The organism is Aeromonas sp. 30P, assembly GCF_051919805.1.
Taxonomy (GTDB): domain Bacteria; phylum Pseudomonadota; class Gammaproteobacteria; order Enterobacterales; family Aeromonadaceae; genus Aeromonas; species Aeromonas veronii.
This window is the reverse complement of the sequence record NZ_JBQBEA010000001.1, coordinates 515,001-627,242: the sequence shown is the minus strand read 5'-3', so window position 1 is coordinate 627,242 and position 112,242 is coordinate 515,001. Positions and strand designations below refer to the sequence as shown.

Genomic DNA, 112,242 nt, shown 5'->3' with positions numbered 1-112,242 from the left:
GATCTGGTCAGGGCTCAGTTGGCGGGCACGACTAATCAGTTCGGCAGAGTGATCCAGCAGCTCGGGTTGGGTGAAACGGGGTGTCACCAGCGGTGACTCGTAATCCAGCGTCTTGGCCGGGGAAACCACAATCAGCATAACGTTCCTTTATGGCGAGGGGCCGAACGGCAGAGCGGCCCCATGATTCATTCATCCAGCGTCACATTGTCCAGCGTACCGGTGCCGAGCCGCTCGCGACCGGAGAGCTTGATCAGCAGTCGCAGGTCGTTGGCCGAGTCGGCGTGGGCGAGTGCCTCACTGTAGCCAATCTGGCCGGCGCAGAACAGGCTGAAAAGCGCCTGATCGAAGGTCTGCATACCCAACTCGGTGGATTTGGTCATCACCTCCTTGAGGCGATGCATCTCTCCCTTGCGGATAATGTCGGTGATGAGCGGGGTATTGAGCAGGATCTCGAACGCGGCGCAGCGCCGCTTGCCATCCATGCTTGGCACCAGCTGCTGGGCGACGATGGCCTTGAGGTTGAAAGAGAGATCGAACAGGAACTGGCGGTGTTTGTCTTGCGGCACCAGATGGAGGATGCGATCCAGCGCCTGGTTGGCATTGTTGGCATGCAAAGTGGCGAGACAAAGGTGTCCCGTCTCGGCGAACTGCAGGGCAAACTCCATGGTCTCCTGACTTCGGATCTCGCCGATCAGGATCACGTCCGGTGCCTGACGCAGCGAGCTTTTCAGCGCCACATCGAACGACTCGGTATCGATCCCCACCTCTCGCTGGGTCACCAGACTACGACCATGCTGATGGACGAACTCCACCGGATCTTCCACCGTCAGAATGTGACCATCGGCATGCTGGTTGCGATAGCCGATCATCGCTGCCTGGGTAGTCGATTTGCCCGCCCCGGTGGCGCCGACAAACAGCACCAGCCCCCGCTTGGCCATCGCCACCTCTTGCAGGATCTTGGGTAGCTGCAGATCTTCAAAGGTGGGAATGCGGGTCTCGATACGCCGCACCACCATGCCGGGCAGCTCCTGCTGCCAAAAGGCACTGACCCGAAAACGGCCAAGCGCCTCGCGATAGATCGCGTAGTTGGCCTCCTTGGTGCGGATATAACGCTCGAAGTGATCGCTGCTGAGGGTATCCCTGACCAGCGTCAGCGCCCCCTTCTTGTCGAGCGCTTCCCCCCCCAGCGACACCAGATGGCCATTCACCTTGAGGGTGGGCGGCGAGCCCACCGTCACAAACAGATCCGATCCCTTTCGCTCGACCAGCTGGCTCAGCAGATCATCCAGATTCATCATCTATCCCTCCCTGGGTGCGAGTCGCTTAAATGCTGTTGGGATCGACGGCCTTGGCCTTGGCATCGAGGGATGCCACCACACCGCGGCTCACCAGCTGCTTGAGGCTCTGATCCATGGTCTGCATACCGTGGGTCATCCCGGTCTGGATCACCGAGTAAAGCTGGGCAATCTTGTCCTCCCGGATGAGGTTACGCACCGCCGGAATGCCCATCATGATCTCGTGGGCCGCCACCCGGCCGCCGCCAATGCGCTTGAGCAGGGTCTGGGAGATGACCGCCCGCAGGGATTCGGAGAGCATGGAGCGCACCATGTCCTTCTCCGCGCCTGGGAAGACGTCGATGATACGGTCGATGGTCTTGGCCGCCGACGAGGTGTGCAGGGTGCCAAACACCAGATGGCCGGTTTCGGCGGCGGTCATGGCCAAACGAATGGTCTCAAGGTCGCGCATCTCACCCACCAGAATGATGTCCGGGTCTTCCCGCAGTGCCGAGCGCAGGGCGTTGCTGAAGCTCTTGGTATCGCGGTGCACTTCCCGCTGGTTCACCAGACAGCGCTTGTTCTCGTGGACGAATTCGATGGGGTCTTCGATGGTGAGGATATGGTGATGGAAGTTCTCGTTGATGTAGTTGACCATGGCCGCCAGGGTGGTCGACTTACCGGAACCGGTCGGGCCGGTCACCAGCACCAGGCCCCGCGGGAACTCGGCGATCTTGCGGAAGATCTCCGGCGCATCGAGATCCTCGAGACTCAGCACAGTGCTGGGGATGGTACGAAATACCGCGCCCGAACCGCGCGCCTGCTGGAAGGCGTTAACCCGGAAACGGGCCAGATTGGGCACCTCGAACGAGAAGTCGACCTCGAAGTTTTCCTCCAGCTCCTTGCGCTGATGGTCGTTCATGATGTCGTAAATGAGGGCATGCACTTCCCGGTGTTCCAGGGCGGGCAAATTGATCTTGCGAACCTCACCATCAACCCTGATCATCGGGGGAACCCCGGCCGAGAGGTGTAGATCCGAGGCTTTATGCTTTACACTGAAAGCCAATAACTCTGTGATATCCATAGACTTGTCATTCTCCCATCACAAGATCACTAACGAAATATGAACCAGATTGCCCAGCACCTGTTTCAGGTAAAGGAACGTATTGCCCAGGCCGCCGAACGAGCGAGCCGCAACCTGCAGCAGATCCGCCTGCTGGCCGTGAGCAAGACCAAACCTGTCGAGGCCATCATGGCCGCCCATGCCGCAGGTCAGCGCTGCTTTGGCGAATCCTACGCTCAGGAAGCAGCGGCCAAGATCGATACCTTGCGCCAGCAGCCGGAATATAGCGACATAGAGTGGCACTTTATCGGCCCTTTGCAATCGAACAAATCCAAACTGGTCGCAGAACGGTTTGACTGGGTGCAGAGCGTGGATCGGGACAAGCTGATCGACCGCCTCAACAACCAGCGTCCCGCCAGCATGGCACCGCTAAATGTTTGTCTGCAAATCAATATTAGCGGAGAGAGCAGCAAGTCCGGAACGTCGGAACAAGAGATTTTCCGCCTTGCCGAGCTGGTCTCTCAAAGTGAGCGACTGGTGCTGCGGGGGCTGATGGCCATTCCCGAGCACACCAGTGACGAGCGCGTACTGGCCGCCCAAATGACCCGTATGCAGACTCTGTTCACCGAGCTTGCGCGACAATACCCCACGGTGGATACCCTCTCGATGGGGATGACCGAGGATCTTGAACTGGCGATAGCCCACGGCAGCACCATGGTGCGGGTCGGCACCGCCATCTTCGGCGCCCGTGACTACTCATAGGCAAGGCCAGCGGATAACCCATACGTCCGCCTCTTGCCGCGACTTCATCAACAGGAGCGTTTGATGGAACACCGAATTCTGGCGTCAGGTGGTGCAGGCAGCACCCACCCCGCCGCGACCCCATGTGCTACAGGAGCATCTGATGCAGCATAGAATGCTGGCCTTTATCGGCGCGGGCAACATGAGCCGCAGCATCATCGCCGGACTGGTCAAGGCGGGTTATCCCGCCGGGCAGATCACGGCCGCCAACCCAAGTCTGCCCAAGCTGGAGGCGCTGGCGAGCGAACATGGCATTCGCATCACTCAGAGTAATGCCGAGGCGGCCCGCGATGCCGAAGTGATCGTGCTGGCGGTCAAACCGCAGCTGATGGCCGGCATGCTGGCAGCACTGGTTGAAGAGCTGGGCTCCCTTGAGGGCAAGCTGCTCATATCCATCGCGGCCGGTATCAAGGTGGCGCGCCTTGGCGAGATGGCCGGTGGCCACGACCGCATCATCCGCACCATGCCCAATACCCCGGCCCTGCTGGGTCTGGGCATGACCGGTCTCTATGCACCCGAACAGATTGCCGCCGTGGATCGTGACTTTGCCGAGCAGATGATGCAGGCGGTCGGCAAGACCCTCTGGGTAGAGCAGGAGTCTGGCATCAACGGCGTCATCGCCGCGGCGGGCAGTGCTCCGGCCTACTTCTTCCTCTTTATGCAGGCGATCGCCGAAGAGGCAGAGGCACTGGGCTTCTCGCCCGATCAGGCACGCCTGCTGGTGCAGCAAACCGCGCTGGGCGCAGCCGCCATGGTGGAGCAAAACCCCGAGCTGGCGCTGCAAACCCTGCGTGAGCAGGTCACCAGCAAGGGCGGCACCACAGCCGAAGCCATCAAGACATTCCAGCAGCAGGGGCTGATGCCACTGACTGCGCAAGCCATGCAGGCGGCCGTTGCTCGCGCCACCGAAATGGAAACCCTCTTCTAACAGGAGCCCAGATGAACACTGCTTACTTTCTGATTAACACCGTTTTCGATCTCTACCTGATGGTGATCCTGCTGCGCGTCTGGCTGCAGTGGGCCCGTGCCGACTTCTACAACCCGATGAGCCAGATGGTGGTCAAGCTGACCAATCCGCTGGTGATCCCGCTGCGCCGCGTTATCCCGGGCTTTGGCGGCATCGATCTCGCTTCCGTAATGCTGGCGCTGGCCATCGCCTTCGCCAAGCTGGCCCTGCTCAAGAGCATGAACGTGCTGCTGGCGGACTGGCTCAGCATCAGCCTGTTTGCTGCGCTGACCGTACTGAAAAAAGCAGGCTCGATGATCTTCTGGGTACTGCTGATCCGCGCCATCCTGAGCTGGGTCAGCCAGGGCCGCAACCCCATCGAATACGTGATGCATCAGCTGACCGAGCCGTTCCTCGCCCCTATCCGCCGCGTACTGCCGGCACTGGGCGGACTGGATCTCTCGGTGCTGGTCGCCTTTATCGGCCTGCAAGCCATCAACTACCTGCTGGGTGACCTGTTCGGCCAGCTGTGGTGGATGATTTGATGCCAGCCGTCCTGCAACAAGGGGATGAACTGGTACTGCATCTGGTGATCCAACCCAAGGCGAGTCGGGATCAGATCATCGGATTGCATGGCGAAGAGCTGAAAGTGGCCATCACGGCGCCGCCTGTCGATGGCCAGGCCAACAGCCATCTGATCAAGTTTCTGGCCAAGCAGTTCAAGGTGGCCAAGGGCCAGGTAACCATAGTGCGGGGCGAGCTGGGGCGACACAAAACCGTCGCCATCGACAGCCCCAAACAGTTGCCGCAAGAAGTGAGTGCGCTGCTGAATGACACGCAAGGCTGAATGAATCGGCCTGCGCCAACCGTAGATATGAGAGGGATGACAGATGAAAACAGCCTGGATGAGTGGCCTGCTGGCACTGCTGATGACCCTGCCGCTCAAGGCAGAACAGATGAAGGAGCTGGGCCCCTGGTTGGTGCACTACAACGCCTTCAACTCCAGCTTCCTCACCCCCGAGGTCGCCAAGGCGTATGGACTGGAGCGCAGTCGCTATAACGCCATCATCAATATCGCGGTACAGGACAAGCAGAAAGTGGCGCAAGCCGTGGGGATCACCGGTGAGGCCAAGAACCTGACCGGCACCATCCGCACCCTGAACTTTCAGGAGGTAAAAGAGGGCGATGCTATCTACTATCTGGCGACCCTCCCCTACCGCAACGAAGATACCTATCAGTTCACCCTGAAGATCATGGGCGGCGGGCAGCAACAGAACCTCAGCTTCCAGCAGACCTTCTACGTCGACTGAGCAGCAACAAGAAGCCCCGACCAAGGTAGGGGCTTCATTTTATCCATATGACAAGGGCGCCATCAGGGCGCCCTTGTTACATCTATTCCGTACAGCGACTGTTACAGGGCGAGGAACAGACCGGCCAGACAGGCGCTCATCAGGTTCGCCAGCACGCCGGAGAGAATGGCGCGCATGCCGTAACGGGCGATGAAGGATTTGCGCTCCGGCACCATGGAGCCCAGACCGCCGATCAGGATCGCCATTGAGGAGATGTTGGCAAAGCCGCACAGGGCGAAGGTCACGATGGCCTTGCTCGACTCGCTCAGGGTCTGATCCTGCACCAGACCGATAAAGGCGACGAACTCGTTGACCACGATCTTGGTACCGATCAGGGCGCCAGCGGCTTGCGCCTGATCCCAGGGCACACCGATCAGCCAGGAGACGGGGGCAAACAGCCAGCCCAGAATGATCTGGAAGCTCAGGTCCAGTCCTACCAGACCGCCAGCCCAGCCGAGCAGGCCATTCAGCATGGCAATCACACCAACGAAAGCCAGCAGGGTGGCACCGACCGCCACCGCGATATTGAGGCCGGACATGGCGCCATCGGCCGCCGCTTCAATCACGTTGGTGGCGCGGGGGATCTCCACATCCTGATGGTGATCGACCTCTTCAGCTCCCGGCGGCACCAGGATTTTGGCCATCGCCAGACCGGCAGGGGCCGACATGAAGGCTGCCGCGATCAGGTATTTCAGTTCAACCCCGAGGCTGGCATAGCCCACCAGGGTGCCACCGGCGACAGAGGCGAGACCACAGCTCATCACAGCGAAGAATTGGGAGTCGGACATCTTGGAGAGGTAGGGTTTGACCACCAGCGGCGCTTCCACCATGCCGACGAAGATATTGGCTGTCGCGGAGAGGCTCTCGGCACGGCCGGTACCCAGCAGCTTCTGCAAGCCACCACCCAGCAGGGCGATCACCCGCGGCATGATACCGATGTGGTAGAGGATGGCGATCACCGCAGAGAAAAAGATGATGACCGGCAACACGTTGAAGGCAAAGATGAAGCCCAGCTTGAACTTGGCCAGATCGCCGAACAGGAAGGCGATCCCCTCCTGACCATAACCGATCACGCTACTTACGCTCTCGCTGACCCCGTTCAGCACATGCTGACCGGCAGGCAACCAGAGCACCAAACCGGCAAACATGATTTGCAAGCAGAGGGCAAGGCCAACTGTTCGCAACGGGATACGACGACGATTATCAGAGCAGATGACGGCAAGCGCCAGGATACTCAAGATGCCGAGCAGGGCAATCATAGGGACTCCATCAGGTGGGGCAAAAGATGGGCGCGGATTCTGCGCCTCTCACCCCGTCACTGCAAGTCCGCTTGGTTACAGCTCTGTTAGAAAAAACGTTTGCACGATATCGGTTGCGCCAACTGGCTGATTTGGTTCGATTTTAGTATCAAAAGAAATCAAGAGTTCTTATATGGAAACAATCATTCCTCACCGCCGGACAATTTACCCCCGAGCCAGGGGGCCAGTCGCTGCTCCCAATAGGGTTCGGGACCAAAGCGGGCCTTGAGAAAATCGATGAAGAGACGGATCTTGGGATCCAGATGTTCGCGCCGGGCATAAACGGCGTGTACCGCCATCTGCTGGTTCGGTCGCCACCCTGGCAACACCGGGATCAGCTTGCCGCTCTGCAACTCCTTGTCCAGCAAGTAGTTGGCGATATAGGCGATGCCGAGCCCGGCCAGTGCCGCATCCCGCACTGCCTCCGCCATATCCACCCGATAGTTGCCCGCCACCTGCACCGTCTGGCGCTCCTTGCCCTGGCGAAACGACCACTGGTGATAGCGCCGCTCCCGACTCTGGTAAGTGATGCAGTTGTGCTGGGACAGATCCTTGGGATGGAGCGGCGTGCCGTGGCTCAGCAGGTAATCCGGCGAAGCCGCCACCACGAAGCCAATGTCGGCCAGCCGCTGTCCCACCAGCCCTTCCGGCTTGTCCTCATAGGTGGTGAGCCAGAGATCCAGCCCTTCATCCACCAGATTGGTTCTGTGGTCGAACAGCGAGACCTCCAGCTCCAACTCGGGATAGCGATCCTGAAACGCCTTGAGATGAGGAATGACGTGCAGACGGCCAAAAGATTGGCCCACCCCGAGATGGAGCACGCCGCTCACCTTGCCACGCCGCTCGGCGATCATGGAGTCCGCCTCCTGCGCCACCGCCACCAGCGTATGACAGTGACGGGCATACTCCTGACCCAGCTCGGTCAGGACGAAGCGGCGGGTGGTGCGCTGCACCAGCTGGGCGCCAAGGGTGGTCTCCAGCAGCGCCAGCTGCTTGCTGATATGGGATTTGGAGACCCCGAGACGACGGGCGGCGGCAGAGATCCCCTGCTCACGCACCAGCGCATCGAAGATCACCATTTGAGGAAGACGTTGCAGCACAGGATAACCGGATTAAGTGGCGGGAGCCCATTATTCCAGAGCCGCCCGCCAAGGGGTAGGGTCAGAGCCCCAGCGCCCGGGTGATCTGCAGTTTGAGGGGGTCGTCAGCCGGATTCTGGTTGGCGCCGTAGCTGGCGATCAGCTTGCCATCGCGACCCACCAGATACTTGTGGAAGTTCCAGTTCGGCTCATCCCCGTCAGCGGCCGCCGCCAGCCCCTTGAACAGTGGCACAGCATCGGAGCCCCGCACCGCTACCCGATTGAACATCGGGAAGGTGACGCCATAGTCGCGGCGACACACCTCGGCAGTCTTGGTCTCGTTGCCCGCCTCCTGCCAGAAATCGTTGGAGGGAAAACCCAGAATAATCAGCCCCTTATCCTTGTAGCTCTGGTAGAGCTTCTCCAGATCGCGGAACTGGCCGCTGTAGCCGCAATAGGAGGCGGTATTAACCACCAGTACCACCTTGCCCTCGGTCAGCTGACAGAGGTTGTGGCGCTGAGAGTTGTTTAGCTCCCGCATCTCCACATTGAAATAATCGGGGCACGCCGCAGAGGCCGCGCCAGCCCCCAATAACAGCAACAGAGTGAACCATTTCATCGCCAAGACTCCTTTTGTTTTGTCCATCATACGCGGTTACCAGAGCCGCAGTTCACTCTCAATGCAAGGGAATGCCGGTCAGCCAGCCGTGGCCCCAGAACACCAGCAGCGCGGTGGCAGCCAGGCCCGCCCCGACGCTGATGCCGGTGCCCGTCCAGTTGGCCGCCGGGCGGGGATATCGCTGCCAGTCCCGCACCGAAATCCAGACCATGCTCACCAGCGCCCACAGCCCGATGCCGCCAAACAGCACCAGAGATCGCGCCTCGCTGTTGACCAGCAGATGGGCCACCGCCCAGAGCAGGGTACCGAGCAGTTGGGGATGCACCAGCCAGCGGCGCAGATGGTTGGGCCCCTGGCCGGAGAAAAAGAGGATCAGCGCAAAGGGCATCATCACCGTCATGGTCATCGGCCCCCACTCCGGCAGGAAGTAGAGCGGCAGCGAGCTGGCCGAGCGCCAACCGGCGATGATGCAGGCGATGGCGACAAACACCAGCAGGGAGAAGAGCCCCTTGTAGCGATTCTCACCCAGCCGCTCGCGCAGCCGCGCCCGATGGGCCACCGCAAAACAGGGGTAGAGATGGATCAGGGTAAACAGCGCAACCCCCAGGGTCAGCAGGAACATGAGTCTCTCCTTGTACTTGGTACGACCACTATGCCGGAAAGGGAGAGATGCGCCTATAAAAACCAACGACAGGCAGAGCTGCAGCTCATATGAAAAAGCTCCCGAACGGGAGCTTTTTTCGATCAGGGGCCGCAGAGAATTACTCTTCCAGGCTGATCCCGATATTGGAGACGCCATCCTGAGAGGCGAATACTCTGATGGCCAGGATACGATCGCTGTCGCGCTCATGAGCAACCCGCTTGAGCAGCTCGACCTGGAACTCCAGCTCGGCTTCCATGTACTCGTGCTCGTAGAGCTCCTCTTCGGTCAGATCCCGCTCTTCCAGCAGCTCGATAAAACCGGCCACAGTACCGACTGACGCATGGCTGGCATCGTTGGCCTCTTCGCCGACCCGGCAGATCACCGAGTTATAGGCGCAGCCCAGCGCAACACAGGCATCCAGCGCGGGATAGGCGCCGTAGGATTCAAACTTGCGGGGATCCGGAATGTGAGACTCGAACTCTTCGAGAATGGCCCCCAGATTGACCCGGGATCCCTTGACGGTGAGGTAGACCCACATCTGATCCAGCGCATGCCGGAAAGCGCCAGCATTGCCAAAGCCGGAGGCCTGACAGAACAGGGCATAGTTGGGGTACATGCGCTCTGCCAGCGCCAGGGTGTAGACGGTCTGTTGCCAAGGCTGTAGCTCGGCCAGTCGCTTATAAAACTTGTCACCAAACACTGGAGTCGGATCCTTTGCAAAATGTGGGGCAGATTGTAGCCCACGAGGCGCGCGGCGAAAACGAAAAAGCGCCCTGGTCGGCTATGTTGCGATATGAAGTCAGGTAAGATGGGTCGAGAGCGGCATCTTGTTGCGCCGCAAATTCTGATAAGGAACAAGAGTATGAGCCAACGTACCCTTCTTTTGCTCAGCCAGGATAATGCTCACTACGAACGGCTGCTCAAGGCCGCCAACCTCCCCCATCTGCGCATTCTGCGGGCCGATAACCAGAGCGATGCCGAGAAGCTGATCGGCGAAGCCCATATTCTGATGGCCGAACCGGCCCGTGCCAAACCGCTGCTGCCCAAAGCCAACAAGCTGAGCTGGTTCCAGTCCACCTATGCGGGAGTCGATGTGCTGCTCGACCCTGACAGTCGCCGCGACTATCAGCTCACCAATGTCCGCGGCATCTTCGGCCCACTGATGAGCGAGTATGTCTTTGGTCATCTGCTCAGCCTGATGCGCCAAATTCCCCTTTATCGGGAGCAGCAGAAACAGCGACTGTGGCAAAGCCACCCCTATCAGGGTCTCAAGGGGCGCACCATGCTGATCCTGGGGACCGGCAGCATTGGCCAGCATATCGCCCACACCGGCAAACATTTTGGCATGAAGGTGCTGGGCATCAGCCGCAGCGGTCGGGAGCGGGCCGGGTTTGATCAGGTTTATCAGCTACCTGCGCTCAACAAGATGCTGGCGCAGGCCGATGTCATCGTCAGCGTGCTGCCAGCCACCCGCGATACCCGTCATCTGTTCAATGCCGCCCGCTTCGAACACTGCAAACCGGGCGCCATCCTGTTCAACGTCGGTCGTGGCAGCGCCGTGCACTCGGGCGATTTGCTCACCGCACTGCGTACCGGCAAGCTGGCGATGGCGGTGCTGGATGTGTTCGAGCAGGAGCCGCTGCCCGCCGACAGTCCATTGTGGGGCCAACCCAACCTCATCGTCACCCCCCACAACAGCGCCTACAGCTTCCCGGATGATGTGGCCCAGATCTTTGTGCGCAACTACATCCGCTTTATCGATGGCCAGCCACTGGATGGCAAAATCGACTTCGACAAGGGTTATTGACCGTCACTGCGCATGTAAAAAGGCCCCGCCAATCTGGCGGGGCCTTTCATTTCAGGCTGTGACGACAGGAATCAACCCGCTGCCAGCTCCTTGCGGTAGCTCTTCACCTTGGCAAGGAACTGACGACGCTCCTTGCCGCTGAGCGGTTCAGCCATCGGCAGCTTGGCGGTCATGGCATTGACCGGGCGGTTGTTGATCCGCAGCTCGTAGTGCAGGTGAGCACCGGTCGAGCGACCTGTGTTGCCGGAGAGGCCGATCTTGTCGCCCATCTTCACTCGCTGACCGGTTTTGACCAGCAGCTTGCTCAGGTGCAGATAACGGGTAGAGAGAGTACGGCCATGCTTGATGACGATATAGGTACCCGCCAGCGGGTGGCTGGTTGCCTTCTGGACGATACCATCGCCAGTCGCCAGCACTGGCGTGCCCACCGGCACCGCAAAGTCAGTGCCCTCGTGAGGACGCACCATACCGGTTACCGGATGTTTGCGCGCCGGGTTGAAGTTGGAGCTGATCCGATAGCGGCTGTGGGTCGGGTAGCGGCGGAATCCGCGCTCCAGACTGTTGCCCTGACCGTCGTAATAGTTGCCGTCATCGGAGAGCCAGGCCGACACCGTCTTGCCCTGGCTGGTCACTTCCACACCCAGCAGCTGGCTGTTGCCAGTGCTCTTGCCTTCCACCGTCTCCTGGCGTACCAGCACTTTGAACTTGTCGCCCTTCTGCAGATCCTTGGCGAAATTCATTCGCCACTGGAACAGGTTGGCAATTTTCTGGATATGGTTGGCCGGAATCCCCGCATTGCGGGCACTGACATAGAAGCTGCCGTTGATCACGCCGTTGTAACGCTGCGGTTGCCACTCGACCTTCTCATTGATCATGGAGGCGGTATAGGCATCATCGCTGCGTGCCATCACCAGCGTCTGCTTGATGTTCAGGCGGATTTTGAGTTGCTGCAGGATGTTGTCCTGATCGATCAGCAGCTCGATATTCTGGCCCGGCTTGAGGCGCGCCAGATAGTTCTTGTTGTCCGCGTCCAGCACCTTGTAGAGGGTGGTGGTGGAGAGACCGAGATTGTTAAAAATGGCTGTCAGGTTTTCGCCGTTGCGGACCCGGTAATCCTGCCACTGGGGGGTGGTGTCGACCGGGATGTCGTCATCCGGCGCACTCTGATCAACCAGTTCGTGATCGGGAATTTCGTTAAAGTCGGTGTTGTTTTCGTTGGTTGCCGTACCTGCGGTATCAATGGGCAACTCAAGACGCAGCGGCCGCTCGAGGATGTCACCCGGAGCTGGCAATAATGCCACTGCTGACAAGGTCATGGCCGTCAGCATCAGCATGGCGTAAAAGTGTTTGCGGGGAACCGGTGGTTCCCAATTGGCAGCCTGTACTACCAAGGGACGGAGACGTTTCATCCGCTATCCTGTATTTAGATCTAAAGAGTGTGAGTTGCGATGTCAGTTGTGACAAAACCGTATAAAACTGTTTGTTGGACACAAATAGTTACAAATAGTTCATCACAATCTGCATGAACCTCACATTTTATGCATAACCCGCCCGGATGGGCAGAAATGATCGTCTTTTTTAACCATTTTTTCCTATTTTTAAGAACCGGGTCGGATTCGATACTGAATAGAAACCTGAAATGTTGCGATAACTTTTCCATGGAGTGGATATGTCGTTAGCAAAACTGTTAATCAGAATAATTGTCGTCCTGTTCCTGATCGGTGCAGCGCTGCTGTTTGCACTGGAAGTCACGACGGTCCGCCAATCCATCCTCGACCAGATGTCAGCCAACCTGGAAACCGCCATCACCGCTCTCGGGCTGGTGCTGCAAGGAACCCTGCTCAATGACGACAATGTGCTGGCCGAGACCATCGTCAATGCCATGTTCGATGGCGGCTTCGTCAGCTCGGTCACCCTGATCGATCCTGATGGCCAGTTGCTGTTTCAGAAGGTCTTCCACTCTACCCAGCAAAATGTCCCCGGCTGGCTTCCCTCGGTTATCGGCATGCCCCCCGTCAAGATTGAGCAAGAATTGACCGATGGCTGGCGCATGCTGGGAACTCTGACCCTTGAAGGACATAGCGGCTACGCCTATCAGCATCTGTGGAATGCCATCAGTCGCACCGGTCTGGCGCTGCTGGCGGGCCTCGTCGTATTTACCCTGATCATCTCCCTGGTGTGCAAACGCCTGCTGCAGCCCCTGGAGCAGATCAACCTGCAGCTGATCCGTATCCGCAAACACCAGTTCAACAGCACCCTGCCCACTCCCTGGTTGCAAGACCTCAAAGAAGTGGCACTTTCCATCAACCAATTGGTTTCCGAACGCAAACGGGATCTGCTGCAACAACGACTCAAAATCACCCAGCTGGGAAAACAGCTGCCACTGACGACCCCACAGCCGCTGCAAGGAGTGAGCCCGCTGCCGGAAGGCGGGCAACTGCAAAAATTTGTCTCCACACAAGGGGAGATCGCGCTCTATCAGCGTTTCTTGCCCAGTCAGCCCCTCGGTGCCGACAGCGATCTCGCAACCATCCAGAGCGCCCTGCAACAGTGGCAGCGCTCTCATATAGAAGGGGTCTTGCTGCCCCTCTCCCTGCTCAATCATCCGCAATGGTCAGAAATCGCACCTCTGCTAAGCCAGGGTCGCGGCAAGACACTGGATTGGCGCTGGGATGTAGCCACATTCCCGGCCCATGGCCAAGCCACATTGGCTGCGTTGCAGGAACAGGGGTGTGAGCTCGCCTTCAGCACCATTCCCCTCAATGCGGATACCTTCAATCAACTTGACCCGCTCAATCCCATCTTTATCAGCTGTCAGATGACCGATGCGCCGCTCTACTGGAATCTGCTCTCCCAGACCATGCATGCCGCCGGTTATACCCTGCTGGCAGAATCGGGAGAGTGTCGCGACATCGACAAACTGCGGACCTGGGGTATCGATGGTTATGCCAAGGAGGCGCAATCATGAAGAAGCTCGCCATGCTGTTGCCCCTGCTGTGGCAACCCGGCCTGATGGCTGAAACCGTCACTCTCACCACCGGGGGTGAGCAGGGGATTTATCACCAGATAACCAAAGAGTTTTGCCGTCTGGCCCATGAGGTCGATGAGCAACTTGCGTGCACATTACAGAGCTCATCGGGTTCAATAGAAAACCTGACGCGGCTGAAGAGTGGCGAGACCTCCTACGCCATGGTGCAGTCAGACTGGCTATATCAGGCAAGCCAGGGCTTGGGCCCTTTTACCACCCAGCCGCAACCTGAGCTGCGCGCCCTGTTTGCCACCCATGCCGAGCCCTTCACCATAGTGATTCGTGCCGATGGCGATATCACGTCACTGGAACAGCTCAAGCTCGCCCCCATCGACATGGGGTTGAAGAACTCGGGAACCCGCCAGACGGCGCTGACCCTGTTCAACATCTTGGGAGCGAAAGAGCAGGATCTCGATCTGAAAAGCATGGCCAACCTGCCGGATGCGCTCTGCAGCAAGCAGATCGACGCATTTGCACTGGTGATGGGACACCCTAACCGGATTGTGCTCGACACCGCCAAACGTTGCGCGGTCAGTTTCCTCCCCATCGATGGGGCCACCCGGGATCAGCTACTCAAAGGGGTCAAATATTACCAACGCAGTCAGGTGCCCGCCCGCATCTACCCCGGCAATCTGAAGGCGACGCCCACCTTTGCCATTGCCGCCACTCTGGTTACCAATGCCACCATGCCGGAAGAGTCTGTCTATCGCCTGACCAAGGCCATGCTGACCCAGCAGACCAAGTTCAATGAGCAGACTTATGGCTACGCCAATATGTTTCACCGGGCACGCAATAAAACCGGCCCGGTGCTGAGTATTGAGCAGCATCCGGGCGCAGCGAAATATTTCGATGAGTTGAAGGCGGCGGGCAAGCTATAGCTGACGACGGGGAGAGCGCAGTTGCTCGCTGGAGAAGCGGGTCTTCATAGATGTCCACTGCGCCAGCCGATCGGCACTCCCCGCCAGCGTCCCTTCTCGCCGTGACTTCATGATCCAGATGCTTTTGGCATCGAAGCTGTAGACAGGGATGAGATCGGTTCGCTTGCTACCCGGCAGGATCCGGCTGTTGATGTTGTCGAGCACCAGTGGGTCAGCCTTGGGTGTCGGGAAGTAGAGCGTCACCATGTGGAACTGGTTGTAACGCACAGCCTTGACGTAGGCCAGCCGCAGCTTCTTCTCATCCACCCCCAGCTCCATCAGGGTGTAGTACTTGGAGATGCTGTAATCCTCGCAATCCCCACCCCGGGCACCGATGAACTCCAGCGGATTGGCCCAGTAATCCTCATCCCCCCACAGCTTGGGATCCTCGCTGTAGGTGAGATTGTTGAAGTAGTTGTTCACCAGCTCGATCTTCTGCTGGTCGGTTGTACCCGCTCTGGGGGTGAGCAAGCGAGAAAATGCCTCGGCCCGCTGGATGGCCCGGCCACCATACACTTCCTGCAGCTTGGCCCGCAGGTCCGGACTGGCAATATATTCAGAAAGACGCGAAGCCTGCACGTTGGCGCAACATAGCGCCAGAGTACAGGGCGGGATCAACAACCATTTCATACCGGACACTCCATGTCAGATGCTGGAGGTCAGTATAGTCCCTCCGGATGAGAGGCTCAGCAGGCGATCAGCGACACTGGGCGAATGCGTCTGCCAGTTGCTGCATGAATTGGGAATAACCATCCGGGCCGAGCGGTACCTGTTCACCCACCTCATCCAGCAACAGCACCTTGGCGCCGGTATTGCGTGCCACCGATTCGATCACAGCCGGTGAGAATTGCGGCTCGGCATAAATGCAGCTCGCCTGCTTCTCTTCCAGTGCCTTGCGAATATCCACTAGCGTCTTGGCGCCCGGGCGACGCTCAGGGCTCACGGTAAAGTGACCCTTTGAACTCATGCCGTAGTGGCGCTCCCAGTAGCCATACGCCTCGTGGAAGACAAAGTACCCCTTCTCATTCACCGCCTTCATCTGGCCAGCAATCACCTTGTCTTTGGCATCCACCTTGGTATCAAATGCCGCGAGGTTGGCGTCATAGCGAGCCTGATTGGCCGGATCCAGCTTGCCCAATTCACTTGCGATCGCCTTGGCAATCACTTTGGCCTGCGTCGGGCCAAGCCAGATATGGGGATCGACCCCTTCGTGATGATGTCCCTCATGCCCTTCATCATGGTCACCGTGCTCGTGGGCGGCATGATCGTGATCATCATGGTCATGGGAGTCGTGACTATCCTGAGTCGCGTAGTTGAACAGCGGCATCCCCTCAACCTGAGTCAGGGCCAGAGCATGGGGATGGTTGGCCAGCGGCTTGGCCATAAAACCTTCCAGCTCGGGGCCAACCCACACCACCAGATCGGCACTGTTGATGCTGCGAATATCGGACGGACGCAGGGAGAAATCGTGGGGAGAAGCACCGGTCGGCAACAATACCTTGGGCTCGCTCACCCCGTCAGTGATCGCCGCAGCGATGAAGCCAAGGGGCTTGATGGTGGTCAGTACCTCAATGGCACGAACAGGCAAACTCACCGCCAGCAGGGCAGTGAAAAGCGCAATAATTCTCATTGGTGAATCTCGTCAGGGGGTGAGTATGTGATAATATAACAGCCGCTTTTTGTTATATTATAACTCTCACTGGCTGTAAACCCCGGAGTTGTCATGAGCCAACTGGTAGAGCTGAAAGAGGTCTCTCTCTCGTTTGATGGACGCTCTGTGCTCGACAAGGTTTCCTTTACCCTCAATAAAGGCAAAATCACCACGCTAGTCGGCCCCAACGGGGCGGGCAAGAGCACCCTGAGCAAGCTGGTGCTGGGTCTGCTCACACCAGATTCGGGCAAGATCACCCGCAGCCGCGACCTGAGAGTCGGCTATGTGCCCCAGCGCCTCTATCTGGATCCCACCCTGCCGCTGACGGTACGCCGCTTCCTGCAACTGGGCAAAAATAGCCGCCTCTCCATCGAGGAGGCGCTGACCCGGGTGGGCGCAGAGGGATTGCTGGAAAACCGGATGCAAAAACTCTCCGGCGGCGAGATGCAGCGCGTGCTGCTGGCCCGCGCCCTGCTGGTCAAGCCCGAGCTGCTGGTGCTGGATGAGCCGGTGCAAGGGGTTGATATCACCGGCCAGATCGAGCTCTACGCCCTGATCGGCCAACTCGCCGCCGAATTTAATTGCGCCGTGCTGATGGTCTCCCACGATCTGCATCTGGTGATGGCCAGCACCCACGAGGTGATCTGCCTCAATCGCCATGTCTGCTGTCATGGCGAGCCGGAAAGCGTGGCCCGCCACCCCGAATTTGCCCGTCTGTTCGGGCGACCGGAGCAGGAGGTGCTGGCGGTCTATACCCACCATCACCACTGCGACGGCGAACACCATCATCATGAACCGCAGGCTCCCGTCATCCGCCTGCCCTCTCGCAACAACGCTCACAGCAAATAGCGCAAGCAACAGGACATTCAAGTGGACAGCTTTCTGTTATACGCCCTCGCGGCCGGTCTCGGCATCGCCCTGCTGGCCGGTCCCCTCGGCAGCTTCGTGGTATGGCGCAAGATGGCCTATTTTGGCGACACCCTCTCCCATGCCTGTCTGTTCGGCATCGCGCTGGGCATCCTGCTGCAGGTCGATCTCACCCTGGCGGTGGTGGTCTGCTGCCTCGCCATGGCGATGCTGCTGGTGATCATGAGTCGCAACCAGCAGGTGGCCACCGATACCCTGCTCGGCATTCTGGCCCACAGCGCCCTGTCCCTCGGTCTGGTTACCTTGAGTTTTATGGATAACGTGCGGGTGGATCTGATGGCCTACCTGTTCGGCGACCTGCTCTCGGTACAACCGATGGATCTGCTCTGGATCTACGGCGGTGGCGCGCTGGTACTGCTCACCCTGTGGCGACTGTGGGATCCCCTGCTCTCCATGACCATCTCGGAAGAGCTGGCACGGGTAGAGGGGATCCGGGTCGATGTGCTGCGCTGCGTATTGATGCTGCTGATCGGGCTGGTGATCGCCGTGGCGATGAAGTTTGTCGGCGCGCTGATCATCACCTCCCTGCTGATCATCCCTGCCGCCACCGCCCGTCGCTTTAGCCAGACACCGGAGCAGATGGCGGGCTTTGCCGCGATGATCGGCTGTCTCGCAGTGCTGGGTGGATTGACCCTCTCCTGGTATCAGGACACCCCGGCAGGGCCTTCGGTCGTCGTCTGCGCCACCAGCCTGTTTGTACTGAGCCAGTTCAAAAAAGCCTGATAACCCGAGCAATTACAACGGCATGCTCTGGCGTGTCTCCATCATCAGCCACTGGCGTAACCGGCTGATGGCGGGCTCATGGGCCCGCGAGCGCTTGCAGGTAAAGTAGAAGGCATCCCCCGTCTCCAGCTGGTGTACCGGCAAGGCCACCAGCTGGGGATCATCGGGCCGCAGCATGTAGTCATTCACGAATGCCACCCCCTGATCCCAGGCCGCCGCCTCCATCGCCAACAGCACATGGCTGAAATGGTGCATCCGCGCCTCGTCCGGGATCACCAGCCCGCCCGCCTTGGCCCAGCGCTGCCAATCCTCGCCCCGCGCCTTGTAAATGGACTGCACCGAAAGCAGCGGCAGCTGCCAGATGGCCTCGGGCCACTCCCCGCTGATCTGCTGCAACAGGCGGCGACTACAGACCGGAAAGAGCCGCTCCTGATAGATAAGATCGTGGCAATAGCCACGCCCGTGGGGTGAGACTGTGATAAAGCAGTCCGCCACTCTATCGGAGAGTTCGGGGTCTTCCGCCACCATCTCCAGACTCAAATCCAGCTCGGGGTAGAGCTGGCGCAATCCAGCCAACCGCGGGATCAGCCACTTCACCGCAAACGAGCTGTAGACCGCGAGCCGGACTCGCATCTCGCCACCACCACGCAGCTGTTCGCTGCTTTGGGCAATCTGGCTGAGCCCGGCGGCAATCCCTTCGAAGTAGCTCTCCCCCTGCGGCGTCAGCGAGAGCAGCCGACCCTGACGCAGCAGCAAGCGCTCACCCAGAAAATCCTCCAGCAGGCGGATCTGGTGGCTGACCGCACTCTGGCTGACGTTCAGTTCAAGGGCGGCACGGGAGAAGCTGAGCAGCCGGGCCACTACCTCGAAATATTGCACCGCACGCAGAGGAGGAAGCTTCATTATCTAAATATCTCATGAGTGGTCATTTTTTATCATTTTACTGGATATCAACCGGCACGCTACCCTCCGCTCATCTGAAGTGGGAGGTGGTATGAATGCAGTAGGGATCGGCATCCTTTATCTGGTGCTGGGCAATATGGTGGCGGTCTTTTCCGATGCGCTGGTCAAGGTGCTGGAACCGGATCAGCCCATCTTCCAGTTTGTCTTTTTCCGCCAGCTCTCGGCCGCCATTCTGCTGATGCCCTGGCTGCTCTGGTCATGGCGCCGCAATCCACCGGTGGCCATCAAGTGGCACCTGCTGCGGGCTCATATCTGGGCGGTCGGCGTCTGCCTGATGGTGGTGGCCCTCACCCGCTTGCCGCTCGCTACCGCCAATGCCCTCTTCTATGCCGCCCCCCTGATGATGGTGCCGCTGGCGGTGTGGATGACGGGGGAAGCGATCTCGCGCCAAAAGGTGCTGACTGCGGTTATCGGGTTTATCGGAGTGCTGATCGTGCTGCGCCCGACCGAAGTGAACTGGGCCGCACTGGCGGCGCTCGGGGTGGCGCTGTCGATGGCGCTCAACAATCTGCTGATCAAGCGGATCCCGCTCAAGCAGCCCATCGCCCAAACCCTGTTCTTCACCAACGTGCTGAGCATGCCCTTCATTCTGGCGCTGGCATTGTGGGAAGGGGGCGACTGGCAGTGGCAGATGTGGTGGCCCGCCTTCGGTTCTTCGGCGCTGATCATGGTCTATGCGGGCTTGTGCGTGGTGGCCTATCGCAAGGCGGAGGCGAGCAAGATCGCCTCGGCGGAGTACACAGGCCTGCTGATGGCGGTCGCCATCGGGGTATGGCTGTTTGACGAGCAGCCGGGGCTGCCGCTGCTGCTGGGGTGCCTCTGCATCATCTTGCCGCTGGTCGCCATGGCGCGCAGCAAACCCAAACCGCTGGCCGAACCGGCTGTTTAAGCACTCAGGGTCGTTCCAGCAAAGGGGCGACCCTTTGCTGCAGATGAGGGATGACCTCCTGCTCGAACCAGGGATTCTTTTTGAGCCAGAGGGTGTTGCGCGGTGAAGGGTGAGGCAACGGCAGCCAGCCTGGGCCATAGTCAGCCCAGCTGCGCACCGTGTCGGTGAGCGATCCCTTGGCTGCCCCCCGCAGGTAATGGGCTTGTGCATACTGGCCGATCAGCAGGGTCAGTTCGATATTGGGCAACAGCATCAATACCTTGTCGTGCCAGGTGGGCGCACATTCTGGGCGCGGCGGCAGATCGCCGGATTTTCCCCTGCCGGGATAACAGAGCCCCATCGGCATGATGGCGATGCGGGATTCGTCGTAAAAGGTGGCCTTATCGACCCCGAGCCACTGGCGCAGCCTGTCACCGGAGGGGTCATCCCACGGGATACCGCTGGCATGCACCCGGGTGCCGGGCGCCTGACCGATGATCAGCAAGCGGGCACTCTCGGCCCCGCGGATCACCGGACGAGGCCCCAGCGGCAGATGAGCCTCACACAGACGGCAGGCCCTGATTTGCTCAAACAACTTATCGATTCGCTGCATGAAGTTGATAGTACCAGCATTTCCCTGTTTTCCCTCTTGTGGAAACAGGGCGCGCCCCCTACTATCGCCATGGATGTTTAATTTAATAAACGGATAATAATGAAAAACTGGCTAGGTACCGGCACCGCAACCCTCTCCTTCATCCTGTGGGGGATGCTGCCGCTCTATTATCAATTCATGCCCGAGGTCAACATGTGGGAGCTGATCTCCCACCGGGTGCTCTGGTCTGTGGTGCTGCTGGGTGCCCTGTTTCTGCTGCTTGGCCACCAGGTGCCCTGGGCACGGTTGCGCAGTGAGCCCCGCCAGCTCGGCCTCATTCTGCTGGCAGGCCCCGTTATGTCCATCAGCTGGTGCATGTTCACCAGGTGCCTCACTACCGGGCAAGTGCTGACCACCAGCCTCGCCTTCTTTATGACCCCGCTGTTCAATATCGTATTCGCCGTCATCTTCCTCAAAGAGCGGCTCACCCCGCAAAAGCATCTGGCGGTGGCCCTGGCGCTGGCGGGTCTCGCCTACATGCTGTTCTGCTACGGCCAGCTCCCCTGGTTCTCACTCATCATGGGGGCCAACTTCGCCTGCTATGGCCTTATCAAGAAGAAGATCCACTACGACACCGGCACCAGCCTCTATCTGGAAGCCATGGTGCAACTGCCCGTAGCGCTGATCATCATCGGTACGCTGGCATGGCACGGGGAAGGGGCATTCGTGAACGGAGATCTGGCCGACAAGCTGCTGCTGATGGGCAGTGCGCCCGCCACCCTGCTACCGGTGGGGCTGTTCTGCTACGCGGTGGCGAGAACCCGGATGAGCACGGTGGGGCTGCTGCAATATATCGAGCCCAGCCTCGCCTTCCTGCTCGCCATCTACTGGTTTGGTGAGGCGCCGGACCCCATCAAGGCAGTCGGTTTCGCCTTTGTCTGGGCAGGTCTGCTGGTGAGCCTGTTGCCACTGCATCGGCTCAAGCGCCGCCCTCAGGGCGTACCGCGATAAGACTCCAGCACCTTGTGCCAGCGGGAATCTCTGTCCATCTGCTCGGCGATGTCGTTGAGGGTGGCATGCAGCTCGGGGCGAGACTTGGGCAGCAGGATATGGCGGGTATAGCTGGATTGGGGGAAGGGCGAGATAAACAGCTTGCCCTGATAGTGCTGTGAGTCGATGAAAAAGCCCAGCGATGAACCACTGACCAACGTCACATCGATGCGGCCGCGCACCAGCAGCTCAAGATTGGTCTTCACCTTCTTGGCATCCTGACGCACCAGCTCCCCGCGGCCAGCCGCATCATCGATCCCCTGATAGCGGTAGCCCTCCACCCCGCCAAACACCAACCCCTTGAGGGAGTCGGGTCCGCGATAGGTGACCGGGTTATCGATGTTCGAGACCAGCTCGTTGGTGTCGCGCATCACCGGAAAGGTCCAGAGATAGCGTTCGCGATGGGGGTCCCCCACCCAAGCGGGATTGACCCAGACCACCAGACCGTCAAAGTCGGGATCCGCCATCTCCAGCGCCAGTCGGGCACGATTGACCAGCCAGAGCTCGATTCTGGGTTCACCCCCCAGCTTTTCATTGAGATACTTGACCAGCTCGCGGCTCAGCCCTGCATCCACTCCGGTGTTGAAGGGGGGATGCTGATGGTAATCGTAGAGACGGATCGTCTCCCCCAGAGCCGGGACCGACAACAGTAACCACAACCAAAACCAGACTCTCATCGCACCTCCTTGAGCTGCCTCTGAGTTTGGCACAGAGAATTTGAATGAGAGAACCCGCGACCACCACACCGGCACAGCAACCATCCACCCCTTCCCGCTGGTCTGTCTATATGGTGCGTACTGCCACCGGCCTGCTCTATACCGGGATCAGCACGGATCCGCTGCGCCGTCTGCACCAGCACCAGAGTGGCAAGGGCGCTCGCGCCCTGCGCGGCAAGGGGGCACTGACGCTGGCGTGGCAACAGGAAGTCGGCGAGAAGGGGGCGGCCCTGCGCATCGAATATCGCCTCAAGCAGCAGCCAAAATCCTTCAAGGAACAGCTGATAAAAAGCCCGGCACTCTGGCAGAGCTGGAGCCCCCAGTGGTTACCCGCAGCCACCCAGCCTTGAGGACGACAGGCAAAAAAAGGCCACTCGATGAGTGGCCGGAAAGGGGAAATCAGGGAGCATCACACAACGTCTTGCACAACCTCAGGCGGGTTAGAGGTAGGTATTGGAACGCTTGCTGCGGTTACTGATCAGCCAGCAAACCGCCAGCACCAGCAATAACCAGGGGGCCAGCTTGATGATCAGAGCAAGCATGCCGCCCAGCGCCCCAAGCAGCACAAACAGGCCGCTCACCAGCAACATGGCTACCAGGGTAAAACCGGTCAGTGCCATGACCAGCAGCACCACCAGCAATATGAAAAATTCCATCATAACTTGCTCCTTATCAGTACCTTGTCTGCCGGCTTGGCAACCCTTCGGTCAATCCAGCCAGCGCTTCAATTCATAACGGGGCGGCATCACCAGCACCGCCAGCAGATAGGCGGCCAGTGCCAGCGGCGGTATCAGGATCAGGGCGAGCAGTGCCACCACCCGCACCGTGACTCTGGAGACCCCCAACCGCCTGGCAATACCGGCGCAGACCCCGGTCAGCTTGCGATGCACCAGATCCTTGGGCCAGGGGCTCATGATTACACCTCCGCCTTCTGGCCTTTGAGGCGAGCCAGCTCGCGCTCGATCTCGTCATTGAGCTCCAGCTCGCGGAACTGGGCCTCCAGCGAGGGATTCTGCCCCAGGGTGGCCGCCTCCAGCTGGGCTTCCAGCTGATCGACCCGGCCCTGAAAACCGTCAAAGCGCGCCATCAGCTCATGCATACGCTGGTTGTCCACCTGAGCGCGGGCACGAATGCGGCTGTGGGCCGTCTGCTCGCGCAGGGTCAGCAGTTTCTGCTTCTCGCGCGCCTCGGTCAGCTTGGCAGCCAGCCGTTCGCTATCGGCGGTAAGCTGGGCCAGCACCTCGGCGACCCGGGCCTTGTCCTGCTCCAGCTGTTCACATTTTTTGACCTCCGCCAGCTTCTCGGTGAGGGCGGCGCGGGCCAGATCCTCACGTCCCTTCTGGATGGCGAGCTCGGCCTTGGCCGACCACTCCAGGATCTGCGCCTGCAACGCCTGCTGGTGACGCTCCAGCTGTTTCTGTTCGGCAATCACGCGGGCGGCCTGGGTACGCATCTCGACCTGTACCTGCTCCATCTCTTCGATCATCAGGCGCAGCATCTTCTCCGGCTCTTCACTCTTGTCGAGCAGGCTGTGCAGGTTGGCATTTATCACGTCGGTCAGGCGGCTGAATACGCTCATGGTCTGGCTCCTTGTTGATGGGATGGCTATCTCTTCCCATAGCATTACAAGAGCCGTGCCAAGAAAAATTATTGTTGTTTTACATATAGATGGGAATTTACTGAGGAAATTCAAGAAGGGCTTGTTGGTGAGAATAGCCAACCTGGTGGTGATTTTTACCAACAAAAAAGGGAGCCTCTGGCTCCCTTGTCGATTCGTCTGCGATATCCGTCAGGCGGCGTGGCTGTGGCCCAGCTTGCTGTCCAGTTCGGTCAGCTTGGCCTCCATCCGGGCGCGGCAGGTATCGGAGAGATCGCGAATGCCGCTGGCACCGTGCTCCTTGCTACAGACCGGGGCCATCACTCCACCAGCACTTCGCCGTTGTCCCAGCGATTGAGGTCGACCTGACCGAAGTAGCTGGAGCAGACGATGGGCACCACGGGCACTTCAGCCTGTACCGCAGTGTGGAAAGCACCCGCCTTGAACGGCAGCAGGCCACGCCCCTGGGAGCGGGTCCCTTCCGGGAACATCCAGATGGAGGTGCCGCGATTCTTGATGCGATCCACCACCTGACCTATGGTGCCGATGGCGCGAGAGCGGTTGGAGCGGTCGATCAACACGTTGCCGGAGAGCCAGAAGATAAGGCCGAAGAAGGGGAGCCACAGCAGGCTCTTCTTGCCCACCGCAACCACGCCAGGCTGCACCGCACCGGTCACGGTGAAGATGTCATAGTTGCTCTGGTGGTTGCAGACATAGACCGCCGGGCCGACCGATTTGACCTCGTCGGTCACCGTCACCTTGACTCGCAGCCCGATCAGCGGGCAGACCGCGTGATACATGCGGGCGAAGACATAGACGTTGTTGGGATGGCGCGGACGAACCAGACAGAGCAGCAGGCCGAACAGGAACCAGAAAATGAGCAGCAGACCAAGCAGCAGCACACGGGCAATTTTGAGCATCGAACACCTCGAGTTTTAACTCGGCGCAGTATACTGATCCCCCTTTTAGCGAACAAGCGTTCGCCAAACAGAACCGACCACCCTCCCCGTCGCGCCACCCACATTGCTGCTCATCAATACGCCGCCGACTTGCCCCACCCGCCATTGGTCGTTAGGATGGCCCCATCTTGATGGACGGGGCGAACATGATGTTGCAACAACGGGTAGCGAAACATCTCCTGCTGCTGGTCTGCCTGCTGGTGCTCAATTGTGCGGCCCAGCCGCTGGCACGGCTTGCCCTGCTCGATCACGCCCTCAGCTGTCAGGCACTGCCCGTTCCAGGCTCGGCAACGGATCAAGAGGATGCCAAACCGGCCAGCCCGCAACCCACCAGCTGCCAGCTCAACGGCAAGTGGCTAAGTGCCCACCCTGCTCTGCGTCGAACAGCTCTTCTTTGCCGTGGCGGTGCTGATCGCCCTGCTGGCCCCCCTTTGGCGCTACACACCGCCACTGCCCCCTCCCAGAGTCATCTCGCCGCCCGAGCGGCGTCTGCACCTCACCCTGTGCGTCTGGCGGGAATGAGTTCGGCAGCGTTCTTTCGTTAGCTGTCACTCAATTTTTGCGAGACCAAAAAGATGTCGAATCTCTTCAAGGCGGCCCTGCTACTGGGCGGTCTGCTGTGGCAATCCATGGGATTGGCCAGCGACACGGGCTGGCTAACCAGCCCACAGAATGATCACGCCAGGGTACGGCTGCAGGCCGACCGCAGCACGGCAGATCAGACCCGCATCCTGCTCGATGTCGAGCTGGAGTCAGGCTGGAAAACCTACTGGCACAGTCCGGGAGAAGGGGGCATTGCCCCCCAGATCCTGTGGGATGAGCCGGTCGGAGACTTTCAGTGGCGCTGGCCGGTGCCACGTCACTTCGAGGTAGCCGGGCTCAGCACCCAGGGTTATCAGGGGGAGGTGACCTTCCCTCTCAGCCTCAACTATCCCGCCGGGCAACCGCTCAAGGGGACTCTGCGCCTCTCCACCTGCAGCAGTGTCTGCATCCTGACCGACTTTCCCTTCACCCTCGCGGTGGATGGGCGAGCGCCAGCCGACTTCGATTTTGCCTGGGCGAAGGCGATGAGTACCCTGCCCCAGCCGCTGCCTGCCGAGACCCGGGTCGAGCTCGGTTATCAGCACAACCAGCTGCAACTGCGCGCCGAGCGGGCAGAGGGCTGGCAATCACCAGCGCTCTTCATCGACGCTCTGGAGGGGGCCGAGTTTGGCAAACCGGCGCTTGAGGTCGAGGGCAACACCCTGATCGCCCGGGTGCCGGTGAGCGATGGCTGGCAGGGGGATGCGCCGGATCTGCGCGGCCAATCCCTCGGCCTGCTGCTCACCAGCGGCGAACAGGCGTGGCAGGGCAAGGGGACGATCGGCGCGCCGCTCGCACTGCCCAACCAGAGTCATTCGCTGTTCTGGTTGCTGGGAGCGGCGCTGCTCGGCGGCCTGATCCTCAACCTGATGCCCTGCGTGCTGCCGGTGCTGGCGCTCAAGCTGGGAACTGTGTTGCAACATCAGGAGCGTGAACAGGGAACGGTGCGCAAACAGTTCCTCGCCGCCAGCGCCGGGATCATCGCCTCCTTCTGGGTGCTGGCGGCCATGAGCAGCCTGCTACGCGCCACGCAAGGGGCCGTCGGCTGGGGCATCCAGTTCCAGAGCGCCAGTTTTATCGGCTTGATGGTGCTGGTCACCCTGCTGTTTTGCGCCAACCTGCTGGGGCTGTTCGAGATCCGCCTGCCCAGCGCCCTCAGCACCCGCCTCGCCACCAGCGGCGGCAACGGCCTCGGCGGTCACTTCCTGCAGGGGAGTTTTGCCACTCTGCTGGCGACCCCCTGCTCGGCCCCCTTTCTCGGCACTGCAGTGGCCTTTGCGCTGGCGGCGCCGCTCGGTCAGCTCTGGCTCATCTTCACCGCGCTCGGAATTGGCATGAGCCTGCCCTGGCTGCTGGTGGCAGCCCTGCCACGGCTCGCCCTCTGGCTGCCGAAACCAGGGCGCTGGATGAACCATCTGCGCATCCTGCTCGGCTTGATGATGCTGGGCTCCAGTCTCTGGCTCACCAGCCTGCTCGACAACCATCTCGGCAGCTATGCCACCGGCTGGCTGATGGTTGCCATGCTGCTGGCACTGCTGGCTGGCATCATCTGGCGTTACGGCATCCGCGGCTTCACGCTGGCGATCGCCCTTACCGCCCTGATTGGCAGCCCCCTGCTGCTGAGCGGCGCCTTTAGCGCGCAGGGCTCGGCCAGCGTTGACAAGGTGGTCTGGCAGCCGCTCTCCGAACGCGCCATCACAGATGCGCTGGCCCAGAATAAACGGGTCTTTATCGATGTCACCGCCGACTGGTGTGTCACCTGCAAGGCCAACAAATACAACGTGTTGCTGCGCGATGAGGTGCAACAGGCCCTCTCGGCCCCCGATGTGGTGGCCCTGCGCGGCGACTGGAGCAAACCAAGCGACACCATCGCCGCTTTCCTGCGCAAGCGGAGCGCGGCGGCCGTCCCCTTCAACCAGATTTACGGCCCGGAGTTGCCGCAGGGGGTCACGCTGTCACCCCTGCTCGACAAGGACGATCTGCTGACCACATTGCACAAGGCTGGCCTGCTTCAGGCTGGCACCACCCGATTTTAAGGAGCAACCATGAAACCGACTCTTAGCGCCCTGACCCTGCTGGCCTCCCTTTCCGCAGCCCTGCTGGCTCCGGCCCTGCACGCCGCCCCCTTCACCCCGGAGCAGGAGGCCCGCATCAAGGAGCTGATCCGCGAGACCCTGATCGCCAACCCCAAGATCCTCGATGAGGCCGCCGAATCCTGGGAGAAGCAGAACGCGGCAACCCAGGAGGCGCAGCTTGGCAACTTCATCAAGGGCAACAAGGATGTGCTGTTCAACAGCGCCACCAGCCCGCGCCTCGGCGCCAAGAACCCCAAGCTGACGCTGGTGCTGTTCACCGACTACAACTGCCCCTACTGCAAGCAGTTCGATCCCCAGCTGACCAAGCTGCTCAAGGCCTATCCGGACGATCTGGGGCTGGTGATCAAGCTGCTGCCGTTCAAGGGGCAGACCTCCGCCAAGGCGGCCCAATACAGCCTGACCCTGTGGCAACAGGATCCCGCCCGCTTCCTCGCCCTGCATGACAAGCTGATGAGCAAGCAGGGGATGCTGACCGAGGCGGATATCAACAAGGCGCTGGCGGCCACCGGCAACGTGGCGCTCAAGCCCGCGCCCAAGGCGACCGAAGAGCTGCGCAACAGCCTGCGCATTGGCACCATTCTGGGGGTGCAGGGCACACCGGCGACCCTGATCGGTAACCAGCTGGTGCCGGGCGCCGTTCCATATGAGGAGCTGGAGCAGCTGGTGAAGGCCGAACTGGCCAAGCTGGGGTAAGGGATGGCAAGCACCAACCCTCAACCCCGCTGGCGACGCTGGGGCAAGGAAGCGATCTGGCTGCTGTTGCTGGCGCTGGTCATCTCGACCCTGCTCGATCTGTGGCGCAGCCCGACCCTGCCGGAGGGGGCGATGAGCGCCCCCGTCACTCTGCAGGATGGCACCAGTACGGATCTCGCCACCCTGAGCCGCGGCAAGCCGCTGCTGGTCTACTACTGGGCCAGCTGGTGCGGGGTGTGTCGTTTCACCACCCCGGCCGTGCAACAGCTCTGGCAGGAGGGGGGAAACGTGCTGACGGTGGCACTGCGCTCCGGCAATTCGGAACAGTTAGGCAAGGGGATGAGCAAGAAGGGGCTCACCTTCCCGACCCACAACGACGAGTCGGGAGCGCTGGCCGCCAAGTGGCAGGTAGGGGTCACCCCGACATTCCTCGTTATCAAGGATGGGACGCTTGTGAGCAGCACCACCGGCTGGAGCTCGAAGTGGGGCTTGCAACTACGGCTCTGGTGGGCGTCGCTCTAGCCACGCAGCATCGTTGCCTGCAACAGGGCCATCCCACCGGATGGCCCTTTTTTATGCCGACATCAGGCGGGGAGCTGCATCCCGCGCACCTGCTCCAGCAGGGCGGTCACCGCCACCGATCGCAACGCATCCGGGGCGTAGCAGAGCCCCACCCGCCGCTTGAAGGAAGAGGCCGCCAGCTCGGCGACTGTACAGCCGGGCGGGCAAAGCGAACGGGGCAACCAGGCGATCCCCGCCCCGGCGGCCACCATGGTTGCCGCCAGTCGCAGCGACCCTGCCCGCCGCGGATAGAGGGGCGCCTGATTGCCGAGGATGGCGATCAGCCGCAGGTGGGAGTCGTGGCGCGGGCAGGTGACCCAGGGCTCGTCCGCCAGCGCATCCGGGGTGAGCGATCCCTTGCCCGTCAGCGGGTGATCCGGCGGCAGCACCAGCACGAACTCCTCCTCCAGCAGAGGGATAAAGAGCTCGTCGCCACAACGCAGGGATTCACACCCCAGCCGCACATCGCCACAACAGCCCTCATCCAGAGTCAGCAGGATCTCCTCGTGGGCGAGTACCCCGTTGACCAGCGTCCCCACCACGCCATCACCCAGATCCGCCTCAATCCCCACCGTCAGCTCGAGGCAGGGGGAGGTTTCACGAAACTCGCGGGCGAGGGAGTCGGTGTCGGCGATCAGCCGCTTGGCGCGGGGATAGAGCCGGTGCGCCGCTTCGGTCCCCTCCACCCCGCGCGCCTGCCGCACAAACAGGGTCACTCCCAGCTCATCCTCCAGCATCTTGATAGTGGTGGAGAGGGTGGGCTGGGTAATGAAGAGGCGGGTGGCAGCCGCCGTGATGTTGCGCTCCTCGAAGACAGCCACAAACGCACGCAGGGTTCGCACATCCATAGAATTCACCTATACCAGACAGTCATAAAAGCCATTTTTCACGGCGACACGGGGCAAATATAGTGGCTTACCTGCCACAAGGCATCCCAATTTCCAATATCAGCGTCTATCAACACAGCTAGGAGCCATCATGCGCCATCTCTCTGTCATCGGCCTCGGGGCCATGGGCTCCGCCCTCGCCACCACCCTGATCAAGGCGGGCCATCCGGTCACCGTCTGGAATCGCAGCGCCGCCAAGGCCGCCCCGCTGCAAGCGCTGGGAGCGACTCTCGCCCCCTCGGTTGGTGCAGCCATCGCCGCAAGCGATATCACCCTTGTCTGCGTCGATAACTACGCCGTCAGCCAACAGTTGCTGGACGATGCGAGCGATGCCGTGGCGGGCAAGCTGCTGGTGCAGCTCTCCACCGGCAGCCCGCAGGGGGCCAGAGCGCTGGAGAGCTGGAGCCATGCCCGCGGCGCCCGTTATCTCGATGGCGCCATTCTCTGTTTCCCGGATCAGATCGGCACCAGCGATGCCAGCATCATCTGCTCGGGGGCCAGCACCGCCTTTAGCGACGCCGAACCGGTGCTGCGCCTGCTCGCACCTACCCTCGACCATGTGGCCGAGGCGGTGGGCGCCGCCGCGGCGCAAGATTGTGCCGTTGCCGCCTACTTTGCCGGTGGTCTGCTCGGTGCTCTGCACGGCGCGCTGATCTGCGAGGCGGAAGGGTTGCCGGTAGCCAGGGTGTGCGCCCAGTTCAGCGAGCTCTCGCCCATTCTCGGTGGCGATGTGGCCCACCTTGGCAAGACGCTGGCGAGCGGCGATTTCGATCACCCCTACGCTAGCCTGAAAACCTGGAGCGCCGCCATCAGCCGCCTCGCCGGTCACGCCACCGATGCCGGGATCGACAGCCGCTTCCCGCGCTTTGCCGCCGATCTGTTTGAGGAAGGGGTGGCGCAAGGGTTTGGTCAGCAGGAGGTGTCGGCCCTGATCAAGGTGCTGCGGGCGCGCAATGGAGCGGCACAATGAACGGTAAACAAATCGCACTGGTCACCGGCGCCGCTGGCGGGATTGGCCGCCAACTCTGCATCGGGCTGGCCGAGGCGGGTTATCGGGTGATCGCCACCGATCTGGCCTCTCACGCTTTCGACCATCCCGAGATCCACTTTCACCCGCTCGATCTGCGGGATGAGCAGGCCATCGTGCGCCTCTTTACCGAGGTGCGCGCGCAGCATGGCGGCATCCACCTGCTGATCAACAACGGCGCCATCAGCAAGTTCCACACCCGCTTCGAGGAGCTGAGCGCAGCCCAGTTCGATCAGGTGATGACGGTCAATGTGCGCGGCGCCATGCTCTGCGCCCGCGCCTTTGTGCAGGCCAACCGCGATCTGCCCTATGGCCGCATCATCAATATTGCCTCCACCCGCTGGCAGCAGAACGAACCGGGTTGGGATGCCTACGGCGCCTCCAAGGGGGCACTGGTCGCTCTCACCCAGTCCCTCGCCAACTCGCTGGCCGACCATCCCATCACGGTCAATGCCATCAGTCCGGGCTGGATCCAGGCAGAGGATTACCACACCCTGACCGAAGCGGATCACCGCCAGCACCCGAGCGGCCGGGTCGGTCGCCCCGACGACATCACCCGCGCCTGCCTCTTTCTGGCGGATCCTCGCAACGACTTTATCAACGGTGCCAATCTGGTGGTCGATGGCGGGATGAGCAAGAAGATGATCTACCACACCTCCGCCTCCTTCTGGGAGGAGTAACCCCTGCGGCGGCAGCCCGATTTGCGCTGCCGCTGACATATCCCGCCATCTCACCCCACACTCGCCCCTGACCATTTTTTCATCGCCTTCCCGTGCCCGCCCCTTGCACTGGCCAGACCGACTGGCAACAATAGACGCTCAACTGACACCTCTTCATCTCGCCCGTTAATTGATCGCCCAACTCATCGCGTTGGCGGGCTGTTTCCGTTAAAATGACGGGTTTTTGCCGTGCCTGGTTTGCCAATCTCCACCATCAGGCACTCGCAGCGTGAATCCTATGATGCCAGTGATGCAGGATCTGCCATGAACAACTACTTTCGGGTGCTGGGCGTCAAGTCCAACGCCAGCGAAAACGACATCAAGAAAGCCTATCGTCGGCTGTCGAACCAGTACCACCCCGACAAGCTGCACGGGGCCAGTGAAGAAGAGAAAGAGCAGGCAGCCATCAAGCTGCACCAGGTAAAGCAGGCCTATGAAGTGCTGTCCGATCCGAAACAGCGAGCCGCCTTTATCAAGGATTTCAACAACGTCATCGTGACCGACCCCGCCTCCGCCATGCAGGAGATGTGGGATCAGTTCTACCCCTGAAACAGCAGGCAGAAAGAGCAACTATGCAAAAGAGATGGGACCAGGCGCGGCTCAAGTCGCTGCAAAGCGATGCCAGCGAAAACATCGAATCCTACCGGGATCAGGACGACCCCAAGGGGCTGGAACAGTTCACCGACCAGATGAAGAGCCTGCTGCTGGCCGATATGAGCATGCTGGAGTTTATGCCCGAGTATCTGCCGCTGGCCCTCTATGGCCGGGTGCAGTTCCCGGCCAAGGCCAAGTCGCTTGGAACAAGTGGCTCACCAGCGGCGAGCAGCCGGGCTGGGACGAGTTCAAGGTGAGCGTCGGCTTCAACAACGCCGCCCTGCCGCTGGTCAAGGCGGTGCGGGCCCAGAGCGAAGATCAGCTGATGGAAGCCTGCGCCGTGCTGTTCCTGCTCGACAACCCGCTGCCGCGCGGCAGCCACCGCGGCGATGACGACTATGAGCTGCGCGACGAAGAAGATGAAGACGGGGAAGATGCCGACGCCGACTACCACGGCGGCAGTGACCGCTATGGTGATGACGACGGCGATCAGGATATGTACGACGAAGTCCGTTTCTAATTGGGGCAAGGCATGAGCAACAGTCTGATAGAAATTACCGCCATCGAGATCAAAGAGCTGGCCGTTATCGAGCCGAAGCAGGCCAGCGAGAAGTTCGAGCTGATCGCCAAGACCATGTCTGACGACCAGCTGGCAGAAGTGATTGAAAACATTGATATCGTTACCCTGACCCAGATTAACGGCCAGCACGATATCTCCTTCCCCTCCATCATCTCCGAGCTGATGACCCCGGAGCGGATCCGCGACATCGTCTGCCAGCAGCCGCTCTACTGGGAAGAGGCGATCAAGAACAACGCCGATGAGCTGCAACAGCACACCTTCGACTTCCTCAACTACCTGATCCGCACCCAGGATAGCGAAGCCAAGCAGCGCGAGATCCTCGAGTGCGTGGCCGAAGATCCGGCCGGTCTCTTCTACCTCGCCATCCCCTTTATCGAGTTCTATCGCGGCGATCGCTATGAAGAGGACGAAGGCTATCGCGACGTGCTGCACGCCGAAGAGGAAGATCTCGAAGAGTCCCTGCGCTACAGCGAGCGCCAGCAGAGCGAGGATGTCCACGACTACGCGCTGGATGACCCGCGCAGCCTCTTGATGCTCATTCGCGAGCTGGCCCCCGAGGTGGAGAAAGCCATCAAGGCGCTGCTGCGCAACGAGCACTCCACTTGGGACGGCATCATCAACAAGTTTGCCGCCGAGCTGGTGATGCAGGCCAAAGAGAAGAACAAGGTCGAGGAAGACGAGTACGGCGACGTCGACGACATGTTCAGCTTTCTGGATTAAGGAGCCCATTCATGCAGTTAGTCATTCGCGATGCCAACCAGGGCCCCTTTCTGACCCAGGTGCTGCGCTTTGGCCGCGACAATGAACGTTTGAGCGAGCAACAGCTGGCCGCCATCAAGGGCAAGGCGGTGCTGATGAGCCTCAAATTCGCCGACAAATACTACAACAAGTACAAGATGCACCTGCTGGAGCAGGCAGCCCACGACGTCATCGGCGTGGTGAGCCTCGGCCTGCAGGAGCTCTCGGCGCGGGATCCGGCCAAGGCGCTGGCGCTGCTGCAGGCGCCGGAAGGCCCCATCAAGCCGTTCCAGAAGGGCTGGTCGATGCTCATTACCGTCAGCCCCAAGCAGGCTGGCAACAGCCTCTACGGTGATGTGGATGCGCGCCTGCTGGACAAGATCTCGAGCCCGCCCGATGTGGAGGAGTGGCAAGGGTGGCAGGAGTACGAGAAGGCGCTGACCGAGCACAACAAGAGCCGCCTGATGGAGCTCATCGACCAGCACTTCTTCGCCTGCGAGAGCGATCACCCCACCATGGAGGACAAGCTGGCCGAAGCGCTGCTCTACCGCATCCTCTGCGGCAAGGGCAGTGGCGCCGCCCCGCTCAAGGTGAAGCAGGATCTCAAGCGCAAACTGGCGCGGGAGATTGAGCTCGACGAGAACTGGTACGACACCGACTACCTCGCCGCCCAGCTCGCCCTGATGCTGAGCGCGCTACCCGCCGACATGGCCGCCGCCCTGCGCCAAGAGCTGAGCCCGGGCTTTGTGCCCAACCTGCTCCACACCCTCGGCTTTGTGCGCCAGTACCAGCTGCTGCAAAAAGAGAACGCCTCGCCGGAGAAGCTCGACAACGTCGAGATGCGCGCCGGTCTCAAGCACCCGCTGCTCGGCTGGCCGCTCTACCACGACTTCTAAGGCAGCTTCGCCACCTATCAGTCGCACCACAACGCCCGGCCTGCCGGGCGTTGTTCTATCCTCCCCTCACCCTCTCGACAGCAGAGAGGGAACACACGCAAGTCACCCCGGGGCTGCCCCTTCTCTTCCCGATATTTATTCACTCAACGCCCGAAAATGAATAAACAACCTGCAATACAACAACTTGGCGCCAGCTGCGTTTCGGGACAGCAAAGCGGGACGCAGATCCCGCTATAGCGCCATAATCGGCACAAAATAGCCGACTGGATCACATCAACCGTGCCGCAATCGCGTGGTAAGCCGAGCTACAACCACGGCTCAATCGCGCATAAAAAGGCGGAATAGATCAATAAAAAGCAATTAATCGCGCCGGATTAAATTTCAGGTATGGCTATTTGCACCGCTTGGCCGCTAAATGACAGACCGGCCTTCAGACCAGCATGGAAGCGCACAAGGCTAGCCGGCAGCAGACCGGTACGCTCTCAGGACGAGTAATGACTTTCTTCTCTCACAGGAGACAGACCGTGAGCGCTTCGAATCAACACCCCACCATTCCCCCCGGCTCCGGGGCGCTGTTCTTTATCCAGACCTTCTCGACCCTGGGGTTTGCCGTGCTCTACTCCACCCTGGTGCTCTACGCCACCAAACGGCTCGGCTTTAGCGAATCCCAGGCCAACGCCATGATGGGGGTCTTCGGGGCCTTCAACTATGGCCTGCACCTGTTTGGCGGCTATCTCGGCGGGCGCTACCTCAGCAACCGCAACCTGTTCGTGATGGGGATGGTGCTGCAGGTGATCGGCTGCTACTTCATCGCCGAGATGGGGATCACCGGCCTCTACTGGGGGCTCGCCATGTTCCTCACCGGCAGCGGCCTCAACGTTACCTGCCTCAACATGATGCTGACCCAGCGCTTCGCCCCGGATGATCACCGCCGCGAGAGCGCCTTCCTGTGGAACTACGCCGGGATGAATCTTGGCTTCTTTATCGGCTTCACGGTGGCGGGCTATTTCCAGCTCACCGAGGATTACCGCACCCTGTTCCTGTTTGCGACGCTGGGCAACATCATCGCCATCATCGCTACCTTCGCCTGCTGGCCGATTCTGGCGGATATCAGCACCCCGCTGCGCCATATCAAGGGGCGTGGTTTCTATCTGCGAATGCTCGGTGGCCTCGCCATTCTGGCCATGCTGGTGCCGGCGCTGCGCCTGCTGCTGACCCACGCCAGCTTCAGCGGCAGCTTCGTGCTGATCCTGGGGGCCGTGGTGCTGGTGCTGCTCTGCGTGATGACCGCCCGCCACCCGGACGCCGCCGAGCGCAGCCGCATGGTGGCCTACCTGATCCTCGCCCTTGGCTCCCTTATCTTCTGGTCGCTCTACCAGCTGGCGCCCATGGGACTGATGCTCTTCTCCGAGCACAACATCAACCTCAACGTGTTCGGGCTGCGGGTCGCCCCCCAGTGGATCCAGAACATCAACACCATTGTCATCGTCATCGGTGGCCCGCTGATGGCGCTGCTGTTCAAGCGGCTGCGCGAACAGGGGTGGAATATCGACATCCCCTCCCAGTTTGCCGCCTCCCTGTTCTGCATGGGGCTCGGCATGCTGGTGCTGCCGATCGGCATCCATCTGGCGGGGGCCGACGGGCTGGTCGCCTTCAAGTGGATCGCCATCAGCTATGTGCTGCAGAGCTTTGGCGAGCTGCTGATCTCCCCCATCGGCTACGCCATGATTGGCAAGCTGGCCCCCGCCAGCCTGCAAGGCTTGATGATGGGCTGCTGGATGATGGTCACCGGCGTCGCCTCGGTGCTGGCGGGCTATGTCTCCAGCGCCATGCCGCAGAATATCGGCAGCTCTCCGGTGGCCACCAACTCGGGCTACAGCTCGGTATTCAATATGCTCGGCTGGGGCTCGCTGGCGGGCGGCGTGGTGTTGCTACTGCTGGTGCCGCGCCTGCGCCAGCTGATCGCCTCGAAAATTGCTCCGCCACCGGCGGCGACAGCCATTCCTGTCTAATTGGATTCGGGCCAGCCATTTTATTGGCCCCTGCCAGTGCGGACGGTTGAATCAGCAACGCGGCTGATAATGCGAAGGGCCCCGCCATCATGGATGGCGGGGCCCTCTCTTTTGGTGGGATGGATGACTCTTTTCAGGTTGGCAACCTGGCACCTATTGCGGCGTTTGCCCCTATCGTCAGCTTTCCCTCACCCTAACCCTCTCCCAAAGGGAGAGGGGATCAGCACCCGCCACTCTGTAGCCATAGCTGTAACCGTTAGCAATCACGCCATACCACGGTCACTATCAATGGCTGCGATCTCTGCTCCCTTCTCCCAATCTTTGCCATAGATAGGGGGAGAAAGGTCGGTGAGGAGGGAGAGCAAACCACCGACAAGCAGCAGAGCGTTAAATCAAGCAGGAACGCGTAGGGTCGATTAGCGAAGCGTAATCGTCCGCACCGCAACCTCAGTGGCAATGAACATATAGATCTGCTGGAGCACCTGCAAAATTGTGGCAACCCGTTTTCGCGATCATCTGATTACGCTTCGCTAATCAGACCTACGGGCCTGATTTAAGTATCGCGAATCATATCTACAACTCTAATATTATTTACAACAAGGGGTCGTTTGATTCTGGTAAAGTATCTACGGTTAAACTAACCCGCACCAGAAAAAATTGTTATCAGGTTTATAGTAATTAATCTTTAATGTAAAAAGTAATCGATTAAGGCATATAATGACTCCCGAAGAACAAACAATAAAAAAAAATGAAATCAACACTACCATCTCAAACATACGAGGAGTAATTAACGAATTATTTACAAAACATTCTGACTTACCTAGTGATCTTAAGAAACCACTTTTCAGCTATCAGCATTACCTAAACTCATTAGATAAATCACTGATCTCACAAGACGCTAGTGAAGATATACTATTTTACGTGAATAAGATGCTAGGACGCGCTCAAGAATTACTCCTATCTCTGACTTTACCAAGAAATGAAGATCTATTTAGCACACAAACACGAATAGATGGCAACCTCATAAGGATTGCAGAAAAATTACATGCAATCACGAATTTTTTGGCAAAACAAATTCGAGTTTTACCAATTACGTCTTTCGCAAAAAAGGCCTATAAAAATGCATTTATTGCACAAGACAACATTATATCCTCACAAAGAAAAATAGATGAAATACGAGCAACAACAAGCAGATTATTTGATGACGTTCAAGATGCACAAAATGAAATAAAAGTAAACTCATCAGATTTGGCTAATATTAAAGATAATATTAAAAACCTTGATGAACGAATAAAAAACATAGACAAGGAAATTACATCATTCATAACAAACAAAGAAAAAAATATTTCAGATATCATAAAAAGCATGAAGGATAAACAAAACGAGATCAATTCTCTAGCTGGTATCATGTCAGGCACAGCAATTCATGGTAGTTATTCCCAATGTGCAAAAACTGAAAAATCATGGGCAGATAATACACGATATGTCTCATTTGGTATTATGGTCATTGTTATTGGCTTAATTGGCTACTCATTGTACGAGTCCACAACTGATGATTTTGATTTTAAAACTGCTTTGTTTAGAATGATTTTCTCTATAGCTTTATCTATACCAGCAGCTTACGCAGCTAGAGAATCAGCAAAGCACCGTAATCAACAATATCATTATCAAAGACTAGCAATGGACTTGAAATCTATAACACCTTATTTATCTTCTCTGCCTGATGAGATACAACATAAACTAAAAGCTGATATGGCCAATAAAATTTTCGGGCACAGCCAAGTGGAATCAAGCATATCAGAAGCTTATCCAATAAACATCCAAGAGCTTTTAATTGCTATTATTGGAAAATTACAAGATTCAAAAAAAGAATCAGAAGCCCCACCTAAAGTAATTAGCAAATAAATTACTATCATTCCCGATAATAGAAGGGCGCTTTCGCGCCCTTCTATATTAATTACCCTTCCTGATTTTCCCCGGCTGCCGGCTCGGCACCGGCGGCGGGTTCAATCTCGATGCGATCGACTCGCTGCAAACCGCGGGGCAGCTTGGCGCCGCGACGGCCGCGCTCGCCGCGGTAGTAGTCGAGATCAGAGGGTTTCAAGGTCAGCTTGCGCTTGCCGGCAAACAGGGTGACCGACTGGCCCTGCGGGATCACGGCAGCCATCACCACAAACTCCTCCCGCGCCTTGACTCGAGCCGACGGAATGCTGATGAGCTTGTTGCCCTTGCCCTTGCCGAGCACCGGCAGGGTGTTGAGCGGGAACAGCAGCATGCGCCCTTCGTTGGAGATGGCCATGCAGAGATCGGTCTCTGGCGAGCCGATCTTCTGGGGTGCCATCACCTGACCCCCTTCCGGCACGGTGAGCAGCGCCTTGCCGTTCTTGTTCTTGCCGATCAGGTCGTCATAGGTACAGACAAAGCCGTAACCGGCATCGCTGGCGATCAGATACGGCTCGCCCTCGTTGCCCATCACCAGATGGCGCACCTCTTCCCCTGCCCCCAGCGCAAAGCGGCCGGTGAGCGGTTCGCCCTGACTGCGCGCCGATGGCAAGGTGTGAGATTCGAGGGCGTAGGTTCTCCCCAGAGTGGAGAGGAACACCGCCTGCTGGTTGCTGCGGCCACAGGCGTGGGCCAGATAGCTGTCCCCCGCCTTGTAGGAGAGCCCCTCGACATCCACGTCGTGGCCCTTGGCGGCACGCACCCACCCCTTGTCGGAGAGGATGACGGTGACCGGTTCGCTCGGCACCAGCTCTTTCTCGGTCAGCGCCACGGCGGTGGCACGCTCCACCAGCGGGGTGCGGCGATCGTCGCCATACTTCTCGGCATCGGCCAGCAGCTCTTTCTTGAGCAGGGTGTTGAGGCGGCGCTCGGAGCCCAGGATCAGCTCCAGCTTGTCGCGCTCTTCGGCCAGTTCGCTCTGTTCGGCGCGCAGCTTGAACTCTTCGAGTTTGGCCAGATGGCGCAGTTTCAGCTCCAGAATTGCTTCGGCCTGGGTCTCGGTTATGTTGAAGCGCTCCACCATCACCTTGCCCGGCTCATCCTCGGTGCGGATGATCTCGATCACCTCGTCGATGTTGAGATAGGCGATCAGCAAACCTTCGAGGATGTGCAGGCGAGCCAGCACCTTGTCGAGGCGGAACTGCAGACGGCGACGCACGGTCTCGCGGCGGAACTGGATCCACTCGCTGAGGATGGTCTTGAGGCACTTCACCTGCGGCCGGTTGTCGAGGCCGAGGATGTTGAGGTTGACCCGGTAGTTCTTCTCCAGATCCGTGGTGGCGAACAGGTGGGCCATCAGCCCCTCCACATCCACCCGGTTGGAGCGCGGCACGATCACCAGACGGGTCGGGTTCTCGTGGTCAGATTCATCCCGCAGATCGGTGACCATCGGCAGCTTTTTCGCCACCATCTGGGCGGCGATCTGCTCCATGATCTTGGCGCCGGAGGCCTGATGAGGCAGCGCTGTGATGACGATGTCGCCATCCTCCTCGCTCCAGACCGCCCGCTGCTTGATGGAGCCCTTGCCGGTCTCGTAGATTTTGCGGATATCGTCGCGCGGGGTGATGATCTCGGCGTTGGTCGGGTAGTCCGGCCCCTGAATGTGCTGCATCAACGCATCGAGCCCCGCATTGGGGTTGTCGAGCAGCTCGGCACAGGCGTAGGCCACTTCCCGCGCGTTGTGGGGCGGGATATCGGTCGCCATCCCCACCGCGATACCGGTCACCCCGTTGAGCAGGATGTGCGGCAGGCGGGCAGGCAGCACCACCGGCTCCTTCATGGTGCCGTCGAAGTTCGGCGTCCACTCCACCGTGCCTTGCCCCAGCTCGGAGAGCAGCAGCTCGGAGAAGCGCGACAGCCGCGCCTCGGTATAACGCATCGCAGCGAAGGATTTGGGATCATCCGGCGCACCCCAGTTGCCCTGACCATCCACCAGCGGGTAGCGGTAGGAGAAGGGCTGGGCCATCAGCACCATGGCTTCATAACAGGCGCTGTCGCCGTGGGGGTGGTACTTACCCAGCACATCACCCACGGTACGGGCGGACTTCTTGTGCTTGGAGAGCGCTGACAGCCCCAGCTCGCTCATGGCGTAGATGATGCGCCGCTGCACCGGTTTGAGGCCGTCGCCGATATGCGGCAAGGCCCGGTCCATGATGACGTACATGGAGTAGTTCAAGTAAGCCTGTTCGGTAAAGGTGCGCATTGGCTGGCGCTCTACCCCGTCCAGACTGAGCTCGATAGCATCACTCATGTGATTTTCTCTTTCGGTTCGGGAGCCGCCACAGGGCGACTCCGGCTAAATGCTTGCCGGCCCCGACAGGGCCAGCCGACGGCTTAAATGATGGCGAGGTTGCCCTTCTCTTCGAGCCACTCGCGGCGATCGCTCGCCCGCTTCTTGGCCAGCAGCATATCCATCAGCTGCAGGGTCTCGTCAGCCGCATCCCCTTCGCTCTCCCCTGCCGGCTCCATGGTGAGCTGCACCAGACGGCGGGTGTTGGGATCCATGGTGGTTTCCCGCAGCTGTTTCGGGTTCATCTCACCCAGACCCTTGAATCGGGTCACCATCACCTTGCCCTTCTTCTTCTCGGCCTCGACCCGCTGCAACACACCGTTCTTCTCGTCCTCGTCGAGGGCGTAGTAGACCTCTTTACCGATATCGATCCGGTAGAGGGGCGGCATGGCCACATAGACGTGGCCCTTCTCCACTAGCGTGCGGAAGTGCTTCACAAACAGGGCGCAGAGCAGGGTGGCGATATGCAGACCGTCCGAGTCCGCATCCGCGAGGATGCACACCTTGCCGTAGCGCAGGCCGCTGAGATCCTCGGAGTCGGGATCGAGCCCGATGGCGACCGAGATGTCGTGCACTTCTTGCGAGGCGAGCACCTGACCGGCCTCCACCTCCCAGGTGTTCAGTATCTTGCCGCGCAGGGGCATGATGGCCTGAAACTCGCGATCCCGCGCCTGCTTGGCACTGCCGCCCGCGGAGTCACCCTCCACCAGGAACAGCTCCCCCTGCATGGGGTCGGCGCAGTTACAGTCAGTCAACTTGCCTGGCAGCGCCGGGCCTTGGGTTATCTTCTTGCGCACCACCGTCTTGGCGGCGCGCATCCGGCGCTGGGCGCTGGAGATGCAGAGCTCGGCGATCTGCTCCGCCAGCTCGGTGTTGCTATTCAGATAGAGGCTGAAGGCATCCTTCACCACGCCGGAGACGAACGCCGAGCTCTGACGGGAGGAGAGGCGCTCCTTGGTCTGACCGGCGAACTGCGGATCCTGCATCTTGATGGAGAGGATGTAGGCGCAGCGATCCCAGATATCTTCCGGGGTCAGCTTGACCCCGCGCGGCAGCAGGTTGCGGAACTCGCAGAACTCGCGCATGGCGTCGAGCAGCCCCTGACGCAGACCGTTGACGTGAGTACCGCCCTGCGCGGTGGGAATGAGGTTCACATAGGATTCGGCAAGGCATTCGCCCCCTTCCGGCAACCAGCAGAGTGCCCAGTCCACCGCCGATTGTTCGGAGCTGAACGAGCCGATAAAGGGCTGCTCCGGCAGGCAGGTGTACTGCTTGACCGCATCGACCAGATAATCCTTGAGGCCATCTTCGTAGCACCACTCCAGCTTGATGCCGGTGTTCTTGTCGAGGAACTTGATGGTGAGGCCGGGGCAAAGTACCGCCTTGGCTTTGAGCAGGTGCTCCAGCTTGGTGACCGAGAACTTGGGCGAATCGAAGTAGCTCGCCTGCGGCCAGAAGCGCACCCGGGTGCCGGTATTGCGACGACCGCAGGTGCCGGTGATGGTCAGCTCCTGCACCTTCTCACCTCGCTCGAAGGCGATGTCGTAGACCTGACCGTCGCGACGTACCGTCACCTCGACCCGATCGGAGAGGGCGTTCACCACCGAAATACCCACCCCGTGCAGACCGCCGGAGAACTGGTAGTTCTTGTTGGAGAACTTGCCGCCCGCGTGCAGCTTGCAGAGGATCAACTCCACCCCGCTGACCCCCTCTTCCGGGTGGATATCGACCGGCATGCCGCGGCCGTCGTCGATCACTTCGAGGGACTGGTCTTCATGCAGGATCACCTCCAGATTGCGGGCGTGACCTGCCAGCGCTTCATCGACGCTGTTGTCGATGACCTCCTGGCCGAGGTGGTTGGGCCGGGTGGTGTCGGTATACATGCCGGGGCGGCGACGCACCGGTTCAAGGCCATTGAGGACCTCAATGGCATCCGCATTGTATTGAGTAGACATGGAGGGCCTTGCGAATTGACGTTTGGAGGGAATCTTAACTGCTAGGCGGGGGTAGAACAAACTCCCCGCACCGAAAGCTTGATCTGGAGAAGAACAAGCAGGGCGAGACCGCCCTTATTGACTCAAACCTGACTATAACCCGAGGAAACGGATGATCTGGGCGGGGTAGCGCTCGAACGCGACAAAGGCGTGGTTGCCGCCGCACTCCAGCGAGAGGCGGGCAAAGAGGTATTCATCCAGCGCCTTGCGATAGTCGAGCACCTCATCCCCCTGCTGTTGCAGGATCCAGAGTCGCTCCGGCGCCGTCACCGGCACAGCCAGTGCCTGCAGCTCGTCCATATGTTCAGGCAGCAGCTGATACTGCTCCCCCGTATAAGGATTGGTCTGGGGGCCGAGGTAGTCACAGAGCAGCTCGTGCGGGCGCACCGCCGGATTGATCAGCGCCGCGCGGCAACCGTACTGCTCGCTCACCCGGGTCGCCATAAAGCCACCGAGAGAGCTGCCCACGGCACCGAGCTTGAACCCGCTGCCATAACGACGCTGCAGCTCGGCAATGGTCTGTTCGATAGCCGCCCAGGCCGCCGCTGGCGTATTGGGCTGGGCCGGAATGATCACCTCGATGTCGGGCCGGTTGGCGGCCACCCAGGCAGCCATCTGCTGGGCCTTGGCGGAGCTCGGTGAGGAGTTGAAACCGTGCAGATAAAGGAGAACCGACTTCATGGAATGCTCTCTCAATAACCGGTGGCGTTGGGGTCGGGCACAAACTGTCCCACCGGCAGGCGCCACACCTCGCTGGCCACCCGCCCATCCGGATAGAGGGTCAGATAACGCCAGCCCGGGCCGGACTCGTCCAGCGCGAAGCCGTCGGATAGCGGTTTGAACTGAATGCAAGTCGATGGGCTGGCAATCAGCCGCACTCCGCGGTGCACCTCGTCAAACTCCTGATGAACGTGGCCGAACAGGATGGTCTTCTGCTGCGGATGACGAGCCAGCACGGCGAACAGGTCATCGGCATTCTTGAGATTATGCTGATCCAGCCAGGCACAGCCCACCGGCACCGCCTGATGGTGCAGGGTGATAAGGGCGTGGCGATCAGGATATTGGCGCAGAGCACGGTCGAGGGCGGCCAGCTGGTGATCGCCAATCATGCCGTGAGGTTTGCCGCGCACCTGAGTGTCGAGCAGGATCACCTGCCAGTGGTCGCCCACCAGTTGCTTGGATTCACTGATCCCGGCGGCATGGAGATATTCGGTCATCAGCGGGCTGTCATCGTGATTGCCCGGCAGCCAGTAGATGGGGCGGCCAAGGGGCGCCATCATGGAGGCGAAACGCTGATAGGATTCCGGGCTGTGATCCTGCGACAGATCGCCGGTCGCCAGAATTACCTCGTAGGGGTGTTCATTGGCCTGCACCTGTTCCAGCACGGCGGCCAGACTCTCTGCGGTGCGCACAGCCAACAGCCGCCCTTCGGCACTCGCGAAGAGGTGGGTGTCGGTAATTTGCAACAGGCGCACACTGCCGTCCTGCGCCTGGGGGAGCTCTGTTTCCAAAATCACGCTTCTTTTTATTTGTTCAACTGGAGATATTGATCGGGCTGGTACCATGTCTGAGACAAAATTTTAGCCATTCGGCCAGAAACAGATTTACCTGCTCCTTTTCGTCCCGCTGGTGCATCTTTTTATTGGGATAATCATAACGTGGTTGCAAACGGGAAATCTGTTGCGCTGCACACACTTCCGCCATCCGCACATCATGATACAAACGAATCTCTATCTGAGCTTGTAAATATTCGGGCAATTCGGGGTTGTGCTGGCTCAGGATCACCTGATTGGTGAAGCGACTCTCGCCAATGATGGTGAGCTGGAACTGCAGATCGTTGCCGACCCGATAGCGGCGCTCGGCTCCCACCTCCCCTTCCGGCGGTAGCAGCTTCATCAGCGCCATATAGTTGACCTCGCAGGTACGCTGCAAGGACATCAGGTCAGGCACATAGCGCCTGCTCTGTTGCAGGGTCAGCGCCACCTCAGCGATCCGCCAGCCAGCGGGCACGCAGCTCGCCATGGTTGAGGGCCAGCCACTGCAGGGCGATGACCGAGGCGGCGTTGTCGATGCGCCCCTCTTTGAGCCAGGCATAGGCCTGCTCGCGACTCACCACATGCACCCGGATATCCTCGCCCTCATCAGCCAGACCGTGCAGACCGCTCGCCTTGCTGGCATCCACCTCGCCCACATAGACCTCGATCCGCTCGGTGCTGCCGCCCGGGCTCACCAGATAGCTGATGGCATGTTCGCTGCGGGCCACTTCGATCCCGGCCTCTTCCACCGCTTCGCGGCGCACCACCGCCTCGGCGGTTTCCCCTTCGTCGATAATGCCGGCCACCAGCTCCAGCAGCCAGGGGGTCGGGCTGGTCTCCATGGCGCCAATGCGGAACTGCTCCACCAGCACTATCTGGTCGCGTACCGGATCATAGGGAAGCAGTGCGGCAGCATGGCCCCGCTCGAACAGCTCGCGCACGATGGGTTGGTTCCAGCCGCCTGCAAATAACCGATGCTGCAAACGATAGACATTCACCTTGAAGAAGCCGTTATATCCAGCTGATTTTTCAATGATTTTTACATCATCGGCGGCGTAATGCCGATCTTGCGGCAAGGGTTGCTGCGACATCCGGGGCTCCCGTCAGCTTGACTTGTATCAGTTTGACCATAAAATCCGAGGAACATGAATGAACGTTCATTCACTCGGCGTGCCATGGTAATGAGGGGTGGATTTTAGCAGCCACAGACCATTTGGCTAGGCGCGCGGGGAGAAAACTGCGTCCGGTTCTTGACGTTCCCGTCACCGGACCTGAGACTCTTAGCATTAAATTTTGCTTATAGTAGAGTGATTAAGCTGCAATCAAGCTTGGTCGGTGACAATATTTGCCTCTCCAGCAACCAGTTTGGGTTACTACATAAGGTTAAAACGATCTATGAAAAGAACACTTTTGTCAGTCATGGTGTTGCTGGGCGTCAGTGCCGGTGCCCATGCCGAAAACCTGCTCGACATCTACCAGCAAGCCCAGATCAAAGACCCGCAGTTGCTGCAGTCCAAAGCCGTTCGCGACCAGGCCTTCGAGAAGATCAACGAATCCCGTGCCCCTCTGCTGCCCCAGATCGATCTGGGTGCCGGGCTCAATTATCTGCAAAACAAGAACGACACCCAGAGCAATACCAACGCCAAGGGTGAAGTGACGCTGTCGCAATCCCTTTATCGTCGCAGTAACTGGGTCAATCTGGATATCAGCGAGAAGCAGGCCACCCAGTCTGATGTCGCCTACAACCTCGAAATCCAGAACCTGATGGTGCGCACCGCCAAAGCCTACTTTGATGTGCTCAAGGCGATGGATACCCTGGAGTTCGTCCGTGCCAACAAGGTTGCGGTAGAGCGTCAGCTGGAGCAGACCCAGCAGCGTTTCGAAGTGGGCCTGACCGCCATCACCGACGTCCATGAAGCAGAAGCCTCCCGTGACCAGGCGCTGGCTGACGAGATCAATGCCGAAAACTCGCTGGATAACAGCTACGAAACCCTGCGCGAGCTGACCGGTATCGATCACCGCAATCTGGACGTGCTGAACACCGATCGTTTCAGCCCGCAGAAAACCGCCTTCGGCTCCGACAAGTGGCTGGAGCTGGCGCTGGACAAGAACCTGCAACTGCACAGTGCCCGCATCAGCAAGGACATTGCCAAGGAGCAGATCGATCTGGCCAAGACCGGCCATGAGCCGACGCTGGATCTGGGTGCCGGACTGCAAACCAGCAATACCGATTACAAGCTGGATAGCATTCCGGGCGGCAATGACAATCAGGCCAATATCGGTCTGACCTTCAAGCTGCCCATCTACAGCGGTGGCGCCACCAGCTCCAAGGTGAAGCAGGCTCAATACAACTACGTAGCGGCCAGCGAACTGCTGGAGAAGAACTTCCGCTCGGTGCAGAGCACAGTGCGCTCCTCCTACAACAACGTGAACGCCAGCATCGGCTCGGTGCGCGCCTACAGCCAGTCTGTGGTCTCCGCCGACAGCGCCCTGAAGGCGACCGAAGCCGGTTACGAAGTGGGTACCCGTACCATCGTCGACGTGCTGGACTCCACTCGCAAGCTGTACGAGGCCAAGCAGAAGCTCTCCGAAGCCCGTTACAACTACATTCTCAATATCCTGAGCCTGAAACAGGCTGCCGGTATTCTGGAAGCGCAGGATCTGGTGGAAGTAAACCAAGGTCTGATGCCTGCCACGGCAAAAGCCAAAGGCTGATAGCCGCTATCGGACATGAAAAAGGCGACCGCAAGGTCGCCTTTTTGTTATCCGTATTTCTGTCGGCTTGCTACCGCCGATAATGAGCCCCGCCAGATTGCGGGGCCAGCAGAACGTTAGCCGCGCTCGCGGATCGTCTTGATGATGTCGGTGGTAGAGCAGCCATCCTCGAAGTTGAGAACGCGCACCTCGCCGCCATTGGCGGTCACCTCGGCGTAACCGGCGATATCTTCCGGCTTGTAGTCGCCGCCCTTGACCAACAGGTCGGGCAGGATTTCGGCGATCAGGCGCTGCGGGGTATCTTCACCAAATGGCACAACCCAATCCACTGCGCCCAGCGCAGCCAGCACCGCCATGCGGCGCTCGGTCGGGTTGACCGGACGACCCGGCCCTTTCAGACGGCGAACCGACTCGTCGGTGTTGACCGCCACGATCAGGCGATCCCCCAGCTTGCCGGCGTTGGCCAGATAGGAGACATGGCCAGCGTGCAGGATGTCGAAGCAACCGTTGGTCATCACCACCTTCTCGCCGCGCAGACGGGCGGCACGAACCGCCACTTTCAGCTGGGCTTCGGACATGACGCCAAAGCCAGTCTCCTGCTCGGTGTAGAGGGCGTTGGCCAGCTCGACCGGACTGACGGTAGAGGTACCCAGCTTGCCGACCACGATACCGGCGGCGGTATTGGCCAGCGCACAGGCTTCGTCCAGGCTCTTGCCTGCCGCCAGCGAGGTAGCCAGGGTGGAGATGACGGTATCACCGGCACCGGTCACATCGTAAACCTCGTGGGCCTGAGCCGGCAGATGCAGCTCCGGCTGGCCTTCGCGGATCAGGGTCATGCCGTTCTCGGAACGGGTGACCAGCAGGGCATCCAGCTCGAAGCGCTTGACCAGATCCAGCCCCTTGGAGACCAGCTCCTCTTCGCTCTTCACCTTGCCCACCACGGCCTCGAACTCGGACATGTTGGGTGTCAGCAGAGTGGCACCGCGATACTTCTCGAAGTCGGTCCCCTTGGGATCGACCAGCACCGGAATACCGGCGGCACGGGCGCGCTGGATCATGCCGGGCACGTCGTTGAGAGCCCCCTTGCCGTAGTCGGAGAGGATCATCACGTCGCTGTTCGGCAGCGCCTGCTCGACCTTGCTCATCAGCAGGGTGGCATCGACGGAGTGGAAGGGCTCTTCAAAGTCCAGACGCAGCAGTTGCTGGTTGCGTGACAGCACCCGCAGCTTGGTGATAGTCGGGAAGTCGGCCAGACGAACGAAATCACAGGCCACCTTGACGCCAGCCATCTGGCCAGCCAAAGCATCGGCAGCCTCGTCCTGACCGGTCAGGCCAAGCAGCACGGCGTGAGCGCCAAGGGCGGCGGAGTTGAGGGCCACGTTGGCTGCGCCACCCGGGCGCTCCTCAATGTGTTCGACCTTGACCACGGGCACCGGCGCCTCGGGGGAGATCCGGCCAGTGGGGCCATGCCAGTAACGGTCCAACATGACATCGCCAACGACCAGAACGCGGGCTTTTTCAAAATCGGGCAGGGTGATCTTCATCTGTATCGACTCTCAAAACCTGAAAAATCAGCGGGCGATTTTATCACACTCTTTTATCCGGTGTAGAAAAAGCCGACCGCAGTTGCCGCCGCTGTCACGCTAACCGGACGCAAGCTACCCCTCTGACCAGCACACAGCCATTCGCCCCCGCCCCCCCTTTTCGGCTAGAATCCCCCGATTGTGTTTGCGAACAAGAGATTAGCCATGGCCCACGACAACGCTCCCCGCCTGGAGCCCCGCCTGTTTCATCCCCGTTACTGGGCCAGCTGGTTCGGCCTCGGCCTGCTCTGGCTGCTGACCCTGCTGCCGTGGCGCAGCCAGATGTGGCTGGGCCGTCAGCTCGGTCGTCTCGCCGCCAAGATATTGAAGTCCCGGGTCAAGATTGCCCGTCGCAATCTGGAGCTGGCGATGCCCGAGCTGACCCGGGATGAGCGGGAGAAACTGCTTAAGGCAAACTTCGAGAGCGTGGGCTGCGCCGTGTTCGAGGTGGGGATCGCCTGGTTCTGGCCAGACTGGCGGATGCGCAACCTGATGAAGGTGGAAGGGGAAGAGCACGTCATCGCCGCCATGGAAAAAGGTCAGGGCATGCTGCTGCTCTCCTGCCATTTCCTGACGCTGGAACTCAACGCCCGCTGTTTCGGGCTGGTGCGCCCCGGCGTGGGGGTCTATCGCCCCAACACCAATCCGGTGCTGGAGTATGCCCAGTATCACGGTCGCTGCGCTTCCAACAAATATCTGGTAGACCGGATGGACGTGAAGGGGATGATCAAGGCGCTGCGCAACAGTGACGCCCTCTGGTACGCGCCGGATCACGACTACGGCAGCCACGCCAGTGTGTTCGTGCCTTACTTCGCGGTAGAGCAGGCGGCCACCATCACCGGCACCGCCACCTTGGCGCGGGTGAAGAACACCGTCACCCTCCCCTGCTACAACATCCGCACCAGCGAGGGTTACACCCTGCATATCGGCGCGCCCCTTGCCGACTACCCCAGCGGGGATGACATGGTTGATGCCGCCCGCGCCAACCGCGAGATTGAAGCCGCTGTGCGCAAGGCACCGGAGCAGTACATGTGGCTCCATCGCCGCTTCAAGACCCGCCCCTCCCCCGAGGATGCCGGCTTCTACTGAGCCGCAGCCTCGACAGGGCCAGCTCGCAAAAACTGACAAACCGCCTGCTGGCGGTTTGTTTTTATCTGCTATCAGCCCTGCGCGGCAAACAAGCGCCCCGAACATCTGCCGCGCAATCACATCCTGCATGTTGGCGCCCATTCCCACCAGCCAGCAGCAAAAGAGAGCTCATCACCAACCGTAAAAACTGAAAGCGGGTTACAAATTTATTGATTCATTGATAAGCAATGGAGTGTTGCGATAGATCCATCGTCAATACCCGCTGATGAGTGACTGAATGATTTGTCCCATTCGAATACAAAAATTGAATTTGTGACGAAAGTCACCATTCAACAAGAGAGCCACAAAACAACTTTAGTGATTTGAGTCACAAAAAATGACCATGCAAAACAGAAAAGATCGAAATGTAGCCGAATTACAGCATGGGAATGTGATGTGAGTCACTGGTTATGGAGGGGGTATCGCTGGGTATCTGAGAGCTGGATCACAAGACACCCCGTTTTCAGCCTAATTTGATCGCAAGCTGGTAGATTGAAGTTGCTTAGACGACCGGGATGGAGGTTCGGCAAAACCGGCCATCCCGACTACCACTTTTAATCAAACAGGCTTAAAACGGGGTCCCGACATGTTATCACCGGATACCAAAGTCAAGATACAGAATTTTGGACGCTTCCTGTCCAATATGGTCATGCCCAACATAGGCGCCTTTATCGCCTGGGGCTTTATCACCGCCCTCTTCATCCCCACCGGCTGGCTGCCCAATGAAACCTTGGCCAAGCTGGTCGGCCCCATGATCACCTACCTGCTACCGCTTCTGATTGGCTACACCGGCGGCAAGCTGATGGGCGGTGAGCGCGGCGGCGTGGTTGGTGCCATCACCACCATGGGTGTCATCGTGGGGACCGATATCCCCATGTTCATGGGCGCCATGATGGTCGGCCCGCTCGGTGGCTGGGCCATCAAGCGCTTCGACAAGGCGATGGACGGTCGCGTCAAGAGCGGCTTCGAGATGCTGGTCAACAACTTCTCCGCCGGCCTCATCGGCATGCTGCTGGCGATCCTGGCCTTCTTCGTGATTGGCCCCTTCGTCAAGGTGCTCTCCGGCCTGCTGGCCGGTGGCGTCGGCTTCCTGGTAGAAAACCACATGCTGCCGCTCACCTCCATCTTCGTCGAACCGGCCAAGATCCTGTTCCTCAACAACGCCATCAACCACGGCATCTTCTCACCGCTGGGGATCCAGCAGGCGACTGAGCACGGCAGCTCCATCTTCTTCCTGATTGAAGCGAACCCGGGCCCGGGCATGGGTGTGCTGCTGGCCTACATGGTGTTCGGTCGTGGTGCGGCCAAGCAGTCCGCGGCTGGCGCCTCCATCATTCACTTCTTCGGCGGCATCCACGAGATCTACTTCCCGTACGTGCTGATGAACCCGCGCCTCATTCTGGCGGTGATCGCCGGTGGCATGACCGGAGTCTTTACCCTGACCCTGTTCAATGCAGGTCTGGTCTCCCCTGCCTCACCGGGCTCAATCTTCGCCGTGCTGCTGATGACGCCGAAGGCCTCCCTGATCGGGGTGCTGCTCTCCATCACAGCCGCCACTCTGGTCTCCTTCCTGGTCGCTGCCGTGTTCGTCCGCGCCCAGCAGCCGGAAGCCGACGAGGCCGATGCCCTCGGTGAAGCCACTCGCAAGATGAAAGCCATGAAGGGCGGCAAGCCCGAAACCGCAGCGGCCAAGAAGCCGGGCGGCGAACTGATGGCAGTGCGCAATATCGTGGTCGCCTGCGATGCGGGGATGGGCTCCAGCGCCATGGGCGCCGGCATGCTGCGCAAGCGGGTACAGGCCGCCGGGCTCGATATCAGCGTCACCAACCGCGCCATCGATCAGCTCGACGATCAGGTGGACTGGGTCATTACCCACAAGGATCTGACCGAACGGGCCCGTCGCCATGCGCCGCATGCCCACCACATCTCGCTCACCAACTTCCTCGACAACGGCCTCTATCAGGAGCTGGTACAGAGCCTGAGCCGCGCCGCCAACGATGATGTCGCCAACCCGCAACTGCTGGTGGCGGCCAACGACGACAGCTATGAGCCGCAGGCAGCCGAAGTCTTTACCCTGAGCCGTCATGACGTGCATCTGGGACTGAAAGCGGACAACAAGGAGGCCGCCATCCTGACCGCTGGCCGACTGCTGGCCGAGCGCGGCTACGTGGCCCCCGACTACGTCAACGCCATGCTGGAGCGCGAACAACTGGTCTCCACCTACCTCGGCGAGTCCATCGCCGTGCCCCATGGCACCATCGCCGCCAAAGAGTTTGTGAAGCGCACCGGCATCGTCATCTGCCAGTACCCGGCCGGGGTCGCCTTTGGCGAGGCTGCCGATGAGGTAGCGCGGCTGGTGATCGGCATCGCCGCCCGCAACGACGAACACATGCAGGTGATAACCCGCCTGACCAATGCACTGGATGAACCCGGTCTTATCGACCGGCTGGCCAGCACCACGGATCCCCAGGCCTTCCTGGATCTGCTGGGTGCCGAACAGGCTGCGTAATCATCTTTCATCGTCTTTGGTTCAAGAGGTTAATATCATGAAAACATTGCATTTTGGTGCTGGTAACATCGGTCGCGGCTTTATCGGTAAAGTGCTGGCGGATGCCAGCCATCAGGTCACCTTCGCCGACGTCAACGACACCCTGATCGACCAGCTCAACCACCGCCAGGAGTACAAGGTCCATGTGGTGGGAGCGGATCAGAAGCTGGACGTGGTGCGCAACGTGGCGGCGGTAAGCTCCGCCGGTCACGAGGTGATCGCCCGCATCATCACCGCCGATCTGGTCACCACGGCTGTAGGCCCCAACATTCTGGACAAGATTGCCAGCACCCTGGCCAAGGGGCTGCAGGCCCGTTTCGATGCCGGCAACCTGACCCCGCTCAACGTCATCGCCTGCGAAAACATGGTGCGCGGCACCAGCCACCTCAAGCGGGAGGTACTCAAGTACCTGCCGGTCGCGTATCATGCCACGCTCGAATCCTGTATCGGCTTCGTCGACTCGGCGGTGGATCGCATCGTGCCGCCCTCCGCGGCTGCCAACGATGATCCGCTGGAAGTGACGGTAGAGAGCTTCAGCGAGTGGATCGTCGACCAGACCCAGTTCAAGGGAGAGCTGCCACAGGTGGCGGGCATGGAGCCCACCGACAACCTGATGGCCTTCGTCGAGCGCAAGCTGTTCACCCTCAACACCGGCCACATCGTCACCGCCTATCTCGGCAAATTGCGGGGCTACCACACAGTGCGCGAGGCGATCGAAGATCCGGTGATCCGCAGCAAGGTGCGCCGCGCCATGGAGGAGAGCGGTGCCGTGCTGGTGAAACGCTACGGCTTCGACCCGCGCCTGCACGCCGCCTACATCGAGAAGATCCTGGCCCGCTTCGCCAACCCCTATCTGGTGGACGAGATTGACCGGGTCGGTCGTCAGCCGCTGCGCAAGCTGGCGGCGGGAGATCGACTGGTGAAGCCGCTACTGGGCACCCTGGAGTACGGCCTGCCGAGCGATCAGTTGCAGGAGGGGATCGCCGCGGCGCTCCACTATCGCAATGCCGATGATCCGCAGGCGGTGGAGCTGCAAGCCCTGCTGGCGGAGCTGGGCCCGGCCAAAGCGCTGGCCCGCGTCACCGGACTGGATGCAGAGAGCGAGGTGGTTCGCGCCATCGTCGCCCGTTACGAAACCCTGTAATAACCCTGCTTGCGGCGCATTCAGCCACCACTGATAGCGCGCCAAGCGCTTGAATGGCAAGGGAATGTGCCCCACATGATAAAAACCGGGAGAGAGGCTGACTCTCTCCCTGTCAGCTGGACCCAATGCACCTATGACCACACACCAGGAAGATGAAGTACTGGAACGACTGAACGAGCAGGATGGCCCCCGCGGCTTCTTTCTCGAAGCCGTGACCATCCTGGAAGAGGCGGTCGACTCCCTGATGCGACGCGCGTTCCGTCAGGAGGAGTATGCCGTCAAATACGCCATCGAACCCCTGCTCAACCAGAGCGGCCCCCTCGGCCAGCTGGAGGTGCGCCTCAAGCTCATCTTCGCCCTCGGCCTCATCTCCCTCGAGCGCTATCAGGATATCGAAGCCTATATCAAGATCCGCGACTTTCTGGTGCGAGACCCCAAGGATTACCGCTTCAGCGACAAGCCGATCCGCGATCTGCTCGACCGCCTGCACGGGGTCAATCAGGGCGGCATGATGAAGCTGGAGCCCCCCGCCAGCGAAGAGGATTGGGCCTTCTACCAGATGCAGCTCAACCGGCTCGATCAGATGGTGCGCTCCGCACTGGTACTGGCGCTGGCCGACTGTGTCGGCGAGCTCCACAAGGAGAGCCCCATCTAATCCGGCCCCGAGGCCACACCATCACCACGGTTGGCGTCTGGCTGGCGCCCTGCACACCACCGCCAGCCACCATGACGCCGACTGTCGCACATCTCCCCATCCCGGCCATGATGCACGCTCCTTCAGGTGTCAATCTGACCAACTTAGCCACTACACTAGCTCCATACTCATTGCCTGAATCGAGGTCTGCATGATTGCCCTCTCTCTGGCCGGGATCGCCCTGGTCTCCGTGCTGGCCCAATGGCTCGCCTGGTCGCTGCGGGTACCCGCCATCCTGTTTCTGCTGCTCACCGGCCTGACTCTGGGCCCGGTCAGCGGCCTGCTCGACCCCGATGCCCTGCTCGGGGGTCTGCTGTTTCCGCTGGTCTCCCTGTCGGTGGCCATCATCCTGTTCGAGGGGGCACTGACCCTCCATCTGGCCGAGCTCAAGGGGATCGGCAAGGTGGTGCGCAATCTCTGCTCCACCGGCATGCTGATCAGTTTCGCCGTCATCGGCAGCGCCGGTTACTTCCTGCTGGGGCTGGACTGGCGGGTTGCCACCATGCTCGGCGCTGTGCTGGTGGTAACGGGCCCGACGGTGATCGCCCCCATGCTCAACGTGATCCGCCCCACCCGGGAGGTGGACCGCATCCTGCGCTGGGAGGGGATCGTCATCGACCCCATCGGCGCCCTGTTTGCGGTGCTGGTGTTCGAGGCGGTGCGCCTCGGCAGTCAGGGGGATCTCATCAGCCATACCCTGCTGGCGCTGGGCAAGACAGTGCTGGTCGGTTCCCTGATCGGGGTGGTGGCAGGCTGGCTCACCACCCTGCTCATTCGCAAGGACTGGCTACCGGTCAGCCTGCACAAATTCGGCGTGCTGGCGCTGGTGCTGGTCACCTTCAGCCTCTCCAACTGGCTGAGCCACGAATCGGGCCTGCTGGCGGTGACCGTGTTCGGCATCTGGCTCGCCAATCAGGAGGGGCTGGATCTGGAGGAGGTGCTGGCGTTCAAGGAGGATCTCGCGGTCATCCTTATATCCAGCCTGTTTATCCTGCTGGCGGCCCGCCTCGATCTGGCACAGCTCTGGCAGCTCGGCCCCATGGTGCTGGCGCTGCTCTGCGTGGTGCAGTTTGTGGCGCGCCCGCTCTGTATTCTGGTCTCGACCTGGGGCTCGGATCTCTCCTGGCGAGCTCGCGCCCTGCTAAGCTGGATCGCCCCACGTGGCATAGTCGCAGCGGCAGTCAGTGCCTCGTTTGCCATCAGCCTGCATCAGGCCGAGATCCCCGATGCCGACAAGCTGGTGCCGCTGGTATTTGCGGTGATCATCTCCACCGTGGTGTTGCAGAGCCTCACCTCGGCACCGCTGGCCAGCCTGCTCAAGATGCGCCAGAGCGCCCCCAACACCTGGCTCATCATAGGGGCCAACTCGGTGGCGCGGGCCATTGGCCGGGCGCTGGCGGATCAGGGGGTGCCGGTACAGCTCTGCGATCCTGCCTGGGAGTTCTGCAAACAGGCACGGATGAGCAACCTCCCCTGCTACTTCGGCAACCCCCAGTCGGAACATGCCGAGCTGCACCTGCCGCTCACCAGCATCAGTACCGTGCTGGCGCTCTCCCCCAACCGCCACAACAACGCCCTCGGGGTGCTGCATTTTGCCCACCTCTACGGCGAGGAGCAGGTCTACTCCCTGCGATCCAGCGAGCAGCACGGCAAGGCCAACCGGGAGAGTGCCACCTTTCGCGCTCGCCAGAACCTGTTCGGCCCCGACATCAACTATGCCAAGCTGAGCGGCCTGCTGAGCCGGGGTGGCCAGATCAAGGCGACCCGCCTGAGCGAGGCGTTCGACTGGGCCCAGTATCAGACCGCCAATCCCGGCGCCATCCCGCTCTTCATCATGGATGGCAAGGGCAAGCCCCAGATCGTCACCGGCCCCGTCACCCCGCAGGCGGGTGAGCTGCTGATCGCCCTGCAGCCGCCCAAAGAACAGAGCGCCGAATGAGCGAAGCCAACCACAATCCGCTGATCGCCCCGCTGCTGGTGCTATTGCAACAGGCGGCGGGAAGCTACAAGGTGCATGAACTGATGGCCGCTCTGCGCCAGCAGGGGGAGATCCCTCGGCTGGCCGACGACGAGCAGCTGCAGCTGTTTCGGGTCAACTTCCTGATCATGAACGCCCTCTACCAGCTGCAGGCCGAGCTCTGGCAAGAGGGATGGTGGCTGGTGATCAGCACCCTGGATATCCGGCTCGAACCGCTGGCCGGGAATCAGGAGGCCAACCACGGCTTTGCTGTTGGCGAAAATCTGCGTAGCTACTATCTCGACTGGCAGGTGTTCTGGCAGACCGACCGTACTGAAGTTGAGGCCCTGCTCAACCGCTTCTGGCGCGCTTATGACGGGGAGGGGCACAAAGCCGAGGCGCTGGCCCTGTTCGAGTTGAATGAAGGGGTGAGTCAGGAGGCGATCCGCCGCCGCTGGCGGGAGCTGGCATTGCAGCACCATCCGGATCGGGGCGGCAATGCAGAGACCTTTATCCGCATCCGCTGGGCATGGGAGGTCCTGCGGGGATGATCCCGTTGCCGCACCACTGTTGCCGCACATAAAGGGCAGGCATAGACTGGAGCTGGATATTCCCCACAGGAGAGCATCATGACAGTCAGTGAACTTCGTAAGCTCTATCAGCAACAGATCCTGCAAGAGGCCGAAATCCTCCACGACGTGGCCATCCCCGGCTGGATCATCGAATTCAGAGGCAAGGATGGCGCCCTCTACGAGCTGACCGACACCCTCGGCTGCCCGGTCAGTTTCGGCACCGTTGAGCAGGCCCGCGAACATCTGCATCAGGTGGCCGAATGCCCGGTTCAGGTGGAGCACCTCTACCGCTTCTTCGAACGCTAGCCCCACCCACCGCACACTAAAAAGGCTCCCGAGGGAGCCTTTTGTTATTCCGGTTGCTTTCTATTCCGGTTGCAGCGGTTCCGCCACCTTGCCCTCCAGCTTCCTGACCGGCTTTTGCAGGATCAGGTTGGCCGGATAGGTGACCAGATCACCGTTGTCATCCCGTACCCGCACGTAGAAGAGGCCAATCTCGGTGATGACGCCGGTGACCGAATCGTCCTTGTCGAGGATGCGTATCCGGTCGCCAATCTTGTAGGGGAAGGCAAAGAAGATGGTGATGCTGGCGGTGATGTTGGAGAGGATCGACCACTGGGCGACCATGGCGACCCCCAGTACCGCAAAGAAGGAGGACGCGAGCACCACCAGTCGGGAGAAGTCGAGCCCCCACACCCCGGCCAGCACCAGCAAGGTGGCGCAGCCGAGCAGGAAGTGGAACACATGGGCCACGTAGAGCACCCGGTTCTCGCTCACCTGCCTGCTCTGACCGAGCGCCAGCAGGCTCTTGTGAATCAGCCGCCGGATCAGGGTATGACCCAGCAACAGCAGCAGGGTCAGGCCAATTGATTGCCACATGGGTTATGCCTCCTTACCACCAGCGCCGATGCTTGAGCCAGATAGCCAGCCCGCTTGCCAGCGCCACCAGCGAACCGCAGAAGACCCAGAAGGCGGTCGGATTCTCGGCACCGGGGATACCGCCGAGGTTGATGCCAAACAGGCCGGTCAGGAAGCTGGCAGGCAAAAAGAGCAGCGCCATCACCGACATCTGGTAGGCGCGGCGATTGGTTGCCTCCGCCATCAAATTGTTGATCTCGTCTGCCAGCACAGCGGTGCGCGCCACCCCGGCATCGAGGTCATCGAGCCAGCGCCGCAGCCGATCGGCGATATCGAGCAGACGACGGCGGTCATCCTCATCCAGCCAGCTGATCTTCTCGTTGGCCAGCCGCGCCACCAGATCCCGCTGGGGGGAGAGGTAACGGCGGATCATGATGAGCTGCTTGCGGATCAGCGCCAAGCGGCCATTGGCGGGCATGTCGCGCATCAGCACCATCTCCTCCAGATCGAGGATCTTGTCGTGCAGCTCCTCGACAAACTCCCCCGCCCGATCGGTCAGGGCATCGCAGATCTCCACCAGCCAGTCGGCCGGGGTATCGGCGCCGCCCCCCAGCTTGAGCTGGTTGAACACATCCTGCTCGGAGAGCAGCGGACGACGACGGCTGCTGATGATGAGATCCGGGGTGATGAAGATGCGCAGCGCCACCATCTCTTCGGGCCTGTGATCCTTGTTGTGGTTGATGCCGCGTAGGATCAGCAGCACCGTCTCCCCCATCCGCACCAGCTTGGGACGATTGCTCTGGCCGAGCAGCGACTCCCTGGCCGCCTCGCTGAGCAAGGGTGTCTGCAACAGCCAGCGCGCCGAATCGGGATTGCCGTAATCCAGATGCAGCCAGCCGGGATGTCCCGCCGGGACTTCGCTTCCCGCTGTCAGCGGCGCCATGCCACCCTTGCCATCCAGGGTCAGGGCATAAATCACTTCACCGGGCACCCGATCCATCTCGTCTCCTTCTCGTTTCATGTGCTGGCCCCAGCTTACACCAAAGGCGGGGCCGACTCAGCCCCGCGCCGGGAAGGGGAGGCCTGTGTTAACATGGCCGCTCTCGTTTTCCATCCGCTTTAACTACAGGAAACCATGCCATGCCCATCTGGGTTGATGCCGATGCCTGCCCCATTCCGGTCAAGGAGATCCTCTACCGCGCCGCCCACCGCGCCCAGGTCGTCACCACCCTGGTGGCCAATCAGGGGTTGCGGGTGCCCCCCTCGCCTTTCATTAAAACCCAGCAGGTGGAAAAGGGATTCGATGTGGCAGATCATGTCATCGCCCAGCAGGTTCAGCCCGGCGATCTGGTGATCACCGGCGACATCCCCCTCGCCTCCTGGGTGATCGATGCCGGTGGCGAGGCGCTCAATCCCCGTGGCGAGATCTACACCCGCGAGACCATCAAGGCGCGGCTCGGCATGCGCAACTTTATGGAAGAGTTGCGTTCAGCCGGCGTGCAGACCGGCGGCCCGGCCCCCTTCAATGCCGCCGACAAACAGCGTTTTGCCAACGCCCTCGACAAGTGGCTGGTCAAAGGCAAGCTGTAAAGAGACCCTAAAGGCGCCCTGCTTGGGCGCTTTTTCGCCGTAACATCCTGATTTTTAAAATAAGAGCTGACCACAACCGTCAGGCTGGTAAGATGCGCCGCCATCTTGTCCACGCCGTAATCATCATGACCGCCCAAGGGCACCTGCTCTTCTCCGTTACCTGCACCCTGATCGCCCATAAACTGCAGCTCACTCCGGCACTGGCCGATGCCAGCCTGTGGCAGACCATCCCTGCCGCGCTGGCCAGCGCCCTGTTGCCCGACCTCGACCACCCCAAATCGGTGCTGGGGCAGCGCCTGCCGTGGATCTCGAAACCTCTGTCGCGGCTGTTCGGCCATCGCGGCTTCACCCACAGTCTGCTGGCGGTCGCCGCCGCTATCTGGGGACTGAACCAGAGCCTGCCGCCGGACACCCTGCCCATGGGGGTCAAGGATGCACTCATCGTCGGCTACCTCAGCCATCTGCTGGGGGATTGGCTCACCCCGGCGGGCATTCCGCTCTTCTGGCCCATCAAACGCCGCTTCCGGCTGCCGGGCTGGCCGCTGCGCAGTGGCGGCGCCATCGAAACCGGCTTTTGCACCCTCACCCTGCTGGTTGCCGGCTGGTGGTGCGGCTGGCAGCTGTAAGCCAGAAACAAAAAAGCCCCTGACGAGGTCAGGGGCCCAAGCAGTGGTGCGAACCACTAGAGGATCAGATCATGATGCCTGCGATAACAGCAGAGAGCAGGCTGACCAGGGTAGAACCGTAGACCAGCTTCAGACCGAAGCGGGAAACCATGTTTCCCTTCTCTTCGTTCAGCGCTTTTACCGCACCGGCGATGATGCCGATGGAGCTGAAGTTGGCGAAAGAGACCATGAAGATGGAGAGGATGCCGACGGTGCGCGGAGAGAGCTCGGCAGCCACCTTGCCCAGATCCATCATCGCCACGAACTCGTTGGTCACCAGCTTGGTCGCCATGATGGAGCCGGCTTGCAGCGCTTCACCACTCGGGATACCCAGGATCCAGGCGATCGGGTAGAAGAGGTAGCCCATGACGAACTGGAAGTTCACGCCAAATGTCATCTCGAACAGGTAGTTGATCAGGGCAATCAGGGCGATGAAGCCCACCAGCATGGCACCCACGATCACGGCAACGGTGAAACCAGCCATGATGTACTCACCCAGCATCTCGAAGAAGTTCTCTTTCTTCGGGGTGTGGTGCTCGTCACCTTCGGCAATGGCCTTGATGTCGGTCACGGAGTTATCCGGCTCGTAGGGGTTGATCAGAGAGAGCACGACGAAGGTACTGAACATGTTGAGCACCAGCGCGGCAACCACGTAGCGCGGCTCGATCAGCTGCATGTAGGCACCGACGATGGACATGGATACAGTGGACATGGCAGTCGCAGCCAGGGTGTACATCTGCTTCTCGTTCAGGTGCGGCAGGATGTTCTTGAGGGCGATGAAGTTCTCGGACTGGCCGACGATCATCGAGCTGATGGCGTTGAAAGATTCCAGCTTGCCCATGCCGTTGATCTTGGCCAGCACGGTACCGATACCGCGGATCACCAGCGGCAGCAGACGGATGTACTGCAGAATACCGATCAGCACGGAGATGAAAACGATGGGCATCAGCACCATCAGGAAGAAGGAGAAGGCCCCTTCGTTGACCAAGCCACCGAACACGAAGTCGGTACCCTGTTTGGCAAACTCCATCAACTTGGTGAAGCCGGCCGCGAAACCACCCACCACCGCCAGACCCACTTCCGAGTTCAGCATGAACCAGGCCAGCGCCAGTTCGACCACCAGCAGTTGGCCGATATAACGCAGTTTGATCTGTTTCCAGTTGTGGCGGTTAGCCAGCAGAGAGAGAGCGAGGACCATCACCAGTCCGAGCACAAAGTGAACGTATTCCATACCTGTAGCACCTGAGTAAATTGTAATTTTTGACCGGCGCCATCATAGACATTTGCACATTTAAAAATCAGATAGCCATCACAATCCCGCGCAATATTATGGAGGCAGGATAATACAAACGTTTTTAAATTAATTGTGCAATGAACTGATATTAATCGCGCAACATGGAAATATAAATTCCTTTAAAAACATCGCACTGGGTAAGGTTGGCGCCGTTTTCATGTTCTTTGAAAATATTTCATCAGCATTTTTGCAACATTCCCTATGGCGCAATAACTACTCGTGGAATATTTTCCAGCCATTATATTAAAACACTGAAAATAGAAAACGTTTATCCGCAATAAATAATTAGATGAGTGTTTGAAAAATAGTCCTTATCGCATTGTCGGTGCTCGTCCGCGATCGGTTTGGCAACAAATGAACCTTTCATGGCCCCTCGTGGCCAGCCGTTCAAAAATCCGCCACATCCGGCGCCACATTCTGGTATGATGCGCGGCCTTAGCGCTCGCGCATCCCCGTTTTCTCCGAAATAGAGTCCTTTTGTGAACAACAGCGAATTTAGCAGCCTCAATCTCTCCCCCGCCCTGCAAGAGAACCTCACCAGCCTGGGTTACCTGCAGATGACCCCGATCCAGGCCCAGAGCCTGCCCCTGGTGCTCGATGGCAAAGACCTGATTGCCAAGGCAAAAACCGGCAGCGGCAAGACCGCCGCCTTCGGCCTCGGCCTGCTGGCCAAGCTCAACGTCAACCGCCTCGAAGTGCAGGCGCTGGTACTCTGCCCGACCCGCGAACTGGCGGATCAGGTGGCCACCGAGATCCGCCGTCTGGCGCGCGCCCTGCCCAACGTCAAGCTGGTCACCCTGTGCGGCGGCACCCCGACCGCACCGCAGTCCGCCACCCTGAGCTTTGGTGCCCACATCGCCGTCGGCACCCCGGGTCGTATTCTCAAGCATCTGGAGCAAGGCACGCTGGAGCTCTCCGGCCTCAAGACGCTGGTGCTGGACGAAGCGGATCGCATGCTGGACATGGGCTTTGGCGAAGATATCAACCGGGTCATCAGCTATGCCCCCGAGCGCCGCCAGACCCTGCTCTTCTCCGCGACCTATCCGGAAGGGATCGCCCAGATGAGCCGAGGCGTGCAGCGCAATCCGGTCGAGGTGAGCGTGGAGTCCCTGCACGAGGGGAGCGCCATCGAACAGAAGCTCTACGAAGTGCCTGCCGGTCAGCGCCTCGACGCCCTCACCTGGCTGCTGAGCCACTACCAGCCCAGCTCCTGCGTGGTGTTCTGCAACACCAAGCGCGCCTGTAACGACGTGGCCGACCATCTGGCCGCCAAGGGCTTCTCGGCGCTGGCGCTGAACGGCGATCTGGAACAGCGCGAGCGGGATCAGGTGCTGGTGCGCTTTGCCAACGGCAGCGCCACCATTCTGGTGGCCACCGATGTGGCGGCCCGCGGCCTCGACATCAAGGAACTGGGCGCCGTCATCAACTACGAGCTCACCTATGATCCCGAAGTGCACGTGCACCGCATCGGCCGTACCGGTCGTGCCGGCCAGCAGGGTCTGGCCCTGAGTCTCTATCAGCCGAACGAGGCCCAGCGCGTCAACTTTATCGAAGAGTACCAGCAGGCTCCGATGCCGCTGGGTGATCTCGACAGCATCGGCCGCGACATCAAGCCGATCGCCCCGCAGATGGTGACCCTCTCCATCGACGCAGGCCGCAAGACCAAGGTGCGGGCCGGTGACATTCTGGGTGCCCTGACCGGTGAAGGTGGCATTGCCGGCGCCGACGTGGGCAAGATCCAGATCTCCGAACAGTACTCCTACGTCGCGGTGAAGCGCAGCGTGGCGAGCGCCGCCCTCAAGCGGTTGCAGGAAGGCAAGATCAAGGGTCGCAGCTATCGCGCCCGCAAACTGGGCTAAGGTTTTTTGCAAGCCGTTAGCCAGACCACAGGCGCCTGACAGGCGCCTGTTTCATATCTCCGATGCCGCCATGCGGCAAGACAGGCACCATGACCCAAGCAATCCAAACCGATGTGAGCTGCCAGAACTGCGAAGCCTGCTGCTGCCGCCTCGAAGTGATGCTCTTTACCGATACCGGCGTGCCGGACCGTTATGTACTGGAACGGGAAGGCGAGATACCGGTCATGCGCCGGCTGGACGATGGCTGGTGCGCCGCCCTCGACCGCAACACCATGATGTGCCGTATCTACGAGGTGCGACCGCTGATCTGCCGCGAATTCGAAATGGGTGAACCCGACTGCGTTGACGAGCGGGACAAGTGGTTTATCAAGCTGGATTAACCAGGCTCCTCGAATGCACTCACCACGATGATGTGCCCCATCCATGTACGAGGTACGGCCGCTGATCTGCCGCAAATTCGAAATGGGTGAACCCGACTGCGTTGACGAGCGGGACAAGTGGTTTATCAAGCTGGAGTGAAGCCCGTCCACGCGGGGAGCGGGGTGGTCAAGCGCTCGCAGGTTCACAGGGAGCGATGTTGAGCTGCTCTCCCAGCCACTGGATGGCCGCAGCCTCCTGCTCGAAGTAACGTACCGCCCGAAAGGGTAATCCCTTGAAGATGTTATCCGCCAGATAGCGCTTGAAGCCCCCTACGAAAACCACCGCCAGAAACTGACAGCCACTCTCGGCACACCAGCCAAACTGGCGACGAAAACGGGCCAGCACCTCGGGCCCGGCAGCTTCAAACTCGGTCGCGACCTCGACAATCCCCCAGGGGCCATCCATCAGACCGGCCAGTTCGTGACGAAAGCGCGCCTCATAGGCCATGGCACCAGCCAGATTGAAAGGGCCACTCGGGCGGCAGATCAGCATCTGGCCCCTGCGCTCCATGTCAAATTGCCCATGTGGCTGCATGACTGCTCCCATTCCGTTACCACCACAACCGCCTGCAAATTGTTACCACAAGGTAATAATTTATAAGGAAAAGTCCAGCAGCAAACAGGCTTTCCCCAAAGCGTGGTCATTCTATCCAGCAAACCGTCGGCACCTCATGTTACCCACATCCCGCACTGAATCGATATCAAGATGTGCGATTGCAGTTAACGAAACGTTACTGCTATTATCCGCGCCGCCACAAACATTCCACCTGCCGAAAGGTTTGGCACCTCAACAAGGATGTGCAATGAAAAACAGGGACTCGAGTCATTACCAACGGATCTGGCGCTGGCACTTCTACGCCGGTCTCTTTGTCGCCCCTTTCCTGATCCTGCTGTCACTGACCGGGATCGTCTATCTGTTCAAACCCCAGCTCGACAACCTGATGTACCCCGAGCTGATGAAGGTCGCCCCCGCCAGCCAGACCCTGAGTGCCGACCAGCTGCTGGCCAAGGCGATGATGACCATGCCGGATGCCAGCCTGCGTAAATACCTGCCGCCTGCCGCTCCCGACCTGAGCGCTCAGTTCATCGTCAATCGGGGTGAACAGGAACTGACCCTGTTTATGGATCCCGCCAGCGGCGCCCTGCTCGGCACCATGGACAACAAGTGGAATCTGCAAGCGGTGGCTCGCTCCCTGCACGCCGACCTGCTGCTCGGCACCACGGGGGATCGGCTGATCGAACTGGCTGCAGGCTGGGGGCTGGTACTGCTGCTGAGCGGCCTCTACCTCTGGTGGCCACGCAAGGGGCCCGGGGTGGGCGGCATCCTCTGGCCCAGAGTGAACCAGCGCGGACGCCTTTGGTGGCGGGATCTGCACGCCGTGGTCGGCTTCTGGGGCGCCGGTTTCCTGCTGCTGTTGCTGTTGAGCGGCATGACCTGGACCGGCTTCTGGGGCGATCAGTTCGCCGCGGTCTGGAACCGCTTCCCCGCCGCCATGTGGAACGAGGTGCCCAAATCGGCACCGCTGGCTCGCAGCCTGAATCAGGCCCACGAGCAGACCGTTCCCTGGGCGGTGGAGAACACCCCCATGCCCAGCTCGCAGCCGGTCGATGAGGGGCACGATCACGGTGCCATGAACCACGGCGAGCATGAGGGAGTGGTGATGGCCAGCCAGCGCATTGCGCTGCAACAGGTGGTCGAGATCGCCCATGAGCGGGGAGTCCAACCGGGTTACAGCATCACCCCGCCGGTCGGCGTTACCGGCGTCTACACCATCGCCCTGTTTGCCGACGATCCGCGCAACGACGCCACCCTGCATATCGATCAATACAGCGGCAAGGTGCTGGCCGATGTGCGCTGGCAGGATTACGGCCCGGTCGCCAAAACGGTGGAGAGCGGCGTCATGCTGCACATGGGCAAGCTCTACGGCTGGCCCCATCAGCTTGCTATGCTGCTTGTCTGCCTGATGGTGCTGGCCAGCGCCGTGAGCGGTCTGTGGATCTGGTGGTGCCGCCGTCCGCATGGCCGTCTCGCCGCGCCGCCGCTGCCCGCCAAACTCCCGCCGATGCGTGGCGCCATCGCCCTGCTGATCCTGCTGGGGATAGCCTTCCCGCTGGTGGGCGCCTCCATGGTCGCCCTCTGGCTGCTGGATACCCTGATTTTCTCCCGCCGCCCTCTAAGGGTGGCACGCGCCAGCTAGTCAATAACATCATTAACCAACAGAGAGGGCTCCCGCTTGGGAACCCTCTCTGTTTCATGGCTGCCGACTATCACTCCTGCTCGACTAACAAGAGAATTTTCTTGGCCTTCTCGAAGTGATCGAGCTTGTGGGTCTGGATCCACCAGGTCGCCGCCTCCATCAACAAATCGGGATCGTCATTGCGATTGGCAAAAAAAGCATAAAAGGAGAGCCCGACCGTCTCCCCCTTCTGGGCGATTTTCTGCTGGCATACCTGAATGATTTTCTGTTTGAGTGATGCACGCATGGCAATCTTCCTGTCTGACTGATTCAGTACCAACGCGTTGCATCGGCACACAAAAAGGGCTCCCGCCTCGGGAGCCCGTTTCACATAACAACAAGCAGGTCGATCATCAGGAGAGCGCCAACCCGATGGAGAGCAGCAGGCTGAACAGAAACGCGCTGATGGCGGTCTTCTTGAGGGCCCCTGTCAGCACCTCGCCATCGTAGCTTTCGCGCAAGGTGCGGGCCGCATCGCTGAGAGGCTTCATGGCGGGCAGGAAGATCCACGGCCAGAAACTGGCGGGCTGGGTCAGGATAAAGGCGATGGTTGCCAGCAGCGCCGCCCCCAGCAGTACCCAGTGATAAGCGATGGCGCGGTTGCGGCCAAGGCGCACCGCCAGGGTGATCTTGCCGCTGGCGGCGTCGGTCTCGATGTCACGCACATTGTTGATATTGAGCACGGCGGTGGCCAGCAGGCCACAGGCGGTGGCGGGTAGCAACAGATCCCACTCCAGCGTCTTGGTGAAGAGGTAGTAGGAGCCGAGCACCCCAAGCAGACCGAAGAAGAGGAACACCGAGATGTCGCCAAACCCGCGATAGCCGTAAGGGGTCTTGCCGACGGTGTAGGTCACCGCCGCGACAATCGCTGCGCCACCCAGCACCACAAACGCCAAAATCTGCAGCCACTGGCCACCGAAGGCACAGCCCAACAGCAGCAGGCCACTGGCCACCGCCGCCAGCGCAGTCAGCCCCATCGCCACGCACATCTGCTTTTTGGTGATAAGACCGGAGACCACCGCCCGCTGCGGGCCGATCCGTTCACCGTTGTCGGCGCCGGAGACCGCATCGCCGTAGTCGTTGGCCAGATTGGAGAGGATCTGCAGCAGGATGGCGGTCAGCAGGGAGAGCGCCATGATGGTGCCATCGAAGGCACCACGACTGGCAGCCAGCCCCGAGCCCAGCAGGATGGAAGAGCAGGCGAGCGGCAATGTTCGCAAACGCGCCGCCAGCAACCAAACAGAGAAGGTATTTGTCATTTTGTGATGGCCAAACAATCGGATATTGATCGTGTTAAGGGTTATCGAACCGGATTTGGGTATACTTGGCCCCGGAGAGTGAAGCTCCCGCGGGCGATTTACATGGACGAATGGGCAGATAATATATAGGAAATCATCGCCCTTTGGCATAAACCTACGGCATCCAGCTACCGGATCGCTCGTTACTACCCGGCTCAGAAAAGAATCCATGTTGGCTCAGACCCATATCAAGCAACAACTGGACGCCCTGCGTCACAGCAACGTCAGCGGCTTCGTACGGTTGCGAGTGGCGATCGAAATCCGCTCCTTTCTGGGCTGGCTCGCGGCGCAAACCCTCTATCCCCGCATCTACTGGCAGGCCCGTGGAGAAGCTCGTCCCGAGTATGTCGCGCTGGGCGCCATCCATGAACTGACCGAACCGCACGCCATCAAGCAGGTGTGCACGAACACAGCCAACCAGCATCATGACGACAGCCCTCGCTACTATGGCGGACTGGCGTTCGATCCGGCCCAATCCGGCTGGCAAGGGTTTGGCCCCTGCCGTTTCGTGCTGCCCCGCATCGAGCTGGTGCGCCGTGGCGAGTGCGTCAGTCTCTGCCTCAACCTATGGCTGGATGAAAACAATCTCGAGGCCGAACTGCAGGCGGCCGAAGCCGCCCTCGATGCCCTGCGCCCGGAAGCCCCGCTGCCCGTCCTGCAAAAACAGCCCTGGCAGCGACAGGATTGCCCCGGCCCCGCCCAGTGGCAGACGCTGGTGGAGCGCGTCACCGCCTCCGATTTTCAGGCGCACACTCCCAAGGTGGTGCTATCGCGGGAGAGCCTGCTGACCAGTCCGAACCATGATGCGGATATCAATCCCTGGGCCATGCTCGACCAGTGGGCCCGCCACGCCCAGGACTGCTTCCACTTCGGTTTTCAATTCTCCCCCGAGCAGGCCTTTATCGCCTGTTCTCCCGAGCGGCTCTACCGCCGGGAAGATCGCCACCTCTTTACCGAGGCGCTGGCGGGCACCATTCGCCGCTCCGGCGATGAAGAGGTCGATGCCCAACTTGCCGCCGAGCTGCTGGCCGACAGCAAGAACCGGCTGGAGAACCGGCTGGTACACGCCGACATACTCAGCCGTCTGGCGCCACTGACCCACGATGCCACCCTGACCGAGCCGCGCATTCTCAAACTGCGGCTGCTGCAACACCTCAAGTGCGATATCGAAGCCGAGCTCAAGCCCGGGGTCTGCGACTGGCAGTTGCTCGACGCCCTCCACCCGACTCCGGCGGTGGGCGGCGCTCCGCGCGAGGCAGCCCTCGCCTTTATCCGCGAGTTCGAGCCCTACGATCGGGGCTGGTACGCCGGAGCCTGCGGCATGCTGAGTCGGGAGACGTCCGAGTTCTCGGTCGCCATTCGCAGCGCCCGTATTCAACCGGGCAGCGTCACCCTGTTTGCCGGTGCCGGCATTGTCGCCGGTTCCGAGCCTGTCGCCGAGTGGGCCGAACTCGACAACAAGATCGCCAATGTGCTCTCCCTGCTGGGATAGTCATTCACCCTTTTCACGCTACGAGAGCCCCTATGTCCACCCGTAAAGAGCCTGCCAGCGAAGCGTCTGCCTGCACCGAGTTTGCCAACCTGCACGCCACCTTCAACCACGTCTGGTCCTCCCTCTTGCTGGAGGAGCTCTTTCGCCTCGGGGTGCGCGACATCGCGCTGGCCCCCGGCTCCCGCTCTGCGCCGCTGACCATGGCAGCCGCGGCCCATCAGGGCTTTCGTCGTCACTTGCACTTTGACGAGCGCGGCCTCGGCTTTATGGCGCTCGGGCTGGCCAAGGGGAGCAACCGGCCGGTGGCGGTGATCATGACGTCGGGCACCGCGGTGGCCAACCTCTGGCCCGCCGTGGCAGAGGCCCAGCTCACCGGCGTACCGCTGATTATTCTCTCCGCCGATCGCCCTCACGAGCTTATCGACAACGGCGCCAATCAGGCGATCGACCAGCAGGGGATCTTCGGCCGCTACCCCGTCTATCAGCAGAACCTGCCGAGCCCCACCCCGACCATTCCGGCGGCGTTTGTACTGAGCTCGGTGGATCAGGCGCTGGCCAAACAGGCGCTCACCCCCGGGGTGGTGCACTTCAACTGCATGTACCCCGAGCCCCTCTACCCGGGCGAGCACTATCAGGATTTCTCCGACTATCTGGCCCCCCTCGGTGACTGGCTCGGCTCGCGCAAGCCGTGGAGCCCGTGGCAGCAAAACGAGCCGAGCTGCCCACCTCAGGCGGAGTGGGAAACCTTTCGCCAACAGCGCGGCATTATTGTCGCCGGCAGGATCACTGACCCCGAACAGGCACAGGTGGTCGCCGAACTGGCAGAGCAACTTGGCTGGCCGTTGCTGGCAGATCTGCAGAGCCAGATCCGCTTCGATAGCCGCAACCTCATCCACATGGATATGGCGCTCAACGACCCTGAATTCGTCGCCGAGCTGGGCCGCGCCGAGGTGCTGCTGCAATTTGGCGCGCGGCTTGTCTCCAAGCGGCTTGGCCAGTTCATCAAGCACCATTCATGGCAGGATTACTGGCTGGTGGATCCGCAACCGGCGCGGCTCGATCCCGACTACCGGCTGCGCAACCGGCTGCTCTGCAGCGCCAGCGCCTTTGCTGCAGCCCATCCGGTCACCACACAAGCCCCTTGGCACACATTGGCCGAGCGGCAACACAACGCAAGCCAGCAGATCGCCGCTGCCTGCGAGCACTTCTCCGAACTTGGGGTCTGCCATCGCCTCAACCGCCTGATCGAAGGGCAACTGTTTGTCGGCAACAGCATGCCAGCCCGACTGATGGATATGCTCGGCGAAACGGGCAAGGGGCCGAGCCGGGTGATGACCAACCGCGGCGCCTCCGGCATCGATGGCCTGATCGCCACCGCCTACGGGTTTGCCCAATCGATCGAGCCGGACAGCGATGAGCCCACCACCCTGCTGCTTGGGGATCTCAGCGCCCTGCACGATCTCAATAGCCTCGCCCTGCTCAGCAAGGCGAGCCGACCGCTGGTGGTGATCCTGCTCAACAACGATGGCGGCAGCATCTTCCGTATGTTGCCAGTACCCACCGAAGGGGAGTTGCTGGAGAGCTACTATCGACTGCCCCACGACTCAGCTTTGAACATGCCGCCGCCATGTTTGGTCTCGCCTATCGGGCGCCGACCACCCTGCCCGAGTTCGAACGCGATTACCGCGCCGCCCTCAAACATGGCGTTACCTTGATCGAGATCCGGGTACCGAGCGAGCAGGTGGCCGATGATCTCAAGGCGCTGGGGGCCGCCATCCGTGGCAAATAAAGATGCCAATGTACCACTGGTGCTACTGCACGGCCTGCTGGGGGATAGCGGCGACTGGCAACCGGTGATCGACCGGCTGCCCGCCATCCGCTGCATCGCCCTCGATCTGCCAGGTCATGGTCAGCATAGCGCTCTCACCGTCAGCGACTTTGAGCAGAGCCACCAGTGGCTGGTCGCCGAGCTGGCCAGCCGCAACATTGAATGGTATCTGCTGGCGGGTTATTCGCTGGGTGGGCGACTGGCCCTCTATCACGCCAGCCGTGAGCCGGCGGGGCTATCGGGACTGCTGCTGGAGAACTGCCACCCGGGGCTACCAGACAATGAACGGGCCGCCCGCATCCAGCACGATGAACAGTGGGCGCAGCGCTTCGAGCGTGAGCCCCTGGCTGACGTGCTGGCAGACTGGTACCGGCAAGGGGTGTTTGCCGATCTTGACGATGCGGCCCGGGCCAGCCAGATCGCCCGCCGCCTTGGCAACGACGGTCAGAGCATCGCCACCATGCTGCGCGCCACCTCGCTAGGCAAGCAGCCGGATCTCGCCCCCTGGCTCATGGCGAGCCAGCTGCCGGTCACCTGGGTGAGTGGCAAGCGGGATCACAAATTCCATCAGCTGGCTTGCCAGCTGGCGAACCAGGATCGCAGAATCAACCACTTGGTGCTGGATGGCGGCCATAATCTGCATGCCCATCAGCCTGATAACTTTGCCCGACTCCTCGCGGAGTGGGTCAACCAACAAGAAGAGACGAGTCATGATTGAAGCAATGACGGAAGCGGAACTGTATGCACCTGTTGAATGGCAAGATTGCTCCGCCGGTTACGAGGACATCCTCTATCACAAGTCCAACGATGGCATTGCCAAGATCACCATCAACCGCCCCCAGGTGCGCAACGCCTTCCGCCCCCGTACCGTCAAAGAGATGCTGCAGGCGCTGGCCGATGCCCGTTATGACGATCAGATCGGCACCATCATCCTGACCGGTTTTGGCGAGAAAGCCTTCTGCGCCGGCGGCGACCAGAAGATCCGTGGCGACTACGGTGGCTATCGCGATGACGAGGGGACTCACCACCTCAACGTGCTCGACTTCCAGCGCGACATCCGCACCTGCCCGAAACCTGTGGTTGCCATGGTGGCCGGTTACGCGGTCGGTGGCGGCCACGTGCTGCACATGATGTGTGACCTGACCATCGCCGCCGACAACGCCCAGTTTGGCCAGACCGGCCCGAAAGTAGGCTCCTTCGACGGCGGTTGGGGTGCTTCCTACATGGCTCGCATCGTCGGCCAGAAGAAGGCCCGCGAAATCTGGTTCCTCTGCCGCATGTACGACGCCCAGCAAGCCCTCGACATGGGTCTGGTCAACACCGTTGTGCCGCTGGCGGATCTGGAGCGTGAAACCGTACGCTGGTGCCGCGAAATGCTGCAAAACAGCCCGATGGCGCTGCGTTGCCTGAAAGCCGCCCTCAATGCCGACTGTGATGGTCAGGCGGGCTTGCAGGAGCTGGCGGGCAATGCCACCATGCTCTTCTACATGACCGAAGAGGGTCAGGAAGGCCGCAACGCCTTCAACGAAAAGCGTCGCCCCGACTTCTCCAAATACAAGCGGAACCCCTGATGACACTCGCCCTGTATCGCTATCAACTGCCTTTTACCCAGCCCCTGACCTTTCACGGCAAGGTGGAGGTGGCGCGAGAGGGGCTGTTGGTGCGCATCAACGACGGCTGGGGGGAAATTGCCCCCCTGCCCGGCTTCTCGAAAGAGAGCCTGCAACAGGCAGAGGCAGAAGCCCTTGCCACGCTGGCAGCCTTGGCTGCTGGCGACACCCCGAACCCCGTGCTGCCGTCGGTGCTATTTGGCCTCGACTGCGCGCGCCGGACATGGCCCGAACAGAGCAACCCGCTGCCGGAGCCCTATCCCCTCATTCAAGGCTCCCCCCAGGAGCTGCTGCGCAACTGGAAAGAGTGGCTGCACCGCACGCCCGGCAAGGCCAAGCTGAAAGTGGCGCGTTACCCGATGCGTGACGAGCTGGCACTGATCCGCCTGCTGTGCGACCGCCTCCCCTCCCTCAAGCTGGTGCTGGATGCCAACCAGGGCTGGACTCGCGAGGAGGCGTGGACCTTCTGCGGCCACCTCGACCCCAATCGCATCGAGTATCTGGAAGACCCCTGCGCCGACTTTGCCGACATCGCCTTTGTCGCCAACCGCACCGGCATGCCGGTGGCGCTGGACGAGCTGCTGGCACAAGGCAAGCCGTGGGAGCCGATCCCGCAACTGCGCGCGCTGGTGCTCAAGCCTACCCTGCTCGGTTCACTCGCCAACAGCGAAGCGCTGATCGCCCGCGCCCGCGAACTGCGGCTCAAGGTGATCATCTCCTCCTGTTTCGAATCGGATCTGGGCCTGAACCAGCTCTTTCATCTGGCAGGCGAATGGGCTCCCGAACAGGCGCCAGGTCTGGATACCCGCCGCTGGATGGCAGGCAATCTGCTGGGGGAAGATGGCAAACCGGATCTGAGCCGACTGGAGCAACTGTATTACCGTGATTGACCCCTCCCGTTCACCCGAACAGACACCTTGCCCGGTACGCCACCGGGCAATCACAGCCCCGAACCGCATTGCCATCCACGCAGTCTCCCCCCTCAGTTACCGCCAACTCGATGCCCGCCTCAACAGCCTGTGCCAACAGCTGGAACAAGCCGGAGTGCGTCGTGGCGATCATCTGGTAGCGGTGGTGCGCGGTGCGCTGGAAGATGTGCTGCTGGCGTGGGCCTGCGTGCGCAGCGGTGTGGTGTTCTGCCCGCTCAACCCCGCCTTTCCTCTCGAAAAGCAGCGCGAACTGGCGGTACAACTCGATGCCGATGCCTTCTGGTCGGCAGGGGAGATCCCGGCAGGCAACTGGCAGCCCTTGCAGCTCGACTTCACGCACGAACTGCCAGCAAGCGAGGAAACATGGCCGCTGGCATCGACCCAGCTCAACAACATGATCCTCACCTCCGGCTCCAGTGGTACGCCGAAGGCCGTGGTACAACGGCTGGCCAACCATCTGGCTTCGGCTCGCGGTTCAGGCGCTCTGATCCCCCTCGATCAGGGGTGCGGCTGGCTGCTCTCCCTGCCGCTGTTTCACGTTGGCGGTTACGCCATCCTGTTTCGGGTTTTTTTGGCGGGCGCCACTCTGGTGCTGGACGATCGCAGTCAGCCGCTCAAGGCGCGGCTTGAACAGCAACCCATTACCCATCTCTCGCTGGTGCCGACCCAGCTCTGGCGCCTGCTGGCAGAGGGTTTTGATCCCGCCCGTACCCGCCTGCGCGAATTGCTGCTCGGTGGCGCCGCCATCCCGCAGCCGCTGGTAAGTCGCCTCTGCGCCATGGGGCTCGAACCCAAGGTGAGCTATGGTCTCTCCGAGATGGGCAGTCAGGTCTGCACCGCTATCCCCGGCGATGCTGGCGTAGTTGGCAAACCGCTACCGGGACGGGAGGTGTGCATCCGGGAGCAGGAGATCTGCGTGCGCGGCACCACCCTGTTCGCCGGTTACTACCGGGATGGCGCGCTGGAACTGCCCCTCGATAACGAGGGCTGGTTTCATACCCGCGACAAGGGGAGGTTCACTGTGGCAGGGGAGCTGCTGGTAGAGGGACGGCTCGATAACCTCTTCATCTCGGGTGGCGAAAACATCCAGCCCGAAACCATCGAGCAGCGACTGGTAGATCATCCCGCTGTCGCCCAAGCGCTGGTGGTGCCGGTGCCGAGCGACGAGTGGGGGCAACGCCCCGCCGCCTTTATCGACTGGCACGGCGAGCCGGTTCCCGACTCCGAACTGGCTGCCTGGATCCGCAGCACCCTGCCCGGCTTTATGGTGCCCGACCACTGGCTCCCCTGGCCCGATCTTGGCGGTAATCTCAAGCCCTCTCGCCAACTGCTGGGCAAGGTAGCCCGACAACAGACCACTCGGGCACGACAAGCTGAATGAGATCGGACTCACAATTTACCGATCTTCTTTGAAAACAAAAAAAGAAACATGTGAGTCCTCACTGCGGCGCCAACCCACGATAATTCGATCAGACTCAAAAAGCCACCATCTTATTGATTTATCTGATTTTTAATTGGCAATTGATATCCCTTTGGAACTGTTTAAATTGCCTTGCGATTACTCGCAAGACAATACACAAACAACAACAAAGGGATAAAAATGAACCGTTCAGGTACCGGGTGGCTGCTGCTGGCAGGCCCCCTGCTTTTGGCTACATCCTCGGCGCAAGCCAACTACTCCCCCAATGACTGGCGACAGTATCAGCTGACTGGCGAATCGAGCCGGCAACTGGCCGCTCGCATCACCGAGATCACCTACGAGCTCAAGGCGCGCAGCAGCAATGCACCCTATCAGCAGCTTAGGGTCTACCGCCGCTTCGACTGGCAGAGCAGCGATCTCGCTGCACTGGCCGAACAGCAGTGTGGCGAGCCGCAGCTCAAGGTAGATGCGGGCTGGCAGATCCGCTTCGTGCGCTGTGAAGATCGGATTCCTGCGGGCAAGCTCATCCCCGCCAGCAGTTATGACTTCGGTTATGGCCTCAAGCAGGGTCGCTGGGAGCAACTGGCGGGCACGCCGACCGCCCAACGGCAGGATCGTCTGCCACTGCCACAAGCCATCATCCTGGGTCAGAGCGAAAGGGAGCTGGATCGCTGCGAACTCAACGCACAGGGCCGCTGCGCCGAGTCGGAGTGGCACTATCAGCCGCAGGATTGGCAGCAGTTGCAGGTACTTGAAGAGACCCCGAGTGAGCGGGATGGCCGGTTGGAGCAGATCTTTTTCCGTCTGCAGCCAGTGGCAGGCAGTCAGGCAGCTGCTCAGGTCAGCGAGATCCACGTCTGGCGCCGCTATCAGTGGCAGCTGGATCAGCTCACGCCTCAGCAGGAGTGTGATGAGCCGCAGGAGCGCAAGGAGGGGAGCAACACCATCCGCTATCGCATCTGCCGTCAGGTGATCCCCGCTGGCAGCGAGGTTCAGGTAACGCTGCAAGATAGCGGCTACCAATACCCGGTCGCAGGCGGCGAGTGGCAACCCCTGCCAGAGAGCAAAGCGTGGCAGGAGAGTCGGGTGCTCAATCGCCCCATCGTGCTGGCCAGCAAGGAGGAGCAGCTGGAGTGCCGCCGCGCCAACGGTCGTCTCTGCTCCGAGCCAGAGCAGCCCGATGTGGATCTGCTCGACAGCGATGCCGCCAAACTGGTGGCCGACGTGAGCGGCCAGAACAGCCCTGCTTGGCAGGCGGATTACGGCCACGATGACGCCAAGCTGATGGCGGTGGTGCGCGGCATGCGTGCTCTGCTGGCGGCCAACCAGCCGACCCATCCGGCAATGGACAAGCTGCTCTACTATGTGCGCGCCCACAACTACCATGGCGGCGTTGGCAAAGAGAGTGATCAGGCCGCCCGGGCTCTGGCCGGGGTGATGATTGATCTGCTCAACCACCCATTGCTGCTGGGAGCTGAACCACAGGATCAGGCTGGCACAGTGCTGGAAGCCTGGAGCGTGGCAGCGCAGGGCCAACTTGGCCAAGCCGCCTTCCGCCAGAGTGCCGCCCCCATGCTGGCCCAGCTTAACCAGGCGCTCGGCTATGCGGTGCAACATGCGGCACAGATCAATGGCCACAAACCCTGGGCCGATGGCCTGTTCGAGCTGCTCAATCTGGTCGATCAGAGCGCCTCTTACGGTCAACAGGCCGACTTCAGCGCAGCTGTGCTGCAACAGGAAGCGGCATTGCGCCAGAGCCTGCTGCAACTGGGCCTGAGCGAGCTGGCCCTCTGGAAACAGCGCGATGGCTCACGGGATCTGTTTATCTTCAACAACATCCTCGATGCCCACAGCCGCCTCTACCAGATGATGCGCTACCTCCATCACACCAGCCCGGATAAGGCGATCGCCTATCGCCAACAGCTGGATCGCGATGTCATCGCCATCATGCGCCAGCAGGGGCTGATCCCGGGTGGCCAACATCCGGCCGCCATGTTGGAAGAGGTATCCCTGACCCTCTCCAGCTACTACCTCACCTACACGGATCGCACCAGCGAAGCCTGTATCAGTGGCGAGTTCGCCGGGCTTTGTACCCCGATCCGCATGGAAGATATTCTGCCGTTCGAGCACACCTGCTCGCCCACCCTGCGTCTGCGCGCCCAGGATCTGACCCAGTCTCAGGCCGAAGGGATCTGCCGCGAGCTGGGTGACGAGGAGCAGCGCTTCCACCAGCAGATGGAGACAGGCTGGCAACCGGTGGCCGATGATCACAACGAGGCGCTGGAGCTGGTGATCTTCAACTCCTCCGCCGACTGGGGCCGCTACGGCAGCGCGCTGTTTGGTGTCTCCACCGACAATGGCGGCATCTATATTGAGGGGGATCCGGCTCGCCCCGGCAATCAGGCCCGCTTCTTCGCCTATGAGGCGGAGTGGAAACGCCCTGCCTTCCAGGTGTGGAACCTGCGCCACGAGTACGTTCACTATCTGGATGGCCGCTTCAACCAGTACGGCAGTTTCGGCCACTATCCGCTCAACCGCACTACCTGGTGGGCCGAGGGGATTGCAGAGTACATCGCCCACGGCCAGTGCTTTGCCCGTGGTCTGGATAACGTGGCAAACCGCCCCGCCAACCAGCGTCCGACACTGGCGGCGATCCTCCACCTTGACTACGACCAGGGTGGCGAGATGGTCTACTCCTGGTCCTATACCGTGCACCGCTTCCTCAACGATACCGGTCGCGGCGCCAGCTGGCTGGCGCTGGCACAGGCGCTGCGCAATCCGGATCGGCAGCAGGCGATGAGCGACTTCGAAGGGGAGCTGGACCGGCTGATCGCCAACGACAGCGACGCCTATCAGGCGTGGCTCGCCCGAGATCTGCTGCCCTGGTGGCAAGCCAACAAGGAGTCAGACGCCTGCAAGGGTAACGACTCCGCCCACTGATAAACCTTCACCGACCAGAGGGGCTGCCACCGCAGCCCCTCGCTTTATCCTCCCGCTCTCCCGGCCTCTGCTGCGACAACCTCTGCCCGAATGAGGTGCCCGCCCGTTATCAAGCCTGACGCCAGCGGCCGAGTTGTAATAGAATGCCGATAGCCACTCCCAACTTCAGACCCTGACCGCACCGCGCATGAAGAAGTTTGCCAAGATCCTCCTCGCCTGCCTCGTTTTGCTGCTGGCCCTGATTGCCATGCTGCTGGGCTACAGCGAGTGGATCGTCTCGGATGCCCGTCACTACACCTACGATCAGGTGGACAAGGTGCCCTACAACCGGGTTGCGGTGGTGCTGGGTACCTCCAAATATCTCTCCGGTGGCGGCCCCAACCACTACTTCAAATACCGTATCAAGGCGGCGGCCGAACTCTATAACAATGCCAAGGTGGACTTCATCATCGTCTCCGGTGACAACGCCACAGTGCAGTACAACGAGCCACGCCAGATGCGCCGCGCCCTGATCAAGGCGGGCATCCCCGCCTCCGCCATCTATATGGATTTCGCCGGATTCCGCACCCTCGACTCAGTGGTTCGCGCCAAAGAGGTGTTCGGCCAGGAGCGCTTTACCGTGGTCTCCCAGGGCTTTCATAACGAGCGGGCCATTTTCATCGCCCGCCATTTCGGTATCGATGCGGTCGGCTTCAATGCCGAGGATCCCAGCGCCTATCAGGGGATCCGCACCCGGGTGCGGGAAGTCTTTGCCCGCCTGATGGGGTTGCTCGACCTCTATGTACTGGACAAGGGGCCCAAGTTCCTCGGGGCACCAGTCCCCATCGGCCTGCCTGTGCCTTGCCAGTCACTGAGCACCATCGGCAGCCTGCAACCCTGCCTCAAACAGCCCAAACCGGCGGTGGATGAGGCCAAGCAAGCGGCAGTCTCTGCCGCGGTTGCCACCGAGTCAGCTACTCCATCTTCCTCGGCCGTGACTGAACAAGTCACGCTAGCTTTATCCGCTGCGGCAACGACTGAACAGGTCACTCCCGCCAAATCCGCGGCAGAAACCGCCGCCGAGATGCCCAGCGCAGCCTTGCCCACATTGCAGGTGGCCCCTTCAGCCGCCAGCGTCAGCACCGCCACACCATAAACAGACGACCCGCCAACTGGCGGGTCTTGGTATTACAGCGCGGGTTGTGGCGGTGAGCCTGTACACCCATTCCCAGCGACCAAGTCAGCCTCTAGCCGCTTGATAACGGCGGGCCACTTCGGCCCAATCCACCACCTGATAGAAGGCAGCGATATAGTCAGGACGCTTGTTCTGGTACTTGAGATAGTAGGCGTGCTCCCACACATCCAGCCCCAGGATCGGGGTATGGCCATGCATCAGGGGACTATCCTGGTTGGCACTGCTCTCCACCTGCAATCTGCCCGCCTTGTCCACCACCAGCCAGGCCCAGCCGCTGCCAAAGCGGCTCAGAGCCGTCTGAGTGAAGGCCTGCTTGAAGGCATCGAATCCCCCCAATTCCCGCTCGATAGCCAGAGCCAGCTCACCACCCGGCTCACCGCCCCCCTGCGGGCTCATCACCAGCCAGAACAGGGAGTGGTTGGCATGGCCGCCGCCATGGTTGCGTACCGCCCCCTGCAAGGGAGCAGGCAGAGTATCGAAGCAACGCAGCAACTCCTCTACTGGCAGTGCAGCCAGCTCTGGTGACCCTTCCAGCGCGGCGTTGAGGTTGTTGATATAGGTCTGGTGATGACGGCTGTGATGGATCTCCATGGTCAGGGCATCGATATGGGGTTCCAGTGCGTCGTAGGCATAGTTCAGGGCTGGCAGGGTATGGCTCATGATGACCTCTGTTCGGATTAATGGAGCCGGGATGAGGGCCGCTCTGACACAGGCAGTGACCGAGCGAACGCATGATCCCGGCGTGGCTGCCGTGGCGCTGTACGAACGTCAGCAACTCGGCACGGGTTGTGCGGGTATGGCGCAAAGCAGCCTCTCGCAGGCGAGAGGAGCAAGCGGGGGAGTGACAGGTCGCCAGCAGGCAGTCGTGCACATAGCAGAGCAGGTCGGCGGCGCGATCGGGCAGAGTCATGGCCACCAGCAGATCCGCCAGATTGTGGTGAGCCACAACCAGCGCCGCCACCGCCTCATCGGCGTCATACCACTGCACCAACTGCTGACGAGCCAGCCAGAGCGCCTGCTGATAATGAGCTAGCGCCTGATGATACTCGCCGCAGTCAAACAGCCGGTTGCCCTCTCTGGTCTGCTGTTTCCAGTGACTCATGCTGCTGCCACCTTCGGTCGACTCGACCCACCCCTTCACCCAGGTTGCTGTCATATGCTTCATACCAATAAATGATAATAATTATCATTACATGAATCATATCCGGGAGACAAGGGGCGTCGGGATCTCAGCAAACAGCCAAAACCGCGCGGCCACCCCTTGGCAAGGAGTGGCCGCTTGAGGCACCGGTCAGTGGATTCGACCGGCTAATTGGAAGTTAACGGCAGGTCAGATGTTGTTGGCGGGCGAAGGCGGGGCGATCCCCAGCAGCATATGGTCCATCATCCCCACCATGCGCCCTATCTCGGGCTTGGTGATGGTATCGTTGGCCCCCAGTTGCAGCGCTTTCTGGCGGTTGTCATCGCTCATCAGGGAGGAGAACATCACGATGGGCATCTCCTTGTAGGAGGGGGTGTCCCGCAGCCGCTTGAGCAGGTGCATACCATCCATGCGCGGCATCTCCACATCGGTGATCACCGCATTGACGAAACCGGTCACCGGCATTCTCTCCTCCTGGGCCAGACGATCGAAATCCGTCATCATCTCCAGTCCCTCGCCGCCGTCCTTGGCCGTGATCACGTTGTAGCCAGCGGTGCGCAGGGTGGTCTCGATCATCTTGCGGATAAAGGCCGAGTCGTCCACCACCAGAATGGTCTTGCCCTGACGCAGCGCCATCATGCGATCGTCGATGAGCACCTTGCGATCCTGGGTGACGTCGTACTTCTCCATGCTGAGTTCGGGATTGATGTCGGCGATGATCTTCTCGAAATCGAGGATCATGATGAGGTTGCCATCGCGCCTGACCACGGCCACCACGCAGTCGTTCTCCCCCGCCTCCAGAAACTGGCTGGGGGACTCCACATCCTCCCAGGAGACCCGATGGATCCTGCTGACGCTATCGATCAGGAAGCCGTTGGCCATCTTGTTGAAGTCGGTGACGATCACCACCTTGTGGCTGGGGTCCGGGTTGGTCTTGATGCCGAGCCAGCCCGCCAGATCCACCAGCGGGATGAGGCGATCCCGCAGGGAGAAGACCCCCACCATATGGCGCTGGGCATTGGGGTAATCTGTGGTTTCCGGCACCCGGATCACCTCGCGCACCTTGGCGACGTTGATCCCGTAATAAGCGGTTTTTTCACGACCGTCCGGTAGCTGCTTCTTGAGGTGAAACTCGATGATCTCAAGCTCGTTGGTGCCACTTTCGGTCAGGATAGATTTACGCTCTTCCCCATCTTTGGACATCATGGTGACTCTCATTCTGGTTGCGCGGGCAGCAGACCGCTGCGGTTTTCCCTCAGTATAGGAATGGAATTCATCCAACGGCTCGGATCTCGGCAAGATTGCATCGTTAACCGCTTGATCCCGCAGGCTGGCGGGATCGTATCTGCCAATCAGGACAACATTGGCGGATGGTGAAATCCATCATGTACTCACAAGGAGCCTGAGATGAGTGAAGGCATAGTCGTGATTGGCGCTTCTGGCGGTATCGGGGCGGCTCTGGTGACACACTGGTTGGCGGCGGGTGTCGGGCCAGTGATTGCCATCAGCCGTCAGCCCGCACCTGCTGGCTTCTCATCGCCGGGTCTGCACTGGCTATGTTGCGATTACAGCGATGAGCAAATGACAGAAGTGGTGGCCCGCATCGCGGAGTTGGCACCGAGACCGCACAGGGTGGTGATCTGCAACGGCATCCTACATCAGGGGGAAATCCAGCCAGAGAAGCGACTCGAAGCAATCAATCTGGATGCCATGACCCGCCTCTACCAGACCAACGCACTGCTGCCGCTGCGCTGGATCAGCCAGTTGTTACTGCTGTTTGGCCGCGAGCCTTGCACTCTGGCCGTTCTCAGCGCTCGGGTCGGCAGCATTGGCGACAACCGAGCGGGCGGCTGGTATGGCTATCGCGCATCCAAGGCCGCCCTCAACATGCTGCTCAAGTGTGCCGCCATCGAGCTGGCCCGGCGGGCTCCCGGCGTCAAATTGCTGGCCTTTCATCCCGGCACAGTGGATACCCAACTCTCCCGCCCGTTTCACGCCAATGTACCGGCGGGAAATGTGCAGAGTCCCGAGCTGGTAGCCGACCATCTGATTAACCTGATGAACCGGCTGCAACCAGATGGCGAGCTGAGCTTTCTCGACTGGCAGGGCAAACCTATCGAGTGGTAGAGGAACTCGAGAGACGCGCTAGCAGCGCCCGCAAACTCTTGATCACGGCGGGCTTGCCTGCCAGTTGCAACCTCGCGGCCAGCGCCCCCCAGTCGGAATATTGCCAGATGGCTGCGATCAGCAGATAACGCTCTTCAGGAGTCAGTGAACCCAGCACAGCCAGATGGCGCGCCAGCCACAGCTGCAAGCTGGATTGGCTCAGTTCGAAGGGCTTGTGATGCAGGGCAAAGCACTCAACCTCATCGCGCTCGAACTCGCCAAGCTCCGCTGCGATGACGGTGCTGCCTTGCAGACATTGCCATACCAACTCGGGATCCAACGCGCTCAACTCACCCGCCAGCAGGGTCGGCAGCTGGCGTACAAAACGCTGCTGCCATTGATTCAACTCGATCTCATGTTCGGGTTTCAGCGCTTTGAGCAGCAGGGCTGCATGGCAGCCGCTGGCGGCATCCCGTTGCAGGCCGATGCGCAGCACCTCCAGCCCGGCCTTGCGCCAGAAAGGGAGCAGGTCGGCGCTAGCCGAAAAGGCAGAACCGAGGTAATCGATCCCCGCCTGACGATAATGTTCTTCAAGCCTGCCAAGCAGTAGCGACCCCAACCCGTGGCGGTGTAGCTCGGGATGGATGGCGATACGCATCACCCGGGCGTAGCTGCGCCCCCCGCCGTTTTGAAACCGGCGTGGGCCAGCAGCGACTGGGGCAGCAGATGGCCGCGCGGACGGCGGCGCCCGGCCCAGATCGCCTCGGCCAGCTCGGGCTCTATCTCCCCTTCCCGCGCCACCAAGGCCACACCCAGCAGGCTCTCGTCCTGCTCCAGCAGATGGATATCGAGATCCGGGCTCTCCAGCAGGGACCTGAGATCGCTCGGCGTGGTCTGGTAGTGAGCCAGCACCAGCAGGCCAAAGAGCTGGTTGAGCAGCGCCTCGTCGCTCGCCAGCTCCTCTTGACTGACCAGACGCCAGCTCGGGCTGGTCGGCGGCAAGGGCATTGCGACTTCGGCATTGAGGCCGAGCAGGCGGAAAATCAGCGGCTCCAGCGGATCGCGCCCACTCCAGCGAATGGGCTCAGAGAGGTGGATCTCCTGCCACTCAGGGGTCTGGCTATCGAGCACCCGTTTGAAGCGCAGGTGAAAACCGCGCCCCGTCCCCTCGTAACCGTGCTCGGTGGTGGCAAACACGATGCGGCTGTAGCAGGCCAACATGGCTTCGAGCAGCGGGGTCGGAATGGCGGCCGCTTCATCCACCAGCAGCAGATCGGGATTCATCGCCTCGTGCACCAGCCGATCTGGCGAGCAGTAGCTCAGTCCGGTCAGCTGTTCCGGCGTGGTATCTAGCCCACGAGCGGCGTGGGCAAACAGGGTCGCTACCGTTGCCTGCGAGGGGGCCGTCACCACTATGTTTAGCCCTGGCTGCTGGCGCAGCAGCTCGGCGGCAGCCAGCCCCAGCAGCGCACTCTTGCCACGGCCGCGGTCGGCGCTCAGCACCAGCGGCCGACGACGATGGCCGTGCAACACCTTGTGGATGGCGGGCAGCGCCCGTGCCTGATCGCTGCTCAGCCTGCGCTCCGGCCCAATCGGTTGCCACGGCTGCGAGCAAACTGGCGGCTCCAGAAAGAGGGGTGGATCACCTTCCAGCAACCGCACCAGTCGGGCGATAAAGCCGTGGCCGGCCCGGCTCGCCTCTTCCGGCTGGGCCACCAGCCGGATCCGGTCAGGATCCGGCCATGCAGGCCACTCTACTCTTGGCGGCGTCAGCAGCAACAGCAAGCCACCGGCGCATAGAGTGCCTGCCAGCGCCCCGAAGGCATCGGGGTGAAAGCCGCTGAAGGCGTTGAATACCAGCGTGTCGCACTCCTGACCGAGCCGCTGCAGCGCCTTGGCAGCGGGTTGCGGGGCATAACTCTCGGGCCCGGCACCCAGCCAGAAGACGGTCTCGCCGAGCAGGGATTGGGCGCGGGCAATACACACGGCCTCCTCCCCCTCCAGCCAGATCAGGCGCCGCTCACCGGCGCGGGCCAACGCCTCGCGCAGGCTGTTGAGCTCTTGCGGCGTCATGAAGCCTGGCTGTCAGCCGGTTTGCGGGGCTCGAACATGCGCTCTCCCATCTGATCGATAAAGGTGTGGGCCTTCTGCACCATGAAACGCTCGGCATCGGCCGGATTGGCAAACAGATCGGAGCGGATGAAACGGTGGGTTTGCAGCACGCCGTCCAGCTCCTTGGTGATGCGGCCCGCCAGCCGATACTGGCCACCTTCGGCCATGGGCTCCGGATAGATGAGATAGCCGGCATATTCGGTGGGTGTGACTTCCGGCGCCTTGGTCGGCTCGCCCCCGAACAGGGCGCTGAACAGTTTCTTGAGCATGGTGATCTCCTCTGGTTGCCAGCATTGTCCCCAAGGGGTTGCACAGTGGCAAGCAGGGGATCTTATTACCAATGGTTATTTGCACTACGAACCATTCTCATTTAGATTTCATCTCATTCCACAAGAGGTGACCATCATGTACGTCTGTTTGTGCCGCGGCATCACAGATACCCAGATCCGCAAAGCGGTGCAGTCAGGTAAAAGCGAATTCCGCCAGCTCAAGCAGTCGCTCGAGGTGGGCGCCCAATGTGGCAAATGCGTGCGCATGACCATGGAGATCATTGCAGCCGAGCTCGACAAGATGGAGCAGGAGCAACCCGTGCTCTACTACGAAGTGGCCTGATCCTGACACCTCTTTTCTGATGCGACCCGCCAACAGGGTCACCCCTTTTCTCAGGCGAGCTGGCTCGCCAGACCTCTTGTTGTCACTTTTCTGGACTAAGCTCTAACGATCGGAGCCTCAGGCACGAACCAAGGAGCACTGTCGATGAAAGGAGATCCCAAGATCATTGCCCACCTCAACAAGGTGCTGGCCAATGAGCTGATTGCCATCAACCAATACTTCCTGCACGCCCGCATCTACGATGACTGGGGCCTCAAGGCGCTCGGGCACAAGGAGTATCACGAGTCTATCGATGAGATGAAACACGCCGACGAGCTGGTCAAGCGCGTGCTGTTTCTCGAAGGGCTGCCCAATTTGCAGGATCTGGGCAAGCTGCGTATCGGTGAAACGGTGGAAGAGATGCTGCGCTGCGACCTCTCGCTGGAGATGGATGCCATCCCCGACCTCAAGGTAGCCATCGCCTATGCCGAGTCGGTGCAGGACTACATCAGCCGCGACCTGTTCCAGGAGATCCTGGAGGATGAAGAGGAACATGTGGACTGGCTGGAGACCCAGCTCGACCTTATCGATCGCATCGGGCTGGAGAACTACCAGCAGTCGCAACTGCACCACGGCTCCTGAGCCAGCAGGCCAGCAAGCAAAGAGACCCGCCAGCGCGGGTCTCTTCATTTGAGCAGCCATGACCCGAAAACTTTTAGACAGGATCACAGTTAATACGCCCGACACAGCATCTGTCATGGCTTTCGATTAGGATACGGCTCTCTGCCAATAACAATGCTACGGACAATTTCCATGGAACAGATTGCACGCGAGATGGCGCCCCACAAACGGGTGGCTCTGGTGGCTCACGACAACATGAAGACCCCTCTGCTGAACTGGGTGATGCGCCGCAAGGAGGAGCTCAAGCTCCACCACCTCTATGCGACCGGCACCACCGGCACCATGCTCGGCAAGCAGGCGCAACTGCCCATCACCTGCCTCTTCTCCGGCCCGATGGGGGGCGACCAGCAGCTCGGCGCCCTGATCGCCGAAGGGAAGATCGACGTGCTGATCTTCTTCTGGGATCCCCTCAATGCGGTGCCCCACGATCCGGACGTGAAGGCGCTGCTGCGCCTCGCGGCAGTCTGGAACATCCCAGTCGCCACCAACGAGGCAACCGCCGATTTCATCATGGACAGCCCCCATATGCGGCAAGCGTTCAGCGTGCAGATCCCGGATTACGCCGGTTATCTGAAGGCACGTACCGAGTGATCGGCTAACCCGTCATGCAAGAGGGCCGCAACAAGCGGCCCTCTTTATTAGGAAACAAACCGATGCCGGCTTATAGCGCCCGGGCGAGAATGCGCGCCACCCGATCCGGATCGATATTCTGCAGCTCCCCAAGTGCGGTGCGCCCCACCCGCTTGAGGTTAGAGCAGACCGCCGGAATGCAGCTTTCGCTGAGGCCATAGTCGGCAAGCCGGGTCCCCAGTCCCATCTTCTGGAAGAACTGCTCGGTGCGGATAATCGCCTCCTCGATGCGCAGGGCCTTGTCCTCGCGGGTCGAATGCCACACCCGCTCGGCAAACTGGGCCAGCTTGTCCTGCTTCTGGCTCGCCCGCTCACGCAGCAGTGAGGGGAGCACCACCGCCAGACTCTGGCCGTGATCCAGCCCGTAAAGCGCCGTCAGCTGATGACCGATGGCGTGAGAGGACCAATCCTGCGGCACCCCGCAACCGATAAGGCCGTTGAGCGCCAGACTGGCCGCCCACATCAGATTGGCCCGCACCTGATAGTTGGTCGGCTCCGCCAGCGCTTTGGGGCCGTTCTCCACCAGCACCTGCAGCAAACCTTCCGCCAGCCGATCCTGTACCTCGCCTCCCACCGGAAAGGTGAGGTACTGCTCGGCAATATGGACGAAGGCATCCACCACTCCGTTACCGGTCTGGCGCGGCGGCAGACTGTAGGTGGTCGCCGGGTCGAGCACCGCAAACTGCGGCTGCACCAGCGGGCTTCTGAAGGAGATCTTCACATCCCCCCGGCTCACCACCGAGGTGGGATTGCTCTCGGAGCCGGTGGCTGGCAGGGTCAGCACGCAGCCCATCGGCAGCGCCTTGTGTACACTCGCCTGCTTGCCACAGATATCCCAGGGATCATCCCCCTCGTAGCAGGCGGCCGCCGCGACAAACTTGGTGCCATCGACTACCGAGCCGCCACCGACCGCCAGCAGAAAGTCGATGCGCTCGCGCTTCACCTGCGCCACCGCCTCCATCAACAGCTCGAATCTGGGGTTGGCGCCGATGCCGGAAAACTCTTGCCACGTCACCCCTTCCAGCGCCCGGGTCAGCTGCTCATAGACGCCGTTTTGCTTGATGCTGCCACCGCCGTAGAGCACCAGCAGCCGGCTGCCGGGCGGGATCAGTTCGGGCAGGCTGGCGATCTGCCCCTCGCCGAAACAGATACGGGTCGGATTGGCGTATTGGAAGTTGTACACGGCGGACTCCTCGACTGGCTCAATGCGCGGACATTGTGCGCCTGTGGGGAGGTGAGGTCAAAAGAGGTGGCAGAAGCTTGCCCATCGGCGGTCGACACTGGCCCATCTGTGCCGACCGGGCATCTCTCACAACAGTGACGGGATCAGGCGGTTTTGGCCTCATCTTTGGATGAGCTCTTCTTGCCGGTCAGGCGATCCATTGCCTCTTTCAGCATCGCATCTTTCTGCTCGTTGAGCGGCTTGCTCTGCTCGGCCCGCTCTTCCGGGGTCAGCTTCTTGTTGTCGGCGATAGCCTTGAGTTTGTCTTCTATCTCGTTGAATTTCTTGCGATCAAACCCGAGCGCCTTGTCCACCAGCTGCTGCACCACGCCCCCCTTGTCGGAGCTCATGTCGAGCGCCGGCGGCAGCTTGCTGTTCTTGGCCAGATGTTCATAGGTGAGCACCTGCTGGGCCTGACCGGTCATACGCTGGGTGGAGAGGCTGACCATCTCCTCCCAGCCACCACCCTGCCCGCCGCTACTGGCACTGTTGAGGGTGGCGAGGGCGCGGTTGTTGGAGGCGCTCTGGGCAAGCTGCTGGCTGTAGGGTTTGATATCCATGAAGACTCCCGTTCTGTGTGCCGACCCGCTGAAGCGGGCCGACTGAATGCGGCGGTATGGGGTCTGGCCCCACCTTTGACAATAAAACCAGCAAGTTACAGGCCAACTTGTCAGATTGGGCGAGATCCCCGCGCTGGCAAGCTTGCCAGCGGTTACAGCCCCGACGCCGCGTCAGAATCATGACTCATCCGCTGCTTTTACCCCGATTTCCGACACATACCGCTGCCTCAAAAACGCTGCACCATATAAACCGCAGGAACGCTCCGTCGATCACAAAACAAACAACCAACGAGGCATGCAATTTTGGCGCACATCACAACCAGCCAGCCGTGTTATGGATGATCTGTTCGTAAAACCAATAACAGGCAGACCAATCTGCCGTGCTCGCTCCGCTGCCAGTTCGGAGTTGCGGCCTCTCCACACCTCATCCCCTCGTCTGACTCTCACTCACCTCAACCTTTCGGGCATAACTATGAAAAAACACACCTTGAGTCTTCTCTCCGCCACCCTGCTCACCCTGCTTGGCACCAGTGCCGACGCCTGTACCGGCCTTATCGTCGGCAAGGGGGCCAGTGCCGATGGCAGCGTGATGATCGCCAGAAACGAGGACTTTGGCGTCAACAACTGGAACAAGTACCTCGCCTTCCGGCCCGCGCGCAGCAGAACGAGGGCAAGGTCTGGAAGCTGGGCAACGGACTGGAAGTTCCGATGCCAAAGGCGTTTTTCGCCTACTCCGCCATTCGTGACTGGGATGCCACAGCCAGCGACCCGGACGGCAAGTATTACGAGGAGCGCGGCATCAACGAGTTCAACGTCGCCATTTCGGCCACCACCAGTGCCGAGGTCAACGACAAGGCCCAGAAAGCCGATCCGCTGATCGAGAAGGGAGTAATTGAAGCCATCATCCCGACCCTGCTCCTGCCACAGGCTAGGACGGCCAAAGAGGGGGTCGAGCTGCTTGGCCGCTATGTGGAGCAATATGGCGCCGGTGAGGGCAACAGCCTCTATCTGGCGGATGTGAACGAGGCCTGGCTGATGGAGATCGGCTCCGGCCACCACTGGATTGCGGTACGGGTGCCGGACGACAGCTACGCCATGGTGGCCAACGGCCTGCGGATCCACGGCGTCAATCTCGACAGCGCAGATGTGCTGCACTCGCCCAAGCTGCTGGAGTTTGTACGCGAACACAAACTGCTGGATAACGCCGACCCGAAAGAGTTCAACTTCGCCAAGGCGTTCGGGGTCATCGCTGACCCGTATAACGTGGATCGGGAGTGGCTTGGCCAGAAAATGCTGACCGCCAGCCAGCCGCAGCCGACCCGGCAGGCGCAATATCCGCTCTTTATGAAGCCGGATACCCCCATCGCCGTGCCGGACGTAGCCAAACTGCTGAGCGCCACCTATGAGGGCACGCCGCTGGCGGGCAAGGCAGAGCGGCCGATCCGCATCGAGCGCCAGCTGGAATCCCACGTCATCCAGCTGCGCAAGGAGATGCCCAAAGAGCTGCAGGGATTGATCTGGCAGAGCTACGGCGTGCTGGCCGAATCCGTGATGGTGCCGCTCTACAACACGCTGGAAAACTATCCCCTGCCCTATCGCACCGGCAGCGACAGTTACTCCGATGACTCTGCCTACTGGCAGTTCCGCAGCCTGACTGCGCTGGCCAGCGCCGATCCGGACAAATACCTGCCGCTGCTGCGAAACGTCTGGAGCAAGGAGAGCAACAAGCTCTACAAGGAGGTCGCCGTGCTCGACAAGAGCCTGAAGCAGGCCTACGCCAGCGACAAGGCCACCGCCATCGGGCTGGCCGCCGACTACTCCTATGGCCAGTTGGAGCAGACCTATCAGATGGCCAAAGATCTGCGCTACAAGCTGATGACGGATCTCACCAAGCGCAGCGAGAAGAAGTATTCGCCGGAGGAGTTCAAGAAGATCATGAGCCTGTGACCGGCTCGCCAACGCAAAGAGGCTCCCACGGGAGCCTCTTTTGTTTCAGCCAATGCAGCGATCAGCGACGGCTGATATTGAGCGGGCCGAAGGTCTGCGCCACCGGCATGATCTCGATGCTGTTGATGTTGACGTGGGCGGGCTGCTGGCTGATCCAGAGCACGGTGTTGGCGATATCGTCCGGCTGGATCGCCTCCACCCCCTGATAGACGGTGGCCGCCTTGGCATCGTCACCGTGGAAGCGCACGTTGGAGAACTCGGTGCCGCCGCACAGGCCAGGCTCCACGTTGGTGACGCGGATGGCGGTGCCCGCCAGATCGGCGCGCAGGTTGAGGCTGAACTGCTTCACGAACGCCTTGGTGGCGCCGTAGACGTTGCCGCCCGGATAGGGGTAGGTACCGGCGATGGAGCCGATATTGATGACGTGACCGCGATTGCGCGCCACCATGCCCGGCAGAAGCAATCGGGTGAGCAGGGTCAGACCGCTGATGTTGGTGGCAATCATCTGCTCCCAATCTTCCAGATCCGCCTTGTGGGCCGGCTCCAACCCCAGCGCCAGACCGGCGTTGTTGACCAGCAGATCCACCTCGTTCCAGGCGGCTGGCAGAGCGGCGATGGCAGCACGGGTGGCCGCCTTGTCCTGCACGTCGAATGCCAGCGGCAGGAACTGCTCACCCAGCTCGTCGGCCAGCGCAGCCAGCCGCTCGGCGCGGCGACCGGTACCGATCACCTTGTAGCCCGCCTGCACCAGCTGGCGGCTGATGGCTTCACCAAAACCGGACGAGGCGCCCGTTACCATTGCAATCATCTGAACCTCCATATCTACACCGATATTGTTATTTATCTGTTTGAATCTATTCAGATTCATTCATCGCTCAATTCACGTCCGGTCGCCTTGCGCCAGACAAATACCACCAGATGGAGCAGCAACAGGCCCGAGCCACCCAGCGCAAACAGCAGGCCGGTGAGGGCGTTGACCGAGGTGTCGGCACCACACCACCACCAGACCAGCCAACCAATCAGGCCGATGACGAAGGTCTGGCCAGCGCAGACCGGACAGCGCCCCAGCTTGGCCCTGATGGCGGTGGCAAGACAGTTGTCGCAGCTCATCCTGCTCCTCGATTCTGCTCGTTCAACATGATCAGTTGGCCTGTGCAGAGGGCTTGCGCGCCTGAGTGCGAGCCAGCCTGCGCCGCTCACGCTCCTCGTCGCTCACCAGCGGCAGCACCAGCCGGTGGGCGTGCTGGTCGCGACCATAGTAGTCCGCCAGCCGCTGCTGGGGACGAAATCCCAATCCCTGATAGAGCGCCAGCGCCTCTTCGTTGGCGTCCGCCACTTCGAGGCGAATCGCCCCCCAGCCAGCGGCCTTGCCCTCGCGGATCACCTGCTCCAGCAGAAGGCGGGCCCAGCCCAGACGACGCATCGTCCAGCGGATGGCCAGCGCCTGAATGACCAGCCGATCCCAACCTCTGTGCTCCAGCAGGCAGAGATAGCCCATCAGCTGATGTTTCTCGTCCAGCAGCAACAGGGTGCGCCCCTTGGCGTGGGCCAGCAGATAGTGCCAGCGGCTGCGGCCAAAGGCGACTTCGGGAGGAAAACAGTAGCGTTCCAGATTAACGATGGCGCCCAGATCATCGGTTCGGGCCGCACGTACGGTCAACACGGGGAGTCCTTGTTCGGTTATTTATCCTCAGCACCAAAAATGCGACTTGTATCACAAGTTACCAAGGCGTCATATTAGGCACTGTAACCTCTTGTTTCCCCTCGCGCCATTGTCGTGCTTGTCGGTGCATCGAAGCCCACTGGGGATCCTGCCTGTTCAGGCAGTCTGATCTGTGGAGCCGAAAATATGAGTACCTATGTCATCGTCGAAGAGCTGGGCGACTGGCCTTGCCATGCCGATTATCTGCTGACCGCCCGCACCTATCTGCAACATGGCGTGCCGACCACCGGCGGCCGACCCCGCATCATCAACCTCTGCCGCAATCTGGAACACCTGAGCGCAGGCTACTACTGCTCGCTGCTGGCCCAGGCCCGCGGCCACCACTGCCTGCCGGGTCTGCAGGCCATCAGCCGACTGCAACCCCAGCAGCCACCGGCCAAGCTGTGGCGCAAGGCGCAAGGGTGGCTGGCCCAGCAGAGCGAGGATCGGATTAGAGTGCGCGCCATCTTCGGCCAGTGTGAACAGAGCGAGCTGGCGGGGCTGGCCCGCTACTACTATGGCCTGAGCCAGTTGCCGCTGCAGGAGCTGACCCTCAAGCGCGGCCGCCACGGCTGGTCGGTGCGCCAGCAGCAGAGCCTGTCACCGCTGGAGCTGAGCCCAAGCGAGAAGGAGTTGATGCTGCACCACGCTCAGGCACTGGTGGGGACCGGTGATGAGGAGCAGGCGGCGCCGCTCTACCAGCTCGCCATTCTGGTCGACCCCGATGATGGCCGGGCCAGCAGTGACGGGCTGGCGCTGGAGCGCTTTATCCGGGCTGCCACCGCCCAGGGCATCCGGGCCGAGATCCTGCCACCGTCGGCCATAGAGCGGCTGCCGGAGTTCGACACCCTCTGGCTGCGTGCCGAAACCGCGGTCGGCCACTACACCTTCGAATTTGCCCATCGCGCCGAACAGCTCAAGATGCCGGTGATCGACAGCTCCCGCGCCATCCTCGCCTGCAGCAACAAGCTCTATCTCTACGAGCTGATGGTGCGCAGCGGCGTGCCCATGCCGCCCACCATGGTGGTGACCCGCCGCGGCCGCCACCATGTGGATGAGCTGGTGCAGCGGCTCGGCCTGCCGCTGATGGTGAAGGTGCCCGACGGGGCACAGGGGCGCGATCTCGCCATGGCCAGCGACGAGCAACAGCTGGCCCGCCTGCTGGACGAGGGGCTGGGCCGCTCCGCCCTGCTCTTGGTGCAGAGCCGGATCCCCGCCGAGTTCGACTGGCGCATCGGCTTTCTCGACGGCTCGCCGCTGTTTGCCTGCCGCCGTTTCCGCCCCGAGCCCGGCAACCGCATCCGCCGCCGCAAACACCCTCTCGACATGAGCCGGATCGAGGCGCTGCCACTGAACGAGGTGCCGGAGCGGGTACTGCAGACCGCTCGCCGCGCAGTGCATCAGCTTGGCAATGGCCTCTACGGGCTCGATTTGCGCCAGCAGGGGCGCGACTGCGTGCTGCTGGAGATCGTCGACAACCCCTGGATCCGCGGCGATATCGAAGACAAGGAAGCGCAGGATCTCTACGAGCGACTGGCCCGCGCCTTCCGCCAGCGGCTGGAAAACCGGGGCCAGAGCACCGCATAACCCCGCAATGACTTTGTCGCCCACAATGACAGAGAGGGCCCCGCGATGGGGCCCTCTCTCATATCAAAGCGTGCTGTGGCTGACTTATTGCAGACGCAGGAAACGCCCGCTCAAGGGCGGTATCTCCACCGTCACGCTGCTGCCGCCGATAGCCAGACTCTCTCCACTTTGCAGGTCCACCAGCGCGCTGCCGCTGCGCAGTTTGCCCGTAGGCAGGTTGTAGCTGAGCGCCGTGGTGGAGAGGTTGAGCAGGTAGACTATCTGCTCCCCCGCCGTCTGCTTGATGTCACCATAGAGACTGCCCTCGGCCACCAGTTTGACTCGCTCTCCCTGATAGAGAGCGGGGTGGGCGGCACGCATCGCCAGTAGCTGGGCCAGCCACTCTTTCAGCTCGGCTTGTTCGCTACCCGGCACAAAGCCGGTGACAGCGGGCACCTTGCCGTCGCTGCGGGCCACATGATCGTCGCACAAGCCCTGCGCTGCGCAGTCACCACCAACCTTGGCGGCAAAGCCCGGCACCTCGTCGCCAAACTCCTCGCCATAGTAGAAGGTGATGGGGCCGGAGCGAGCCGCCATAAAACTGAAGGCTGCCTTGTGGCGCTGCCAGTACTCGGTCGAATTGAAGTTGCCGCGCTCCAGCAGATCGCCAAAACGCACCAGATCGTGGTTGCCCAGCATCAGGTTTGGCATGGCGTGATTCGGGTAGTTCTCCACCTTGTTCCAGCTGGCATCGAGCACGCTGGCCCCCTGCCCGCCCTTGCCGGACTCCTCCACCGCCAGCGCCTGCAGGATGCCGTAGCGCAACGGGAAGTCAAAGGCCGAGGAGAGCGCCGGATTGTCGCTGCTGCCGTAAGCCTGGGCGCGAATGTCGTCAGCCCCCTTCCACACCTCGCCCACCATGTAGCCAAGGGTGCCCCACTGCTGCCCTGCCGCCTTGCGCGCTGCGCTGGCCTGCTCCACTTCGCTGCGAATGGCGCGCCAATCATCCAGCCCAAGCTGATAGGCCTGATCGAGGCGCCAACCGTCGATGCCGTACTGCTCGACCCAGTAGCGGGCGACTTCCTTGAAGTAGGCGAGGCTCTCCGGCTTGCTGTAATCCACCAGCTGGCCGGGATAACCCGCACCGCCGCTGGTGAGGGCTGGCAGACGCCCCTCTGGCGATGGCTTGCTCACCCCCACCTTGTTGACGTGGCCAAACACCCCGTCGAGGAAGACGTAGAGGCCGCGCTGATGCGCCCCGTCCACGAGTTTCTTGAGCTGGACGTTGCTGCCGAAGTTGGGGTCCACGGTGAAAAAGTCGCAGGCGAAGTAGCCGGTGGCATCGAGCTTGTTATCGCCCCCTTGCCCCGCGCAGGAGTCGAACACCGGGGTGAGCCAGATAGCGTTGACGTTGAGACTCTTGATGTGGTCGAGACTGTCGATGATCCCCTGCAGATCGCCGTTGTGCTGTGAGGGGCCATAGCCGACGCCGTAGTTGGCACTGCCGTCACCATCGGCAAACGACTCCACCATTACCTGATAGATGCGCAGGTTGCAGGCGGGTTGACCGTCGCCATAGCAGGCACGACTGGCCGTGGCGACCGGAGGGTGGGTGACCGGCGGATTGACGACGGGGGGAGCGCTCTCCCCGCCTGAACTCCCGCTGCCGCCGCAAGCCGCAAGTAACAGGGCGGCCCCGAGCAGGCCGCCATAGCGTAACGTTCCCTGTTTCATTGTTATGTTCCCGCTGTGAGAGCAGGCGTCTGATACGCCTGTTTTTCACCATGATAGCGATGCTCACACAGCGGTGTCTGTGACTGAAAACGTTATCTGACTCAACTGGTTAGAGCACCCCTGCCGAGGCAAAACGGTAGTTGAGCGAGAGCCAGTAGGAACGGCCCGGCTCGGGGATGCGGCCGCTCTGCTCGTAGCCCAGCCCGGCCTGACTGGCGTGCACCGACTTGGAGAGGTGCTCGTAGTAGAAGGTGTCGAACAGGTTGTCCACCCCGGCCGAGAGTTGCCACCCCTTGGCAAACTGCCAGGCGCCGCTCAGGTTCATGGTGAAGAAGCCCGGAGTCTCCCCCTGATCCTGACCCGCAACGGTGCCGGACCAGAGATCTACCCGATCCTGCGCCGCCACCGCGCGCCCCAGCAGGGTGAAACTCAGCGCTTCGTCCGGCTGCCAGCCCAGCGCCAGCTTGCCATCGAGGGGCGGCATCTGGGCCAGCGGTTTGTTGTCGCTCTGGTTTTCGCCGTAGACCACCGCCAGACCACCATCGAGACGCCACTGCTCGGCAAACTGCCAGCGCCCCTCCAGCTCGCCGCCCCGGGTCTGGGCATCGATATTGCGCACCTGGTTCGACTTGCTGTTGTAGAGCAGGTAGTCCTTGATATCGGCGCTAAAGAGGGAGAGGGTCAGGTCCAGATCGCGACTGCGCAGGGCCAACCCAGCATCCCACTGGCGACTGCGCTCCGGGTTGAGGGTAAACGGGGTAGTGTCCTTGCTGCGCTCCCAGTAGTCCGGCGCACGCTCTGCCTGCCCCCAGGCCAGATAGCTGGACCAGCGGGGCGACCACTGATATTCGTAGCGGCCAAACCCGCTGTTCAGACTCAGGGTATCGCTGTAGAGGGTCTGTTCACCGGCACCATAACGGGTGGTCTCGACCCGATCCTGCCGGTAACCCCCCTTGTAGCTGTGAGCCCCCTGCTGACGACCCAGTTCGGCGAAGCCGCCCTGCTGCTCGAAACGCAGGGTGCGCTGGCGTGGCTTGTCTGCATAATCCAGTTCCTTGCGAAATCTGTGTTGATCCCGGTTGCTGTCGAACCCGGCGGTCAGCAACCAGTCGGCAGGCAGGGCGATATCGTTGGCCCAGCGCCCGCCGGTATTGCGGCGATCAGGGTTTCTCAGGGATTTAGGGGTGCTGTTTTGCCGCAGGCTGAAGTTGTCCATGATGTGGTCTATGTAGTTGTCCCACAGGGTCAGCTCGCTGCGCTGCCAGTGAGTGGTGATCTGCTCCTGCTTGAGCTTCAGCCCGAAGGATTCGCGATCAAACATGGGGCCATCCATGGTGCGGTCCGCATAGGCGGCGCGGGCGTTGCTGCGCTCGGCGGTCAGTTCCAGCCAGGTGTGCTCCCCCGGTGTCCAGCCCAGCTGGGCGGTGCCGTTCTCGCGGCGATAGAAAGAACGCACCTTGTTACCGTGGCCATCGCGGTAATCATCGCTGTCGGAGTGGGTGAACTGACCGCGCAGATAGCCGTCGGTCGAGCCCGCCGTCATATCCACCATCTGATCATCACGGCCAAAGCTGCCATAGAGGGCCGAGGCATCGGCCTTGAGGCCCGGTGCGGTGAACTCGGGCCTGTCCCGCTCGAACAGCACGGTTCCCGCCAGGGTGGCACCCTGCTCGAGAGATTGCGGCCCCTTCAGCACCCGGATCCGGTCAAAGGATTGGGGGAACACGTAGGCCGTGGGCGGGTCCATCCGGCCGCCACACCCACCTGCCAGCATGCCGCCATCCATCTGCACGTTGAGGCGGGACATCCCCATTCCCCGTAGCACGGGATCGCCACCGAGCCCCCCTTTGCGCACCATGCTCATGCCGGTGACATTCTTCAGATAACCGGCGCCGTCGGCAGCGGGCATGGGGGAACCGGGCTTCTTGGGATCCAGTGTCACCTCCAGGGTGCTGGCGGGGCGGGTTGCCACCACCACCATGGGATCCAGCTGTTGCACCGGTTCCTGACCGGCAGCGCCGTGACAGGCGAGTCCGCCCACCAGCAGGGCAAGAGGTGTGCGCATATGACAAGCCATACATTTTCCTTATGTATTTGTTTGTTTTGTTATTTTCATTCAACCAACCAAACCTTTCAGCAAGGGAAAGGTTTGCCGTCAGGCCGCAAAAAAGGCCTGCGGCGCGAAAGCGGCAAGCCTCTGTCAGGTGAAGCGAAGGCAAGTTGGCAAAATGTTGCGCAGGTTTTACCCAAGTTGGCTCAGAAAGGCAAACAGGCAAACATTCCAGTAACAGGAATCTGGCGTTGGCTCACAAAAAATGGGGATTAGCTGAAGGCTTCCCGCTCATCAATGGGAGAGATGAGGTGATAGACCTCATGAGCGGATAGCGTGCAGCCAACAGGCCACTCCAGCTGGTGGTGACGGTTGATGAAGACCCGGGCGCAGTGACGCTCGCTCTCCAGCTTTGCAAACAGCGGCTGGGTTCGCCAGGGGGTCAGATCCAGCACCCCCGTGGTGCCATCCGATAACACCAGAAACAGGCGCCATCCCCGCACATACTCGACATCGATAAAGACCGGCATCCCTTCGGCTCCGATTGAGATAATTCGCGGCAATTATAAACACCAGCTCCCCATCCATACACGCTGCGGCTCACATTTTACCCAGCAGATTATGCTGTGCTCATTAGTGGCGTGACATCACACTTCTGGATGATAAATGTGTTAATGCCGACTTTTAACAAACTTGAATGCAACCTTAACCAATTCGATCTGTCATAACCTCACAACAACTAAAAAAACGTCTGTGGACAGACGTTTAGAGTCTCATTCAGGAACAAACATGACAAATCTAAAACAGCGACTCGGCCCGTTCTGGCCCTTCGCCGTCTTCTGCGCGCTCGCGCTTTTTTCTCTCTCTTTCAGCCGAATCGCCCTCGGTCTCTGGCAACTGGAACGGGTGGATGCCGTGGCCGGTTGGCAGGAGATGCTGCGGCAAGGGATCCGGGTCGACTTTGCAACCCTCTGCTGGGTCTGGGGTGTCCCCGCCATGCTCACTCTGCTGCTGGCAGGCCCCCATGCCATCGGCCGGGGCTGGCTGCAACTGATGCGCGTCTGGCTGACCGTCGGACTCTGGCTGATGCTGTTCCTCGAGATCTCCACCCCCTCGTTTGTCACCGAGTATGGCGTGCGCCCCAACCGCCTCTATGTGGGGTACCTCATCTATCCGAAAGAGGTATTCGCCATGCTGTGGGCGGGGCGCAAAGCCGAGCTGCTGCTAGCGGTACTCTTCAGTGGCGCCGTGCTGGCTGGTGGCTGGTGGCTGAGCGGCCGACTGGTGCGTGGCCTCAGCTTCCCCCGCGCGTATCTGCGTCCGGCCTTCGCCCTGCTCATTCTGGCCATAGGTTTTCTCGGTGCCCGCTCCAGTCTCGGCCACCGCGCCCTGAACCCGGCCATGGTCGCCTTTGCCGAGGATCCGCTGGTCAACTCGCTCACCGTCAACTCCGCCTACTCCCTATTCTTTGCCATCAAACAGATGGGCGCCGAGGAGGATGCTGGCCAGTTTTACGGTGAGATGACCCCTCAGAAGGTGCTCGAAGTAATGCGCAAGGAGAGTGGCCGTCCGGCCAGTGATTTCAACTCCGATCTGCTGCCCAGCCAGACCTTCAACGAGGCGAGCTTCCAGGGTAAACCGAAGAATCTGGTGATCCTGCTGCAGGAGAGCCTGGGTGCCCAGTTTGTCGGCTCCCTCGGCGGCCTGCCGCTCACCCCCAACATCGATGCCCTATCGCAGCAGGGCTGGGCCTTCGAGCAGCTCTACGCCACCGGCACCCGCTCGGTGCGCGGCATCGAGGCGGTACTGACCGGCTTCACACCGACCCCGGCACAGGCGGTGGTCAAACTCGGCAAGAGCCAGACCAACTTCTTTACCATCGCGGATCTGCTCAAACAGCGGGGCTACGACACCAGCTTTATTTACGGCGGCGAGAGTCACTTCGACAACATGCGCAGCTTTTTCCTCGGCAACGGCTTCACCACCATCGTCGAGCAGAAGGATTTCGACAATCCGGTGTTCAAGGGCTCATGGGGCGCCTCCGACGAGGATCTGATGGCCAAGGCCGACGAGACCTTCAAGGCGCTGCACAAGGAGGGTAAGCCCTTCTTCAGTCTGGTGTTCAGCTCCAGCAACCACGATCCGTTCGAATTCCCGGACAACCGCATCGAACTCTTCGAGCAACCCAAGCAGACCCGCAACAACGCGGCCAAGTATGCGGATTACGCCATCGGCGAATTCTTCAAGAGGGCGAAACAGTCCGAATACTGGAAGGATACCCTGTTCCTGGTGATCGCCGATCACGACAGCCGGGTCGGTGGCGCCAGTCTGGTGCCCGTCCCCCGCTTCCATATTCCGGGGGTTATCGTGGGCGACGGCATAGTGCCGAGAAAAGATCCGCGCATCGTCAGCCAGATCGACATGGCGCCTACCCTGCTCTCCCTGATGGGGATCAGTGCCGACTACCCCATGCTCGGCAAGGATCTGACGCGCATGCCCGCCGACTGGCCGGGGCGCGCCATCATGCAGTACGACAAGAACTTCGCCCTGATGCGCGGCAAGGATGTGGTGATCCTGCAACCGGAGCGGGCGGCAGAGGGCTATGTCTACGACAATGCCAGCGAGAAGCTAACTCTGGCGGCGCAGCCGGACGCCTTGAAGGAGGATGCCCTCGGTCTTGCCCTGTGGGGCAGCATGGCCTATCAGAAGAGTCTCTATCAGACGGCCAAGGATGAACGCACCGCCGCCAATTGAGCCACCCGTGCAAGTTCAATCGATAGCAGAATGGACAAAACCGCCAGCTGGCGGTTTTTCCATCTATTCATACTGTCGGCCCACTGGCCATTATGGCTGGGGAAAGCAGGGCAGGGAGCGGCTGAACTTGTGCTCGAACACCAGCGAAGTTTCGAGGTGCACCACCTCTTCGCGGGAGGTGAAGTGATCGAAGACAAAGTTGCGCAGGTGCTCGGTGTCGGAGACACACAGGTGCACCAGAAAATCATCCTTGCCGCCCATGTGGAACAGACTGATCACTTCGGGCAGCGCCAGAATGGCATCGCGGAAGGCATCGATGATCTGACGGCTGTGACGGGCCAACTGCAGGGAGACCATGGCCTGAATGTGACCACCGAGGGCCTGATAATCCACTTCGCAGTGCGCCCCTTGAGCACGCCATCCTGCTGCAGCTTGCGCACCCGCTCCAGACAGGTGGAGGGGGCAACGCCCACCAGCGCGGCCAGATCCTTGTTGGTCATGCCCGCATCCCGAAACAGATGGGCCAGGATATCCAAATCCAGTTGATCCAGGTTTCTCATCTTAACTCCTTGAACCGCTCAATTTTTTAGACTCTGCCCGTAAACCGGGGCAAACACAACGGCCATTGACATCCCCCCTGCCCCGCCTATCCTTGGCGCCATTCACCGGTCGCAGCCCTGCGGCCACCACGCGAGGATCCGCCATGCACCCGTATCACCCTTTCTGGAGCCTTGAGGTTCCCCGTGTCGATGGTCAGCTGCTGCTGACCCCCTGCCCCGGCACCCAGCAGGTGCCGCTGACCCTGGCGCTCGATCAACTGCGGCTGGCCGGTGCCCACGGGGTGGTGACCCTGATGACAAGCGCCGAGTTGATCCGACTCGAACTGGCGCAGCTCGGCCAACAGGTCGAGCACGAAGGGATGCGCTGGTTCCATCTGCCCATCGAGGATGATCTGGCCCCCGACACCGACTTCGAGGCGGCCTGGCAACAGGCGCTGCCACAGCTGCGCGAGCTGCTGGGAGATGGCAAACATCTGGTCATCCACTGCAAAGGGGGCAGCGGTCGTACCGGTCTGGTCGCCGCCGCGCTGCTGATGACCCTCGGCCAGCCACAGCAAGAGGCGATGGCCGCCATCAAGGCCCACAGACCCAAGGCGTTTACCCTGGCCTGCCACCGCCAATGGCTCGACCAGCTGGCCAAGAGGCTGGCGCAGGGCGACTGACTATTTGCCTCCCTGGTCGTAGGTAAAGACTTTGCCGATATCTTCCACCCGATAGCTGGTGAGCTGATAGACGTAGTAGTTGAGCCAGTTGGCAAACAGCAGATGACCGTGGCTGCGCCAGCTGGCGCGCGGGGTCTTGCCCGGATCATTATTCGGGTAGTAGTTGACCGGAATGGCCGGGTCGAGCCCTGCCGCCAGATCCCGCTGATACTCCCCGTCCAGCGTCAGGGCATCGTACTCCGGGTGCCCGGTGACAAACACCTGACGACAATCCTTGGTCGCCGCCAGATAGACTCCCGCCTCTTCTGACTCGGCAAAAATCTGCAAGTCGGTCTGGGCACGGATCAGATCGCCATCAAACGCCGCGTAACGGGAGTGCGGGGCGACAAACTCGTCATCGAAACCGCGCAGCAGCGGCTCGTGCTCATCGAGGCGATGGTGGCGGTAAACCCCGGAGAGCTTCTCGCCGTGGGTCTGCTTCTCCATACCATACAAGGCTTTCAGCGCCGCCTGCACCGCCCAGCAGAGGAACAGGGTGGAGGTGACATGCTGATGGGACCACTCGATGATCTCGACGATGCGCGGCCAGTAGACCACCTCCTCGAACTCCACCAGCCCGAGCGGCGCCCCTGTGATGATCATGCCGTCGTAGTTATTGCCACGCACCTGTTCGAAGTCGTGATAGAAGTTCTCCAGATGGGCCTGAGGCGTGTTCTTTGACTCCCTGTCATCGATGCGCAGCAGATCCACATCCACCTGCAGCGGCGAGTTGGAGAGCATCCGCATCAGCTGGATCTCGGTCTCAATCTTCTTTGGCATCAGGTTGAGGATGAGCACCCGCAGCGGACGGATGTTCTGGGTGACGGCCCGGGATTCCGTCATCACGAAGATGTTCTCCTGCCCCAGCACTTCGGCGGCAGGTAACTGATCCGGGATCTTGATCGGCATGCTTACTCCCTGTACTGCATCAGTAAATATGTCTGGACATCCAGAAGCCTATAATAAAGCTCCTGCCCTGTCATCAGATACCTTTTGTATTCACCCCCGCCTTTGACTAGCATACGGCTCAGTGTGTCTCCTGCTTCCAAGATAATGACCGGTATCAAGATTTCCGTAGATCGACTGCAAGTCGGCAACTATGTCTCCCTGCCACTGGGGTGGCGCGAACACCCGTTCCTGTTTTCCAGCTTCAAGATCAAAAGTGAAGAAGAGATCGAGCTGATCCGCCGTCTCGGCCTGAAACTGGTCACCATCATTCCCGACAAGAGCGACGTTCCGCCCAAGCCTCTCAATCAGGTACAGCCTCAGCAACAAGAGAGCGCAGACGCCGCCCAGCGTCAGGCCCAGATGCAGCAGGAGAAGGATCGCCGCATCGAGCAGTTGCAACTCTATCGCCGCAACCTGCAGCAATGCGAGAAGCAGTTCCAGCAGTCGCTGGCGCAGGTGCGCAGCGTGATGAGCAAGATCCAGTCCCGCCCCCTCAATGCCATCGGCGAGGCGCAGGAACTGGTCAACGCCATGACCGAGCAACTGCTCTCGGTGGACGAGATGGTGCTTCATCTGGTCTCCGACAGCGAGGATGGCAACAACCTCTACTTCCACTCCCTCAATGTGAGCGTGCTCAGCATGCTGCTGGCCAAGGAGTGCTGCATGACGGCCGACGAGATCCGTCAGGTCGGCATGGGGGCGCTGTTCCACGATATCGGCAAGTTGAAGATCCCGAGCCAAATCCTGCGCAAGACCGAGCCGCTGACCAAACCGGAGCAGAACCTGATGGCCCAGCACCCGCGCTACGGGCTGGATCTGCTCAATCTGGCCAAGGATTTCCCGGCCGAGGCGAAGGGGATCGTGCTCCATCACCACGAATATCTCGATGGCAGCGGGCCGGAAGGGCTCAAGGGTGGCCAGCTCGATCCGCTGACCCAGATGGTGTCACTGATCAACGAGTACGATAACCTCTGCCACATGCAGGCCAAGGTGCCCTACTCGGCCCTGAGCGGCCTCTACAAGCAGCGCAAGGCGCAGTTCAATCCGGAGTACCTCAGCATGCTGATCCGGTTGATGGGGATCTATCCCCCCGGTAGCGTGGTGCAACTCTCCAACGGTCAGGTGGGGCTGGTGATGTCGGTCAACGCTTCCCGCCTGCTCTACCCCTCGGTGCTGGTCTACGATCCGCGCATTCCCCGTCAGGAAGCGGCCATCATCGACCTGCAGCAAGCCGAACTGTCGATCGCCAAGGTGATCCACCCCAAACGGCTGCCGCCCGCCGTGTTCGAGTACCTCAATCCGCGTACCCGGATCAGCTACTACTTCGAGCACAACAAAGCCTGATTGTGTTGGCCCGAGGCCAACCGTTGCCACCCGTTTAATCCAAGGAGCCAGCCATGCGTATCGAGATCATCAGTACCGGAGACGAAATAGTGACGGGTCTGGTGGTGGATACCAACGCGGCCTGGCTCAGCGCTCTGCTGCTGGAGCAGGGCTGGCAGGTGCGCCGTCGCCTGACGGTAGGGGACAACCTCACCGACCTGAAAACGGTGCTGCAAGAGAGTGCCAGCCGCGCCGAGGTGGTGCTGGTGTGTGGCGGGCTCGGGCCCACCGCCGACGACCTCACCGCTCAGGCGGCAGCCGAGGCCTTTGACCAACCGCTCACCCTCTTCCCCGACTGGCTCGCCACCATCACGGCTCGCTACGCCAGCCGTGGCCGCTCCATGGCACAAAGCAATGCCAAACAGGCCTGGTTGCCGCAGGGGTGCGAGCTCCTCGACAACCCGGTCGGCACCGCCTGCGGTTTTGTGGTGCGAAGTGGCCAGAGCCAGCTCTTCTTCACCCCGGGCGTACCGTTCGAGTTCAAGCAGATGGTACGCGAGCAAATTCTGCCGCGCCTCAAACAACTGGCCGGGGCACAGATCGATACCGAGCTGCGTCGCTTTTACACCTTCGGTGTCTCGGAGTCGGCGCTCAGCGATATGCTGGATGCCGAACCCTGGCCAGCCGGCATCGAGCTGGGTTACCGCTCCTCCATGCCCCTTATCGAGCTGAAACTGATCGGCCACGGCGCCAGTGCCGCTGACATGGAGAGTGCCGAACGCCGACTGCTGGATACGATCCGCCCCTGGCTGGTTGGCAGCGGAGATACGGAACCGGCGCAGCAGATCCTCGCGCTGCTGCAAGGCAAACCGCTGGCTCTGCTGGAGGGAGATAGTGGCGGCGCCCTGCTGGCGCTTTGTCACGGCCATACCCGGCTGGAGGCCAACTTCAGTACGCAACTGGCCGATGAGCTGGCACAACTGCCTACAGCCGATGCGGGCCTGCAACTGACCATAGGGCGAAAAGGGCCGGAGGGGGTACCACTGCTGCTCAGCGCCGATGGCATGCACATCGGTCAGACGGTCAAGGTCAGCCACCCCGACCCGGAGAGTCGCCGCAAGATCCTCGCCTTTGCCGCCCTCGACATGCTGCGCCGCCATATGCTGGGTGAGCCGGTGCTTGGCGATTACCTCACCCTGGCCAGAACAGCCCAGCGCAGCTGATAAGAACCGCCATTCCCCTGCCAGCGCCCCTATGTCGCTGGCGCTACGATCCGTCTTTTCACTCCGTTTCCAAACAGCGCCCACATTTATCTGGCCGCCATCACCGATTTGACTTCAATTCATTGACCATTCAGAGGAAATATCTGAATACTGCCCACTCTCAGGGTTGGCGACTCGCTTTATTAATCATTGAGAGATTAAATGACAGTAGAGGAGCGAGCCGATCGTTCCGTTCTCATCCAGCAAGGAGATGCGGTGTTAAGCAAAGAGTGGTTGCTGCTATCAAGCGATATGGAACTGGTCTGCCTGCGGATTGCCGCCGGTCTCACCAAACCTGTCACGGAACAGGATGTGCAGGCTCTGCTGCTCGCTTCCAACTGTCGCCGCTATCAGCCGCTGCCCGAGGGGATCAAACAGGCTATCAGCCTGCTTAATACCCTGCTCACCAACCCTGCCGCCCCCGTCCCCGCCAACCCCATCCCTGTCGGCAAGCGTCAGGATGCCCGACTCGCCGTAATAGTGGAGAAGGATCGCATGAGCGCCATCGCCCAGATCACTGCCGACTGGGGGGGCAAGTATGTGACGCTGGAACAGCTGAAAGAGGCGATCGCCATCAGCGAAATCAAACAGGGGGTGAGTGAGCAACTGCTCACCGCTGCCATCCAGTCAGCCAAGGAAGCCGCCCCCGGCAGTCAGCTCAAGCTGGTGATTGCCAATGGCCAGCCAGCCGTCAATGGTCAGGACACTCGCTATGAGCGGCTGGTGGAGACCCCGGCTGAACGGATCCTCAAACCGCAGGAGCTGGGTCATGGCAAAGTCGACCTGCGGGATCTCGGCTCCATCGTCACCGTCAAGGCAGGCGCTGCGCTGATGCGCCGTCATCCGGCCACCGTCGGGGTGCCCGGTTTTACCGTAACCGGTCAGGATCTGCCCGCTAAAGATGGCAAAGACAGTCCGATGAGTGCTGGTGAGGGCACCTTCATCTCCCCCGACGATCCCGACCTGCTGATTGCCGGTCGGGCGGGCCTGCCCTGTCAGGAGAAAGCGGGCATGAAAGTGGACGAGGTGCTCAGCGTCAAACAGGTGGATGCCCGCCACGGCCACATTGATTTTGAAGGGGGCTTAATCGTCAGCGGCGACGTCAACCCGGGCATGAAGATCCGGGTCAGCGGTGATATCGTGATTGGCGGCTTTATCGAAGGGGGCTGGATCGAGGCGGGGGGCAGCATCACGGTACGCCACGGCATCATTGGCCGCCGCAACGAGCAGGGGGAGTACCTTTGCCAGCTCAATGCACAAGGGGAAATCCACGCCAGCTACGCCCAGTATGCCCAGCTGGAAGCGGGGGGGGATATCCAGATCCAGAGCCAGCTCAGCCACTGCTACTCCCGCAGCGGACAAGATATCAAGGTAGGCGATAGCAACATGCGCAAAGGCACTCTGCTGGGGGGCACCAGCATTGCCAATCGCCTGATCATGGCGCCCAGCCTGGGGGCCGAGGCCGCCAACCATACCCGGCTGCAGATCCTTGGCGGCTACTTCACCCACAAGGAGCAGGAACACCAGCTCAAGCTGCGCCAGCAGGCGTGTCAGGCCCAGCTGGAGAAAATCAAGGAGCTGGTCATGAAGTTGCTGCAACTGCCCGGCGACAAGCGCAATCCGGATACCCTGCGCAAGCTCAAACCGATCCGGGACCATCAGCTGGCCGAACTGGCCCAGCTCGATGAGCAGCTCACCGCCAACCAGGAGGAGCTGCGAAACTTGATGGCTCAGATGGAGGTCATTGCCACCCAGCACCTCTACTCCGGCATCGAGGTCGAGATGGCCAGCTTCAAACGCAAGGTTACCATCACCCGAGGCCCTACCCGCCTGACTATCCATGATGAAACCCTGGAGATGACCCCTTACGAGGGACACAAATAGCTCAACCGGCACGGCCCCATCGCTGAACCGGCCGTGATCCCGAGGCCGATTTTCGCTACACTCGCCACTTCCTTGGCCCCACCGGGCGGGCCACCCAGACTCAGGTAGTGAGAGATGTACAAGCTGATCGCATTGGATATGGATGGCACCCTGCTCAACCCGCAGGGCCAGATTACTCCCCGCACCCACGCCGCCATCAGCGCCGCGCGCGCCAAAGGGGTAACCGTTGTGCTGGCCTCCGGCCGCCCGCTGGAAGGGATGAGCCGCTATCTGGAAGAGCTCGGCCTCACCACAGAGCATGACTACGTCATCTGCTACAACGGCGCTCTGGTGCAACAGGTGGCCGATCAGCGCATCATCCGCAGCCAGCTGCTGACCGGCAGTGACGCCAGCGCCGTCGCCAAACTGGCTGATGAGCTGGAAGTGAACGTCCATGGTTTCTCGGTCACCCAGGGCCTCATCAGTCCCCGTGTCAGCACCTACACCGAGCACGAATCCCGCCTGATCGGCATGCCGATCAATCTGATCGACTTCGCCACCCTGCCTGCCGACGAGCAGATCATGAAGGTGATGATGATCGACGAGCCGCCCCAGCTCTCCCGCGCCATCGAGCGACTGCCTGCAGAGCTCTATGAGCGCTATACCGTGGTACAGAGCGCCCCCTTCTTCCTCGAGTTCATGAACAAGCAGAGCAACAAGGGAGCCGGCGTGGCCGCACTGGCCGAGCATCTTGGCCTGACCGCCGATCAGGTGATCTGCGTCGGGGATGCGGGCAACGATCGCCATATGATCGAGTACGCAGGCCTCGGGGTTGCGATGGGCAATGCCACCGACGAGATCAAGGCGCTCGCCCAGCACACCACTGCCCGCAACAATGAAGATGGCGTGGCTCAGGTGATCGAGCAGTTCGTACTGAATGCCTGATCGCAATCGAGCGTCACTGCGTCCCATAAGGAAATAAAAACAGGGAGGCTGTCAGCCTCCCCGTTTTTTCTCTGGTTAGTTATCTGCGTTATGAGCGGTAATTCGTGCGCATCACTGGTTCGCCAGACACTGGGTATGGGAACCCGGTTGCAGGTAAGGCGTCAGCAGGGGAGCCATCCCCTTGAGCACCTGCACCGGCAACGCCGAGGTGAAACGGAACTTGTCAGACTGGCTACCCGGTACATAGGCGGTCAGGGTACCGAAGTGATCCTCACCCAGATAGAAAACGAAGGTCGCGGTGCGGTTGCGCGCCAGTGAGCTGGTCACGTTGCCATAACGACCCACGGTTTCAATCCGGTTATCCCCGGTTCCGGTCTTGCCCCCCATCTGCAGCACAGTGCCATCCGGCAGGGTAAAGGCGCCGGCGATACGTCTTGCCGTGCCCCCTTCAACCACCTTGGAGAGCGCACTGCGCAGGGCGGCCGCCACCTCTGCTGGCATCACCCGGGTACCCTCGGTGTGCTGCGGCTCAAACTCGGTCTCGAAGGGCGTCCCCTTGGCGAACGAGAGGTGCTCGATACGCAGGGTTGGCGAGCGGACACCGCCATTCTGAATAATCCCCATCAGCTCGGCCAGTGCAGCCGGACGGTCACCGGAGCTGCCCAAGGCAGTCGCCAGCGAAGGCACCAGATGGTCGAACGGATAACCGAGCTTGGCCCAGCGCTGATGGATATCGAGGAAGGCTTCAACCTCCAGCATGGTGCGGATCCGGCTGTCACGGGCACTGCGATGACGGGTCTTGAACAGCCAGCTGTAAACCTCTTGCCGCTCGTCACGACTGGCCGCCACCGCGTCGGCAAAGGTCGCCTTGTCGAACTCCTTGAGATAGGCCAGCAGCCACAGCTCCAGCGGGTGAACCCGGGCGATGTAGCCCTGATCCGGCAGTGAATACTTGCCCGGGCCATAGCTCACATAGAGCTGATTGATCCGTTTCGCACTCAGCTTCTCGCGCGGCAACCGCTCCGCCAGGAAGGCAGCAAATGCGGCTTCGCTGGCTTCCGGCATCAGGTAGCGGTGAACCGCCGCCAGACGTACCGCACTCGGCTTGAGACCGTCGAGGAAGGTATCGAGCTGCTCCTCGGGAGTCTTGCCGCGATATTTGCGCCAGAAGCGCAGCAGATAGGTCTGGCCCTCTTTGTCGGCAAATTTGGCCAGATACTCCTGACGACGGGGATCCTTGTCATCCTTGAGCAACTGGGCACGGTTGCCCTCCTTGTAGAGGCTGTAGCGCACGATATCGCGCATCAGCCGCACAAAGGGCAAGTTAATCGACTCACGCAGAGAGTCACGCAACGTCGGAATACGATTGTTATCCTCGCGGCGGAAGTTGTTGAAGGTGTGCATGCCGCCACCGGTAAAGAACCCTTCGTTGGGGCTGGCGGAGTATTTGCGATCCAGCGCCGCTTCCAGCATCACAGGCAGGCTCTTGTCCTGAGCCGTCATCAGATAGGAGATGGCCCAGCGGCTGAGGTTGTCCTGAGAGACAGCAGCCAGCTTGCGCAGATTCTCGACCGGCATCCCGGCATAGTTGTCGTGCAGCTCGGCCACAATCTCCAGATAGGTAGTCAGCACCCGCAACTTGGCGGTTGAGCCCAACTCCAGCTTGGAGCCTTCGTTGATATCGAACGGCTGATCGGTGTTGTCGGTCTGCACCCGCACCTTGAACCCTTCCGGCGACTTCTCGAACAGGGTGAAGCTGTAGCGCACATCGCCGGTCTTCTCCGGCGAGAGCAGACGCTCACCAAACAGTCCCACCTGAGCGGCAAACGTCGGGTCGGCCAGCTGTTGCAGATAACGGGAGATTTCGTTCTGCAACGGCATATTGAGGCTGGTATCGGCGGTCAGATCCATCCGGTCGAGGTCATAGAGCTGCACCCCGAGCTGACGGCTCAGGCGAGTACGGGCAACCTGCAACCCCTTGTTATTGTTCACCCGGGTGATAGCCGGGGACTGCAGGAAGTCACGGAACGTAATCTTGGCCTTGAGCGCTGCCTCCATCAGAGGTGGCGTTATCATCCCCTCCTGCACAAACAGGCGCAGGTAGCTGTCGGTCAGGGTAGCCAGCGCCTCTCGCCCCTGAGCCAGATAGTAAGAGGGACGGCGGTGCGCAATCATCAGCGAGACCACCTGACGCAGGGCAAGCCCCTGTTCGGCCAGCGGCGCATTCTGGTTGCGGGCGGGGTCCAGCAGACGGTTCACGTCATCGACATTGGCACCAAACCAGACCCAGAGACCATCTCCCAGACCATGCACTTCACCATATCCCGGCGCAGCCGAGAGCGGTACCGAGTTGAGGTAGGCCCAGGCGACCAGTTTACGCGCTTCGAGGGTTTCCGGCCCGAGACGATAAGCCCGCACGCTGGCAGAGGCCATCTGACGGATCTTCTCGGTCGGCGACAGGGTCAGGCCATCCGGCGAGTGGCGATACTTCTCCACCTGGGTCGCCAGGGTACTGCCACCGGCAGATTGATCCTGCATATCGAGCGCCTTGCCCACTTGAGAGAGCGCGGCCTTGGCAAAACGGGGCCAGTCGACCGCCGGGTTGGCCAACGGCTCTTCGTTGCTCAGCAAGTCGCGGTTCTCGATAAACAGCAGCGACTGGATGACGAGCGGCGGAATGGAATCAAAATCCGGATAGTGATGGGTCGGATACTTGAATTGATAGAAGGGCTCGGCGCGGCAATCGTGCAGCGTCAAACCGGCCTGCACCTTCTCGGTATAGGGCACGAAGAAGCCACGACTGGCGTAGTCATAGAGTGCGTCGGAGAAATGTACCTGCTTGCTGACTTCATAGCCCCGCTGCAGCAGGCGCTCCTGCATCATCGGCAGTTGCACATAGCCGAGCCGCTTGTCGAACGGGCCATCCTCAGGGAAAGCGATCTGCTTGCTCTGACCAGGTTCGACCTGATAGGTGAGCTTGGCGGCATAGCGGGAAATCTCCTGAGATTGCAGCTTCGAGGTTTTCATCTCATAGCCAACCAGAGCGATCACCGCCCCCAGGCACAATAAAAAGAGAAAACAGAACAGCCAACGCCACCAGGGACGACGCTTGCGCTTTGGGTTCCCGTCCGAGGTCTGGACAGATGAATCTTGAGATGCCACTTGTGTCAAATCCGTCTGTTCTGATGCGCCCATATCAGCCCCACCATGGTTGCGCAATTTATTGTGTTTCACTCAAGCTTAGTCTTTTCAAGTCAATGGCTTGAAACTATTGACCGCTTTGTAGTGATGGTAACAGGGCAATTCTAAAAAGGGGAGCCGATTGTTGCAGGAGTGGCAGAGATCCGAGCTGATAACAAAACACCGGCCTGTGGCCGGTGTCTCTTAAGCGAAAGCTGAATGCTTATTTGTGAGAGCTCATGCCCTTCAATTTGGTGCTCAGCTCTTTACGCTCTTTGGAGAGCTCGGCGTTCTTGATGATGTGGTCATCCACGCGCTCTTCATAGTCGGCACGCATGTTGGCGATGATCGCCTGTACATCATCAATACTCATGCCCGGCTTGATGTAGTCGCTCAGGTTGTCGAGCAGCAGTACGCGCTTCTGGTTGTCACGGATCTTCTTCTCGTTATCCGCAATTTCACGCTTGAGTTTGTTCTGGCGACGGGACATACGCACATATTCCAGTACATCGCTGAAGGTGGACTTGTTTACTTGTTCCATATCGATACCACTGACTTAAGGTTGATAAAAACTGGCCAAGTTACACCTGGAACCCGGCAAACCCAGCGCGGGACAGGCAAACTCAAGATGCCCTTACTCTACCGAGTTATAAGCGAGATACAACCCTAATCGCGCGCCATGAACAGAGTTTGGCCAAAAGTAAACCAGTTAATATGGCCAGTAATCCATCAGATAAGAGCTTGATATGGATATAAAATGGAGGAGATGACAGGCTTTTTAGTTCTCTTCCTGCAGATAAATGCTAACACTGGCTGCTTAACACGCTAAAAACATCAAAGCCCGGTCATGAGACTGGGCTTTGTGTTGGTTCTGGTGTGCAAATATAGGGGGAGGCTCTGGGCAAATCGCCCATAGCAAAAAGGCCTTCCCATTAGGGAAGGCCTTCAAATTAGTGGCGGAGCGGACGGGACTCGAACCCGCGACCCCCGGCGTGACAGGCCGGTATTCTAACCGACTGAACTACCGCTCCGCATTCGGTTAGCTTTCGCTAAATCTTTTGCTGCTTCTTCTGAGGTGTCATCCTCGCAGCCGGCTATGTGTTTTCACATCACCGTTTAATTGGGTGCCTGGCAGTGTCCTACTCTCGCATGGCGAATGCCACACTACCATCGGCGCTACCGCGTTTCACTTCTGAGTTCGGCATGGGATCAGGTGGTTCCACGGCGCTATGGCCGCCAGGCAAATTCTTAATCTAGAAAGCTGATGTGAATAACGATTTGCCTGTTGGCTTCGCTATCACTGAATTAGTTGGTAGTTCGCTTGGTATTTGCTACAAGGCTCGAAACACTTCTTGGGTGTTGTATGGTTAAGCCTCACGGGTAATTAGTATGGGTTAGCTCAACACGTCACTGCGCTTACACACCCCACCTATCAACGTTGTGGTCTCCAACGGCCCTTTAGGACCCTCAAGGGGTCAGGGATGACTCATCTCAGGGCTCGCTTCCCGCTTAGATGCTTTCAGCGGTTATCGATTCCGAACTTAGCTACCGGGCAGTGCCACTGGCGTGACAACCCGAACACCAGAGGTTCGTTCACTCCGGTCCTCTCGTACTAGGAGCAACTCCCTTCAATCATCCAACGCCCACGGCAGATAGGGACCGAACTGTCTCACGACGTTCTGAACCCAGCTCGCGTACCACTTTAAATGGCGAACAGCCATACCCTTGGGACCGACTTCAGCCCCAGGATGTGATGAGCCGACATCGAGGTGCCAAACACCGCCGTCGATATGAACTCTTGGGCGGTATCAGCCTGTTATCCCCGGAGTACCTTTTATCCGTTGAGCGATGGCCCTTCCATTCAGAACCACCGGATCACTATGACCTACTTTCGTACCTGCTCGACCTGTCCGTCTCGCAGTTAAGCTGGCTTATGCCATTGCACTAACCTCCTGATGTCCGACCAGGATTAGCCAACCTTCGTGCTCCTCCGTTACTCTTTGGGAGGAGACCGCCCCAGTCAAACTACCCACCAGGCACTGTCCGCGAGCCCGATTCAGGGCCCTGCGTTAGAACATCAAACATACAAGGGTGGTATTTCAAGGACGGCTCCAGCGCAACTGGCGTCACGCCTTCAAAGCCTCCCACCTATCCTACACATGTAGGTTCAATGTTCAGTGCCAAGCTGTAGTAAAGGTTCACGGGGTCTTTCCGTCTAGCCGCGGGTACACCGCATCTTCACGGCGAATTCGATTTCACTGAGTCTCGGGTGGAGACAGCATGGCCATGGTTACACCATTCGTGCAGGTCGGAACTTACCCGACAAGGAATTTCGCTACCTTAGGACCGTTATAGTTACGGCCGCCGTTTACCGGGGCTTCGATCAAGAGCTTCGCTTGCGCTAACCCCATCAATTAACCTTCCGGCACCGGGCAGGTGTCACACCCTATACGTCCACTTTCGTGTTTGCAGAGTGCTGTGTTTTTGATAAACAGTCCCAGCCATCTGGTCACTGCGACTCCCAACTGCTCCATCCGCGAGGGACTTCACTGTCAAGAGCGAACCTTCTCCCGAAGTTACGGTTCTATTTTGCCTAGTTCCTTCACCCGAGTTCTCTCAAGCGCCTTGGTATTCT

General features: G+C 60.5%; 100 protein-coding genes, 1 tRNA gene, 2 rRNA genes and 9 pseudogenes (2 of these 112 running past the window's edge). 60 read left to right on the top strand and 52 right to left on the bottom strand.

Features of this window, described 5'->3' with window-relative positions:
• The 3 genes in view from yaaA to tapT are tightly spaced (at most 47 nt apart) and all read right to left on the bottom strand, a layout consistent with a single transcriptional unit that may run on beyond the window.
• Positions 1 to 138: the 5' end (the start) of a peroxide stress protein YaaA gene (gene yaaA, locus ACTG2B_RS03075; protein ID WP_064338818.1), read on the bottom strand. It extends 636 nt beyond the left edge of the window; 138 of the gene's 774 nt are visible here — the first part of the coding sequence; its start codon is at positions 136 to 138; its stop codon lies off the left edge, out of view.
• A gap of 47 nt (positions 139 to 185) precedes the next feature.
• Positions 186 to 1,295 (bottom strand): type IVa pilus ATPase TapU, encoded by a 1,110-nt coding sequence (gene tapU, locus ACTG2B_RS03070; protein ID WP_129504783.1) that lies wholly within the window; start codon positions 1,293 to 1,295, stop codon positions 186 to 188.
• Between the two features lie 28 nt (positions 1,296 to 1,323).
• A complete protein-coding gene (gene tapT, locus ACTG2B_RS03065; protein ID WP_005340354.1) occupies positions 1,324 to 2,358 on the bottom strand; it encodes a type IVa pilus ATPase TapT in 1,035 nt (344 codons plus the stop codon).
• Positions 2,359 to 2,397: 39 nt separating this feature from the next.
• On the opposite strand from tapT, the gene ACTG2B_RS03060 reads away from it, so the two are divergent.
• From ACTG2B_RS03060 to ACTG2B_RS03040, 5 genes are all read left to right on the top strand, one after another.
• Positions 2,398 to 3,099, top strand: a complete 702-nt coding sequence (locus tag ACTG2B_RS03060) for a YggS family pyridoxal phosphate-dependent enzyme (RefSeq protein WP_139441948.1) — start codon at positions 2,398 to 2,400, stop codon at positions 3,097 to 3,099.
• 142 nt (positions 3,100 to 3,241) lie between these two features.
• Positions 3,242 to 4,066: a pyrroline-5-carboxylate reductase gene (gene proC / locus ACTG2B_RS03055; protein ID WP_439995185.1), complete on the top strand. Its 825-nt coding sequence runs from the start codon at positions 3,242 to 3,244 to the stop codon at positions 4,064 to 4,066.
• 11 nt (positions 4,067 to 4,077) lie between these two features.
• Positions 4,078 to 4,629, top strand: coding sequence for a YggT family protein (locus ACTG2B_RS03050; protein ID WP_439995184.1), 552 nt, complete (start codon positions 4,078 to 4,080; stop codon positions 4,627 to 4,629).
• Positions 4,629 to 4,931, top strand: a complete 303-nt coding sequence (yggU, locus tag ACTG2B_RS03045; protein WP_021230942.1) for a DUF167 family protein YggU — start codon at positions 4,629 to 4,631, stop codon at positions 4,929 to 4,931. Before ACTG2B_RS03050 ends, yggU begins: the two co-directional genes overlap by 1 nt.
• Positions 4,932 to 4,974: 43 nt before the next feature.
• The gene (locus tag ACTG2B_RS03040) at positions 4,975 to 5,394 is read left to right on the top strand and encodes a DUF4426 domain-containing protein (protein WP_005340339.1); all 420 of its coding nucleotides are present in this window, start codon (positions 4,975 to 4,977) and stop codon (positions 5,392 to 5,394) included.
• 101 nt (positions 5,395 to 5,495) lie between these two features.
• Here ACTG2B_RS03040 and ACTG2B_RS03035 read toward each other — a convergent pair whose 3' ends face one another.
• From ACTG2B_RS03035 to ACTG2B_RS03015, 5 genes are all read right to left on the bottom strand, one after another.
• Positions 5,496 to 6,692, bottom strand: a complete 1,197-nt coding sequence (locus ACTG2B_RS03035; RefSeq protein ID WP_005348874.1) for a NupC/NupG family nucleoside CNT transporter — start codon at positions 6,690 to 6,692, stop codon at positions 5,496 to 5,498.
• Between the two features lie 182 nt (positions 6,693 to 6,874).
• On the bottom strand, positions 6,875 to 7,810 hold the full coding sequence (locus ACTG2B_RS03030; RefSeq protein ID WP_439996903.1) for a LysR family transcriptional regulator: 936 nt from the start codon (positions 7,808 to 7,810) through the stop codon (positions 6,875 to 6,877).
• Positions 7,811 to 7,892: 82 nt separating this feature from the next.
• Positions 7,893 to 8,429: a glutathione peroxidase gene (locus ACTG2B_RS03025; protein WP_005340333.1), complete on the bottom strand. Its 537-nt coding sequence runs from the start codon at positions 8,427 to 8,429 to the stop codon at positions 7,893 to 7,895.
• A gap of 58 nt (positions 8,430 to 8,487) precedes the next feature.
• Positions 8,488 to 9,051: an NnrU family protein gene (locus ACTG2B_RS03020; protein ID WP_042084306.1), complete on the bottom strand. Its 564-nt coding sequence runs from the start codon at positions 9,049 to 9,051 to the stop codon at positions 8,488 to 8,490.
• Positions 9,052 to 9,190: 139 nt separating this feature from the next.
• Positions 9,191 to 9,772, bottom strand: coding sequence for a YjaG family protein (locus ACTG2B_RS03015; protein ID WP_005335839.1), 582 nt, complete (start codon positions 9,770 to 9,772; stop codon positions 9,191 to 9,193).
• Between the two features lie 162 nt (positions 9,773 to 9,934).
• Here ACTG2B_RS03015 and ACTG2B_RS03010 point away from each other — a divergent pair, with 162 nt between their 5' ends.
• Positions 9,935 to 10,879, top strand: coding sequence for a D-2-hydroxyacid dehydrogenase (locus ACTG2B_RS03010; protein ID WP_005363043.1), 945 nt, complete (start codon positions 9,935 to 9,937; stop codon positions 10,877 to 10,879).
• A 71-nt stretch (positions 10,880 to 10,950) separates the two neighbouring features.
• Here the strand turns inward: ACTG2B_RS03010 and mepM are convergent, their stop codons facing one another.
• Entirely contained in the window at positions 10,951 to 12,288 is a 1,338-nt protein-coding gene (mepM, locus tag ACTG2B_RS03005) for a murein DD-endopeptidase MepM (RefSeq protein WP_005354854.1), read from the bottom strand.
• Positions 12,289 to 12,548: 260 nt separating this feature from the next.
• Here mepM and ACTG2B_RS03000 point away from each other — a divergent pair, with 260 nt between their 5' ends.
• Together ACTG2B_RS03000 and ACTG2B_RS02995 are read left to right on the top strand one after the other, a co-directional pair.
• Positions 12,549 to 13,847, top strand: a complete 1,299-nt coding sequence (locus ACTG2B_RS03000; protein WP_429201426.1) for a LapD/MoxY N-terminal periplasmic domain-containing protein — start codon at positions 12,549 to 12,551, stop codon at positions 13,845 to 13,847.
• On the top strand, positions 13,844 to 14,785 hold the full coding sequence (locus tag ACTG2B_RS02995; protein WP_429201424.1) for a TAXI family TRAP transporter solute-binding subunit: 942 nt from the start codon (positions 13,844 to 13,846) through the stop codon (positions 14,783 to 14,785). The genes ACTG2B_RS03000 and ACTG2B_RS02995 overlap by 4 nt, the downstream gene beginning before the upstream one ends.
• On the opposite strand, the gene ACTG2B_RS02990 is transcribed toward ACTG2B_RS02995, so the two are convergent.
• Positions 14,780 to 15,454, bottom strand: coding sequence for a transglutaminase-like cysteine peptidase (locus tag ACTG2B_RS02990; protein ID WP_429201422.1), 675 nt, complete (start codon positions 15,452 to 15,454; stop codon positions 14,780 to 14,782). The genes ACTG2B_RS02995 and ACTG2B_RS02990 overlap by 6 nt on opposite strands.
• A gap of 67 nt (positions 15,455 to 15,521) precedes the next feature.
• Positions 15,522 to 16,454, bottom strand: a complete 933-nt coding sequence (gene znuA, locus ACTG2B_RS02985; protein ID WP_139437024.1) for a zinc ABC transporter substrate-binding protein ZnuA — start codon at positions 16,452 to 16,454, stop codon at positions 15,522 to 15,524.
• Positions 16,455 to 16,547: 93 nt separating this feature from the next.
• Between znuA and znuC the strand changes: the two genes are divergently transcribed.
• Both znuC and znuB read left to right on the top strand, forming a co-directional pair.
• Positions 16,548 to 17,324, top strand: a complete 777-nt coding sequence (gene znuC / locus ACTG2B_RS02980) for a zinc ABC transporter ATP-binding protein ZnuC (RefSeq protein WP_005363049.1) — start codon at positions 16,548 to 16,550, stop codon at positions 17,322 to 17,324.
• A gap of 21 nt (positions 17,325 to 17,345) precedes the next feature.
• Positions 17,346 to 18,125: a zinc ABC transporter permease subunit ZnuB gene (gene znuB / locus ACTG2B_RS02975; RefSeq protein WP_439995183.1), complete on the top strand. Its 780-nt coding sequence runs from the start codon at positions 17,346 to 17,348 to the stop codon at positions 18,123 to 18,125.
• Between the two features lie 12 nt (positions 18,126 to 18,137).
• Here znuB and ACTG2B_RS02970 read toward each other — a convergent pair whose 3' ends face one another.
• A complete protein-coding gene (locus ACTG2B_RS02970) occupies positions 18,138 to 19,028 on the bottom strand; it encodes a LysR substrate-binding domain-containing protein (RefSeq protein ID WP_042052463.1) in 891 nt (296 codons plus the stop codon).
• 91 nt (positions 19,029 to 19,119) lie between these two features.
• Here ACTG2B_RS02970 and ACTG2B_RS02965 point away from each other — a divergent pair, with 91 nt between their 5' ends.
• Complete coding sequence (locus ACTG2B_RS02965; protein WP_439995182.1) at positions 19,120 to 19,977, top strand: DMT family transporter; 858 nt, start codon at positions 19,120 to 19,122, stop codon at positions 19,975 to 19,977.
• A 4-nt stretch (positions 19,978 to 19,981) separates the two neighbouring features.
• On the opposite strand, the gene ACTG2B_RS02960 is transcribed toward ACTG2B_RS02965, so the two are convergent.
• On the bottom strand, positions 19,982 to 20,569 hold the full coding sequence (locus tag ACTG2B_RS02960) for a uracil-DNA glycosylase family protein (protein ID WP_236284957.1): 588 nt from the start codon (positions 20,567 to 20,569) through the stop codon (positions 19,982 to 19,984).
• 99 nt (positions 20,570 to 20,668) lie between these two features.
• Between ACTG2B_RS02960 and rarD the strand changes: the two genes are divergently transcribed.
• Entirely contained in the window at positions 20,669 to 21,559 is an 891-nt protein-coding gene (rarD, locus tag ACTG2B_RS02955; RefSeq protein ID WP_439995181.1) for an EamA family transporter RarD, read from the top strand.
• On the opposite strand, the gene ACTG2B_RS02950 is transcribed toward rarD, so the two are convergent.
• A complete protein-coding gene (locus tag ACTG2B_RS02950; protein ID WP_439995180.1) occupies positions 21,541 to 22,275 on the bottom strand; it encodes a substrate-binding periplasmic protein in 735 nt (244 codons plus the stop codon). The two genes, rarD and ACTG2B_RS02950, sit on opposite strands and share 19 nt — an antisense overlap.
• A 44-nt stretch (positions 22,276 to 22,319) precedes the next feature.
• Between ACTG2B_RS02950 and ACTG2B_RS02945 the strand changes: the two genes are divergently transcribed.
• Positions 22,320 to 22,664 (top strand): GIY-YIG nuclease family protein, encoded by a 345-nt coding sequence (locus tag ACTG2B_RS02945; protein ID WP_236322785.1) that lies wholly within the window; start codon positions 22,320 to 22,322, stop codon positions 22,662 to 22,664.
• 90 nt (positions 22,665 to 22,754) lie between these two features.
• Here ACTG2B_RS02945 and pspG read toward each other — a convergent pair whose 3' ends face one another.
• From pspG to ACTG2B_RS02925, 4 genes and pseudogenes are all read right to left on the bottom strand, one after another.
• Positions 22,755 to 22,973, bottom strand: a complete 219-nt coding sequence (pspG, locus tag ACTG2B_RS02940) for an envelope stress response protein PspG (protein ID WP_439995179.1) — start codon at positions 22,971 to 22,973, stop codon at positions 22,755 to 22,757.
• A gap of 48 nt (positions 22,974 to 23,021) precedes the next feature.
• On the bottom strand, positions 23,022 to 23,228 hold the full coding sequence (locus ACTG2B_RS02935; RefSeq protein ID WP_040067039.1) for a PspC domain-containing protein: 207 nt from the start codon (positions 23,226 to 23,228) through the stop codon (positions 23,022 to 23,024).
• 2 nt (positions 23,229 to 23,230) lie between these two features.
• Positions 23,231 to 23,893 carry a phage shock protein PspA gene (gene pspA / locus ACTG2B_RS02930; RefSeq protein ID WP_019446683.1) on the bottom strand — a complete coding sequence of 221 codons (663 nt, stop codon included), beginning with the start codon at positions 23,891 to 23,893 and terminating at the stop codon, positions 23,231 to 23,233.
• Between the two features lie 210 nt (positions 23,894 to 24,103).
• A pseudogene (locus ACTG2B_RS02925) lies at positions 24,104 to 24,831 on the bottom strand (1-acylglycerol-3-phosphate O-acyltransferase).
• Positions 24,832 to 25,016: 185 nt separating this feature from the next.
• Here ACTG2B_RS02925 and ACTG2B_RS02920 point away from each other — a divergent pair.
• From ACTG2B_RS02920 to ACTG2B_RS02905, 4 genes and pseudogenes are all read left to right on the top strand, one after another.
• Positions 25,017 to 25,392, top strand: a pseudogene (locus ACTG2B_RS02920) (hypothetical protein).
• 53 nt (positions 25,393 to 25,445) lie between these two features.
• Positions 25,446 to 27,488, top strand: coding sequence for a protein-disulfide reductase DsbD family protein (locus tag ACTG2B_RS02915; RefSeq protein WP_439995178.1), 2,043 nt, complete (start codon positions 25,446 to 25,448; stop codon positions 27,486 to 27,488).
• Between the two features lie 9 nt (positions 27,489 to 27,497).
• Positions 27,498 to 28,241 (top strand): DsbA family protein, encoded by a 744-nt coding sequence (locus tag ACTG2B_RS02910; RefSeq protein ID WP_439995177.1) that lies wholly within the window; start codon positions 27,498 to 27,500, stop codon positions 28,239 to 28,241.
• Between the two features lie 3 nt (positions 28,242 to 28,244).
• On the top strand, positions 28,245 to 28,763 hold the full coding sequence (locus ACTG2B_RS02905) for a protein disulfide oxidoreductase (RefSeq protein WP_439995176.1): 519 nt from the start codon (positions 28,245 to 28,247) through the stop codon (positions 28,761 to 28,763).
• A 62-nt stretch (positions 28,764 to 28,825) separates the two neighbouring features.
• Here the strand turns inward: ACTG2B_RS02905 and ACTG2B_RS02900 are convergent, their stop codons facing one another.
• Complete coding sequence (locus ACTG2B_RS02900; protein ID WP_439995175.1) at positions 28,826 to 29,650, bottom strand: LysR family transcriptional regulator; 825 nt, start codon at positions 29,648 to 29,650, stop codon at positions 28,826 to 28,828.
• 130 nt (positions 29,651 to 29,780) lie between these two features.
• Here ACTG2B_RS02900 and ACTG2B_RS02895 point away from each other — a divergent pair, with 130 nt between their 5' ends.
• From ACTG2B_RS02895 to ACTG2B_RS02860, 8 genes and pseudogenes are all read left to right on the top strand, one after another.
• Positions 29,781 to 30,659, top strand: coding sequence for an NAD(P)-dependent oxidoreductase (locus ACTG2B_RS02895; RefSeq protein ID WP_439995174.1), 879 nt, complete (start codon positions 29,781 to 29,783; stop codon positions 30,657 to 30,659).
• Complete coding sequence (locus ACTG2B_RS02890) at positions 30,656 to 31,396, top strand: SDR family NAD(P)-dependent oxidoreductase (protein ID WP_139440933.1); 741 nt, start codon at positions 30,656 to 30,658, stop codon at positions 31,394 to 31,396. Before ACTG2B_RS02895 ends, ACTG2B_RS02890 begins: the two co-directional genes overlap by 4 nt.
• A 303-nt stretch (positions 31,397 to 31,699) precedes the next feature.
• On the top strand, positions 31,700 to 31,984 hold the full coding sequence (atcJ, locus tag ACTG2B_RS02885; RefSeq protein ID WP_005343121.1) for a cold adaptation protein ActJcold adaptation protein ActJ: 285 nt from the start codon (positions 31,700 to 31,702) through the stop codon (positions 31,982 to 31,984).
• Positions 31,985 to 32,007: 23 nt separating this feature from the next.
• Positions 32,008 to 32,549 (top strand): annotated as a pseudogene (atcA, locus tag ACTG2B_RS02880) (cold adaptation protein AtcA).
• A gap of 12 nt (positions 32,550 to 32,561) precedes the next feature.
• Positions 32,562 to 33,329, top strand: coding sequence for a cold adaptation protein AtcB (gene atcB, locus ACTG2B_RS02875; RefSeq protein ID WP_005335887.1), 768 nt, complete (start codon positions 32,562 to 32,564; stop codon positions 33,327 to 33,329).
• A gap of 11 nt (positions 33,330 to 33,340) precedes the next feature.
• On the top strand, positions 33,341 to 34,243 hold the full coding sequence (atcC, locus tag ACTG2B_RS02870; RefSeq protein WP_429104069.1) for a cold adaptation protein AtcC: 903 nt from the start codon (positions 33,341 to 33,343) through the stop codon (positions 34,241 to 34,243).
• A 524-nt stretch (positions 34,244 to 34,767) separates the two neighbouring features.
• Entirely contained in the window at positions 34,768 to 36,255 is a 1,488-nt protein-coding gene (locus ACTG2B_RS02865) for a peptide MFS transporter (RefSeq protein WP_439995173.1), read from the top strand.
• 717 nt (positions 36,256 to 36,972) lie between these two features.
• Positions 36,973 to 38,160, top strand: coding sequence for a hypothetical protein (locus ACTG2B_RS02860; protein ID WP_439995172.1), 1,188 nt, complete (start codon positions 36,973 to 36,975; stop codon positions 38,158 to 38,160).
• Between the two features lie 52 nt (positions 38,161 to 38,212).
• Here ACTG2B_RS02860 and parC read toward each other — a convergent pair whose 3' ends face one another.
• The 6 genes from parC to nudF form a co-directional block, all read right to left on the bottom strand.
• Positions 38,213 to 40,507 carry a DNA topoisomerase IV subunit A gene (parC, locus tag ACTG2B_RS02855; RefSeq protein WP_159162887.1) on the bottom strand — a complete coding sequence of 765 codons (2,295 nt, stop codon included), beginning with the start codon at positions 40,505 to 40,507 and terminating at the stop codon, positions 38,213 to 38,215.
• A gap of 83 nt (positions 40,508 to 40,590) precedes the next feature.
• Positions 40,591 to 42,501, bottom strand: a complete 1,911-nt coding sequence (gene parE, locus ACTG2B_RS02850) for a DNA topoisomerase IV subunit B (protein ID WP_236302263.1) — start codon at positions 42,499 to 42,501, stop codon at positions 40,591 to 40,593.
• Positions 42,502 to 42,633: 132 nt separating this feature from the next.
• Complete coding sequence (locus ACTG2B_RS02845) at positions 42,634 to 43,221, bottom strand: YqiA/YcfP family alpha/beta fold hydrolase (RefSeq protein ID WP_439995171.1); 588 nt, start codon at positions 43,219 to 43,221, stop codon at positions 42,634 to 42,636.
• 11 nt (positions 43,222 to 43,232) lie between these two features.
• Positions 43,233 to 44,051, bottom strand: a complete 819-nt coding sequence (gene cpdA / locus ACTG2B_RS02840; protein WP_041202814.1) for a 3',5'-cyclic-AMP phosphodiesterase — start codon at positions 44,049 to 44,051, stop codon at positions 43,233 to 43,235.
• Positions 44,052 to 44,073: 22 nt separating this feature from the next.
• The gene (locus ACTG2B_RS02835; protein ID WP_265344412.1) at positions 44,074 to 44,562 is read right to left on the bottom strand and encodes a DUF1249 domain-containing protein; all 489 of its coding nucleotides are present in this window, start codon (positions 44,560 to 44,562) and stop codon (positions 44,074 to 44,076) included.
• Positions 44,525 to 45,166, bottom strand: a complete 642-nt coding sequence (gene nudF / locus ACTG2B_RS02830) for an ADP-ribose diphosphatase (protein WP_439995170.1) — start codon at positions 45,164 to 45,166, stop codon at positions 44,525 to 44,527. Before nudF ends, ACTG2B_RS02835 begins: the two co-directional genes overlap by 38 nt.
• 304 nt (positions 45,167 to 45,470) lie before the next feature.
• Here nudF and tolC point away from each other — a divergent pair, with 304 nt between their 5' ends.
• Complete coding sequence (tolC, locus tag ACTG2B_RS02825) at positions 45,471 to 46,790, top strand: outer membrane channel protein TolC (protein WP_005335902.1); 1,320 nt, start codon at positions 45,471 to 45,473, stop codon at positions 46,788 to 46,790.
• A gap of 116 nt (positions 46,791 to 46,906) precedes the next feature.
• Here the strand turns inward: tolC and hldE are convergent, their stop codons facing one another.
• The gene (gene hldE / locus ACTG2B_RS02820) at positions 46,907 to 48,334 is read right to left on the bottom strand and encodes a bifunctional D-glycero-beta-D-manno-heptose-7-phosphate kinase/D-glycero-beta-D-manno-heptose 1-phosphate adenylyltransferase HldE (protein ID WP_139495116.1); all 1,428 of its coding nucleotides are present in this window, start codon (positions 48,332 to 48,334) and stop codon (positions 46,907 to 46,909) included.
• Positions 48,335 to 48,538: 204 nt separating this feature from the next.
• Here hldE and lpxL point away from each other — a divergent pair, with 204 nt between their 5' ends.
• The 7 genes from lpxL to ACTG2B_RS02785 all read left to right on the top strand — a co-directional run bounded on the left by lpxL (position 48,539) and on the right by ACTG2B_RS02785 (position 56,722).
• Positions 48,539 to 49,462 (top strand): LpxL/LpxP family Kdo(2)-lipid IV(A) lauroyl/palmitoleoyl acyltransferase, encoded by a 924-nt coding sequence (gene lpxL / locus ACTG2B_RS02815; RefSeq protein ID WP_429201391.1) that lies wholly within the window; start codon positions 48,539 to 48,541, stop codon positions 49,460 to 49,462.
• A 625-nt stretch (positions 49,463 to 50,087) separates the two neighbouring features.
• Positions 50,088 to 52,010 (top strand): PTS mannitol transporter subunit IICBA, encoded by a 1,923-nt coding sequence (locus ACTG2B_RS02810; protein WP_439995169.1) that lies wholly within the window; start codon positions 50,088 to 50,090, stop codon positions 52,008 to 52,010.
• A gap of 37 nt (positions 52,011 to 52,047) precedes the next feature.
• Positions 52,048 to 53,193 (top strand): mannitol-1-phosphate 5-dehydrogenase, encoded by a 1,146-nt coding sequence (locus ACTG2B_RS02805; protein WP_429145676.1) that lies wholly within the window; start codon positions 52,048 to 52,050, stop codon positions 53,191 to 53,193.
• 133 nt (positions 53,194 to 53,326) lie between these two features.
• Positions 53,327 to 53,848: an MltR family transcriptional regulator gene (locus ACTG2B_RS02800; protein WP_005335907.1), complete on the top strand. Its 522-nt coding sequence runs from the start codon at positions 53,327 to 53,329 to the stop codon at positions 53,846 to 53,848.
• Between the two features lie 190 nt (positions 53,849 to 54,038).
• The gene (locus ACTG2B_RS02795; protein ID WP_439995168.1) at positions 54,039 to 55,826 is read left to right on the top strand and encodes a cation:proton antiporter; all 1,788 of its coding nucleotides are present in this window, start codon (positions 54,039 to 54,041) and stop codon (positions 55,824 to 55,826) included.
• Positions 55,823 to 56,395 carry a DNA-J related domain-containing protein gene (locus tag ACTG2B_RS02790; RefSeq protein WP_439995167.1) on the top strand — a complete coding sequence of 191 codons (573 nt, stop codon included), beginning with the start codon at positions 55,823 to 55,825 and terminating at the stop codon, positions 56,393 to 56,395. The genes ACTG2B_RS02795 and ACTG2B_RS02790 overlap by 4 nt, the downstream gene beginning before the upstream one ends.
• 78 nt (positions 56,396 to 56,473) lie before the next feature.
• Positions 56,474 to 56,722, top strand: coding sequence for a hypothetical protein (locus ACTG2B_RS02785; protein WP_139430387.1), 249 nt, complete (start codon positions 56,474 to 56,476; stop codon positions 56,720 to 56,722).
• Positions 56,723 to 56,782: 60 nt separating this feature from the next.
• Here the strand turns inward: ACTG2B_RS02785 and ACTG2B_RS02780 are convergent, their stop codons facing one another.
• Both ACTG2B_RS02780 and zntB read right to left on the bottom strand, forming a co-directional pair.
• The gene (locus tag ACTG2B_RS02780) at positions 56,783 to 57,295 is read right to left on the bottom strand and encodes a mechanosensitive ion channel domain-containing protein (RefSeq protein ID WP_005354921.1); all 513 of its coding nucleotides are present in this window, start codon (positions 57,293 to 57,295) and stop codon (positions 56,783 to 56,785) included.
• A 13-nt stretch (positions 57,296 to 57,308) separates the two neighbouring features.
• Positions 57,309 to 58,274: a zinc transporter ZntB gene (gene zntB, locus ACTG2B_RS02775; protein ID WP_162506411.1), complete on the bottom strand. Its 966-nt coding sequence runs from the start codon at positions 58,272 to 58,274 to the stop codon at positions 57,309 to 57,311.
• A 140-nt stretch (positions 58,275 to 58,414) separates the two neighbouring features.
• Here zntB and ACTG2B_RS02770 point away from each other — a divergent pair, with 140 nt between their 5' ends.
• Both ACTG2B_RS02770 and ACTG2B_RS02765 read left to right on the top strand, forming a co-directional pair.
• The gene (locus tag ACTG2B_RS02770; protein ID WP_005335916.1) at positions 58,415 to 58,864 is read left to right on the top strand and encodes a YaiI/YqxD family protein; all 450 of its coding nucleotides are present in this window, start codon (positions 58,415 to 58,417) and stop codon (positions 58,862 to 58,864) included.
• A 125-nt stretch (positions 58,865 to 58,989) separates the two neighbouring features.
• Entirely contained in the window at positions 58,990 to 59,490 is a 501-nt protein-coding gene (locus ACTG2B_RS02765; RefSeq protein WP_139430446.1) for a metal-dependent hydrolase, read from the top strand.
• Positions 59,491 to 59,554: 64 nt separating this feature from the next.
• Here the strand turns inward: ACTG2B_RS02765 and ACTG2B_RS02760 are convergent, their stop codons facing one another.
• Positions 59,555 to 60,760: a NupC/NupG family nucleoside CNT transporter gene (locus ACTG2B_RS02760; RefSeq protein ID WP_439995166.1), complete on the bottom strand. Its 1,206-nt coding sequence runs from the start codon at positions 60,758 to 60,760 to the stop codon at positions 59,555 to 59,557.
• Between the two features lie 542 nt (positions 60,761 to 61,302).
• On the opposite strand from ACTG2B_RS02760, the gene dbpA reads away from it, so the two are divergent.
• The 3 genes and pseudogenes from dbpA to ACTG2B_RS02745 form a co-directional block, all read left to right on the top strand.
• Positions 61,303 to 62,682 (top strand): ATP-dependent RNA helicase DbpA, encoded by a 1,380-nt coding sequence (gene dbpA, locus ACTG2B_RS02755; protein ID WP_128834241.1) that lies wholly within the window; start codon positions 61,303 to 61,305, stop codon positions 62,680 to 62,682.
• An 89-nt stretch (positions 62,683 to 62,771) separates the two neighbouring features.
• Positions 62,772 to 63,062, top strand: coding sequence for a YkgJ family cysteine cluster protein (locus tag ACTG2B_RS02750; RefSeq protein ID WP_005363120.1), 291 nt, complete (start codon positions 62,772 to 62,774; stop codon positions 63,060 to 63,062).
• A gap of 43 nt (positions 63,063 to 63,105) precedes the next feature.
• Positions 63,106 to 63,201: pseudogene (locus tag ACTG2B_RS02745) on the top strand (YkgJ family cysteine cluster protein); the annotation flags it as partial.
• A 27-nt stretch (positions 63,202 to 63,228) separates the two neighbouring features.
• On the opposite strand, the gene ACTG2B_RS02740 reads toward ACTG2B_RS02745, so the two are convergent.
• Positions 63,229 to 63,636 (bottom strand): hypothetical protein, encoded by a 408-nt coding sequence (locus ACTG2B_RS02740; RefSeq protein ID WP_069554668.1) that lies wholly within the window; start codon positions 63,634 to 63,636, stop codon positions 63,229 to 63,231.
• 268 nt (positions 63,637 to 63,904) lie between these two features.
• Between ACTG2B_RS02740 and ACTG2B_RS02735 the strand changes: the two genes are divergently transcribed.
• Positions 63,905 to 65,299, top strand: a complete 1,395-nt coding sequence (locus tag ACTG2B_RS02735) for a PepSY-associated TM helix domain-containing protein (RefSeq protein ID WP_439995165.1) — start codon at positions 63,905 to 63,907, stop codon at positions 65,297 to 65,299.
• Positions 65,300 to 65,369: 70 nt separating this feature from the next.
• Here ACTG2B_RS02735 and ACTG2B_RS02730 read toward each other — a convergent pair whose 3' ends face one another.
• Positions 65,370 to 65,585, bottom strand: coding sequence for a DUF6500 family protein (locus tag ACTG2B_RS02730; protein ID WP_033136028.1), 216 nt, complete (start codon positions 65,583 to 65,585; stop codon positions 65,370 to 65,372).
• Positions 65,586 to 65,691: 106 nt separating this feature from the next.
• A complete protein-coding gene (locus ACTG2B_RS02725; protein ID WP_162519728.1) occupies positions 65,692 to 66,597 on the bottom strand; it encodes a 1,4-dihydroxy-2-naphthoate polyprenyltransferase in 906 nt (301 codons plus the stop codon).
• A gap of 208 nt (positions 66,598 to 66,805) precedes the next feature.
• On the opposite strand from ACTG2B_RS02725, the gene ACTG2B_RS02720 reads away from it, so the two are divergent.
• The 8 genes and pseudogenes from ACTG2B_RS02720 to ACTG2B_RS02685 all read left to right on the top strand — a co-directional run bounded on the left by ACTG2B_RS02720 (position 66,806) and on the right by ACTG2B_RS02685 (position 77,990).
• On the top strand, positions 66,806 to 68,128 hold the full coding sequence (locus ACTG2B_RS02720; RefSeq protein ID WP_064335378.1) for an isochorismate synthase: 1,323 nt from the start codon (positions 66,806 to 66,808) through the stop codon (positions 68,126 to 68,128).
• A gap of 32 nt (positions 68,129 to 68,160) precedes the next feature.
• Positions 68,161 to 69,917: pseudogene (gene menD, locus ACTG2B_RS02715) on the top strand (2-succinyl-5-enolpyruvyl-6-hydroxy-3-cyclohexene-1-carboxylic-acid synthase).
• Positions 69,877 to 70,674 (top strand): 2-succinyl-6-hydroxy-2,4-cyclohexadiene-1-carboxylate synthase, encoded by a 798-nt coding sequence (gene menH / locus ACTG2B_RS02710; protein WP_439995164.1) that lies wholly within the window; start codon positions 69,877 to 69,879, stop codon positions 70,672 to 70,674. The pseudogene menD and the gene menH overlap by 41 nt, the downstream one beginning before the upstream one ends.
• Positions 70,667 to 71,527, top strand: coding sequence for a 1,4-dihydroxy-2-naphthoyl-CoA synthase (menB, locus tag ACTG2B_RS02705; protein ID WP_042081860.1), 861 nt, complete (start codon positions 70,667 to 70,669; stop codon positions 71,525 to 71,527). The genes menH and menB overlap by 8 nt, the downstream gene beginning before the upstream one ends.
• Positions 71,527 to 72,456, top strand: a complete 930-nt coding sequence (gene menC, locus ACTG2B_RS02700) for an o-succinylbenzoate synthase (RefSeq protein WP_439995163.1) — start codon at positions 71,527 to 71,529, stop codon at positions 72,454 to 72,456. The genes menB and menC overlap by 1 nt, the downstream gene beginning before the upstream one ends.
• Complete coding sequence (gene menE / locus ACTG2B_RS02695) at positions 72,449 to 73,876, top strand: o-succinylbenzoate--CoA ligase (RefSeq protein ID WP_439995162.1); 1,428 nt, start codon at positions 72,449 to 72,451, stop codon at positions 73,874 to 73,876. Before menC ends, menE begins: the two co-directional genes overlap by 8 nt.
• A 219-nt stretch (positions 73,877 to 74,095) precedes the next feature.
• A complete protein-coding gene (locus ACTG2B_RS02690; RefSeq protein WP_439995161.1) occupies positions 74,096 to 76,855 on the top strand; it encodes a collagenase in 2,760 nt (919 codons plus the stop codon).
• Positions 76,856 to 77,042: 187 nt separating this feature from the next.
• The gene (locus ACTG2B_RS02685; protein WP_439995160.1) at positions 77,043 to 77,990 is read left to right on the top strand and encodes an ElyC/SanA/YdcF family protein; all 948 of its coding nucleotides are present in this window, start codon (positions 77,043 to 77,045) and stop codon (positions 77,988 to 77,990) included.
• Positions 77,991 to 78,074: 84 nt separating this feature from the next.
• Here ACTG2B_RS02685 and ACTG2B_RS02680 read toward each other — a convergent pair whose 3' ends face one another.
• The 3 genes and pseudogenes from ACTG2B_RS02680 to ACTG2B_RS02670 all read right to left on the bottom strand — a co-directional run bounded on the left by ACTG2B_RS02680 (position 78,075) and on the right by ACTG2B_RS02670 (position 80,376).
• Positions 78,075 to 78,689, bottom strand: a complete 615-nt coding sequence (locus ACTG2B_RS02680) for a superoxide dismutase (protein WP_439995159.1) — start codon at positions 78,687 to 78,689, stop codon at positions 78,075 to 78,077.
• A 28-nt stretch (positions 78,690 to 78,717) separates the two neighbouring features.
• Positions 78,718 to 79,131 (bottom strand): annotated as a pseudogene (locus ACTG2B_RS02675) (hypothetical protein); the annotation flags it as partial.
• 228 nt (positions 79,132 to 79,359) lie between these two features.
• The gene (locus ACTG2B_RS02670; RefSeq protein ID WP_005335957.1) at positions 79,360 to 80,376 is read right to left on the bottom strand and encodes a chemotaxis protein; all 1,017 of its coding nucleotides are present in this window, start codon (positions 80,374 to 80,376) and stop codon (positions 79,360 to 79,362) included.
• 201 nt (positions 80,377 to 80,577) lie between these two features.
• Between ACTG2B_RS02670 and ACTG2B_RS02665 the strand changes: the two genes are divergently transcribed.
• A complete protein-coding gene (locus tag ACTG2B_RS02665) occupies positions 80,578 to 81,297 on the top strand; it encodes an SDR family NAD(P)-dependent oxidoreductase (protein ID WP_439995158.1) in 720 nt (239 codons plus the stop codon).
• Here ACTG2B_RS02665 and ACTG2B_RS02660 read toward each other — a convergent pair.
• Both ACTG2B_RS02660 and ACTG2B_RS02655 read right to left on the bottom strand, forming a co-directional pair.
• Positions 81,284 to 83,349, bottom strand: a pseudogene (locus tag ACTG2B_RS02660) (tRNA(Met) cytidine acetyltransferase TmcA). The gene ACTG2B_RS02665 and the pseudogene ACTG2B_RS02660 sit on opposite strands and share 14 nt — an antisense overlap.
• Positions 83,346 to 83,657, bottom strand: a complete 312-nt coding sequence (locus tag ACTG2B_RS02655; protein ID WP_107682840.1) for an HlyU family transcriptional regulator — start codon at positions 83,655 to 83,657, stop codon at positions 83,346 to 83,348. Before ACTG2B_RS02655 ends, ACTG2B_RS02660 begins: the two are co-directional and overlap by 4 nt.
• Before the next feature lie 136 nt (positions 83,658 to 83,793).
• On the opposite strand from ACTG2B_RS02655, the gene ACTG2B_RS02650 reads away from it, so the two are divergent.
• From ACTG2B_RS02650 to ACTG2B_RS02640, 3 genes are all read left to right on the top strand, one after another.
• Entirely contained in the window at positions 83,794 to 84,000 is a 207-nt protein-coding gene (locus ACTG2B_RS02650; protein ID WP_005335965.1) for a bacterioferritin-associated ferredoxin, read from the top strand.
• A gap of 144 nt (positions 84,001 to 84,144) precedes the next feature.
• Complete coding sequence (gene bfr / locus ACTG2B_RS02645; RefSeq protein WP_005354959.1) at positions 84,145 to 84,621, top strand: bacterioferritin; 477 nt, start codon at positions 84,145 to 84,147, stop codon at positions 84,619 to 84,621.
• A 171-nt stretch (positions 84,622 to 84,792) separates the two neighbouring features.
• Positions 84,793 to 85,251 carry a methylglyoxal synthase gene (locus tag ACTG2B_RS02640; RefSeq protein WP_005354960.1) on the top strand — a complete coding sequence of 153 codons (459 nt, stop codon included), beginning with the start codon at positions 84,793 to 84,795 and terminating at the stop codon, positions 85,249 to 85,251.
• A 70-nt stretch (positions 85,252 to 85,321) separates the two neighbouring features.
• Here the strand turns inward: ACTG2B_RS02640 and ACTG2B_RS02635 are convergent, their stop codons facing one another.
• Complete coding sequence (locus ACTG2B_RS02635; protein WP_439995157.1) at positions 85,322 to 86,473, bottom strand: iron-containing alcohol dehydrogenase; 1,152 nt, start codon at positions 86,471 to 86,473, stop codon at positions 85,322 to 85,324.
• 143 nt (positions 86,474 to 86,616) lie between these two features.
• Positions 86,617 to 87,072: a hypothetical protein gene (locus ACTG2B_RS02630; protein ID WP_033115559.1), complete on the bottom strand. Its 456-nt coding sequence runs from the start codon at positions 87,070 to 87,072 to the stop codon at positions 86,617 to 86,619.
• A 472-nt stretch (positions 87,073 to 87,544) separates the two neighbouring features.
• Between ACTG2B_RS02630 and ACTG2B_RS02625 the strand changes: the two are divergent.
• Positions 87,545 to 89,019: pseudogene (locus ACTG2B_RS02625) on the top strand (C69 family dipeptidase).
• Between the two features lie 61 nt (positions 89,020 to 89,080).
• Here the strand turns inward: ACTG2B_RS02625 and ACTG2B_RS02620 are convergent.
• The 3 genes from ACTG2B_RS02620 to ACTG2B_RS02610 are packed head-to-tail and all read right to left on the bottom strand — an operon-like array spanning position 89,081 to position 90,682.
• On the bottom strand, positions 89,081 to 89,827 hold the full coding sequence (locus ACTG2B_RS02620) for an SDR family oxidoreductase (protein WP_439995156.1): 747 nt from the start codon (positions 89,825 to 89,827) through the stop codon (positions 89,081 to 89,083).
• A gap of 56 nt (positions 89,828 to 89,883) precedes the next feature.
• Positions 89,884 to 90,129, bottom strand: a complete 246-nt coding sequence (locus ACTG2B_RS02615) for a DUF3624 domain-containing protein (protein WP_005363187.1) — start codon at positions 90,127 to 90,129, stop codon at positions 89,884 to 89,886.
• A gap of 31 nt (positions 90,130 to 90,160) precedes the next feature.
• A complete protein-coding gene (locus ACTG2B_RS02610) occupies positions 90,161 to 90,682 on the bottom strand; it encodes an N-acetyltransferase family protein (RefSeq protein WP_439995155.1) in 522 nt (173 codons plus the stop codon).
• Positions 90,683 to 90,868: 186 nt separating this feature from the next.
• Here ACTG2B_RS02610 and ACTG2B_RS02605 point away from each other — a divergent pair, with 186 nt between their 5' ends.
• Positions 90,869 to 92,308, top strand: a complete 1,440-nt coding sequence (locus ACTG2B_RS02605; protein ID WP_439995154.1) for a RimK family protein — start codon at positions 90,869 to 90,871, stop codon at positions 92,306 to 92,308.
• 84 nt (positions 92,309 to 92,392) lie between these two features.
• Here ACTG2B_RS02605 and ACTG2B_RS02600 read toward each other — a convergent pair whose 3' ends face one another.
• On the bottom strand, positions 92,393 to 94,021 hold the full coding sequence (locus tag ACTG2B_RS02600) for an alpha-amylase family glycosyl hydrolase (protein ID WP_439995153.1): 1,629 nt from the start codon (positions 94,019 to 94,021) through the stop codon (positions 92,393 to 92,395).
• Positions 94,022 to 94,130: 109 nt separating this feature from the next.
• A complete protein-coding gene (locus ACTG2B_RS02595; RefSeq protein ID WP_439995152.1) occupies positions 94,131 to 96,098 on the bottom strand; it encodes a TonB-dependent copper receptor in 1,968 nt (655 codons plus the stop codon).
• Between ACTG2B_RS02595 and ACTG2B_RS02590 the strand changes: the two genes are divergently transcribed.
• A complete protein-coding gene (locus tag ACTG2B_RS02590) occupies positions 96,087 to 96,347 on the top strand; it encodes a hypothetical protein (RefSeq protein WP_139440896.1) in 261 nt (86 codons plus the stop codon). The two genes, ACTG2B_RS02595 and ACTG2B_RS02590, sit on opposite strands and share 12 nt — an antisense overlap.
• Here the strand turns inward: ACTG2B_RS02590 and ACTG2B_RS02585 are convergent.
• The gene (locus ACTG2B_RS02585) at positions 96,344 to 96,601 is read right to left on the bottom strand and encodes a DUF2442 domain-containing protein (RefSeq protein ID WP_005335997.1); all 258 of its coding nucleotides are present in this window, start codon (positions 96,599 to 96,601) and stop codon (positions 96,344 to 96,346) included. The two genes, ACTG2B_RS02590 and ACTG2B_RS02585, sit on opposite strands and share 4 nt — an antisense overlap.
• 259 nt (positions 96,602 to 96,860) lie before the next feature.
• On the opposite strand from ACTG2B_RS02585, the gene ACTG2B_RS02580 reads away from it, so the two are divergent.
• Positions 96,861 to 98,825, top strand: coding sequence for an LTA synthase family protein (locus ACTG2B_RS02580; protein WP_439995151.1), 1,965 nt, complete (start codon positions 96,861 to 96,863; stop codon positions 98,823 to 98,825).
• Positions 98,826 to 98,915: 90 nt separating this feature from the next.
• Here ACTG2B_RS02580 and ACTG2B_RS02575 read toward each other — a convergent pair.
• Positions 98,916 to 99,385, bottom strand: a pseudogene (locus ACTG2B_RS02575) (Lrp/AsnC family transcriptional regulator).
• 143 nt (positions 99,386 to 99,528) lie between these two features.
• Here ACTG2B_RS02575 and ACTG2B_RS02570 point away from each other — a divergent pair.
• On the top strand, positions 99,529 to 100,047 hold the full coding sequence (locus tag ACTG2B_RS02570) for a cyclin-dependent kinase inhibitor 3 family protein (RefSeq protein ID WP_005354972.1): 519 nt from the start codon (positions 99,529 to 99,531) through the stop codon (positions 100,045 to 100,047).
• Here ACTG2B_RS02570 and metA read toward each other — a convergent pair whose 3' ends face one another.
• The gene (gene metA, locus ACTG2B_RS02565) at positions 100,048 to 100,995 is read right to left on the bottom strand and encodes a homoserine O-acetyltransferase MetA (RefSeq protein WP_019446225.1); all 948 of its coding nucleotides are present in this window, start codon (positions 100,993 to 100,995) and stop codon (positions 100,048 to 100,050) included.
• A gap of 144 nt (positions 100,996 to 101,139) precedes the next feature.
• Between metA and ACTG2B_RS02560 the strand changes: the two genes are divergently transcribed.
• The 4 genes from ACTG2B_RS02560 to yidA all read left to right on the top strand — a co-directional run bounded on the left by ACTG2B_RS02560 (position 101,140) and on the right by yidA (position 106,427).
• The gene (locus ACTG2B_RS02560; protein WP_005336014.1) at positions 101,140 to 102,378 is read left to right on the top strand and encodes an HD-GYP domain-containing protein; all 1,239 of its coding nucleotides are present in this window, start codon (positions 101,140 to 101,142) and stop codon (positions 102,376 to 102,378) included.
• Positions 102,379 to 102,431: 53 nt separating this feature from the next.
• Positions 102,432 to 103,580 (top strand): competence/damage-inducible protein A, encoded by a 1,149-nt coding sequence (locus ACTG2B_RS02555; RefSeq protein WP_439995149.1) that lies wholly within the window; start codon positions 102,432 to 102,434, stop codon positions 103,578 to 103,580.
• Positions 103,581 to 103,835: 255 nt separating this feature from the next.
• Entirely contained in the window at positions 103,836 to 105,503 is a 1,668-nt protein-coding gene (locus ACTG2B_RS02550) for a DUF342 domain-containing protein (RefSeq protein ID WP_047436634.1), read from the top strand.
• A 114-nt stretch (positions 105,504 to 105,617) separates the two neighbouring features.
• Positions 105,618 to 106,427, top strand: coding sequence for a sugar-phosphatase (gene yidA, locus ACTG2B_RS02545; protein ID WP_439995148.1), 810 nt, complete (start codon positions 105,618 to 105,620; stop codon positions 106,425 to 106,427).
• Positions 106,428 to 106,538: 111 nt separating this feature from the next.
• On the opposite strand, the gene ACTG2B_RS02540 is transcribed toward yidA, so the two are convergent.
• The 5 genes from ACTG2B_RS02540 to ACTG2B_RS02520 all read right to left on the bottom strand — a co-directional run.
• The gene (locus ACTG2B_RS02540) at positions 106,539 to 109,622 is read right to left on the bottom strand and encodes a transglycosylase domain-containing protein (RefSeq protein WP_236350870.1); all 3,084 of its coding nucleotides are present in this window, start codon (positions 109,620 to 109,622) and stop codon (positions 106,539 to 106,541) included.
• 208 nt (positions 109,623 to 109,830) lie between these two features.
• A complete protein-coding gene (tmaR, locus tag ACTG2B_RS02535; RefSeq protein WP_005336024.1) occupies positions 109,831 to 110,148 on the bottom strand; it encodes a PTS system regulator TmaR in 318 nt (105 codons plus the stop codon).
• Between the two features lie 413 nt (positions 110,149 to 110,561).
• Positions 110,562 to 110,638: transfer RNA gene (locus ACTG2B_RS02530), tRNA-Asp, on the bottom strand.
• Positions 110,639 to 110,733: 95 nt separating this feature from the next.
• A 5S ribosomal RNA gene (gene rrf / locus ACTG2B_RS02525) occupies positions 110,734 to 110,848 on the bottom strand.
• A gap of 122 nt (positions 110,849 to 110,970) precedes the next feature.
• Positions 110,971 to 112,242, bottom strand: a 23S ribosomal RNA gene (locus ACTG2B_RS02520) (it continues 1,620 nt past the right edge of the window).

What these genes read in the sequence shown, in the direction of transcription:
- ACTG2B_RS02915 (WP_439995178.1), top strand. Translation starts at nt 25,446, where the DNA reads ATGTCGAATCTCTTCAAGGCGGCCCTGCTACTGGGCGGTCTGCTGTGG.
- ACTG2B_RS02560 (WP_005336014.1), top strand. Translation starts at nt 101,140, where the DNA reads ATGACCGGTATCAAGATTTCCGTAGATCGACTGCAAGTCGGCAACTAT.
- atcJ (WP_005343121.1), top strand. Translation starts at nt 31,700, where the DNA reads ATGAACAACTACTTTCGGGTGCTGGGCGTCAAGTCCAACGCCAGCGAA.
- ACTG2B_RS02895 (WP_439995174.1), top strand. Translation starts at nt 29,781, where the DNA reads ATGCGCCATCTCTCTGTCATCGGCCTCGGGGCCATGGGCTCCGCCCTC.
- ACTG2B_RS02960 (WP_236284957.1), bottom strand. Translation starts at nt 20,569, where the DNA reads ATGCAGCGAATCGATAAGTTGTTTGAGCAAATCAGGGCCTGCCGTCTG.
- ACTG2B_RS02780 (WP_005354921.1), bottom strand. Translation starts at nt 57,295, where the DNA reads ATGTGGCAATCAATTGGCCTGACCCTGCTGCTGTTGCTGGGTCATACC.
- ACTG2B_RS02950 (WP_439995180.1), bottom strand. Translation starts at nt 22,275, where the DNA reads ATGAGAGTCTGGTTTTGGTTGTGGTTACTGTTGTCGGTCCCGGCTCTG.
- ACTG2B_RS02580 (WP_439995151.1), top strand. Translation starts at nt 96,861, where the DNA reads ATGACAAATCTAAAACAGCGACTCGGCCCGTTCTGGCCCTTCGCCGTC.
- ACTG2B_RS02800 (WP_005335907.1), top strand. Translation starts at nt 53,327, where the DNA reads ATGACCACACACCAGGAAGATGAAGTACTGGAACGACTGAACGAGCAG.
- ACTG2B_RS02945 (WP_236322785.1), top strand. Translation starts at nt 22,320, where the DNA reads ATGAGAGAACCCGCGACCACCACACCGGCACAGCAACCATCCACCCCT.
- ACTG2B_RS02720 (WP_064335378.1), top strand. Translation starts at nt 66,806, where the DNA reads ATGTTGGCTCAGACCCATATCAAGCAACAACTGGACGCCCTGCGTCAC.
- ACTG2B_RS02765 (WP_139430446.1), top strand. Translation starts at nt 58,990, where the DNA reads ATGACCGCCCAAGGGCACCTGCTCTTCTCCGTTACCTGCACCCTGATC.
- parE (WP_236302263.1), bottom strand. Translation starts at nt 42,501, where the DNA reads ATGTCTACTCAATACAATGCGGATGCCATTGAGGTCCTCAATGGCCTT.
- ACTG2B_RS02890 (WP_139440933.1), top strand. Translation starts at nt 30,656, where the DNA reads ATGAACGGTAAACAAATCGCACTGGTCACCGGCGCCGCTGGCGGGATT.
- ACTG2B_RS03000 (WP_429201426.1), top strand. Translation starts at nt 12,549, where the DNA reads ATGTCGTTAGCAAAACTGTTAATCAGAATAATTGTCGTCCTGTTCCTG.
- ACTG2B_RS02600 (WP_439995153.1), bottom strand. Translation starts at nt 94,021, where the DNA reads ATGAAACAGGGAACGTTACGCTATGGCGGCCTGCTCGGGGCCGCCCTG.
- proC (WP_439995185.1), top strand. Translation starts at nt 3,242, where the DNA reads ATGCAGCATAGAATGCTGGCCTTTATCGGCGCGGGCAACATGAGCCGC.
- pspA (WP_019446683.1), bottom strand. Translation starts at nt 23,893, where the DNA reads ATGAGCGTATTCAGCCGCCTGACCGACGTGATAAATGCCAACCTGCAC.
- lpxL (WP_429201391.1), top strand. Translation starts at nt 48,539, where the DNA reads ATGGCCCACGACAACGCTCCCCGCCTGGAGCCCCGCCTGTTTCATCCC.
- ACTG2B_RS02995 (WP_429201424.1), top strand. Translation starts at nt 13,844, where the DNA reads ATGAAGAAGCTCGCCATGCTGTTGCCCCTGCTGTGGCAACCCGGCCTG.
- ACTG2B_RS02740 (WP_069554668.1), bottom strand. Translation starts at nt 63,636, where the DNA reads ATGCAGCCACATGGGCAATTTGACATGGAGCGCAGGGGCCAGATGCTG.
- hldE (WP_139495116.1), bottom strand. Translation starts at nt 48,334, where the DNA reads ATGAAGATCACCCTGCCCGATTTTGAAAAAGCCCGCGTTCTGGTCGTT.
- ACTG2B_RS02730 (WP_033136028.1), bottom strand. Translation starts at nt 65,585, where the DNA reads ATGCGTGCATCACTCAAACAGAAAATCATTCAGGTATGCCAGCAGAAA.
- znuA (WP_139437024.1), bottom strand. Translation starts at nt 16,454, where the DNA reads ATGAGAATTATTGCGCTTTTCACTGCCCTGCTGGCGGTGAGTTTGCCT.
- bfr (WP_005354959.1), top strand. Translation starts at nt 84,145, where the DNA reads ATGAAAGGAGATCCCAAGATCATTGCCCACCTCAACAAGGTGCTGGCC.
- pspG (WP_439995179.1), bottom strand. Translation starts at nt 22,973, where the DNA reads ATGATGGAATTTTTCATATTGCTGGTGGTGCTGCTGGTCATGGCACTG.
- ACTG2B_RS02770 (WP_005335916.1), top strand. Translation starts at nt 58,415, where the DNA reads ATGCCCATCTGGGTTGATGCCGATGCCTGCCCCATTCCGGTCAAGGAG.
- ACTG2B_RS02760 (WP_439995166.1), bottom strand. Translation starts at nt 60,760, where the DNA reads ATGGAATACGTTCACTTTGTGCTCGGACTGGTGATGGTCCTCGCTCTC.
- ACTG2B_RS02655 (WP_107682840.1), bottom strand. Translation starts at nt 83,657, where the DNA reads ATGCTCAAGAAACTGTTCAGCGCCCTGTTCGGGGGCGAGCCGACCAAG.
- ACTG2B_RS02630 (WP_033115559.1), bottom strand. Translation starts at nt 87,072, where the DNA reads ATGGATATCAAACCCTACAGCCAGCAGCTTGCCCAGAGCGCCTCCAAC.
- tapU (WP_129504783.1), bottom strand. Translation starts at nt 1,295, where the DNA reads ATGAATCTGGATGATCTGCTGAGCCAGCTGGTCGAGCGAAAGGGATCG.
- ACTG2B_RS02965 (WP_439995182.1), top strand. Translation starts at nt 19,120, where the DNA reads ATGAATGCAGTAGGGATCGGCATCCTTTATCTGGTGCTGGGCAATATG.
- menC (WP_439995163.1), top strand. Translation starts at nt 71,527, where the DNA reads ATGACACTCGCCCTGTATCGCTATCAACTGCCTTTTACCCAGCCCCTG.
- ACTG2B_RS03060 (WP_139441948.1), top strand. Translation starts at nt 2,398, where the DNA reads ATGAACCAGATTGCCCAGCACCTGTTTCAGGTAAAGGAACGTATTGCC.
- ACTG2B_RS02970 (WP_042052463.1), bottom strand. Translation starts at nt 19,028, where the DNA reads ATGAAGCTTCCTCCTCTGCGTGCGGTGCAATATTTCGAGGTAGTGGCC.
- tolC (WP_005335902.1), top strand. Translation starts at nt 45,471, where the DNA reads ATGAAAAGAACACTTTTGTCAGTCATGGTGTTGCTGGGCGTCAGTGCC.
- atcB (WP_005335887.1), top strand. Translation starts at nt 32,562, where the DNA reads ATGAGCAACAGTCTGATAGAAATTACCGCCATCGAGATCAAAGAGCTG.
- ACTG2B_RS02785 (WP_139430387.1), top strand. Translation starts at nt 56,474, where the DNA reads ATGACAGTCAGTGAACTTCGTAAGCTCTATCAGCAACAGATCCTGCAA.
- ACTG2B_RS02650 (WP_005335965.1), top strand. Translation starts at nt 83,794, where the DNA reads ATGTACGTCTGTTTGTGCCGCGGCATCACAGATACCCAGATCCGCAAA.
- tapT (WP_005340354.1), bottom strand. Translation starts at nt 2,358, where the DNA reads ATGGATATCACAGAGTTATTGGCTTTCAGTGTAAAGCATAAAGCCTCG.
- ACTG2B_RS03020 (WP_042084306.1), bottom strand. Translation starts at nt 9,051, where the DNA reads ATGTTCCTGCTGACCCTGGGGGTTGCGCTGTTTACCCTGATCCATCTC.
- ACTG2B_RS02555 (WP_439995149.1), top strand. Translation starts at nt 102,432, where the DNA reads ATGCGTATCGAGATCATCAGTACCGGAGACGAAATAGTGACGGGTCTG.
- ACTG2B_RS02605 (WP_439995154.1), top strand. Translation starts at nt 90,869, where the DNA reads ATGAGTACCTATGTCATCGTCGAAGAGCTGGGCGACTGGCCTTGCCAT.
- menH (WP_439995164.1), top strand. Translation starts at nt 69,877, where the DNA reads ATGATCTCAAGGCGCTGGGGGCCGCCATCCGTGGCAAATAAAGATGCC.
- yggU (WP_021230942.1), top strand. Translation starts at nt 4,629, where the DNA reads ATGCCAGCCGTCCTGCAACAAGGGGATGAACTGGTACTGCATCTGGTG.
- ACTG2B_RS02910 (WP_439995177.1), top strand. Translation starts at nt 27,498, where the DNA reads ATGAAACCGACTCTTAGCGCCCTGACCCTGCTGGCCTCCCTTTCCGCA.
- ACTG2B_RS02570 (WP_005354972.1), top strand. Translation starts at nt 99,529, where the DNA reads ATGCACCCGTATCACCCTTTCTGGAGCCTTGAGGTTCCCCGTGTCGAT.
- ACTG2B_RS02860 (WP_439995172.1), top strand. Translation starts at nt 36,973, where the DNA reads ATGACTCCCGAAGAACAAACAATAAAAAAAAATGAAATCAACACTACC.
- zntB (WP_162506411.1), bottom strand. Translation starts at nt 58,274, where the DNA reads ATGGATCGGGTGCCCGGTGAAGTGATTTATGCCCTGACCCTGGATGGC.
- ACTG2B_RS02640 (WP_005354960.1), top strand. Translation starts at nt 84,793, where the DNA reads ATGGAACAGATTGCACGCGAGATGGCGCCCCACAAACGGGTGGCTCTG.
- ACTG2B_RS02685 (WP_439995160.1), top strand. Translation starts at nt 77,043, where the DNA reads ATGAAGAAGTTTGCCAAGATCCTCCTCGCCTGCCTCGTTTTGCTGCTG.
- ACTG2B_RS02900 (WP_439995175.1), bottom strand. Translation starts at nt 29,650, where the DNA reads ATGGATGTGCGAACCCTGCGTGCGTTTGTGGCTGTCTTCGAGGAGCGC.
- ACTG2B_RS03050 (WP_439995184.1), top strand. Translation starts at nt 4,078, where the DNA reads ATGAACACTGCTTACTTTCTGATTAACACCGTTTTCGATCTCTACCTG.
- metA (WP_019446225.1), bottom strand. Translation starts at nt 100,995, where the DNA reads ATGCCGATCAAGATCCCGGATCAGTTACCTGCCGCCGAAGTGCTGGGG.
- ACTG2B_RS02810 (WP_439995169.1), top strand. Translation starts at nt 50,088, where the DNA reads ATGTTATCACCGGATACCAAAGTCAAGATACAGAATTTTGGACGCTTC.
- mepM (WP_005354854.1), bottom strand. Translation starts at nt 12,288, where the DNA reads ATGAAACGTCTCCGTCCCTTGGTAGTACAGGCTGCCAATTGGGAACCA.
- parC (WP_159162887.1), bottom strand. Translation starts at nt 40,507, where the DNA reads ATGAGTGATGCTATCGAGCTCAGTCTGGACGGGGTAGAGCGCCAGCCA.
- ACTG2B_RS02620 (WP_439995156.1), bottom strand. Translation starts at nt 89,827, where the DNA reads ATGATTGCAATGGTAACGGGCGCCTCGTCCGGTTTTGGTGAAGCCATC.
- ACTG2B_RS02595 (WP_439995152.1), bottom strand. Translation starts at nt 96,098, where the DNA reads ATGGCTTGTCATATGCGCACACCTCTTGCCCTGCTGGTGGGCGGACTC.
- ACTG2B_RS02680 (WP_439995159.1), bottom strand. Translation starts at nt 78,689, where the DNA reads ATGAGCCATACCCTGCCAGCCCTGAACTATGCCTACGACGCACTGGAA.
- ACTG2B_RS02750 (WP_005363120.1), top strand. Translation starts at nt 62,772, where the DNA reads ATGACCCAAGCAATCCAAACCGATGTGAGCTGCCAGAACTGCGAAGCC.
- ACTG2B_RS02590 (WP_139440896.1), top strand. Translation starts at nt 96,087, where the DNA reads ATGACAAGCCATACATTTTCCTTATGTATTTGTTTGTTTTGTTATTTT.
- ACTG2B_RS02805 (WP_429145676.1), top strand. Translation starts at nt 52,048, where the DNA reads ATGAAAACATTGCATTTTGGTGCTGGTAACATCGGTCGCGGCTTTATC.
- ACTG2B_RS02790 (WP_439995167.1), top strand. Translation starts at nt 55,823, where the DNA reads ATGAGCGAAGCCAACCACAATCCGCTGATCGCCCCGCTGCTGGTGCTA.
- ACTG2B_RS02905 (WP_439995176.1), top strand. Translation starts at nt 28,245, where the DNA reads ATGGCAAGCACCAACCCTCAACCCCGCTGGCGACGCTGGGGCAAGGAA.
- ACTG2B_RS03030 (WP_439996903.1), bottom strand. Translation starts at nt 7,810, where the DNA reads ATGGTGATCTTCGATGCGCTGGTGCGTGAGCAGGGGATCTCTGCCGCC.
- znuC (WP_005363049.1), top strand. Translation starts at nt 16,548, where the DNA reads ATGAGCCAACTGGTAGAGCTGAAAGAGGTCTCTCTCTCGTTTGATGGA.
- ACTG2B_RS02990 (WP_429201422.1), bottom strand. Translation starts at nt 15,454, where the DNA reads ATGAAATGGTTGTTGATCCCGCCCTGTACTCTGGCGCTATGTTGCGCC.
- ACTG2B_RS03010 (WP_005363043.1), top strand. Translation starts at nt 9,935, where the DNA reads ATGAGCCAACGTACCCTTCTTTTGCTCAGCCAGGATAATGCTCACTAC.
- atcC (WP_429104069.1), top strand. Translation starts at nt 33,341, where the DNA reads ATGCAGTTAGTCATTCGCGATGCCAACCAGGGCCCCTTTCTGACCCAG.
- ACTG2B_RS03035 (WP_005348874.1), bottom strand. Translation starts at nt 6,692, where the DNA reads ATGATTGCCCTGCTCGGCATCTTGAGTATCCTGGCGCTTGCCGTCATC.
- ACTG2B_RS02615 (WP_005363187.1), bottom strand. Translation starts at nt 90,129, where the DNA reads ATGAGCTGCGACAACTGTCTTGCCACCGCCATCAGGGCCAAGCTGGGG.
- yidA (WP_439995148.1), top strand. Translation starts at nt 105,618, where the DNA reads ATGTACAAGCTGATCGCATTGGATATGGATGGCACCCTGCTCAACCCG.
- ACTG2B_RS03040 (WP_005340339.1), top strand. Translation starts at nt 4,975, where the DNA reads ATGAAAACAGCCTGGATGAGTGGCCTGCTGGCACTGCTGATGACCCTG.
- ACTG2B_RS02670 (WP_005335957.1), bottom strand. Translation starts at nt 80,376, where the DNA reads ATGATGTCCAAAGATGGGGAAGAGCGTAAATCTATCCTGACCGAAAGT.
- ACTG2B_RS02795 (WP_439995168.1), top strand. Translation starts at nt 54,039, where the DNA reads ATGATTGCCCTCTCTCTGGCCGGGATCGCCCTGGTCTCCGTGCTGGCC.
- menB (WP_042081860.1), top strand. Translation starts at nt 70,667, where the DNA reads ATGATTGAAGCAATGACGGAAGCGGAACTGTATGCACCTGTTGAATGG.
- ACTG2B_RS02690 (WP_439995161.1), top strand. Translation starts at nt 74,096, where the DNA reads ATGAACCGTTCAGGTACCGGGTGGCTGCTGCTGGCAGGCCCCCTGCTT.
- ACTG2B_RS02665 (WP_439995158.1), top strand. Translation starts at nt 80,578, where the DNA reads ATGAGTGAAGGCATAGTCGTGATTGGCGCTTCTGGCGGTATCGGGGCG.
- rarD (WP_439995181.1), top strand. Translation starts at nt 20,669, where the DNA reads ATGAAAAACTGGCTAGGTACCGGCACCGCAACCCTCTCCTTCATCCTG.
- ACTG2B_RS02585 (WP_005335997.1), bottom strand. Translation starts at nt 96,601, where the DNA reads ATGCCGGTCTTTATCGATGTCGAGTATGTGCGGGGATGGCGCCTGTTT.
- tmaR (WP_005336024.1), bottom strand. Translation starts at nt 110,148, where the DNA reads ATGGAACAAGTAAACAAGTCCACCTTCAGCGATGTACTGGAATATGTG.
- ACTG2B_RS02735 (WP_439995165.1), top strand. Translation starts at nt 63,905, where the DNA reads ATGAAAAACAGGGACTCGAGTCATTACCAACGGATCTGGCGCTGGCAC.
- ACTG2B_RS02540 (WP_236350870.1), bottom strand. Translation starts at nt 109,622, where the DNA reads ATGGGCGCATCAGAACAGACGGATTTGACACAAGTGGCATCTCAAGAT.
- ACTG2B_RS02725 (WP_162519728.1), bottom strand. Translation starts at nt 66,597, where the DNA reads ATGACAAATACCTTCTCTGTTTGGTTGCTGGCGGCGCGTTTGCGAACA.
- ACTG2B_RS02835 (WP_265344412.1), bottom strand. Translation starts at nt 44,562, where the DNA reads ATGGCGAGCTGCGTGCCCGCTGGCTGGCGGATCGCTGAGGTGGCGCTG.
- ACTG2B_RS02845 (WP_439995171.1), bottom strand. Translation starts at nt 43,221, where the DNA reads ATGAAGTCGGTTCTCCTTTATCTGCACGGTTTCAACTCCTCACCGAGC.
- ACTG2B_RS03025 (WP_005340333.1), bottom strand. Translation starts at nt 8,429, where the DNA reads ATGAAATGGTTCACTCTGTTGCTGTTATTGGGGGCTGGCGCGGCCTCT.
- nudF (WP_439995170.1), bottom strand. Translation starts at nt 45,166, where the DNA reads ATGTCGCAGCAACCCTTGCCGCAAGATCGGCATTACGCCGCCGATGAT.
- ACTG2B_RS02935 (WP_040067039.1), bottom strand. Translation starts at nt 23,228, where the DNA reads ATGAGCCCCTGGCCCAAGGATCTGGTGCATCGCAAGCTGACCGGGGTC.